106 protein-coding genes and 2 tRNA genes (2 of these 108 cut by a window edge) are annotated in these 115,343 nt (G+C 46.4%); 93 read left to right on the top strand and 15 right to left on the bottom strand.

The genetic code is table 11. From position 1 onward, the window contains the following. On the top strand, nt 1-1,008 hold the 3' portion of the coding sequence (locus K401_RS0130775) for a dicarboxylate/amino acid:cation symporter (RefSeq protein WP_024296571.1). It extends 213 nt beyond the left edge of the window; the window shows 1,008 of its 1,221 coding nt (coding positions 214-1,221); the start codon falls outside the window, past its left edge; the stop codon is at nt 1,006-1,008. A 235-nt stretch (nt 1,009-1,243) separates the two neighbouring features. Then, nucleotides 1,244-2,875, top strand: a complete 1,632-nt coding sequence (locus K401_RS0130770; RefSeq protein ID WP_024296570.1) for a PucR family transcriptional regulator — start codon at nt 1,244-1,246, stop codon at nt 2,873-2,875. A gap of 186 nt (nt 2,876-3,061) precedes the next feature. Here K401_RS0130770 and K401_RS0130765 read toward each other — a convergent pair whose 3' ends face one another. After that, nucleotides 3,062-4,963, bottom strand: a complete 1,902-nt coding sequence (locus K401_RS0130765; RefSeq protein WP_330363194.1) for a heavy metal translocating P-type ATPase — start codon at nt 4,961-4,963, stop codon at nt 3,062-3,064. Between the two features lie 177 nt (nt 4,964-5,140). Here K401_RS0130765 and K401_RS0130760 point away from each other — a divergent pair, with 177 nt between their 5' ends. The 31 genes from K401_RS0130760 (at nt 5,141) to K401_RS0130605 (ending at nt 36,708) form a co-directional block, all read left to right on the top strand. After that, nucleotides 5,141-5,707, top strand: coding sequence for a TetR/AcrR family transcriptional regulator (locus K401_RS0130760; protein WP_024296568.1), 567 nt, complete (start codon nt 5,141-5,143; stop codon nt 5,705-5,707). Nucleotides 5,708-5,807: 100 nt separating this feature from the next. Further along, complete coding sequence (locus K401_RS0130755) at nt 5,808-6,506, top strand: histidine phosphatase family protein (RefSeq protein WP_024296567.1); 699 nt, start codon at nt 5,808-5,810, stop codon at nt 6,504-6,506. 64 nt (nt 6,507-6,570) lie between these two features. Next, nucleotides 6,571-7,497 (top strand): AEC family transporter, encoded by a 927-nt coding sequence (locus tag K401_RS0130750; protein ID WP_024296566.1) that lies wholly within the window; start codon nt 6,571-6,573, stop codon nt 7,495-7,497. A 221-nt stretch (nt 7,498-7,718) separates the two neighbouring features. Further along, nucleotides 7,719-8,027, top strand: coding sequence for a PTS fructose transporter subunit IIB (locus tag K401_RS0130745; protein ID WP_024296565.1), 309 nt, complete (start codon nt 7,719-7,721; stop codon nt 8,025-8,027). A gap of 45 nt (nt 8,028-8,072) precedes the next feature. Then, nucleotides 8,073-9,179 (top strand): PTS fructose transporter subunit IIC, encoded by a 1,107-nt coding sequence (locus tag K401_RS0130740; protein ID WP_024296564.1) that lies wholly within the window; start codon nt 8,073-8,075, stop codon nt 9,177-9,179. A gap of 115 nt (nt 9,180-9,294) precedes the next feature. Beyond that, nucleotides 9,295-10,179, top strand: coding sequence for a class II fructose-bisphosphate aldolase (locus K401_RS0130735; protein ID WP_024296563.1), 885 nt, complete (start codon nt 9,295-9,297; stop codon nt 10,177-10,179). Between the two features lie 24 nt (nt 10,180-10,203). Next, on the top strand, nt 10,204-12,165 hold the full coding sequence (locus tag K401_RS0130730; protein WP_024296562.1) for a BglG family transcription antiterminator: 1,962 nt from the start codon (nt 10,204-10,206) through the stop codon (nt 12,163-12,165). Nucleotides 12,166-12,178: 13 nt separating this feature from the next. Continuing rightward, on the top strand, nt 12,179-12,628 hold the full coding sequence (locus tag K401_RS0130725) for a PTS sugar transporter subunit IIA (RefSeq protein WP_024296561.1): 450 nt from the start codon (nt 12,179-12,181) through the stop codon (nt 12,626-12,628). Between the two features lie 22 nt (nt 12,629-12,650). After that, nucleotides 12,651-13,646 carry an aldo/keto reductase gene (locus K401_RS0130720; protein ID WP_024296560.1) on the top strand — a complete coding sequence of 332 codons (996 nt, stop codon included), beginning with the start codon at nt 12,651-12,653 and terminating at the stop codon, nt 13,644-13,646. 32 nt (nt 13,647-13,678) lie between these two features. Continuing rightward, on the top strand, nt 13,679-14,356 hold the full coding sequence (locus tag K401_RS0130715; RefSeq protein WP_024296559.1) for an RpiB/LacA/LacB family sugar-phosphate isomerase: 678 nt from the start codon (nt 13,679-13,681) through the stop codon (nt 14,354-14,356). Nucleotides 14,357-14,488: 132 nt separating this feature from the next. Further along, nucleotides 14,489-15,871 (top strand): 6-phospho-beta-glucosidase, encoded by a 1,383-nt coding sequence (locus K401_RS0130710; protein ID WP_024296558.1) that lies wholly within the window; start codon nt 14,489-14,491, stop codon nt 15,869-15,871. A 187-nt stretch (nt 15,872-16,058) separates the two neighbouring features. After that, nucleotides 16,059-16,805 (top strand): MurR/RpiR family transcriptional regulator, encoded by a 747-nt coding sequence (locus K401_RS0130705; protein ID WP_051464111.1) that lies wholly within the window; start codon nt 16,059-16,061, stop codon nt 16,803-16,805. 452 nt (nt 16,806-17,257) lie between these two features. Continuing rightward, the gene (locus K401_RS0130695; protein WP_024296555.1) at nt 17,258-17,746 is read left to right on the top strand and encodes a GNAT family N-acetyltransferase; all 489 of its coding nucleotides are present in this window, start codon (nt 17,258-17,260) and stop codon (nt 17,744-17,746) included. An 89-nt stretch (nt 17,747-17,835) separates the two neighbouring features. Then, nucleotides 17,836-18,099, top strand: a complete 264-nt coding sequence (locus K401_RS0130690) for an HPr family phosphocarrier protein (RefSeq protein ID WP_024296554.1) — start codon at nt 17,836-17,838, stop codon at nt 18,097-18,099. Between the two features lie 164 nt (nt 18,100-18,263). Continuing rightward, a complete protein-coding gene (locus K401_RS0130685) occupies nt 18,264-19,103 on the top strand; it encodes a PRD domain-containing protein (protein ID WP_024296553.1) in 840 nt (279 codons plus the stop codon). 65 nt (nt 19,104-19,168) lie between these two features. Further along, nucleotides 19,169-20,557 (top strand): PTS transporter subunit EIIC, encoded by a 1,389-nt coding sequence (locus K401_RS0130680; protein WP_034620032.1) that lies wholly within the window; start codon nt 19,169-19,171, stop codon nt 20,555-20,557. A gap of 11 nt (nt 20,558-20,568) precedes the next feature. Next, nucleotides 20,569-21,078 (top strand): PTS sugar transporter subunit IIA, encoded by a 510-nt coding sequence (locus tag K401_RS0130675; protein ID WP_029701112.1) that lies wholly within the window; start codon nt 20,569-20,571, stop codon nt 21,076-21,078. Nucleotides 21,079-21,101: 23 nt separating this feature from the next. Next, a complete protein-coding gene (locus tag K401_RS0130670) occupies nt 21,102-22,514 on the top strand; it encodes a glycoside hydrolase family 1 protein (protein ID WP_027352243.1) in 1,413 nt (470 codons plus the stop codon). A gap of 14 nt (nt 22,515-22,528) precedes the next feature. Then, the gene (locus K401_RS0130665) at nt 22,529-22,711 is read left to right on the top strand and encodes a hypothetical protein (protein ID WP_024296549.1); all 183 of its coding nucleotides are present in this window, start codon (nt 22,529-22,531) and stop codon (nt 22,709-22,711) included. A 411-nt stretch (nt 22,712-23,122) separates the two neighbouring features. Next, nucleotides 23,123-23,380 (top strand): HPr family phosphocarrier protein, encoded by a 258-nt coding sequence (locus tag K401_RS0130660; RefSeq protein ID WP_024296548.1) that lies wholly within the window; start codon nt 23,123-23,125, stop codon nt 23,378-23,380. Nucleotides 23,381-23,422: 42 nt separating this feature from the next. Further along, nucleotides 23,423-25,330 (top strand): BglG family transcription antiterminator, encoded by a 1,908-nt coding sequence (locus tag K401_RS0130655; protein ID WP_024296547.1) that lies wholly within the window; start codon nt 23,423-23,425, stop codon nt 25,328-25,330. Nucleotides 25,331-25,473: 143 nt separating this feature from the next. Next, nucleotides 25,474-25,791: a PTS sugar transporter subunit IIB gene (locus K401_RS0130650; protein WP_024296546.1), complete on the top strand. Its 318-nt coding sequence runs from the start codon at nt 25,474-25,476 to the stop codon at nt 25,789-25,791. 23 nt (nt 25,792-25,814) lie between these two features. Continuing rightward, complete coding sequence (locus K401_RS0130645; RefSeq protein ID WP_024296545.1) at nt 25,815-27,050, top strand: PTS transporter subunit EIIC; 1,236 nt, start codon at nt 25,815-25,817, stop codon at nt 27,048-27,050. Between the two features lie 19 nt (nt 27,051-27,069). Next, nucleotides 27,070-27,438: a PTS sugar transporter subunit IIA gene (locus tag K401_RS0130640; RefSeq protein WP_024296544.1), complete on the top strand. Its 369-nt coding sequence runs from the start codon at nt 27,070-27,072 to the stop codon at nt 27,436-27,438. Further along, entirely contained in the window at nt 27,431-28,870 is a 1,440-nt protein-coding gene (locus tag K401_RS0130635) for a glycoside hydrolase family 1 protein (RefSeq protein ID WP_024296543.1), read from the top strand. The genes K401_RS0130640 and K401_RS0130635 overlap by 8 nt, the downstream gene beginning before the upstream one ends. Nucleotides 28,871-28,898: 28 nt before the next feature. Further along, nucleotides 28,899-30,347 (top strand): glycoside hydrolase family 1 protein, encoded by a 1,449-nt coding sequence (locus K401_RS0130630; RefSeq protein WP_024296542.1) that lies wholly within the window; start codon nt 28,899-28,901, stop codon nt 30,345-30,347. 230 nt (nt 30,348-30,577) lie between these two features. Beyond that, complete coding sequence (locus K401_RS32195) at nt 30,578-31,084, top strand: MarR family winged helix-turn-helix transcriptional regulator (protein ID WP_024296541.1); 507 nt, start codon at nt 30,578-30,580, stop codon at nt 31,082-31,084. Between the two features lie 65 nt (nt 31,085-31,149). After that, nucleotides 31,150-32,880, top strand: a complete 1,731-nt coding sequence (locus K401_RS0130620) for an ABC transporter ATP-binding protein (RefSeq protein WP_024296540.1) — start codon at nt 31,150-31,152, stop codon at nt 32,878-32,880. Beyond that, nucleotides 32,877-34,712: an ABC transporter ATP-binding protein gene (locus K401_RS0130615; RefSeq protein ID WP_024296539.1), complete on the top strand. Its 1,836-nt coding sequence runs from the start codon at nt 32,877-32,879 to the stop codon at nt 34,710-34,712. The genes K401_RS0130620 and K401_RS0130615 overlap by 4 nt, the downstream gene beginning before the upstream one ends. Nucleotides 34,713-34,828: 116 nt before the next feature. Further along, a complete protein-coding gene (locus K401_RS0130610; protein WP_024296538.1) occupies nt 34,829-35,509 on the top strand; it encodes an efflux RND transporter periplasmic adaptor subunit in 681 nt (226 codons plus the stop codon). Nucleotides 35,510-35,535: 26 nt separating this feature from the next. Beyond that, nucleotides 35,536-36,708 (top strand): efflux RND transporter periplasmic adaptor subunit, encoded by a 1,173-nt coding sequence (locus K401_RS0130605; RefSeq protein ID WP_024296537.1) that lies wholly within the window; start codon nt 35,536-35,538, stop codon nt 36,706-36,708. Nucleotides 36,709-36,833: 125 nt separating this feature from the next. Here K401_RS0130605 and K401_RS0130600 read toward each other — a convergent pair whose 3' ends face one another. Then, nucleotides 36,834-37,469, bottom strand: a complete 636-nt coding sequence (locus K401_RS0130600) for a superoxide dismutase (RefSeq protein ID WP_024296536.1) — start codon at nt 37,467-37,469, stop codon at nt 36,834-36,836. A gap of 394 nt (nt 37,470-37,863) precedes the next feature. Between K401_RS0130600 and K401_RS0130595 the strand changes: the two genes are divergently transcribed. The 4 genes from K401_RS0130595 to K401_RS0130580 are packed head-to-tail and all read left to right on the top strand — an operon-like array spanning nt 37,864 to nt 42,473. Beyond that, on the top strand, nt 37,864-39,243 hold the full coding sequence (locus K401_RS0130595) for an efflux RND transporter periplasmic adaptor subunit (protein ID WP_024296535.1): 1,380 nt from the start codon (nt 37,864-37,866) through the stop codon (nt 39,241-39,243). Nucleotides 39,244-39,255: 12 nt separating this feature from the next. After that, nucleotides 39,256-40,050: an ABC transporter ATP-binding protein gene (locus tag K401_RS0130590; RefSeq protein ID WP_024296534.1), complete on the top strand. Its 795-nt coding sequence runs from the start codon at nt 39,256-39,258 to the stop codon at nt 40,048-40,050. After that, nucleotides 40,041-41,249 (top strand): ABC transporter permease, encoded by a 1,209-nt coding sequence (locus K401_RS0130585; protein ID WP_024296533.1) that lies wholly within the window; start codon nt 40,041-40,043, stop codon nt 41,247-41,249. Before K401_RS0130590 ends, K401_RS0130585 begins: the two co-directional genes overlap by 10 nt. A gap of 12 nt (nt 41,250-41,261) precedes the next feature. Further along, the gene (locus K401_RS0130580; protein ID WP_024296532.1) at nt 41,262-42,473 is read left to right on the top strand and encodes an ABC transporter permease; all 1,212 of its coding nucleotides are present in this window, start codon (nt 41,262-41,264) and stop codon (nt 42,471-42,473) included. Nucleotides 42,474-42,685: 212 nt separating this feature from the next. Here K401_RS0130580 and K401_RS0130575 read toward each other — a convergent pair whose 3' ends face one another. Beyond that, nucleotides 42,686-44,020 (bottom strand): serine hydrolase domain-containing protein, encoded by a 1,335-nt coding sequence (locus K401_RS0130575; protein WP_024296531.1) that lies wholly within the window; start codon nt 44,018-44,020, stop codon nt 42,686-42,688. Further along, nucleotides 44,007-46,244, bottom strand: coding sequence for a helix-turn-helix domain-containing protein (locus tag K401_RS0130570; RefSeq protein ID WP_024296530.1), 2,238 nt, complete (start codon nt 46,242-46,244; stop codon nt 44,007-44,009). Before K401_RS0130570 ends, K401_RS0130575 begins: the two co-directional genes overlap by 14 nt. 321 nt (nt 46,245-46,565) lie before the next feature. On the opposite strand from K401_RS0130570, the gene K401_RS0130565 reads away from it, so the two are divergent. The 14 genes from K401_RS0130565 to K401_RS0130500 all read left to right on the top strand — a co-directional run bounded on the left by K401_RS0130565 (nt 46,566) and on the right by K401_RS0130500 (nt 63,039). Continuing rightward, nucleotides 46,566-48,137 (top strand): extracellular solute-binding protein, encoded by a 1,572-nt coding sequence (locus K401_RS0130565; protein ID WP_024296529.1) that lies wholly within the window; start codon nt 46,566-46,568, stop codon nt 48,135-48,137. A 16-nt stretch (nt 48,138-48,153) separates the two neighbouring features. After that, entirely contained in the window at nt 48,154-49,113 is a 960-nt protein-coding gene (locus K401_RS0130560) for an ABC transporter permease (protein ID WP_024296528.1), read from the top strand. A gap of 13 nt (nt 49,114-49,126) precedes the next feature. Continuing rightward, the gene (locus tag K401_RS0130555) at nt 49,127-49,963 is read left to right on the top strand and encodes a carbohydrate ABC transporter permease (RefSeq protein WP_024296527.1); all 837 of its coding nucleotides are present in this window, start codon (nt 49,127-49,129) and stop codon (nt 49,961-49,963) included. 70 nt (nt 49,964-50,033) lie between these two features. Next, on the top strand, nt 50,034-51,572 hold the full coding sequence (locus tag K401_RS0130550) for a glycoside hydrolase family 43 protein (protein ID WP_024296526.1): 1,539 nt from the start codon (nt 50,034-50,036) through the stop codon (nt 51,570-51,572). Beyond that, nucleotides 51,523-53,304, top strand: a complete 1,782-nt coding sequence (locus tag K401_RS0130545; RefSeq protein ID WP_024296525.1) for a family 43 glycosylhydrolase — start codon at nt 51,523-51,525, stop codon at nt 53,302-53,304. The genes K401_RS0130550 and K401_RS0130545 overlap by 50 nt, the downstream gene beginning before the upstream one ends. Then, nucleotides 53,291-53,938 carry a rhamnogalacturonan acetylesterase gene (locus tag K401_RS0130540; protein WP_242842342.1) on the top strand — a complete coding sequence of 216 codons (648 nt, stop codon included), beginning with the start codon at nt 53,291-53,293 and terminating at the stop codon, nt 53,936-53,938. Before K401_RS0130545 ends, K401_RS0130540 begins: the two co-directional genes overlap by 14 nt. A 10-nt stretch (nt 53,939-53,948) precedes the next feature. Continuing rightward, complete coding sequence (locus K401_RS0130535; RefSeq protein WP_051153130.1) at nt 53,949-55,736, top strand: ABC transporter ATP-binding protein; 1,788 nt, start codon at nt 53,949-53,951, stop codon at nt 55,734-55,736. Between the two features lie 181 nt (nt 55,737-55,917). Further along, nucleotides 55,918-56,346, top strand: coding sequence for a hypothetical protein (locus tag K401_RS0130530; protein ID WP_024296522.1), 429 nt, complete (start codon nt 55,918-55,920; stop codon nt 56,344-56,346). Continuing rightward, nucleotides 56,343-57,290 (top strand): hypothetical protein, encoded by a 948-nt coding sequence (locus tag K401_RS0130525; RefSeq protein ID WP_024296521.1) that lies wholly within the window; start codon nt 56,343-56,345, stop codon nt 57,288-57,290. The genes K401_RS0130530 and K401_RS0130525 overlap by 4 nt, the downstream gene beginning before the upstream one ends. Nucleotides 57,291-57,416: 126 nt before the next feature. Continuing rightward, nucleotides 57,417-58,289 carry a diadenylate cyclase CdaA gene (gene cdaA / locus K401_RS0130520; protein ID WP_024296520.1) on the top strand — a complete coding sequence of 291 codons (873 nt, stop codon included), beginning with the start codon at nt 57,417-57,419 and terminating at the stop codon, nt 58,287-58,289. Further along, nucleotides 58,267-59,571: a CdaR family protein gene (locus K401_RS0130515; protein WP_024296519.1), complete on the top strand. Its 1,305-nt coding sequence runs from the start codon at nt 58,267-58,269 to the stop codon at nt 59,569-59,571. Before cdaA ends, K401_RS0130515 begins: the two co-directional genes overlap by 23 nt. 62 nt (nt 59,572-59,633) lie before the next feature. Then, the gene (locus K401_RS0130510) at nt 59,634-59,897 is read left to right on the top strand and encodes an HPr family phosphocarrier protein (RefSeq protein WP_024296518.1); all 264 of its coding nucleotides are present in this window, start codon (nt 59,634-59,636) and stop codon (nt 59,895-59,897) included. A gap of 35 nt (nt 59,898-59,932) precedes the next feature. Further along, nucleotides 59,933-61,648, top strand: coding sequence for a phosphoenolpyruvate--protein phosphotransferase (gene ptsP / locus K401_RS0130505; RefSeq protein WP_024296517.1), 1,716 nt, complete (start codon nt 59,933-59,935; stop codon nt 61,646-61,648). 98 nt (nt 61,649-61,746) lie between these two features. After that, nucleotides 61,747-63,039: an O-antigen polymerase gene (locus K401_RS0130500; RefSeq protein WP_024296516.1), complete on the top strand. Its 1,293-nt coding sequence runs from the start codon at nt 61,747-61,749 to the stop codon at nt 63,037-63,039. 140 nt (nt 63,040-63,179) lie between these two features. Here the strand turns inward: K401_RS0130500 and K401_RS0130495 are convergent, their stop codons facing one another. Next, on the bottom strand, nt 63,180-64,154 hold the full coding sequence (locus K401_RS0130495) for a DUF4349 domain-containing protein (protein WP_024296515.1): 975 nt from the start codon (nt 64,152-64,154) through the stop codon (nt 63,180-63,182). A gap of 104 nt (nt 64,155-64,258) precedes the next feature. Continuing rightward, nucleotides 64,259-65,110: an AraC family transcriptional regulator gene (locus tag K401_RS0130490; RefSeq protein ID WP_024296514.1), complete on the bottom strand. Its 852-nt coding sequence runs from the start codon at nt 65,108-65,110 to the stop codon at nt 64,259-64,261. A gap of 238 nt (nt 65,111-65,348) precedes the next feature. Between K401_RS0130490 and K401_RS0130485 the strand changes: the two genes are divergently transcribed. From K401_RS0130485 to K401_RS0130450, 8 genes are all read left to right on the top strand, one after another. After that, the gene (locus K401_RS0130485) at nt 65,349-66,398 is read left to right on the top strand and encodes a D-alanine--D-alanine ligase family protein (RefSeq protein WP_024296513.1); all 1,050 of its coding nucleotides are present in this window, start codon (nt 65,349-65,351) and stop codon (nt 66,396-66,398) included. Between the two features lie 19 nt (nt 66,399-66,417). Next, complete coding sequence (gene dapF, locus K401_RS0130480; RefSeq protein ID WP_024296512.1) at nt 66,418-67,278, top strand: diaminopimelate epimerase; 861 nt, start codon at nt 66,418-66,420, stop codon at nt 67,276-67,278. 265 nt (nt 67,279-67,543) lie between these two features. After that, a complete protein-coding gene (locus tag K401_RS0130475; protein WP_024296511.1) occupies nt 67,544-71,398 on the top strand; it encodes an EAL domain-containing protein in 3,855 nt (1,284 codons plus the stop codon). A 116-nt stretch (nt 71,399-71,514) separates the two neighbouring features. Then, a complete protein-coding gene (locus K401_RS0130470) occupies nt 71,515-72,723 on the top strand; it encodes a pyridoxal phosphate-dependent aminotransferase (RefSeq protein ID WP_024296510.1) in 1,209 nt (402 codons plus the stop codon). Next, entirely contained in the window at nt 72,720-73,772 is a 1,053-nt protein-coding gene (gene hisC / locus K401_RS0130465) for a histidinol-phosphate transaminase (protein WP_024296509.1), read from the top strand. The genes K401_RS0130470 and hisC overlap by 4 nt, the downstream gene beginning before the upstream one ends. 57 nt (nt 73,773-73,829) lie before the next feature. Further along, the gene (gene ytvI, locus K401_RS0130460) at nt 73,830-74,957 is read left to right on the top strand and encodes a sporulation integral membrane protein YtvI (RefSeq protein WP_024296508.1); all 1,128 of its coding nucleotides are present in this window, start codon (nt 73,830-73,832) and stop codon (nt 74,955-74,957) included. A gap of 36 nt (nt 74,958-74,993) precedes the next feature. Next, nucleotides 74,994-75,944, top strand: coding sequence for a glycoside hydrolase family 25 protein (locus K401_RS0130455; RefSeq protein WP_024296507.1), 951 nt, complete (start codon nt 74,994-74,996; stop codon nt 75,942-75,944). Nucleotides 75,945-75,965: 21 nt separating this feature from the next. Beyond that, nucleotides 75,966-77,372 carry an MATE family efflux transporter gene (locus K401_RS0130450; protein WP_024296506.1) on the top strand — a complete coding sequence of 469 codons (1,407 nt, stop codon included), beginning with the start codon at nt 75,966-75,968 and terminating at the stop codon, nt 77,370-77,372. A 70-nt stretch (nt 77,373-77,442) separates the two neighbouring features. Here K401_RS0130450 and K401_RS0130445 read toward each other — a convergent pair whose 3' ends face one another. From K401_RS0130445 to K401_RS0130435, 3 genes are read right to left on the bottom strand one after another with little or no spacing between them, the layout of a single operon-like run. Further along, nucleotides 77,443-78,228, bottom strand: a complete 786-nt coding sequence (locus K401_RS0130445) for an ABC transporter permease (protein WP_024296505.1) — start codon at nt 78,226-78,228, stop codon at nt 77,443-77,445. 13 nt (nt 78,229-78,241) lie between these two features. Beyond that, nucleotides 78,242-79,045 (bottom strand): ABC transporter permease, encoded by an 804-nt coding sequence (locus K401_RS0130440; RefSeq protein WP_024296504.1) that lies wholly within the window; start codon nt 79,043-79,045, stop codon nt 78,242-78,244. Nucleotides 79,046-79,056: 11 nt separating this feature from the next. Next, nucleotides 79,057-79,857, bottom strand: coding sequence for an ABC transporter ATP-binding protein (locus tag K401_RS0130435; RefSeq protein ID WP_024296503.1), 801 nt, complete (start codon nt 79,855-79,857; stop codon nt 79,057-79,059). A 378-nt stretch (nt 79,858-80,235) separates the two neighbouring features. On the opposite strand from K401_RS0130435, the gene K401_RS0130430 reads away from it, so the two are divergent. From K401_RS0130430 to K401_RS0130385, 10 genes are all read left to right on the top strand, one after another. Further along, nucleotides 80,236-80,619 (top strand): ArsR/SmtB family transcription factor, encoded by a 384-nt coding sequence (locus K401_RS0130430; RefSeq protein ID WP_024296502.1) that lies wholly within the window; start codon nt 80,236-80,238, stop codon nt 80,617-80,619. 40 nt (nt 80,620-80,659) lie between these two features. Next, complete coding sequence (locus K401_RS0130425) at nt 80,660-80,884, top strand: cation transporter (RefSeq protein ID WP_024296501.1); 225 nt, start codon at nt 80,660-80,662, stop codon at nt 80,882-80,884. A 15-nt stretch (nt 80,885-80,899) separates the two neighbouring features. Next, complete coding sequence (locus tag K401_RS0130420) at nt 80,900-82,768, top strand: heavy metal translocating P-type ATPase (protein ID WP_024296500.1); 1,869 nt, start codon at nt 80,900-80,902, stop codon at nt 82,766-82,768. 161 nt (nt 82,769-82,929) lie between these two features. Continuing rightward, on the top strand, nt 82,930-84,267 hold the full coding sequence (gene glnA, locus K401_RS0130415; RefSeq protein ID WP_024296499.1) for a type I glutamate--ammonia ligase: 1,338 nt from the start codon (nt 82,930-82,932) through the stop codon (nt 84,265-84,267). A gap of 42 nt (nt 84,268-84,309) precedes the next feature. Next, on the top strand, nt 84,310-84,858 hold the full coding sequence (locus K401_RS0130410; RefSeq protein ID WP_024296498.1) for an ANTAR domain-containing response regulator: 549 nt from the start codon (nt 84,310-84,312) through the stop codon (nt 84,856-84,858). Between the two features lie 15 nt (nt 84,859-84,873). Further along, nucleotides 84,874-85,686, top strand: coding sequence for a diaminopimelate epimerase (gene dapF, locus K401_RS0130405; RefSeq protein ID WP_024296497.1), 813 nt, complete (start codon nt 84,874-84,876; stop codon nt 85,684-85,686). A gap of 17 nt (nt 85,687-85,703) precedes the next feature. Next, nucleotides 85,704-86,933: an LL-diaminopimelate aminotransferase gene (locus tag K401_RS0130400; RefSeq protein ID WP_024296496.1), complete on the top strand. Its 1,230-nt coding sequence runs from the start codon at nt 85,704-85,706 to the stop codon at nt 86,931-86,933. 133 nt (nt 86,934-87,066) lie between these two features. Then, complete coding sequence (locus K401_RS0130395) at nt 87,067-87,522, top strand: Lrp/AsnC family transcriptional regulator (RefSeq protein WP_024296495.1); 456 nt, start codon at nt 87,067-87,069, stop codon at nt 87,520-87,522. A gap of 92 nt (nt 87,523-87,614) precedes the next feature. Further along, nucleotides 87,615-88,385, top strand: a complete 771-nt coding sequence (locus tag K401_RS0130390) for an N-acetylmuramoyl-L-alanine amidase (RefSeq protein WP_029695406.1) — start codon at nt 87,615-87,617, stop codon at nt 88,383-88,385. A 179-nt stretch (nt 88,386-88,564) separates the two neighbouring features. Beyond that, the gene (locus K401_RS0130385) at nt 88,565-89,467 is read left to right on the top strand and encodes a DUF368 domain-containing protein (protein ID WP_024296493.1); all 903 of its coding nucleotides are present in this window, start codon (nt 88,565-88,567) and stop codon (nt 89,465-89,467) included. A gap of 190 nt (nt 89,468-89,657) precedes the next feature. Here K401_RS0130385 and K401_RS0130380 read toward each other — a convergent pair whose 3' ends face one another. Then, nucleotides 89,658-90,923: a peptidoglycan-binding protein gene (locus K401_RS0130380; RefSeq protein WP_330362349.1), complete on the bottom strand. Its 1,266-nt coding sequence runs from the start codon at nt 90,921-90,923 to the stop codon at nt 89,658-89,660. Between the two features lie 108 nt (nt 90,924-91,031). Further along, nucleotides 91,032-91,229, bottom strand: a complete 198-nt coding sequence (locus K401_RS0130375; RefSeq protein ID WP_024296491.1) for a hypothetical protein — start codon at nt 91,227-91,229, stop codon at nt 91,032-91,034. Nucleotides 91,230-91,564: 335 nt separating this feature from the next. On the opposite strand from K401_RS0130375, the gene K401_RS0130370 reads away from it, so the two are divergent. Together K401_RS0130370 and carB are read left to right on the top strand one after the other, a co-directional pair. Beyond that, entirely contained in the window at nt 91,565-92,638 is a 1,074-nt protein-coding gene (locus tag K401_RS0130370; RefSeq protein WP_024296490.1) for a carbamoyl phosphate synthase small subunit, read from the top strand. Further along, the gene (gene carB, locus K401_RS0130365; protein ID WP_024296489.1) at nt 92,638-95,841 is read left to right on the top strand and encodes a carbamoyl-phosphate synthase large subunit; all 3,204 of its coding nucleotides are present in this window, start codon (nt 92,638-92,640) and stop codon (nt 95,839-95,841) included. Before K401_RS0130370 ends, carB begins: the two co-directional genes overlap by 1 nt. A gap of 43 nt (nt 95,842-95,884) precedes the next feature. On the opposite strand, the gene K401_RS0130360 is transcribed toward carB, so the two are convergent. Genes K401_RS0130360 through K401_RS0130350 form a run of 3 tightly spaced genes read right to left on the bottom strand, consistent with a single transcriptional unit; the run spans nt 95,885 to nt 96,998 of the window. Then, complete coding sequence (locus K401_RS0130360; RefSeq protein WP_024296488.1) at nt 95,885-96,505, bottom strand: manganese catalase family protein; 621 nt, start codon at nt 96,503-96,505, stop codon at nt 95,885-95,887. Further along, complete coding sequence (locus K401_RS0130355) at nt 96,505-96,801, bottom strand: spore coat protein CotJB (RefSeq protein ID WP_024296487.1); 297 nt, start codon at nt 96,799-96,801, stop codon at nt 96,505-96,507. Before K401_RS0130355 ends, K401_RS0130360 begins: the two co-directional genes overlap by 1 nt. Beyond that, the gene (locus K401_RS0130350) at nt 96,801-96,998 is read right to left on the bottom strand and encodes a spore coat associated protein CotJA (RefSeq protein ID WP_024296486.1); all 198 of its coding nucleotides are present in this window, start codon (nt 96,996-96,998) and stop codon (nt 96,801-96,803) included. The genes K401_RS0130355 and K401_RS0130350 overlap by 1 nt, the downstream gene beginning before the upstream one ends. Before the next feature lie 193 nt (nt 96,999-97,191). Here K401_RS0130350 and K401_RS0130345 point away from each other — a divergent pair, with 193 nt between their 5' ends. Then, the gene (locus tag K401_RS0130345; protein ID WP_024296485.1) at nt 97,192-98,115 is read left to right on the top strand and encodes an NYN domain-containing protein; all 924 of its coding nucleotides are present in this window, start codon (nt 97,192-97,194) and stop codon (nt 98,113-98,115) included. 50 nt (nt 98,116-98,165) lie between these two features. On the opposite strand, the gene K401_RS0130340 is transcribed toward K401_RS0130345, so the two are convergent. After that, nucleotides 98,166-99,164 (bottom strand): YeiH family protein, encoded by a 999-nt coding sequence (locus tag K401_RS0130340; RefSeq protein ID WP_024296484.1) that lies wholly within the window; start codon nt 99,162-99,164, stop codon nt 98,166-98,168. A 130-nt stretch (nt 99,165-99,294) separates the two neighbouring features. On the opposite strand from K401_RS0130340, the gene K401_RS0130335 reads away from it, so the two are divergent. From K401_RS0130335 to K401_RS0130230, 21 genes are all read left to right on the top strand, one after another. Further along, nucleotides 99,295-100,176: a LysR family transcriptional regulator gene (locus K401_RS0130335; protein WP_024296483.1), complete on the top strand. Its 882-nt coding sequence runs from the start codon at nt 99,295-99,297 to the stop codon at nt 100,174-100,176. Nucleotides 100,177-100,418: 242 nt separating this feature from the next. After that, nucleotides 100,419-100,491 (top strand) — tRNA-Val (locus K401_RS0130330). A gap of 37 nt (nt 100,492-100,528) precedes the next feature. After that, nucleotides 100,529-100,602, top strand: a tRNA-Met gene (locus K401_RS0130325). A gap of 305 nt (nt 100,603-100,907) precedes the next feature. After that, nucleotides 100,908-101,867: a uroporphyrinogen decarboxylase family protein gene (locus K401_RS0130315; RefSeq protein WP_024296482.1), complete on the top strand. Its 960-nt coding sequence runs from the start codon at nt 100,908-100,910 to the stop codon at nt 101,865-101,867. A gap of 14 nt (nt 101,868-101,881) precedes the next feature. Beyond that, entirely contained in the window at nt 101,882-103,300 is a 1,419-nt protein-coding gene (locus tag K401_RS0130310; RefSeq protein WP_024296481.1) for an ABC transporter substrate-binding protein, read from the top strand. Nucleotides 103,301-103,454: 154 nt separating this feature from the next. Then, entirely contained in the window at nt 103,455-104,324 is an 870-nt protein-coding gene (locus K401_RS0130305; RefSeq protein ID WP_024296480.1) for a carbohydrate ABC transporter permease, read from the top strand. Between the two features lie 11 nt (nt 104,325-104,335). Continuing rightward, nucleotides 104,336-105,175 carry a carbohydrate ABC transporter permease gene (locus K401_RS0130300; RefSeq protein ID WP_024296479.1) on the top strand — a complete coding sequence of 280 codons (840 nt, stop codon included), beginning with the start codon at nt 104,336-104,338 and terminating at the stop codon, nt 105,173-105,175. Nucleotides 105,176-105,200: 25 nt separating this feature from the next. Further along, nucleotides 105,201-105,836 (top strand): GntR family transcriptional regulator, encoded by a 636-nt coding sequence (locus tag K401_RS0130295; protein WP_330363192.1) that lies wholly within the window; start codon nt 105,201-105,203, stop codon nt 105,834-105,836. Between the two features lie 181 nt (nt 105,837-106,017). After that, nucleotides 106,018-106,944, top strand: coding sequence for a diacylglycerol/lipid kinase family protein (locus K401_RS0130290; protein WP_024296477.1), 927 nt, complete (start codon nt 106,018-106,020; stop codon nt 106,942-106,944). A gap of 136 nt (nt 106,945-107,080) precedes the next feature. After that, entirely contained in the window at nt 107,081-107,623 is a 543-nt protein-coding gene (gene ispF / locus K401_RS0130285; RefSeq protein WP_024296476.1) for a 2-C-methyl-D-erythritol 2,4-cyclodiphosphate synthase, read from the top strand. Nucleotides 107,624-107,724: 101 nt separating this feature from the next. Beyond that, nucleotides 107,725-109,128, top strand: a complete 1,404-nt coding sequence (cysS, locus tag K401_RS0130280) for a cysteine--tRNA ligase (protein ID WP_024296475.1) — start codon at nt 107,725-107,727, stop codon at nt 109,126-109,128. Beyond that, nucleotides 109,113-109,571, top strand: coding sequence for a Mini-ribonuclease 3 (locus K401_RS0130275; RefSeq protein WP_024296474.1), 459 nt, complete (start codon nt 109,113-109,115; stop codon nt 109,569-109,571). The genes cysS and K401_RS0130275 overlap by 16 nt, the downstream gene beginning before the upstream one ends. Then, on the top strand, nt 109,568-110,308 hold the full coding sequence (rlmB, locus tag K401_RS0130270; protein ID WP_024296473.1) for a 23S rRNA (guanosine(2251)-2'-O)-methyltransferase RlmB: 741 nt from the start codon (nt 109,568-109,570) through the stop codon (nt 110,306-110,308). Before K401_RS0130275 ends, rlmB begins: the two co-directional genes overlap by 4 nt. 19 nt (nt 110,309-110,327) lie before the next feature. Continuing rightward, on the top strand, nt 110,328-111,311 hold the full coding sequence (locus tag K401_RS0130265; protein WP_024296472.1) for a transglutaminase-like domain-containing protein: 984 nt from the start codon (nt 110,328-110,330) through the stop codon (nt 111,309-111,311). A gap of 28 nt (nt 111,312-111,339) precedes the next feature. Further along, nucleotides 111,340-112,392, top strand: a complete 1,053-nt coding sequence (locus K401_RS0130260) for a type II secretion system F family protein (RefSeq protein ID WP_024296471.1) — start codon at nt 111,340-111,342, stop codon at nt 112,390-112,392. A gap of 12 nt (nt 112,393-112,404) precedes the next feature. After that, nucleotides 112,405-112,728, top strand: a complete 324-nt coding sequence (locus K401_RS0130255; protein ID WP_156945330.1) for a hypothetical protein — start codon at nt 112,405-112,407, stop codon at nt 112,726-112,728. 15 nt (nt 112,729-112,743) lie between these two features. Beyond that, nucleotides 112,744-113,235, top strand: coding sequence for a DUF4860 domain-containing protein (locus K401_RS0130250; RefSeq protein ID WP_024296469.1), 492 nt, complete (start codon nt 112,744-112,746; stop codon nt 113,233-113,235). Further along, nucleotides 113,228-113,638, top strand: coding sequence for a hypothetical protein (locus K401_RS0130245; RefSeq protein ID WP_024296468.1), 411 nt, complete (start codon nt 113,228-113,230; stop codon nt 113,636-113,638). The genes K401_RS0130250 and K401_RS0130245 overlap by 8 nt, the downstream gene beginning before the upstream one ends. A 13-nt stretch (nt 113,639-113,651) precedes the next feature. Then, nucleotides 113,652-114,146, top strand: a complete 495-nt coding sequence (locus K401_RS0130240; RefSeq protein ID WP_024296467.1) for a hypothetical protein — start codon at nt 113,652-113,654, stop codon at nt 114,144-114,146. Beyond that, entirely contained in the window at nt 114,143-115,210 is a 1,068-nt protein-coding gene (locus K401_RS0130235) for a type IV pilus twitching motility protein PilT (protein WP_024296466.1), read from the top strand. The genes K401_RS0130240 and K401_RS0130235 overlap by 4 nt, the downstream gene beginning before the upstream one ends. Before the next feature lie 65 nt (nt 115,211-115,275). Then, nucleotides 115,276-115,343 carry the beginning of an L-lactate dehydrogenase gene (locus K401_RS0130230; protein WP_024296465.1) on the top strand. The gene runs 880 nt beyond the window's last position, so 68 of the gene's 948 nt are visible here — the first part of the coding sequence; the start codon lies at nt 115,276-115,278; its stop codon lies off the right edge, out of view.

Here is a 115,343-nt window from a genome sequence, read left to right as displayed (position 1 = left end):
GGCGTAAAGATGCTGTTTTGGTTTCTCCTGTCCACTGTGCTGGCAGCAGCGGCAGGAGTTGCTTTAGGCCAGTTCTTTTTACCTGGAAAAGGGCTTTCCCTTCCTGCTGCCGGTCAGATCGTCCAGACTACGGATAAGGGGCTTTACAACATTATTCTTGATTTCTTACCCACCAACATCGTTCAGTCCATGGCAGATTCCAATATGATCCAGGTGATCATATTCTCCGTATTATTCGGCGCGTCCCTCGGGGCCTGCCGCATAAAGAAGGAGAGGGTCCAGCTCATGGGAGTCATCAGGGAGTTCAATGAAGTGATATTGGGAATCGTACATAAGGTCATGAAACTGGCTCCCTTTGGGATCGGAGCGCTGCTTGCTTACACTGCGGGCACTACAGGCATAAAAGTCATTATGCCATTGATCAAGTTTCTCCTTTTATTCGGATGCGGCTCACTCCTGTATCTTTGCCTTATGATCGCATTCGTATCATTTTACTGCAAGGCCAATCCCTTTCATGTCGGAAGAAAGCTGGGTAACATGACGATCGTGGCATTTACCACAACTTCCTCCGCCGTCACCCTCCCCACGAAAATGGAGGACAGTGAGAAGAAGCTGGGAGTCAGCAAGAAAGTGTCAGGCATTGTCAATCCCCTGGGAATGACCTTAAACAGCAATGGTTTATCCATGTTTCTTGCTTTGGCATGTGTCACAGTCTCCCAGATTTACGGTATCCCCCTTCCCATGCCCCAGCTGGTCAGGGTGATCGTCTTATCCACCTTATCCTGTCTTGGAACTGTGGCAGTGCCTGGAGGCGGTCTGGTGGCCCTGGCAATCGTTGTCCCCGCCTTGGGCCTTCCCCTGGAAAGCATTGCTTTTTTATCCAGCATTGACTGGTTTTCGGGGATGTTCCGCACCATATTAAATGTAGATATTGATGCCCTGGTCGCCATGATGATAGCAAAAGATGAAAAGGAACTGGATTATGAAATTTTAAACGGGAGCCAATAATCAGAGGATCAATGAATAAATACCACATTGCCAGAAAAGAAAGGACATAGTATAATGAGCGCAAGTGAGCGAAGATGAGCTTGGTCATCGGCGCGAACGGCGAATGTTGATCATGACTCGAAGAGTCATGATATAATGAGCGCAAGTGAGCGAAGATGAGCTTGGTCATCGGCGCGAACGGTGAATGTTGATCATGACTCGGAAACGATTCTGAATGTGAAAAGAGAGGCATAGTATGACCGTTGGAAAATTGCTGGAAGAACCAATCTTTCAAAACCTGAAAGTGCTGAATAATAAGGCCGATTTAAGAAGAGAGATTTTCACGGTTGAGTCTACGGAAACGCCGGATGTTGCGTCCTATTTACCTGAGAATACGTTATTGATCACTACCGGGATGGCGTTTAAGGAGAACCAGGCCGGATTATGTGAGTTTATTCTAAGTCTGGACCGTCTGCCCTGTGCAGGGCTTGCCATTAAGCTGGGGCGCTTTATCGACCGCCTGGAGCCGGAGGTCATTGAACTTGCAGACCAGCTGGGATTTCCTCTGATCCAGATCCCCTACAATATGACATTGGGGGAGGTGTTTCAGCAGTTACTGGCCTATATCTGGGATAATCAGAATGGGGAGCTGACCTTTGCCTTAAACACACAGAAAAAATTTTCCGCTTTGCTTCTTCAGGGGGCTTCTGCGGGAGTTATGATGAATAACCTGGGACTTGTCATCAAAAAGCCGGCTGCATTATTAAATCCCTTTGGTGAGGTGGAATCTGCTACCCATACGTGTCAAAAGGAATATTTAAGAGCAGCGCAGAACCTGTTTTATGATTTGTCTTTTTATGAAAGAAAGACAGACAGCTTTGAAAACTTCATCCATGTGTCAAAGGTAAAGGAAAAGGTCTCCATCTATCCAATACAAACCGTGGGAAAAAATCCATATTATCTTTATATTTTTGGCGGTGAGGGGAAAGAAGATACCATGTCCGGCATGGTGATCGAGCAGCTGGTGCTGGTGTTTGGCATCTTTTTGTATAAAAACCTGTACGTGAGATGCAATCCGTTAAAGCAGAAGGAAGCGATTTTGCATATCCTTGTGAATAAGCATAAGAAGGAGCGGTGGTCCTCTGCCCAGCTGTTTACGGTGGGAGAGAAATATGGGTTAAAACCGGCTGCCGGCTATAAGATAATCCTGGCGACTTTGGAGCCCTTTGGGGGAAGGGAATTTGATTTCCTGAACTTATCCCACAGGGAAGAACGGTACATTTTAATATATGACTGGCTGAACAGGAAGCTCCAGGAGAAATTCCATGGGGATATCATTATCTTTCCGGAAACTCTGACTTACCAGTATGTTTTGCTGATACAGGGCAATTACAGGGAACTGGAAAAAGTTTTGGAGGATTACCACGAGGCTTTGCTGCGTTTTCTTAAAGTTTCCATCACCTTTTCCTTTGGCAATGGAGTGATGGAGCTGGAAACCATTGACAATTCTTATAATACGGCACTGGAAAGCTACCAGTACGGGGAAGAGAAGGAAGATATCCCTTATATTAAATATTTCAAATCCACCGATGCAAATGAACTGTTTAAAATGGTATCCAGCGAGCAGATCAAAGGATACTGTTTATACCATTTAAAAGGTTTGACAAATCCTGAGGACGAGATGACCTTGGAGCTTAGAAGGACGCTTAAAACGTATCTGGACTGCAGGTGCAGCGTCACTGAAACTGCCAATCACATGTTCCTTCACAGAAATACTGTTAAATACCGGATCAAGAAATGTGAAGAAATTCTTGGAAGGGAAATCGTAGATGCCAATTACTGCTTTCAGCTGCAATTGAGTCTGGTGCTGCTGGAGCAGAATGGGTGAAACACACTTCTGATAAAGAACTTATTAAAATTGAAAAGTTTTGCCCCCCTTAACGAGGAGAAACAGTTTCCTCACAGGCTGGATTCCTTATATGGCCGGTCTGTTACAAAGGGGGGCATTAACATTTTGCAAGTCTTTACAAATGCTTCTATGCTTTCTAAGCTTTTATATAGGAAGTTTCCTGTGTCATCTCATGGAACTGCCCATATTCTTCTCATCAATAAACTTACGGTCATACAAACGGGCGGCAATCAGCACTACAAATATGGAACCCGCATTATGGACCAGGGCTCCGGTGGTTGGAGTCAGAACCCCTGTAACAGAAAGGAAGATTGCCGCAAAGTTGATGCAAAGTGACAAGGAGATACTGAGCTTAATGGTACTGACTGCCTCATTGGACAGCCTTTTGAGATAGGGGATTTTGCTGATATCATCACCCATGAGGGCAATATCAGCGGCATCAATGGCAATGTCGCTTCCCATGGTTCCCATTGCAACGCCTACGTTGGCAGTTTTGAGGGCAGGAGCGTCATTGATACCGTCACCGATCATACAGATGCTGCGCCCTTCTCCCTGTAATCGCTGTATTTCCGCTGCTTTTTGGGCGGGGAGGAGTCCCGCATGAACATCATCGATCCTGGTCTGATCTGCAAAATACCGGGCAGCCTGTTCGTGGTCGCCTGTAAGCAGAACCACCTGTGTATGCATGTTCTTTAGTTCTTTTATCATCTCCTTTGACGTTTCCCGCAGAGTATCTGACAGAGTGACAGCGCCCGCCAATTGTACTCCATATCCCACAAGAACGACAGCCTTTCCCTGGCTGGGGAACCGGTCCAATATGAGGGAGGCGGCTTCATCAACAGGGATCTGATGTTCCTTGATAAAGTCCGGGTTGCCGCACAGCAGCAGCTTCCCGTTTACCTCTGCCCTGATCCCTTTTCCGGGGATCATCTGAAAGTTCCCTGCCTCCATAAGCTCTGCCCCCTGTTCGTTCCCATAGGCGGTAATGGCCTTTGCCAAAGGGTGCTCTGAATAACCTTCCGCAGAAGCCGTTAAACTCAGAAGCTGCTTTTGATCCATATCTTTAGAAAAGGGATAGATATCTGCAACCACAAGACTGCCCTTGGTCAAAGTCCCGGTTTTGTCGAAGGCAATGGTGTCTGTTTTTCCCATACGTTCCAGTGCGTCACCGGATTTAATGATAACTCCGTATTTTGTCGCCTGCCCGATGGCTGCCATGACTGCCGTGGGTGTTGCAAGCACCAGGGCGCAGGGACAGAAAACCACCAGCACGGTTACGGCGCGGACGATATCCTTTGAGGCAACCCCTGTAATGACCGCAATGAGCAGAGCAACAGGCACAAGCCAGGTGGCCCATTTGTCTGCGATGCGTTCCATGGGGGCTTTTTTGTCTTCCGCCTCCCGGACCATGCGGATAATCTTTTGCAGGGAGCTGTCTTCACCGACTTTTGCCCCGCGGATATCAACGGCACCAAAACGGTTGATCGTTCCGCAAAACACCTTATCCCCCGGAGCCTTGTCAACAGGCAGAGACTCACCGGTCATAACGGCCTGGTCAATGGAGGTTGCGCCGCTTATGATCTCTCCATCCACCGGTACGGTTTCGCCGGGAAGGATCCGCAGGATATCCCCCACCCTGATATCTTCTGCATTGATCATTTCTTCTCTGCCGCCTGTGATCCTGCGCCCCTGCTGCGGAGCAAGATTGATCAGTTTCTGCAGCCCTCTTTTGGCACGTTCAGCAGTTTTATCCTCCAGGATAGCACCAATAGCCATGATAAAGGCAACTTCCCCGGCCGCAAAGATATCTCCGATTCCAATAGCCGCAAACATTGCAATGGAAATGAGCAGTGCGGAGGAGATTTTTTTCATGCCTGGATTGTGAATGATCCGCCATAAGGATAGATAGACCAAAGGGATCCCGCAGACAATAATTGAGACCCAGGCCGGGTCAGCCGGAAGCTGTGTATCAAAAAGCATCAGTACAAGACTGCCCAGGAGAAATGCACCGCCGGTAAGAGTCATGGGAACACCGGACAAACAGTCGTTTATTCGCTTTATCATCATTAAATCCTCCCTGTGGATATTCCCTTGCGCTTTTTGCAAGGAATGGTATAATCTGTTTTATACAGAACACTTTGTTTGGTATTATTATAAATAGGACCGTGTCCGGCATCAATGGATAATTTCCATGGAATGTTTGTTACGGAACAGTTCTTATAGATTTGTTCGGAGGAGGTTTTTATGGACAGACGGCAGCAGAAAACAAGGACTGCGATATTTGAGGCGTTTGGTACGCTGCTTTCCGCAAAGAGTTATTCAAAGATCACGGTTCAGGATATCATTGATGAGGCCAACGTGGGCAGGACCACATTTTATGCCCACTTTGAAACAAAGGATGACTTATTAAAAGAAATGTGCGCGGATTTGTTTTCCCATGTTTTTTCAGACTCTTTAAGTGCGGAGAGCACCCATGATTTTTCAATGAAAACAGGCAATCCTTCCGCAATGATCACCCATATTCTCTATCATCTGCTTGATAATAAGAGAAACATTATTGGCATCCTCACCTGCGAAAGCGGTGAATTATTTTTGGGTTTTTTCAGGCAGTATCTCAATGAGATGATGGCGGCGCGGCTGTTGGGGGATACACCCTTATTCGGCAAAAAAGTACCCCATGAATTTCTTGTAAATCATATTTCCAGTTCCTTCGTGGGCATGGTACAGTGGTGGATCAAGAACCGCCTGGCCCAAACTCCGGAAGAACTGGCAGATTATTTTATGGCGGTTATCTTGCCCGTTATTTCTTAGTCCTTGTAACAGACGGCCATTTGATTGAGGTTTTATTGTTTTTATTTCTAATAAATGCTATGATTAAAAAAACATATTCAGCGGAGAAAAGAGGATAAGTATGAAATTGATTCTGATCAGGCACGGGGAACCGGACTATTCCATTGATTCCCTCACGGAAAAAGGCTGGAAAGAGGCAGATTTTCTATCCCAAAGGATCAGTAAGCTGCCGGTTTCCGCATTTTACTGCTCCCCTCTTGGAAGAGCAAAGGATACTGCAAAGGCCACCTTACAGGCATCAGGTGCAGAGGCAGAGATACTGCCCTGGCTCAGGGAGTTTCATGCGCCTGTGGAGGATGGGGCAGGTGAAACCAAGAGAATACCCTGGGACTTTATGCCCGGATACTGGACCAACCGGGATGAGCTTTACCACAGGGACTTATGGTTTGAAAATGAAAAAATGAAAACAGGACCAGTCAAAGAGGAATATAATAAAGTAGCAGCCGGCCTTGATGAAATTTTAAGGAAATACGGCTATCAGAGAGAGGGCAGAATGTACCGGGCCGTTCCCGGAAGCGACGATACCATCGTCCTGTTCTGCCATTTTGGCGTTATCTGCGTTATGCTGTCCCATCTTTTAGGCATCCCGGCCCCACTTTTGTGGCAGGGCTTTTTTCTGGCACCTTCCTCAGTCACCACACTGGAAACAGAAGAGAGGGTGGAAGGAGAGGCTTATTTCCGGTGTAAAGGAGCAGGGGATACGGCTCATTTATACGCAAAAGGCGAGCCAACCTCAAATTCCGGCTTTTTCCCCAGATAGACCGCCGGCATTCTGATTAAAATTATAATAGGAGATTGCCGGACGCCGGGCAGACATAGAAAGAATGGATTTGGCACATATTACGGTTAATAAAATTGTAGAAATGTTCATTATCATGCTGATTGGAGCTGCCGCATTAAAATCAGGAATTGCCGATACGGGAACAAGTAAGAAAATGTCCTCAATCCTGTTAAATGTGATCACTCCCTGTATGATCGTCATGTCCTATCAGATGGAATTTGACAGGGATCTGTTAATAGGCCTGATGGTCACGGTGGGGGTATCGGGAGCCAGCTTTTTTCTGGCGATTCTCCTTTCCGGGATTCTGATAAAAGCCAGGGAAAACCCGGAAATGGCGGTGGAAAGAATTTCCATGGTCTATTCTAACTGCGGTTTTGTGGGCATTCCCATTATCAGCGGGCTGCTGGGAATAAAAGGCGTGTTTTTTATGACAGCTTATATAACCGTATTCAATATCCTGATCTGGTCCCATGGAATCATGCTCATGAAGGGCAGGGATGGAAAGCTCATGTCAACCATAAAAAATTTCATCAATCCATCCACCGTGGCGATCGGAGCAGGGATTCTCTTTTTTGTAAAGGGAATTCGTTTGCCGGAGGTAGTAGGAAATCCATTGTCAATGATCGGGGCCATGAACACGCCGGTGGCAATGCTGGTTTCCGGTATGAATCTGGCGGAAAGTGAACTGCTTTCCTGTTTAAAAAGTCCCAGGACCTATATGATCAGCGCAGCAAAACTCCTTGTGATCCCTCTCATGACCCTGCTGCTTCTTTTGGCAGTCAGGGTGGATCATGCCATTGCAATCACCATTTTAGTTGCCTCCGCCTGTCCCAGCGCAGCTACGGGAGCCATGTTTGCCCTGCAGTATAACAAGAACAGCCAGTATGCCTCAAAATTATTGGCAGTGACAACGGTTTTATCACTGGTTACCATACCTGCCGTCATGCTGGTTGGAGGAATGGTTTTATAAATAAGGAAGAGGTGGGAACCTGTAAATCCATTGGTATCGTGTATCATTGATAAAAGGGGAAAACGCCCTGCAGATTTTTTAAACCTGCAGGGCGTTTTTGTATCATCTACTCCGGCAACAAACAAAAATTTACCGTATCATTGTGCCGCTTTTCATTTACCCTGGATCTTATGGACGTGGTAAAGTTAATATAACATAAAAACTAAGCAAGGAGGAAGTGTATGAAGATTTTAGCTATCACGGCATGTACGGCAGGGATCGCCCATACGTACATTGCCAAGGAAAAGCTGGAAAATGCAGCAAAGGAACTGGGGGATCATATTAAAGTGGAAACCCAGGGCTCCATTGGGGTGGAGAATGAGCTGACGCCCCAGGAAATCAAAGAAGCGGACGTGATCCTGATTTCCGCAGATATCCGGGTGAACAAAGAACGTTTTACAGGGAAGCCGGTAGTGGAGATTCCGATCAGCATGGTAATGAAATCCCCAAAAGGAGTGATCTCAAAGATCCACGAAAAGATGGGGAAGTAGCTGAAGCGAAACAAAGCAAAGAATATGGAAAAAGAGGGGAATACAATGGCAAAGCAAAAACTTGATATTAAAAAACATGTTATGACGGGAATTTCCTATATGATTCCCATTGTTGTATGCGGAGGTATTTTAAGCGCACTGGCAAAAGGGTTTGGCGGATATGATATCGGAAGCGCCATAGAAGCAGGGGCAACGCCGTTTTCCAATTTAAATCCCTTTTCCTGGATTGGCTTTTGGTGGGGCATCAATAAGCTGGGATCTATCGCAATGGATTTTGCGGTGGCGGTGATGACGGCAGGAGTGGCCTATTCCATTGCAGGCCGGCCCGGAATCGTGCCCGGCATTGTGATCGGTTACTGCTCGTCCCAATCCAAGGCGGGATTTCTCGGCGGACTTTTGATGGCCTTTATTATCGGCTCCTTTGTAAACTGGATGAAGACCTGGAAGCTTCCCAAGTGGTGTGTAGGATTGATGCCCGTTATGTTCATACCCGTGGTATCGACTCTTGTATGCGGAATGATTTTCCTATGTGTGTTCTCGATCCCTTTGGCATTTATCATGAACGTGTTCCAGCAGTGGATCATTTCTTTAAACGGAGGAGCAAGGGCTGTAATCGGAGGAGTAATCGGTGCCTGTATGGGATTTGATATGGGCGGCCCTATTAACAAAACGGCCTCCATGGCGGCCAATGCCCTGGGAGCTGATGGAATCAATGGTCCTATGGCTGCAAAGATCATCGGAGGTATGACTCCTCCCATCGGAATTTTTATTGCTACATTGTTAAAGAAGAACAAGTTTTCAAAAGTGGAGCTGGAAACTGCTAAAACAGCGCTTCCCATGGGCCTTTGCTTCATTACGGAAGGTGTCCTTCCCTTTGCGGCAGCTGACCCTGCAAGAGTGATCCCCAGCAGTATGATCGGTTCTGCTGTGGCCGGAGCCATTGCGGTAGGCGTGGGCTGTGAATCCGTGGCAGGACATGGAGGTATCTTCGTGGTTCCCATGATGAAAAATCCCCTGTGGTTTTTAATTGCCCTGGTCATCGGCTCTGCGGTAACAGGAGTTATCTATGCAGTCCTTAAACGGCCTTTGGACCAGCAGGTGGAAAAGGAAGAGGAAGAATTTGACATTGATCTGGATATTAATATCCAGTAAGACTGCGGACAATATGGAATGCCCCGGAAAACATGGGCAAAAGTATGGAACGCCCTGCGGGCATCCCTTGATGCCCGGAAAACATGGGCAAAAGTATGGAAAGGACGAGAAAAACATGTTAGTATCAATGAAAGCCATCCTAGATGATGCAAATAAAAATTACTACGGGGTTATGGCCATGAACAGCATCAACATTGAGATGGCCAGAGCAGGAATTATGGCGGCGGAAGAGGAGCATTCTCCCATCATCGTGCAGTTTGGACCGGGGCAGATGAAAAACCATGCCCATGCGGAAGAAATGCTTCCCGTGATAAGGGAGCTGGCATCCAGAGTTCATGTGCCTGTCGCCTTAAATCTTGACCATGGATCTGATTTTTACACCATTACGGACTGCATCAACCGGGGCTTTACAAATGTCATGTACGACGGTTCCTCACTGCCTTACGAGGAAAATGTAAAGCGCACGGCAATCATCACCGCTCTTGCCCATGGCATGGGCTGTTCCGTGGAAGGGGAGCTGGGCCATGTGGGCCAGGCAGACCATGAGGATGACTCGGATACGGATTTGTATACAGATCCTGAGCTTGCCCTGGATTTTGTAGAAAAAACAGGCATCGATGCCCTGGCTGTGGCAATCGGTACGGCTCACGGAGCCTATCCGAAAGGAAAGATCCCGAAACTGGATTTTGAACGCCTCCATCAGCTGAAGGAAACTTTAAATATGCCGTTGGTGCTTCACGGCGGCTCCGGTTCAGGGGAAGAGAATTTAAAGAAGGCGGTGGCCGGGGGCATCAACAAGATCAACGTGTGCACCGATGCCTTTGAGGCAGGCAAAACAGCCATGTTAAAAGAGCTTGAAGAGAAACCGGGGACGGATTATATGCATCTTTGCATGGCTGCGGAAGCCGGGATCAAGCAGTTTGTTAGAGACTACATGAAGGTGATCGGTTCCAGCGGCAGATACATATATGGAGAGGCAAAGCAGGCAGGAAATGAATAATTCCTGAAGGATAGGGGTGTTTACTTGAAGGAAGATAAGAACGCATTATATAATAACAAAATATTGCAGTGCCTGATAAACGGAGAGACTTATACCATACTGCAGCTTGCCGATAATGTGGGACTATCTGAAAAAACGGTGAGGACCCGTATTAAACAGCTTGAGGAATGGCTGGAGGCGGAAGGGCTTGGGAAAATAGAAAAGAGGCCGGGGACAGGGATATGGCTGGAGCTTGACGGCAGGCAGAGAAAGCTTCTGGAAGACCGTCTGGAACAGGGGGAAGACCCTGCCGGGGATTTGGAGAACCGGAACAAACAGCTTATGGGAAAGCTCCTCAAAATGAAGCCGGGAGAGGTCCTGACCCTGCAGCAGCTGGCAGACAGCCTCTATTTAAGCCCTCCCACCGTCAGCAATCTGCTGAAAAACGTATCGGACTGGTTTGAGAAACGGAATATAAAGATAACAGCCGTAAGAAACAAAGGGGTATGTCTCATTGGGAAAGAGTACAGCTTCCGGATCGCGATTAAGGATTATATGCTGGAAATGCTTCCGGAAGTCATGGAGGCGCTGTATGGCACCTATGCGCCGGGAGTGGATGCGGCCCGTATCCGGCGCATGATCGTGGAGGCGGAAAACGCCTGGAGGATCGAGCTGGCCGACCATTCCTTTAAGATGGTCTGGATCATGGCATGCCTGTCTGTTGCCAGAAGGGGCCTGGGCGACGGGCTCCTTTCCAGCAGCATGCAGGAGGAAAATATCCAGCGTTACAATGAATATTCCTTTGCTGAGTCCATTTACCAGAGGATCGGTAAGGAATACCAGGTGGACTTGTCAGAGGATGACACCATCCTTTTGGCAGTGCTGCTGCTTTCCGCCAAAAAGCTGAAAAGTTTTACGGATGTCAGCGATGAGGATTATGCCATGCAGTATGACAGGAATCTGGAACGCTTTGTAAAGCTGGTGATCGAGACCATTGATTCTGTGCTGGATGCAGACCTTTCCGGGGACAAGATGCTGTATGAAGGCCTGCTGATCCATATGAGGTCGGCCATATTCCGGATGAAGTATTCCACAGTGACAGGAGACAACATAAGCAAATATGTGAAAAGTGAATACAAGCAGACCTTTTTGGCAGCCTGGTCTACCAGCAGCTTATTTGAGGAGTATTATGACGTGCAGGTGACAGAGGATGAGCTTGCCGGGATCGCTCTTTATATCCAGGCCGCCATAATCCGCAGGAAAAAGGGGAGACCTCTGACAGCTTTGCTGGTGAGTCAGAGAGGCATGGCGGCCTGTCAGCTTTCCATTGAAATGATCAAGTACCGCATTCCTGAGATCACCGATGTACAGGCAGTCAGCCGTCATGATTTTAAATTGTCCTTACACCCGGAAACTGATATCATTATCGATGGTTCCGGACTGGATTTACAGGATTCCAGGGTGGTTACAGTGGGAGACCGCATAAGTGAAAAGGAGATCGAGGTCATACGCCGGAAGGCGGCCCAGGTTTCCAGGCTGAGAAGCAGGCCGGATTTCCAGTTCAGCAGCTTATGCCACCAGTTGTTTGAGGTTGACTTGATCATGATTAAGCCTCAGGTGAAGGATAAAGACCAGCTGATCACCATGATGGTGAAGAGGCTGGAAGATAAGGGAGATGTGACTCAGAATTATCTGGAAAGCGTGTTTGACAGGGAAAGAGCCACCACCACAAGCATAGGCAGGGGGATCGCCATTCCTCATGGAAACATGGCGGAGGTGAACGAATCCCGCATTGTGGTGGCTATTTTAGATAAACCGGTCAAGTGGCATGAGGATATGGTGGACACCATATTTCTGCTTGCTATAAAAATGACATCAAAATTTGAGATAAAACGGACAAAGCAGTTTTATAAAGATTTTCTGCTGCTTACAGAGAATGACGACAACATGGAGGCAATGAAACGGCTGGAATCATCTCTGGAGGTCTATCAGTATTTTATCAAGTAAGGGGAGAAACAAGATGGCAGTAAAAGAGATTCTGGATAAGAGGGTCATTGATTTAGAAATGAAGGCATGTAATAAGGATGAGGTAATCCGCCATCTGGCAGGACTCCTTAAAAAAGCAGGATATGTAGAGGACCTGGAAGGTTATATTAAGGATGTGTATTTAAGAGAAGAAGAAGGAATCACTGGAATCGGGGGACATGTGGCCATCCCCCACGGCAAATCGGATTTTGTGGATAAAGTAGGAATTGCCGTGGGAAGAACAGAGCAGATGGTGGAATGGGAGTCCTATGACGAGGAACCTGTGGACCTTTTTTTCCTGTTTGCCGTGCCTTCTGACAGCGGCGGGGCAAAGGATCATCTGCGCCTGATCGCAGAGCTGGCAGGCAAGCTTGGAAATGAGGCCATCATGAGAAAGCTGCAGGCTGCGTCCACGTATGATGATTTACTGGATGCGTTTTCATAAAGAAAGGCAAGGAGGTTTGACCATGGAAATGCGAGAGATAGGGAAATCAGGAATCAGGACCAATGCCTTTGCACTGGGCTGCTGGGCAATCGGCGGGGGAGAATGGTGGGGAGCCAATGACGATGAGATGTCGGTGAAAACCATTTTAAGAGGCCTGGAGCTTGGGATCAACTGGATCGATACTGCCAGGGTCTATGGGTTTGGGCACAGTGAGGAAGTGATCGGGCAGGCGTTAAAGCAGACGGACCGCAGCCGAGTCATCCTTTCCACCAAATGCGGCCTCCAGTGGTATGACGATGGAGGGGAAGTGCATTTCACAAAAGAAGGCCATACCATTTCCAGAGACTTATCCCCCAGGGCCATTCGGAGAGATTTGGAACTGAGCTTAAAAACTCTGGGAACCGACTACATTGATGTATACTACACTCACTGGCAGTGCAAGACCTATGGCATAGTCCCTGTGACAGAGACCATGGGAGAGCTTTTAAAGATGAAGGAAGAAGGAAAGATCCGTGCCATTGGTGCTTCCAATGTGGATCTGACCGTTCTTAAGGATTATGTGGCGGCTGGACAGCTGGATGTCATTCAGGAAAAACTCAGCATCCTGGACCGGAAAGCTGAAACAGGCTTCCTTCCTTTTTGTGAGGAAAACGGGATCACCCTCCAGACCTATTCCCCCATTGAACAGGGACTTCTGGCAGGGAAAGTCCCGGATGATTATATACCGAAAAAGGGTGAGGTACGGGACGGAAAGACGTGGTGGAAGCCGGAGAACATCAGGACGGCAAATGAGATGCTGGCAGGCTGGAAGGATTTGACTGATAAGTACCAATGCAGTCTTGCAAATCTCTGCATCAGATGGAACTCCATGGTATCCCCCAATATTAATGTGCTCTGCGGCGCAAGGAAGCTGTCCCAGATCGAGGATACGGCAAAATCCATGGACATTCCTCTGTCCCAGGAAGATTTTTTACGGATGAGAGAAGATGCTGACAAAGCCATAGAGAAACAGGTTTAGACAAAGAAAACAGACGGAAAGGAATGGAGCAAATGAAAATCGCATTATTAAATGAATTCAGTCAGGCGCCTAAAAACGAAATCATATTAAAGGAGTTAAAAACCGTGACAGAGCCTATGGGCCATCAGGTCTATAACGCGGCCATGGAAAAACCCTTATCAGACCAGGATGTGCCCGAGGCATATACAAAGGAGAACCCAAGGCTCACCTATTTGCACTTAGGCATTCAGGCTGCTCTTCTTTTAAACTCTGGGGCAGTTGATTTTGTGGTTACCGGCTGCGGCACCGGGCAGGGGGCTTTGATGTCCTTAAATATGTATCCAGGGGTTGTGTGCGGCTATTGTATAGAGCCTACGGATGCCTATCTGTTTTTACAGATCAACAACGGCAATGCCCTGTCCCTTCCCTATGCCAAGGGCTTTGGCTGGGGTGCGGATTTAAACTTAAACAATATTTTTACCAAGGCGTTTGGCTCGCCAAAGGGTATGGGATACCCGGAGGGCAGAAAAGAGGCTCAGAACAGGAATGCCAACCTTCTTTTTGAGGTGAAAAAGCAGGTGGCAAAGCCGCTTCTGGAGGCATTAAAGGCTTTGGATCCCCAGCTGGTAAGGGAATGTATGATCCCAAGATTCCTGGACTGCTTTTATGAAGGATGTAAGGATGCGGAAATCAAGGCGTTTGTGGATCAGGTGGCTGCAGGAGAAAAGTAATTCTCCGAAAGATACAGGGTGTCTTTTCTTAGAAACATGTACCTAAAGGGTTTGCTGTGTTACTGAATGGGCTGACTCTGTTTTCTTACCCTCCTTTTTGTATTATAATTTTTACAAAAAGGAGGGCTGCATATGAATAAAAAAATTAAAATTGTAACCATTGGAGGAGGTTCCAGCTACACTCCCGAATTAATGGAAGGATTCATTAAGAGGAAAGATCACCTTCCCATTAAAGAAATCTGGCTGGTGGATATTGAGGCAGGAAAAGAAAAGCTTGAGATTGTCGGAAATCTGGCAAAGCGTATGGTGGAGGCAGCAGGCCTTGATTGGGAAATCCATTTGACATTAGACAGGCGTGAGGCTCTAAAAGATGCTGATTTTGTTACCACTCAGTTCCGTGTAGGTCTGTTGGATGCGCGCATTAAAGATGAGAGAATTCCGTTGTCTCATGGAATTCTGGGCCAGGAAACCAATGGCGCCGGAGGCATGTTCAAGGCATTCCGCACCATTCCGGTCATTTTAGATATTGTAGATGATATGAAAGAGCTGTGTCCCAATGCATGGCTTGTTAATTTTACAAATCCTTCCGGCATGGTAACAGAAGCTGTTATGCGTTATGGCAATTGGGACAAGGTGGTAGGTTTATGTAATGTTCCTATTCTTTGCAGAAAGATTGCAGCAGGAGCTTTAAGAGAAAACGAGGAGGATTTATTTTTCCGATTTGGCGGTCTGAATCATTTTCACTGGCACAGGGTATGGGACAAAACCGGCGAGGAAAAGACCGGCGAGGTACTTGAAAAGGCTTACACCAGCGTTGAGAATATGAAAAACGCACTGAAAAGCTTTACCAGCGCAAATTCGGGAGTACAGAATATTCCAAACATCTCATTTTTACCGGAACAGATTTGTAATCTTGGAATTATTCCCTGCATGTACCATCGGTATTATTATATTACAGATGATATGCTGAAGGAAGAATTGGAAGCCTATGCAAAAGGAGAGACCCGTGCCGAACTGGTAAAACGTACCGAAGCCGAATTGTTTGAATTGTATAAAGATCCCAATCTGAGCATCAAACCGCCTCAGTTAGAAAAACGGGGCGGAGCGTTCTATTCTGACGCGGCCTGTGAGTTGATTAATTCCATTTACAATGACAAGCGCACCCATATGGTGGTCAGCACCAGAAATAATGGAGCTATTTCGGATCTGCCCGATGATGTAGTGGTGGAAGTGAGCAGTATCATTACTTCAGGCGGTCCGGTTCCGATTTCCTGGGGTTCCTTTGAGCCTTCCAGCAGAGGTTTGCTGCAGTTAATGAAAGACATGGAACTGACAACCATTAAAGCCGCGGTAACCGGTGATTACGGTATGGCTCAGCAGGCATTTACCATAAATCCTCTGGTTCCCAGCGGTAAAATTGCAAAGACAGTGTTGGATGAATTGCTGATCGCCCATAAGGAGCATTTACCGCAGTTTAAAGATATCATTGATCGTCTGGAAGCTGAGAACAGTTAAGTATCTGTTTATTTCTACTGCTTCCTGTTATAAAAGGAGTCATTGCACGCTGATAGGAACGTTGGCTGCAATGACTCCTTTTGATGGATATGGAATTCCTGTTCATTGAAAATACAGTCCTTTTATGTTAAAATGAAAAAAACACCCTGTAACTTTTATCAATGAATACAAAAGGCGGTAGCAGATTATGATGATGTTTTCTAATCAGGTATTAAACCAGTTTAGTGAACTTGATTATGAGGTTTATAATTTCATATTAAAGAACAGTGAGAAGATTCCTTATATGACCATTCGGGAGTTTGCCAATGAGGCCCATGTTTCCACCACGACCATTACCCGGTTCTGCAGGAAAGTAAACTGCAATGGCTTTTCCGAGTTTAAGATCCGGTTTAAAATGGAGCAGGAGAGCACAAAGAAGGTCCGGCAGGGATTTGATTTCAGTTCCATTTCAGACTTTTTCCAAAGAATCGGGACGGAATCCTTTCATGAACAGCTTAAATTTGTTGCCGATATTATAGCAGAAAAAAAGCAGATTATTTTTCTCGGAATAGGCAATTCAGGAATCATTGCCGAGTATGCAGGCAGGTATTTCTGCAATATGGGCATATTTGCCACAGGAATCAATAATCCTATGTTTCCCATTAATCTGGAATTTCCAAAAGAAAGCATTATTATTATTCTTTCTGTGGAGGGGGAAACAGACATTCTCATTGAGAATTCAGAGATTATTAAGCAATGCAACAGTACGGTCGTATCCATTACCAACAGTAAAAACAGCACATTGGCCAGAATTTCTGATCACAATATATCTTATTATATCCAGTGGGAACGGACGGACTATAAGAAGATGAAGGTGGATATAACCTCCCAGATACCGGCAGTTTATATTGTAGAGGCTTTGGCTAAGCTGACGGTGCAGAGAAAACAGGGATGAAAAGAGAGTCAGGCATTAAGATATGTAGTTGAAGACGAGACATATAAGAAGATAATTAAATCAATAAAACAGCCCTTCGGAATGGAGTGGAAAATCGTACCCTGCAGTTGAAGCACAGAAAAAGAAGCTGTGTTTTGCCTGCAGGGTATTTTCATGTATGGGATCTGCAATTATATCCCTGTGAGAAAACTTCCCAATTCATTAGAGAAGTTTTCCATATGGAGTTTCAATTACCCGGATGATAGGATGAAGACAGGAGAGGGTTGCCATGAATACAAGGTTGATGAATTTGTTTATTCCTTGGACTATTGCATTGTCAGATATTTAACAAAGCTTTGAGATAATATACCGCTTAGACAGCAGTAAAGAAATGACTTTTGCATACAGATATGATAAAATGTTTTTAAGATTAATTCAATCAATAAAAATTCATATGAGGGAGGAAAAGACTGATGAAGATAGAAATAAGAGAATTCTGCGATAAAGATATCACTCAATCAATAGAAATATGGAATGATATCGTTGAGCAGGGAATTGCGTTTCCTCAAACAGAGATTTTAAACCAAGAGACAGGAAAAGAATTTTTCAGACAACAATCTTTTACAGGTGCAGCCTTTGATGACAGCAATCATATCGTGGGGTTATATATCTTACACCCTAATAATATTGGACGATGCGGTCATATCTGCAATGCAAGTTATGCTGTCAAAAGCAGTATGAGAGGGCATCGCATCGGTGAGCGTCTGGTATGCCATTCCATGGACAAAGGAAAAGATTTAGGATTTAAAATTTTACAATTCAATGCAGTAGTGAGCAGCAATGTCTCTGCTTTGGCTTTATATAAAAAGTTGGGCTTTACGCAATTAGGAGTAATTCCAAAGGGGTTTCAGATGAAAAACGGAGAATTTGAAGATATTATTCCCCATTATATAACTTTATAAATTCTTTTTGGCATACATAATAATATTGAAGGTATCAATGGTCCGCCAAGGTTATTTACAGGAAATGCAAAGGGGTGCAGGGAGGGACGATGAAAACATTTGATTATGGAGTAAAGGAACAGTTTGGGATCCATGCAAGACCGGCAGTAATGCTGGCAATGGAGAGCCAAAAGTATGACTCTAAGATTATTATTTCTCTTAATGGGAAAACTGCTGACGCTTCCGATGTGGTGGCAATTATGGGACTGAACATCAAATTCGGTGATATCATAAGGGTGGAGATTACCGGCAAAGACGAAGACATGGCATATGACCGGTTGAAGGATTTTTTCTTTCATAGCCTTTCTCTTTGATCCGGTAAAAAAATGCGAAATCAAAAGAAAAGATTTGCATAATCCAAAAGGGTATGCTATAATCCAAATATCAAGACTTGTTACCATATTTCGTAAATGAAAAATTGGGCAAAATCTTTCTGGAAGAAGGATTTTGCCTTTTTTTATTGCGTTTGGAGGGAATTATGGGCTGTTGGAAAATTGTAAAAATACTTAATAATAATGTTGTGTTTGTGGTGGACAACAAAACGCAGGAGTACATTGCTGTGGGGAATGGGATCGGGTTCCGCCATAAGGTCCGTGAATGCCTATCCGACGATGAAATCATAAAGATTTTTGCTCAGATAAATAATCAGGTGAAAAATAAGCTGGTAACCATATTGGAGGAGATCCCTTTTGACAGGATCGAGCTTACCATGAAATTGGTGGAGCATGCGGAAATATCTCTTGACCGTAAATTAAATGAAAATTTGGCGGTCAGTCTGGCCGACCACATCCATTATCTTCTGGTAAGGTATGAAGAAGGCATGCTGTTTCCCAGCATAGCAAGCGAAGAAATCAAAAGGTTTTACCAGGAGGAATATAAGATTGGCCGTGAATTGGTGGATATGATCAATGAAAAATATAAGATTCAACTGGATTATGAGGAAGCCAGCACCATCGCATTTCATATCATCAACGCAAGCAATCAGAGAGGCCAAAAGACTCTTGAAATCATGTATGGGGTGAGGGATCTGGCAAATATTGTTACGGAAAGCCTCCACATTGAACCGGATGAGGAGTCCTTCGATTACTCCCGGTTCATCATTCATTTGAAGTTCTTCATGAGAAAGGTGCTTTTAAATTCCCAGGAGCTAAGCCATGAAAACAATTCCATGCTTCAAAGGTTTGAGGTGGAGTTTCCGGCGATCCACGAAATCGTTCAAAATATTGAAATGTACATTCTGAATAAATATAAATATCAAATGGGTGATGACGATAAGCTTTATTTATTCATCCATATCCGGAGATTATTGAAAAAATAAAAGGGATAAGGAATCGTATGTGCGCAGTACGGTTTACATTATAAATAATATTTAGGAGGAAACTTATGGCAGTGAATGTGAAAGAATTATCAGATTCTATTATGAAGCTTATAGGTGAAAAGGATAATGTTCATAGTGTGACCCATTGTGTTACAAGGCTTCGGTTTATTTTAAAGGATGTGGAAAAGGCAGATACCGAGGAAATTAAAAAAATTGATGGGGTCCTGGGGGTAGTATTTGGTTCCGGACAATATCAGATTGTTTTAGGCCCTAATTTATTTCCGGTATTTGAATATGTAGTAAAAGAATATGGACTGGAAACGGACGATGAGGTAGAAGAGTACCATAAGGAAGATGTGGCACCCGGAAAAACATCAGGCTTTGGCTATTATCTGGGAAAGGTCATTCAGTTTTTATCAGCCACATTAACACCCTTTATTACGGTGCTGTACGGAGCCGGTATGCTGAAGGTTGCGTTGGGCTTAAGTGCATACTTCTGGCCTGATGTGACTGGAAATACCACATATATGATGTTTAATTTTATGTCCAATGTGCCGTTTTACTTTATGCCGGTCTTTATCGCCTACGGTGCTTCCCGTACCCTTAAGTCTAACCCGGCCTTTGCCATGGCCATGGCATTGATGCTGCTTTACCCTAATTTTGTCCAGTTGATCGGCGGGGATCAGGCGGTGACCATCTTTGGCCTACCCGTTACCCTGGTAAGCTATTCCAATACTCTGCTTCCGGCAATTTTATCTGCGCTGCTGGCCGCCCGTTTGGAAAAATTCTTCTATAAAGTGATACCTGGGGTTTTGCGGTCCGTATTTGCTCCTCTTTTTACCCTGGCGGCTGCAATGCCCATTGTTATGGTTGTTCTGGCTCCTCTTGGAACCATTGCAGGTAATTATATTGTAAGTATTTTTGTAGGGATTTACGATGTGACAGGAGGTGTTGCCATCGGGTTATTGGCAGCAGTATGGCCGTTTATCGTTATGGGCGGCATGAATATGCTGTTTGTAGCGCCTATGACCGAGCTGCTGGCTAATACCGGTTACGATAACTTCTTCAGGCCTGCATGGATCTTACATAATATTGCAGAAGGCGGTGCCTGCACGGGAGTCGCCATCCGCACAAAGAATAAGAAGCTCCGCTCGGAAGCAATTTCAGCGGCAATTGGCGCTATTGTTTCAGGCGTTTCCGAACCGGCAATTTACGGAATCAACTTAAGGCTTAAAAAGCCCCTTTATGCAGTGGTTGCCGGCGGGCTTGCAGGTGGAGCTGCGGCAGGAATTATGGGAGCAAAAGCGTATACCTTAGGCTATTCCAGTATTTTGGCCATTCCGATTTTTATGGACACCATGCTGGCGATCATCATTGCCATTGGAGTGACGTTTGCGGTGTCTGTTGCGGCAACTGTAGTCATGGGATTTGATGATTCAGCGATTGCGCAGTAGGTGACCAGAATATGAGTATTTTCAGCAAATGGTTTGGTACACAGGAAAAACAGGAACATACCATGGTGGCCTTTGCCACTGGAACCATGTGTTATTTATCTGAAACCCCTGATGAGGCATTTTCCAGCCTGTCTATGGGAAATGGGGTCGCTATTACCCCTGACCGCCCATCCATCGTTGCCCCGGTGGATGGGGAGATCACCATGATATTTCCTACAAAACATGCATTTGGACTGGTCACAGAGGATGGGATCGAATTGCTTGTCCATATGGGAATAGATACTGTGAATTTAAAGGGCAAGGGATATAAGTATTTCAAGGAAGTAAATACAAAGGTCAGGGCCGGTGAAAAAATTGTTGATGTGGACATTGATGTCATTGAAAAAAGCGGCTGTAATCCCATTGTCATGATGATCGTGGTCAATGAGAACGGATATGACTTCACTTATGAAGCAAATGGCAGTGTAAAAAAAGGAAAATCAGTGATTGGAAGATATGAGATCAAAGAAACGATGCAATGAAATTTGAAGAGGAGGAAACGATTTTGAAAAAACCGGAAACAGGATTCAAAGACGGCTTTTTATGGGGAGGCGCAGTGGCTGCCAATCAGTTGGAAGGAGCTTATCTGGAAGACGGAAAACAAATGTCCACAGCTGATATTAAGGACCGCGGTTTCTTTGGAGGCATCCGCCGTGATGCAGATTATTACCCAACCCATAAGGGGATTGATTTTTATCATACCTATAAGGAGGATTTAAAATTAATGGCTGATGCCAATTTTAATATTTTCCGTACCTCCATCAACTGGACACGGATTTACCCCACAGGAGAAGAGGAGACGCCCAATGAGGCTGGCATCAAATTCTACCGCAGCATGTTTGAAGAGTGCCGCAGGCTGGGAATGAAGGTGATGATCACCATTTCCCACTATGAGACACCTTTGGCAATGCGGGATAAATATGGAAGCTGGGCTAACCGGGTGTACATAGATTTATACATGAAATTCGTCAGAACCATTGTTACTGAGTTCAAGGGCCTGGTCAGTTACTGGCTGACCTTTAATGAAATAGGGAATGCGGCGGTAAAGCCCATTTGCTGGGATGCTGCAGCCATTTACCCGGACTCTGATCAACTGCTTCAGGAAATGTATCAGGCGGCGCACCATCAGTTTGTGGCAAGCGCCCTGGCTACAAAATTCATACATGAGACAGATACCAATGCCTTGGTCGGCGCCATGATCGCATATAAAACAGTGTATCCTTATACCTGCAATCCGGCCGATGTGATCGCTGCGGAGGAAGAAAAACGCAAGGAATTCTTCTTCTCAGATGTCCAGGCAAGGGGGTATTACCCAAGCTATATCTGGAAGTTCTTTGAGGAAAACAACCTGAATATTGTAATGGAGGAAGGGGACGAGGATATTATCAAATCTTATCCCATTGATTTCATTTCATTCAGCTATTACCGTTCCCGGGTGATTTCGGCGGAATCCATGGAGCCTGCGGAGGTGATCAATACCAATTCCCTGGAAGGGGTGGTCAATCCCTATCTGCGGAAAACCGGCTGGGGCTGGTCTGTTGACCCGGATGGCCTGCGGCTTGCTTTGCAGGAGTTATATGACAGGTATCAGCTGCCCTTATTTGTGGCGGAAAACGGGCTGGGGGCTATCGATGAAGTGGATGAAGACGGATCCATAACGGATGATTACCGGATCGATTACCTGGAAAAGCATATGAAGGCAATGAAAACAGCCATTCAGCACGGAGTGGACTTGTTTGGATATACCATGTGGGGCCCCATCGACATTGTGAGCAACGGTACGGGCCAGATGTCCAAGCGTTACGGAATCATCTACGTGGATTTGGATGATGACGGGAACGGCACAGGAAAACGCATAAAGAAAAAATCTTATCATTTTTACAGCAATGTCATAAAGACCAACGGAAAAGAGCTGTAAAGCAGGAGGATAAAATGAAAACCAAGGGATCTTCCCAACAGAAAACGGTTGATGAATCAGAGGATGGCATTGCTGAGGATGATTACCGTCTCGAATTTTTAAAAGCTTATGTGTCAGCCATGAAAAAAGACATAAGAAATGATTCAGATTCGTTTGGATACACTTGCAGGGGACCGATCCATATTGTAAGTGAATGAAACAGACAAAGGTAAGAGATGTGGATTCAATTATACAAGTTTAACCGAATCAAGCGACAGCTGCTATTCGGTTATGCCCGATAAAGCGGGGCACGCCCTGAGCATGTAGCGAAGCGGATTGCGAATATCCGATTGAGTTTTTAATAAGCTTAGAGAAAAACCATGTGAGTAACCGAAGATAAATGCGGCTGCTTCCATGGTTTTTCTGCGTAAGTGCCGTTAAGATATGATTTTTCTGATATACTTAATGGATGGGATGGAATATTTATAAAATTTGCACGCGGTGAGTGCAAATATATATTTGTAATGGATTTTAACTGCCATTATAATAATTCCAGGCCTGATAAGGGAAAAGAATTTGGAAACTTACTGAAAAGGCTTACCATTTACAAGGAGCGAGGGAGAAATCATATGAAAGAATTTGAATATGTCATAAAAGAAACCGTAGGCATTCATGCAAGGCCTGCAAGCCTTTTAGTCAAGGAAGCATCCGGCTTTAAAAGCACGGTTTTGATTTACAGGAACGAGGACAGGGCAGATGCTAAAAAGCTGTTGTCCATTATGTCATTAGGGGTGAAGTGCTCGGAAAAAGTGAGATTCGTCGTTGAGGGGGAAGATGAAGAAGCGGCGGCAGATAAGCTTCAAGAATTTTGCCGGCAAAGTCTATAACAGAGGAAAATAGGTTGCAGTGTTCTTAAACGGGGTGATCATATGCAGAGCAAGCAGATAGAACTGATTAACTATATGATGGAAAACAAGGCCAGGGTATTGACATCCCAGCAGTTAGCCGATGTTTTAAACATTTCCATGCGTTCCGTAAAGACTTATATTTCCCAGATAAATGAAACAGGAAAAGGGAAAGCCATTATTTCCAACAAAAACGGATACACCTTAAATGTTCCGGTGGCAAAAAGCCTGCTGGCCCAGGAGAATATCGTCATCCCTCAGACATATGAAGAAAGGTCCACCTATGTGATCAAAGCTTTTTTCCTTCAGCATACCAACAGTCTGGATCTTTATCACATGGCGGATGAATTATACGTCAGTGACTCCACGCTGAAGGCTGATATTAAAAAGATGAACATGCGGTTTAAAAGCTTTAATATTGTGTTTGCAATTGAGAGAGATCAGATCAAGCTTCAAGGGCCGGAAAAAAATATCAGGAAGCTGTTCAGCTACATTCTTTATGAAGAAGTGGATAACCACTACGTGGATTTACAGATTTTAAAAAGTAATTTTAAGAACATTGATATTGATTCCATGCTTCCAGCCATAAAACAGATATTTTCAAAGAACGATTATTACATCAATGATCTGGCCCTGAGGAATATGCTGCTTCACCTGGTCATCATCATAGAGAGGATCCAGGAAGGGAAGACCATTCCCTCAATGGTAAGGGAGATCCAGGATCAGGATTCGGAAAATGAGTGCGTTGCAGAACTGTGTAAAAAGCTGGAGCAGCAGTTCTCCATTACCATTAATGAAGAAGAAAGGCGTGAAATCTACGTTTTATTCAAATCCAGCACAAATTTTGTTGTTACCGGGGGCATGCCTGAGGTACGGGCCCTTGTGGGAAATGAGATTATGGAGGAAACAAAGGAGCTGGTCTATTTAATCCAGCAGGCTTATGCCGTTAATCTGGATACGGAAAACTTCATCATTCCCTTTGCCCTCCACTTAAAAAACCTTATGCTGAGAGCAAAAAACAGTACCAACATAAAAAATCCCATGCTGGAATCCATCCAGTCCCAGCACTTGATATTGTTTGATATGGCTTTATACGTATCCTTACAGCTGGAAAAAAAGCATAAAATATACATCAGCCAGGATGAAGTGGCATTTATAGCTCTGCACATAGGAGGCGAGATAGAAAGGCAGAAAAATAACAATCCAAAGGTACGGGTGGTTCTGCTTTGCCCAAGCTATATGAACATAGAATCCAGGCTGTACAATGAGCTTTTGATCAATTTCAGCAATGACATCAACATCGTTGCATCGGTGAGGGATTCCCACCAGCTGGAAGAATTGAATTATGACCTGCTCATTTCCACTGTAAGGATAAAAGTGCCTGCGGCCTGTGAAACCGCCGTCATATCTCCGTTTATGACCTCAGGGGACAAGCTGGAAATACAGGAAAAAATAGAAAATTCTCTGAATAATAAGAAAAACAAGATGCTGACAAGGCATTTTAACGATTACTTTGAAAAGGAATTGTTTTTTGTATCCAATAGGCCATTGGACAAAATGGAGGTAATCGATATATTGGTGGGTAATTTATACGAAAAGGAATACGTGCGGAGAGATTACAGGGAACATGTGCTGATGAGGGAAAGAGCTGCCTGCACCGCATTTGGAAAGATCGCCATTCCTCATTCCGTTGAGATGAATGCCTATAAGACCTGTGCTTCCGTAATGATTTCCGGCAAAGGCATACGGTGGGAAAACCAGATTGTATATGTAGTCTTAATGATCGCTATTAATAAACTGGATAATCATGTATTTAAGGAATTATATGAGTCATTAGTTATAATTTTTTCTGAGGAAACCAATATCGAGCTGTTTCGGGAGTGTAGATCCTATGAGGAATTTGAAAGCACATTAAAATCGATCATCGGCTGAGAAGGGGAGAGAAAAATCAGTGACGGATTGCATGGCAGGGTGCAAAACGTAATTTGATTTTTCTCTTTTTTTTAATCATAATTATTCTTGTAAGTGAGATGCAGAGGGGTTCACATTTTGCAGGAAGAAAGGAGGAAGAAACAATGGGCGACCTAAGGATTATATTGTGCTGCGGTGCCGGCATGTCAAGCGGTTTTCTTGCCAACGCAGTAAAGAAAGCCAGCAAAAAGAGGAAAATGAATGTTACGGTAGCTGCCCATGCGGAAAGCAATGTAATGTCCGTAGTAAAGGAAGGGGCAGACATTCTTTGCATTGGGCCGCATTACGGATCAAGGTATGATACGTATAAGGAATTATGTTCGGAATATGGAACGGAAGTCATGGTGATCCCAAAGGATATTTATGGGACCCTGGACGGTGAAGGGTTGTTGGATTACATCATCGGGTATCTTAAAAAGTAATGACAAGAATAGGAGAAGGAAGTATGAAAAAATTTATGAAGTGGCTGATTGATTCCTTTGCGCCGGCAATGAACAAATTGGTGGAAAACCCGTGGGTGGCAGCCGTATCCCAGGCAATGATGAGGGTGCTTCCATTTATACTGGTGGGGTCGCTGGTGTTTTTCTACAATGTATTTAAGGATTATATCCCCGGCCTTCCGGATATATTTCCCATTGCCAGCTATTCCTTTATGTTCATAGGGATCTTCATTTCTTTTTTGATCCCCTATAATCTGATGGAGCTGAAGAAAAGGAATAAATTCCAGGTTCCGGCAGGCCTGCTGGGCTTTTCCGCCTTTATTATGTGCTTAAAGCCGACCTTTGATGAAAATTCCTTTATGAACGTGAATTTCGGGGTGTTTGGTCCCAGCGGGATCATGGTGGCAATTGTAATAGGACTTTTTGTTGCATTTGTATTTAATTTATGGACGCGGTTTGGTTTCCTGGAAGACAGTACGACCATTCCAAGCTTTTTGGCAAACTGGATCAACAGCATCATTCCTATTTTCCTTATCCTGCTGGTGATCATGATCGTGGTGGAGGGTGGCGGAGTGGATATTGTATCCGCTGTCAATGCGGTATTTAAGCCCATTGCTTCCTTTGGACAGTCTTATCCGGGCATGATCTTTATGTGTCTCACTCCTGCGATCTTATATTCCTGCGGAGTTTCGTCATGGGCATTCGGCGCCATATCCACTCCAGTTTTTATGGCAGGCATCAACGCCAACATTGCCGCGATTGCTGCCGGAGGGATTGCAACCAATATCGTCACCAGCGAAACAGTTTTTACTGCCGCACTGGTTACCATGGGCGGAATGGGAGCCACCCTGCCCCTGGTGGTGCAGATGCTGCGTTCCAAATCAAAAAAGATGAGGACCCTGGGAAAGGTTTGCATTGCCCCCAGCATTTTCAATATCAATGAGCCGGTGATATACGGCACGCCCATTGCATTTAATCCTCTGCTGATGCTGCCCATGTGGATCAATTCTTTTACAGGCCCAACAATCATTTATGCTGCCATGAAGTTTGGCTGGCTGAATATTCCGGGAAAGATGATTCAGGTAGGCCAGGTTCCGGCTCCTGTTTCCACTGTGATGATCACTCAGGATTTCAGGGCAATTATATTTTATGTGATTTTGTTTGCTGTATATTATATTACCTGGATGCCGTTTTTTAAGGCATATGAAGGGCAGTGCATAAAGGAAGAAGTGAATATCTAGGAAGGAAGTATTTATATTTATGGAAGATATTATGGAAAATGAGCTGGTAGGAGTTGCCATGCAGATCATTTTACATGCAGGCGATGCCAGAACGGCTGTAGAACGTGCGCTTGACTGCATCAAGGAAGAAAATTTTACGGAAGCAAAAGAGAAGATGGTGGAAGCAAGAGAGTGTATCCGATTGGCACATGTATCCCAGACAGAGGTGATACAAAATGAGACGAGGGGAAAAACATATCAGCCATGCCTTCTTTTTGCTCATGCCCAGGATACGCTGATGACCATCAATTCCGAGGTTTTGCTGTCGGAAAAGCTGATTGATTTGTTTGAAGTGGTATTAAAAAAGATTCATACAGACTGTTTAGGAGTAGGAGATCATTATGCTTAAAAAGGGTTTTCCGGATGACTTTCTTTGGGGCGCTTCCACCTCCGCCTACCAGGTGGAGGGAGCCGCGCTATCCCATGGAAAAAAGGCATCCCAGCAGGATATCATCAATAAAGATAATTATGAAAAAAGAGGCTTTGCAACTGCGGAGATCGCAAGCGACCATTATCATCATTTTAAAGAAGACGTTGCATTAATGAAGGAGATGGGATTTACGGCTTACCGTTTTTCCATTGCCTGGAGCAGGGTGTTTCCTGACGGCACAGGAGAAGTAAATGAAGAAGGGATACAGTTTTACAGGGATTTAATCGATGAATTGCTGATTCACGGCATCGAGCCTATTGTGACCCTTTATCATTATGACCTGCCCTGGGCCCTTGTTGAAAAGTATCATGGCTGGCTGAGCAGGGAAGTGGTTAAGGATTTTGAGTATTATGCGGCCTATATTATCGAAGAATTTAAGGACAAAGTAAAATACTGGACAACGATTAACGAGCAAAGCATTATCGTCCAGTTTTGGACCCAGAAATGTTTTATTCCCAGGGAACTGCAGTCTAACCATCAGCTGAGATACCAGATCAATCATCACATGAATCTGGCTCATGCTATTGCCTGCAGGCTGGTTCACGAAAAGGTGCCGGGAGGGCTGGTGGGAGCGGCTATCGGTTATGCGCCTGTTTATCCCCTGACCAGCAAGCCGGAGGATGTGATGGCCGCCCAGAACGCTCACGATTTACATAACGGATATTATCTTGACATTTACTTTAAAGGGATTTATACAGAATCCGCCATGATCTATCTTGAATCAAAGGGACTTGCCCCTGACATAGAGCCTGGGGACATGGAACTGATCAAGGAAGGGTATTCCGATTTCCTGGCCCTGAATTACTATTCCAGTGAGTGCGCCAAGGCGTGCCTTAAGGAGGAAGAACTTCGGTTTGCAGGGGTAAACTGGACCGGCGTAAAGGGAGCCATGGACGGTCATGAACACCAGCCGGGATTTTTCCAGATGTGCCCCAATCCCATGCTGGACACCACGGACTGGGATTGGGCAATTGATCCCACAGGCCTGGAATATTTGCTGCGGGACATTTCCATGCGTTACAATAAGCCCTTGATGATCACTGAAAACGGCCTGGGAGCTTACGATACTCTCACAGAGGATGGCAAGGTCCATGATTCTTACAGGATCAACTACTTAAGAGACCACGTGAGATCTATAAAAAAATCCATGGATTTTGGCGCTAAAGTTCTGGCTTACTGCCCATGGTCTGCCATTGATCTGTTATCCACCAGCAACGGCGTGAAGAAACGGTACGGATTTGTGTACGTTGACCGTACCGACGATGATCCAAAGGAATGTACAAGGATCAGGAAGGATTCCTTTTTCTGGTATAAAAAGCTGATTGAATCAAAGGGAGAAGACCTTGAATGATTCCCAATGTCTGATAAAGGAGGCGCTTATGGAAAAGACAAAAAACACCTTTCCCAATGATTTTTTATGGGGCGGTGCGGTAGCGGCGTGCCAGGTGGAAGGGGCCTATGATGTGGATGGGAGAGGCTTATCCACTTCCGATGTCCACATGTACTCAAAGAACTTAGACCGTTCCAACGTGTCAAAAGAAGGGGGCGGGACCCGCAGTGAAATACTCGGCTATATGGAGGATGATAAAAACTATTACCCAAAACGGTATGGAATAGATTTTTACCATACCTACAAGGAAGACCTGGCATTGCTGGCAGAAATGGGGTTTGGCACTTTCCGGACCTCCATATCCTGGTCACGTATTTTTCCAAAGGGAGATGAAAAAGAACCTAATGAAGAGGGCCTGGCCTTTTATGACCGGTTGATCCATGAGATCCGGAAAAACGGGATGGAGCCCATCATCACCATTTCTCATTATGACATGCCCCTTCACCTTGTCCTGGAATACGGAGGATTTGTGAACCGGGAGCTGATCGGCTTTTTCGTCCGGTATGCGTCCGCAGTCCTGGACAGATTTAAGGATAAAGTGAAATACTGGATCGTTTTTAACCAGATCAATCTGCTGCAATACTGCTCCTGGGGCTCTATCGGGCTGTTGGATGATTATGCCGGGGATTTGGAGGAGGCCAAGTTTCAGGCCGTGCATCATCAGTTTGTGGCAAATGCCCTTGTATACGAATACGGAAAGAAATTAAATCCTGACATGCAGATCGGAACCATGGTGGCAGACTGCACCTGTTATCCCAATTCCTGTAAGCCGGAGGATGTGGTTCTGACCATGAAACGCAACCGGATGCAGTATTTTTATACGGATGTACAGCTTCGGGGGGAATATCCGGCTTATGCGGTCCGTTTCTTTGAAGAAAACGGCTGGAACATCAAGACGGAGGCAGGAGATGAAGAAGTGATCAGAAAGAACAGGCAGGACTTTCTGGCGATCTCTTATTACTCATCAAAGGTCATTGACGGGGACTGCTGCGGAATGAATCCAAGGGATGTGATACAAAATCCCAACCTAAAGCCTACGCCCTGGGAGTGGCGGATGGATCCCCTGGGATTTTATAACTGCCTGTCCCAGTATTGGGACAGATACCAGGTACCCATGATGATAGCTGAGAATGGCTTCGGGGCCATTGATACGTTGGAGGAAAACGGAGAAATACATGATGATTACCGGATTGATTACTACCGGAAGCACATATCGCAGATGAAGGAATGCATCAGGGATGGGGCCGATATTTTTGCCTACTGTGCATGGGGGCCCATTGATCTTGTAAGCTCCTCAACAGCGGAAATGAGCAAGCGGTATGGATTTATTTACGTTGACCAGGATGACGAAGGAAGGGGATCAAAGGCCAGAAGCAGAAAGGATTCATTTTACTGGTACAAAAAGGTAATTGCTTCCAATGGGGAAGATTTAGATTAAGGATAATTTCATGGAATGCCGGTGGAATGCTCTTGAAAAAGAGAGCATTTTCACCGGTATTTTTGTGCTGCTCCCATAGTTTTCGGCCGCAGGGTAATACTGGATGATTCTCCAGCAATGAGTTAAATCTTAACGAAAAAATAATTGACACACCATTTAAACGGATGTAGAATGATAAACATTGAAAATTATTAACAATGTTAAGTAAGGAAAAACAGGGGGGTTTTATTGTGAAGGATGGACAGGAAGAATACATAAAAAAGTTTAAATCGGAATTAGCCATGATGATGGGAAGTAAGCAAAGGATCCATAGAAATTGTATGACGGAAGGAATCACCCAGAGTGAATTTTTTGCCCTGCATCAAATACGGACTGCCATGAATGAAAACCCGGAAAGCAGGGGTATTCATGTATCTGCCCTGGCAAAAAGGCTGAATATCGCATTATCGGCAGCATCCCGGATGCTGAATACACTGGAAGAAAGGGGCCTGGTATACAGGGAAATAGATCCCAAAAGCCGCAGGAACATCTGCGTTTTCTTGACAGAAGAAGGGGAGAACATGTGGAAGAAATGCTCTGAAACGATGAGCGGGCTTTTGGAACGGGTAATCATTGCCATGGGAGAAGAAGACGCATGCAAATTAATTGAATTGTGGAAAAAGTTTTCGCAACTGATGGAAAAAGAAGTGAATTTAATGGTGAAGGAAAAGGAAACAAGTGAGGAAAAACGCCAATAGATTGGGACAGTTAACAACGGGTTTTAAAAAGCACATAAGAGATGAAAGGAAAGGAGGGAATCGGTTTGAAGATATTTTTTCAGTATTTTAAGCCCTACCTTTTGTTTATAGCCATGTCAGTGGCTCTGCTGTTTGGTCAGGCAACATGTGATTTGTCACTTCCTGACTTCATGTCTGATATCGTAAACAAGGGAATTACAACGGGAAACACCTCCTATATCATTAAAATTGGATTTCAAATGTTGGGAATCGCTTTTATCAGTGCCTGTTGTACGATTCTGGTGGGCCTTATCGCCGCCAGAATAGCCGCCGGCGTCAGCCGGAATCTGCGTCAGGACATTTTTGCAAAGGTAGAGAGCTTTTCCAATGCAGAGATGGAAAAATACTCCACCTCATCCCTGATCACAAGGACCACCAACGACATCACCCAGATCCAGCAGCTGATCGTCATGGTGATCCGCATCGTATTTTATGCTCCCATCATGGGAGTGGGAGGCGTGATACACGCGCTGGACAAAGACAAATCCATGTCATGGATCATCGCTCTTTCCGTGGGATTGCTGCTGGTGGTGGTTTTCAGCATGCTGGCGGTTGTTTTGCCTAGTTTTCAGTTTGTTCAAAAGCTCATTGACCGTTTAAACCTGGTAGTAAGAGAGAGCCTGGAAGGAACGCTGGTGATCAGGGCATTTAATACCCAGCGGTTTGAAGAAAAACGGTTTGAAAAGGTGAATACAAGGCTGACTGAGACAAATTTATTTGTCAACCGGGTTACCTCGGGCATGATGCCTGCCATGATGCTGATCATGAACTTAACCAACCTCCTGATCATATGGGTGGGGTCAAAGGCAGTATCCTCCTTCCGGATGGAGGTGGGAGATATGATGGCTTATATGCAGTATGTCATGCAGATCATCATGGCATTTTTGATGATGACCATGATGTTCATCATGATCCCAAGGGCCATCGTATCCATCAGGCGTGTGGTGGAAGTGCTTCAGACAGAACCCTCCATTGGGGACCCGGAGGCTGAGGCTGAGCTTCCCAAGGAGCCCAAAGGCGTTGTGGAATACCGGGGCGTATCCTTCCGGTATCCGGATGCAGATGAGGATGTGTTACATAATATCACGTTTACGGCACTGCCGGGACATACCACAGCTTTTATCGGCGCCACGGGAAGCGGGAAAAGTACTCTGGTGAATCTGCTTCCCAGGTTTTATGATGTGACCCAAGGGGAGATCCTCATTGATGGGCTCAATATCAAGGCCTGGCCCCTTCATAAGCTGCGGGATATTATAGGATTTGTTCCCCAAAAGGGGATTTTATTTTCCGGAACCATTGAAAGCAACTTAATGTACGGAGACCGGACGGCCGGCAGGGAACAGGTGGAAGAGGCGGCAAGTACGGCTCAGGCCATGGAATTTATCAATTCAAAGCCAGAGGGCTTTGAAACCTCCATTGCCCAGGGAGGAGGAAACGTATCAGGAGGACAAAAACAGAGGCTTTCCATTGCAAGGGCACTTGTAAAAAGAGCACCTGTGAATGTGTTCGATGACAGCTTTTCCGCCCTGGACTTTAAAACCGATGCAAAGCTCCGGGCTGCTCTTCATGAAAAAACAGGCGACAGCACCATCTTTTTAGTTGCCCAGCGCATCAGCACCATTATGAATGCGGACCAGATCATTGTTTTGGAGCACGGGAAGATTGCCGGAAAAGGAACGCACCGGGAACTGATGAAAACCTGTGATGTTTACCGGGAAATTGCATTATCACAGCTTAGTGAGGAGGAATTGAAATGACAGAGAAAAAACCATCCAGTTCCCCCATTGGCGGCAGAGGCGGGCTTCAGGGCAAGCCAGAGAATGCAAAAGATTTTAAAGGGACCATGCTTCATCTGGCCCGTTACTTAGAGCCGTACAAACGCTCGGTATTTGTGGTAGTCTTATTTGCCGGCTGTTCCTCCGTATTTTCCATTGCAGGGCCTAAGATTTTAGGAAAGGCCACCACAAAGCTGTTTGAAGGCCTGATCGCCTGGATGATGGGAACCGGATTATTAACGGATTTCCGTTACATACGAAACCGTCTGCTGCTTTTGGTGGTGCTCTATCTGGTGTCTGCCGTATTTTCTTATTTACAGAGCTATATTATGTCAGGCATCAGCATGAAGGTCACCTATGAGCTGAGAAAGAATATTTCGGAGAAAATGAACCGCCTCCCCCTTAATTATTATGATACAAGGACTCACGGGGAGATTTTGTCAAGGATCACCAATGACGTGGACACGGTCAGCCAGACGCTGAACCAGAGCCTGACGCAGATCATCACTTCTGTGACAACTCTGGTTGGAATTGTCATCATGATGATATCCATCAGCATCCGGATGACCCTGGTGGCTGTTCTGGTTCTTATGGTTTCCATGGTTCTGATCATGTTTGTGGTGAAGAAATCCCAGGTATATTTTCAGAAGCAGCAGGAAAGTCTGGGATACTTAAACGGCCATATTGAAGAAATCTACAGCGGCCATAATGTTGTGCAGATATTTAACGGAGAAAAGGAAGCCATTGAAAAGTTCCGGACCATCAACTATAAATTATACGGATCGGCCTGGAAATCCCAGTTTTTATCAGGAATGATGATGCCCATCATGTCCTTTATCAGTAACTTAGGATATGTTTTTGTCTGTCTTTTGGGCGGCTATTTAACCGTGGAAAAGGTGATCGAGATCGGAGACGTCCAGGCCTTTATCCAATACATGCGGTCATTTATGCAGCCCATCTCCCAGATCGCAAACGTGTCCAATACGCTGCAGTCCACAGCAGCAGCTGCAGAGCGTGTATTCGAGTTTTTAGATGAGCAGGATGAAGTGCCGGAAAGCGAAGCACCCATCAAACTGCAGTCAATTCATGGAAATGTGGAATTTAAAAATGTCTGTTTTGGCTATACGCCGGATACATTGTTCATTCACGATTTCTCCTCTGCCATAAAGGCCGGACAGATGGTAGCCATCGTAGGGCCCACAGGAGCGGGCAAAACAACGGTGGTGAAGCTGCTTATGAGATTTTACGAATTAAATTCCGGACATATTTTGATTGACGGCCATGACACCCTGGATTTTACAAGAGGGGATTTACGCTCCATGTTCGGCATGGTGCTTCAGGAAACATGGCTGTACAATGCCACCATTATGGATAATATCCGGTATGGAAATTTTGATAAAACAGATGAAGAGGTCATAGAAGCGGCAAAAGCAGCTCATTGCGATGAATTCATCCGGGCATTGCCGGGAGGTTATTACATGATGATCAACGAGGAATCCAGCAACCTATCCCAGGGCCAGAAGCAGCTTTTGACCATTGCAAGAACGATTCTGGCTGATCCCAGGGTTTTGATTCTGGATGAAGCCACCAGCTCCATTGATACAAGAACAGAAGTGCTGATCCAAAAGGCCATGGGCAAATTGATGCAGGGCAGAACCAGCTTTGTGATCGCCCACCGCCTTTCCACCATCAGGGATGCAGACTTAATCCTGGTAATGAAGGACGGCGATATTATAGAACAGGGAAATCATGTATCGCTGCTGGAAAAGAAAGGATTTTATGCGGATCTGTATCACAGCCAGTTTGCAGATTAGCCAAATACCCGCAGAAAGCAGCGGAATATTTGACTCCACGGGCATCTGCCAAAGTCAGGTTTTCTTGACCTTGGCCCGTTGCCTTCTCAAGAATAACAGAACGGAGAGAGAAAAATATGCAGGAAAACAAACATATCAATGTTGAGGATCAGGAAGTAAAGACAGGGGCAGGAAAACTGAAAAAGATCATAGCTCCCCTTCTGATCCTGCTGGTGCTTGCCGGATGCGTGGGCGGATATTATGTCTATGACTCAAGCGTATCCTATTTTAAAACAAATAACGCAAAGGTGACGGCAAAGCTGTATTCCGTAAAGGCGGTAACAAACGGAAAGCTTTTGTCTTGGGAGGTGGAAAACGGCGACCTGGTGGAGCAGGACCAGGTGCTGGGGCGGCAGGAAGTCCTTCCCTATATCACTGCTCCCATTTCCGGAACAGTGGTAAAAAATGACGGGGCAGTCAACCAGACAGTGGCCCTGGGATCAGAGCTTGCGCTGGTAGCTGACACCTTAAATCTGTACGTCGGAGTGAATGTGGAAGAAACAGATATTATGAAGGTCCGCCTGGGACAGCGGGTGGATGTGAAACTGGATGCATATCCCGGAAAGACCTTTAAAGGGCAGGTGACCGAGATTGATCCAGCCACCCAGACTTATTTTTCCGGAAATTCCAGCTTTAACACCAGCGGGGAATACACTAAGGTGACTCAGCTGATACCCATTAAGGTGGCGATCGAAAACGAAGAAAATCTTCCCCTTGTATTTGGCATGAATGCATCAGTTAAAATACATCTGAAATGAATAGGGCTTACAGGAGGTCAGAAAAGATGAAAAAAATATTCACGGGTTTTATGGCAGCGGCTATACTGTTGGGCTCGCTTACAGGCTGCGGGGCAGAAAATCAGCAGACTGAGGTTACCGTTGCGGTGGCGAAATCGGGAAAAGATCTGTCTACCATGGTATGGCAGGGAACCGTGGAAGCTCTCAGCAGTGTTGATGTGATGCCAAACGGCAGCGGAAAGATTTTAGAGATCCCGGTAAAGGAAGGAGATCATGTAAGTTCAGGAGACGTTTTGTTCCAGGTGGATGACCAGGATGCAAGGCTGCAGCTGGAGCAGGCAAAGGCAGGCTATCAGGCAGCGGAAGCCGCTTTTAAAAATGCGGAAAAAGCAAACCAGCAGAATACAGGCGTAAGGCCGGCAGAGATCGCCTTTAACACAGCAAGGGATAATTTCAGCCGCATGCAGGTCCTGTATGAAGGAGGCGCCGTTTCCCAGGCAGAGTATGAAGGGGCAAAGGCTCAGATGGATACGGCCGCCGTACAGCTTCAGGCAGCCACCAACGGGCAGGCAGGTAATTATGAAGTTACAAAGGCCCAGCTGGACAGCGCCAAGGCTTCCCTGGATATCGTACAGAAGAAATTTGACGACTGTAAGGTTACTTCCCCCATATCCGGAATGGTGACAAACGTTTATGTGGAAATAGGCCAGATGGTTTCTCCCCAGATCAAGTCCATGACAGTCATTGACGACAGCGGAAAGAAAGTGAAGATCCAGGTGGCTGACATGGACATTGACCAGCTGAAAACCGGAATGGACATGAGGGTCAGCCTTCAGCCATTAGGCGAAAGCTGCCAGGGAACTATTTCCGAAATATCCGCGGTTACCAATGCTTCAACAGGGATGTTCACGGTGACCGTGCAGCTGGAAGAGGCAAGCAAGGTCAGCTATATCGGCCTGACAGCAGATTTAAGAGTATCTGATAATAAGGAAAACAGCTCTGTATACATTCCGGCAAAGTGTATCCAGTCCGACGATTCCGGAGCTTTTGTATACAAGGTTTCCGATGGAAGCGCGGTCAGGACAGCAATCACGGAGGGAAGAAAAAAGAACGCTTATTATGAAGTTTCCCAGGGACTTTCCGAAGGGGACGAAGTGGTGATGCAGAGCAGCAGTCCTTTGGAGGATGGCAAACAGGTGCATGTACTGACTGTAAAATAGGTTAAATATTTGTATGGATCCTTTAAAGAGTTGAGCAGAGAAAAGCACCGCCTTTTGATGAATGGCGGTGCTTTTCATTTATAACAGATTCAGCTTTCTGGCGGGAGGAGAAGGAGGCCGGAGATTTAGTTCCTGCATGCCAGGCATTTCCGGTAATTCTTATTGGCGCGTTCCCAGTCTATTACCTGGAACCAGTTTTGGATGTATGCATCCCGTTCGTTGTAGTGCAGTAAGTAGTAGGCATGCTCCCACACGTCTATGGTAAGGACCGGGCAGAGATTTTGAACAATGGGGGTATCCTGATTTGCTGTGGTTACGATTTTAAGCTTGCCGCATTGGTCCACAACCAGCCATGCGTAACCGGAGCCAAAGACGGACATTGCTTTTTCCTCGAATTCCGTGTAAAAGGCTTCTATTGACCCGAAATCCATGACCAGCGCATAATAGAGCATTCCGGCCTGGCAGCGGGTTTCAGAGTTTGACATACCGTTAAAATAGAAGATATGGTTGTAAACTCCGCCTCCGTTATTCCTGACGGACTTCTGAACGTCTTTTTGCAGGCAGTCTGCGTTGCAGAGCAGCTTTTTCAAGGACCAGCTTTGCAGGTCCGGACAGTTTTTTAGGGTCTTATTGAGGTTATCTACATAGGCCTGTAAGTGCCTGTCATGATGAAGGCACATGGTCTTTGTGTCGATGCACGGCTCTAACGCATCATAATCATAAGGTAGGGGTGGATTTACAAATGGATAATGCTCATTCATTAGGTGATTCCCTGTTTTTATTATCTGTATAAGTATATTCAGAAAATGAGGGCATGTGAGGGATAAAGGCGGATTTATGATTTTTTTATTCAGAGTTTGTCTGAAAATTGAGAGACTTGCATATGCTGCATCCAGAGGTTTGAAGACAAAATACATTGGAATTAGGCTTCTATTATCACGGATTTTCTTGACTCAACTCCCTGGGTTTCATAAAAAGCATCATGATATTTGAAGCAAAAAGTGAAAAAGGGCTGTTTCCGGCATCAATGGCGGGAAAAAGTCCTTGAAGATTGAAAAGTTTAGAAAATTATAAGAATTTTATACTTAAAAAAGTTATATCAGCCCGTTATAATAAGGAAAAAAGAAGTGTCACCGATACAGGAGGGAAAAGGGCATGAACGGATTTAAGAACAATGAGATGGAAGCGGGCGAAGGGGCGGAAATGGAGCCAATGTCTGATGAAGTATTTGATAGAGAGCTGCAAAGCCTGATGGAAGAGGAAAAAGGCGGAAAAAAGAAAAAGAAGGGCCCGCGGAAAAAGTGGAGCAAAAAGAGAAAGATCATAACCATTGGAGCGGCGGTCATTGGGGCCTTTTTTATTGCCTTCAAGGTGATGGCAGGCGGCGGGAGTGTGGCTATGCCGGTAACTGCTTCGCCCCTTGCAAAGGGAGAGGTAGTGGAAATGCTGTCAGTCAGCGGGCCTGTCCAGGGAACCGACAGCGTGGAAGTAGTATCCAATCTTCATGCGGAGATCCTGGAGCTTCTGGTAAAGGAAGGAGACCGGGTAGAAAAAGGACAGGTCTTGGCGACCCTTGACGATAAGGATGCAAAAAAGGAAGTGGATATCGCTCAAAACGCCTATGACCTGGCTGTGAGCACCTATGGGGATAAGCAGAGGGAAGCGGAAAACGGATATGCAAAGGCAAAGCAGGATTATGACACTGCCAGGGCCAACTATAACCGGACCCTGGCTCTTTACCAGGGAGGAAGCGCTTCCCAGGTGGAGCTTGAGACTGCATCCAACACCATGAATGACGCGCAGCGGGAAATGAGTACATATACCTTAAAAAATGGAAAGCCGGTGGCAAATGAATCCTATGCCCTTCAGATCGAAAAAGAGGCCTTTGAACTGGAACAGAAGAAGGAAGCATTAAATAATACGAAGGTCACCAGCCCCATTGTGGGGACTGTAGTAAGAGTCAACTGCAAGGTGGGCCGTTTTGCAGATAAAACCGATGATGACAAACCCATGTTCATCATCAACAATTTGGATGTGCTGGAAATGAAGATCAATGTCAGCGAGTATTCCATAGGAAAGGTTGCCATAGGACAGCCGGTGGAAATCAGTGCGGATATTTTAAACGGTGAGACCGCAAGAGGAGAGGTGACCGCCATTTCTCCCACAGGAGAGGAGAAGGGAAATGGTTCCACGGAACGGGTCATTCCCACCACCATACGGATCATTGACCAGAATACAAAGCTGATCGCAGGCATTACCGCCAAGGCAAAAATTGAGCTTCAAAAGGCGGAGAATGTATGGGTTGTTCCAATTTCAGCAGTGATCCAGCAGCCTGACGGCAGCACGGCCATTGCCTGTGTAAAGGATAAAACAGTAACCTTTATTCCTGTGAAAACCGGAGTGGAGAGCGATATCCAGGCAGAGATCATTCCGGAAGAAGAGGGAGCCTTGACGGAAGGGATGCAGGTGATTGATGCCCCGACTCCTATGCTTACAGAAGGAATGGCAGTAACCGTGATTTCACCGGTTCAGTAAGGGGGAGGAAGTATGTGGAAAAAAAAGGATAAGCTTCCTGCCCGCGTAACAGAGAATGTTAAGGAAGATTTGATAAAACTGGTGGATGTGGTAAAGGTTTACGATACCGGCTCCATTAAGGTGCTGGGATTAAAGCGGGTAAACTTAACCATTAAGCGGGGAGAATTTGTAGCAATTATGGGACAGTCCGGCTCAGGAAAGTCAACCCTCATGAACATTTTAGGGTGCTTAGACCGGCCTACTATGGGGCATTATTATCTTGACGGCATTGATACGGCGGAGCTTCCGGCCGATGATTTATCAGCCATCAGAAACCGCAAAATAGGATTTGTATTCCAGTCCTTTAATCTCATATCAAGGACCTCTGCATTAAAAAATGTGGAGCTTCCCATGACTTATGCCCATATATCCAAAAAATCCAGGGAGGAGCGGGCTTTAATGCTTCTGGAACGGGTAGGTCTTGGAAGCCGGTATGAGCACATGCCCAATGAGCTTTCCGGAGGACAGCGGCAGAGGGTTGCCATTGCCAGGGCGCTGGCAAATGAGCCTCCCCTGATTCTGGCCGATGAGCCTACGGGAAACTTAGATACCGCCTCTTCAAAGGAGATCATGGAGCTGTTTTCCAAGCTTCACAAGGAGGGAGCTACTGTTGTACTGGTAACCCATGAAGAGGATATTGCTGCTTTTACAGAGAGGATCATACGTTTTCGGGATGGGCAGATGGTCAGCGATGAGCTCAATGTTCCTCAGATCCAGGAACAGGAAGAGTCTGAAAATATGGAGAAAGAAGGGACGCCATGCTGTTAGAAAACATGAGTATGGCGCTTCACGCCATACGGTCCAATAAAATGAGATCCTTTTTGACCATGCTGGGAATCATCATCGGCATTGGGGCGGTGATCGCCATTGTATCCGTAGGAGACAGCATGAGGAATTTATTTTCCGATGCCTATAAGGATGTAGGCTTTAACCGGGCCATCATTATGGTGTCCTGGGATGTGACGGATTTTCGGATGTCGGATTATTTTACCAGGGATGAAATGGACCGTGTCAGGGACGTTTACCAGGATAAGATCCAGTATATTGACAGCGATGCCAGTGCCGATGCAGAGGCTGTCAATGGGCGGAGAAAGGTTAAGTATCAATTCCAGGGGATTGATTCCAATTATACCGATGTACAGCCATTGGATATCATTTACGGAAGAGCCATCAATACGGCGGATGTAAAAGGAGCGGCAAATCATGTGGTTTTGGAGGATAAGGGGGCGGTGGAGCTGTTCGGCACGGCTGACTGTGTTGGCAGAACCTTCCGCATGACCATTAATAAAGACACCCAGGAGTATATGGTTGTTGGAGTCTATCATAAGGATATTTCCCCCATGATGGCCATGTTAATGGGAAACGGACAGACCCAGTCAGGGTTTCTGCCTTATACGGTCCTAACAAAATCCAATGATCTTTTTCAGGACTTGAATTTTTATGTCAGGGATGGAGTGGATATGAATGCATTCCTGTCGGAACTTACCAGGTACGTGGCAAAGTTAAAGGGCCGCCCGGAATCAGAGATCCGGACCATGTCCGTTGCCGAGCAGATGGGAAGCGTGGATGCCGGCCTTTCCGGCATGGCGGCCGCTGTTGGCGGAATTGCCGCCATCTCTTTGCTGGTAGGAGGCATCGGGATCATGAATATCATGATGGTCTCCGTTACGGAACGAACCAGGGAAATCGGGGTCCGCAAGGCTCTTGGCGCGAGGACAAGAGACATTATGATCCAGTTTTTGACGGAGTCTGCCTTTATGTCGGCCTGCGGAGGAATCATCGGAATTCTTCTTGGAGTCGCTCTTGTGAAAGCAGGGGGAGCCGCTTTTCAGATGACCGTGGTCATCAGGCCCTCTGTAGTGGTCCTGGCAGTAGGATTCTCGGCTTTAGTAGGTATATTCTTTGGGCTTTATCCGGCTTCCAAGGCAGCGAAAAAAGATCCCATTGAAGCCTTAAGATATGAATAGGAGGGGAACATCATGCTGCTGGAAAATATGAGTATGGCCATACATGCCATCAAGGCCAACAAGATGAGGTCCTTTCTGACAATGCTTGGGATAATCATCGGCATTGGATCCGTCATTGCCATTGTATCGATCGGAGATACCATGCGGTTTATGGTATCTGACCTTTATAAAAATGTGGGAGTTACCCTGGCTTATGTCTATGTCTGGCCAAAGGATGGGGAGGATATGAGGCAAAGCGATTACTTTACCCTGGACGAAATGGATCGGGTGAAAGAGGTATTCGGAGACGAAATCACCTACTTAGACAGCAATGCCAGCGTCAATGCAGAGGCTGTCTTTGGACGCAATAAGGTCAAGTACGGGTTTGAAGGAATCTACGCCAATTATCCCCAGGTCCAGAAGATCGACATTATCTATGGCCGCAATTTAAATGAGGCTGATATTAAAGGAAGAAAAAACAATGTCGTGCTGGAGGCAAAGGGGGCGGAGGCTCTGTTCGGAATGGAAAATGCGGTGGGAAAAACCTTCCGCACCACCATTTACGGCGTTACGGACGATTACAACGTTGTGGGGATCTACCGGCTGGACCAGAATCCCTTTGAAGCAATGATGTCCGGGGCCAGCGAGACCAGGGCAGGATATGTGCCGGATACCCTGCTGACCTGGCCCAATGACAACATTTACAGCCTGCGCCTTTATGCAAAGGAGGGAACCGACATGAATTCCTTTTCTGAAAGATTCACCTCCTATGTGGCAAAGTCCAAAAACCGGAACAAGGAAGATGTCACCTTTTATTCTGTGTCCAGTGAAATGGGAAGTGCGGACACACTTATGGGAGGCCTGTCCGCTGCCGTGGGAGGGATCGCAGCCATCTCCCTTCTGGTAGGAGGAATCGGGATCATGAACATCATGCTGGTATCCGTTACGGAACGAACAAGAGAAATTGGGATCAGAAAGGCTCTGGGAGCAAGAACAAGGGATGTTCTGATCCAGTTTTTAACCGAATCAGCCATTCTTTCCGCCTTTGGCGGGATCCTGGGAGTTGTGGTCGGCGGAGGACTTGTGCTGGCAGGAGGAGCGCTTTTTGGCCTGTCGGTGGTGATAAAACCGGGGGTTGTTCTGGTGGCAGTTGGCTTCTCGGCGTTGGTTGGCTTGTTCTTCGGCATTTACCCTGCTTCCAAGGCGGCAAAGGCAGATCCCATCGATGCCCTGAGGTATGAATAAAGAAGTGCGGGAGACCTGATGAGCCCAGAGTGAGGATAAGTTATATTATGGGAAGTAAAAAGCACTTCCCATAATCGGATGAACGGGCTGAAAACAGCCCTTTTATCCTCACTTGCGTTGCAAGTTTAGATAAGTTATATTATTACAGGTTGGAAAGTCTTATGGATACAGACTTTCCAACCTGTTTTTGCATATTGGATACAGATTTTTTATTATTCTTTTACCCCTTCCAAAAATCCCTGAAATTCATGAAAGTATGTTTCTTCTATTTTTTTCATCCACACCGTGATCCTTTTATCAGACAGCCGGAGCAGGAAATGGATGGACCCCACACATTCTCCTGCGATCTGGACCGGTAAGTACAGGGAATCGGGTCCGGCCCACACTCCCTGTACGGCTATTCTCTGTTTATATTCTTCCAGAATGCTTACTTTCTGGCTGTGAAAAGAGAATGGAATATGAAAGGCAGAGTCAGGGGCGGAGAGAACAAGGGTACCATCTTCCAGACCAAAGGAGAGGGAAAGCCTGGAAAAACCGCCTGGATTTGCACAAAGCCCGTAAGAGACATCCCAGGCTCCGGGACCTTTTTGCTTCCTTATCTGTTCCGGGCCGCTTTGGATTTCTTCAACCGCATCATGGATCAAGTCCAGGATCTTCTGGTTTCCGCCTTTTATATTTTGTGTATCCGCTGTGACAACGAAAATCAGATCAGAATCAGGATAAAAAAGGACATACTGGCCCCCCATGCCATACATGGCAAACCCATTCCGGATGCGCCAGAACTGATATCCGTATCCATGCTGTTCATCTGTAGTCTGACCGAAATGAATGGTAGGAACCTTAAAGGCAACTGCCTCTCTTAAATACTCTGCAAATTTCCCTGTTCCATTTTTTATGGTATCCATACAGAACCGGCCCAGCTTTAATAAGTCCATGGGGCGGGCCATGAGGCCGGAGCCTCCCATTTCCGAACCAAATGGATCCGGGATGATGTAAGCCTCCTTGGAGAAACCGGTTTCATCCAGGCATTTTTCCCTTAGATAATCCAGAACCCCTTTTCCTGTCAGCTTTTTTACAAGGGCAGCCAGCGTATGGCTGGAAGAGGTGTCGTAAAGAAATATCTGACCGCTTCTGTGGGTGGGAGGCGTGGTGAAGAAGCTTTCCACCCAGTTTTTGCCTGGATCCGCTTTGTATGTGGTGGCGGAGTGGCAGGTTTCCATGGAAAGCATATGGCGTATGGTCATCTCTTTCAGCCAGGGATGAATCTCCCCGCAGGAACAGTATTCCGGGAAATAATCCGTGATCCTGTCATCCAGAGAAAGTTTTCCATCTGCATAAAGAAAGCCTGTGGCAAGGGAACAAAAGCTTTTTGTAATGGAAAACATGCGGTGAAGATCTGAGGCAGTATAGGGGGCATTATAAGTCTCCTTCAAAATCGTGCCTCCCTGTTCGGCAAGAAAGCTGTGGATAGGCAGCCCGCTTTCCTTAAGCCTGAGCCAAAGGGCTTCTGTAAGTTCCGGAATATTCTTAAATCTACTGTTTTGCATTGACTTTATCCCTCATTTCCTTTGGTGATACACCAAAATTCTTTTTAAATACCCGCCGGAAAGAGGCGGCATTGTTGTATCCAAGATACTGGTACAGGAGCGACAGACTTGTGTCAGATTCCAGGATCATTTCCTTTGCCTTTGCCATGCGCAGCCGCTCTAAGTAGGTGGAAAAGTTTTCTGATACCTCTTTTTTAAACAGATAACTGAAATAATTTTCTGAAATCCCAAACTCATCGGAAATTTTTGTCAGGCACAAATTGGCATCGTGATAGTTGCTGTTTATGTATTCCTGTATTTTAAGGATCAGTTCATTTCCTTCGGAGCCGCATACGTCACACAGCTGGATTGCAATGGTTTTCAAGCTGTCCAGGCTCATCTCTCCTTCAAACTGCTTGTCGATCATGTCCAAAAGCTTTAATTTTTCAGGCGCCAGACTGTCTGTGATGATGTTGTGCCTCTTTTTGAATACAGTAGCACGTACATCGGAGATCAGCCAGCGCTGCTGGGTGCAGGAAAGGTTTCTTTTTCCGGTGTTTTCATTCTTAAGGAGCTTAAACAGCTCACGGACCTGGTCCTTGTTTCCTATGGAAATAAATCCGCTTAACTGGACGGAAAGGCTTTCCGGGTAATAATAGACATCGCTGGAATGAGTGAAATCACAGCTTAAAATATATTTTTCCCCAGTGGTAATGGATTTCGCTTCCTTAGCCTGCTGGTAGGATTTCCATGTGTAAGAGATGAAACCGTTTCTGTCTCCTAATCCTCCGCTGATCCAGATTCCGTACTTTTCCAGAAGCTCTTTGTGCAGGGCAATAAAAATATCCCTGTCCCGGCTGATGGTCTGAGTTTGGGGGACAGATTTGTCGGAGGCAATTAAAACGGCAAATACCCGGTCAGACGGCTTGTATATATATCCGGTATCAGGATAGTAGCGGCGCAGGGCCTCCCTTACCAGCATGTCATAGTTCTGAAGGCACAGCTCCAGATCATTGGAGCGGATCATGGAATCCTCGGAGGGGGATACCTCGGTGTATAAAACGTGGAATTTCGTATCCGGCCGGTCTAAGGAAAGCTCACTTATGATGTACTGCATTTCATCGTTGGTGGTGATGCTTCCTTCCATGATCCTTCTCATGTAGGATTCAATGACCACAGGCTTCTGCTTTTCCACCAGAAGGTTTAAAGAGGTGGCCATGGACTCCGTTACGGTCAGTTCATTTGCCAGCTGGGTCAGGCAGCGGCTGCCGAAGGAGGAAAAAACTCCTGCTATGATTCCGCCGATGACAAAGGAGGCAATGGTAATGGCCGTAAAAAAACGCTGGTAAGGGAGGATCGAGTAATAAGCTTTGTCCGCAGGCTGGACCAGATAATAGGTCCAGTTATTATAGGAAGAGGAAACCGTGGTCACTAACATTTCCCTGCGGTTTCCCTTTGGGGCGAAGTGGGCGGTCTGGTTACTGTAATCCAGTCCTTTTAAGGTGTCAAAGCTGCTAACTTCCCCCGCGCCTGACAGAAGGAATGCCTGGGAGCCGTTCTTGTCGTAAGCAACCAGGTACCCTTCTCCATATAAGTTCATGTCTGAAAAATATGCTGTGATCAGATCGTAGTCGAATTCATAACACAGGACAGAATCTGCTCCCGCCTTAACAACTGAGGCGGAGAGAGGCTGGATGTAGAGAAAGCTCCTGGCTGTACTCTGCAAATGTCCGAAAGGAATGAATTTGTTCCAAAACACGCTGTTTAAAAGGGCGTCGGAAAACTGTTTGGGCTCGATCTGATACGTTGTATTGTGCCGGATATAAAAATTATAATCCGAAAACAGGGTGGAGGAAACTGCGTATTTGGAATTTTTCATATAAATAAAAGAATTGCTGATGGGAAGCAGAAACTCTACCGGAGTAATGGATTTTAAACTCAGCTGGGTCTGATAGGCCAGATGGTAAAAATCGGGTCCTTCCTCTCCTGTGAGATGGGAAAGGTCATTAAACAGGATATTGGAGGAGGTCTGCCTTGCCGCCGCATTCATCAGCTTCATGGTGTAATCAAGCTGAGTGACAGAGGAGGAGAGGGTGAGCCGGTTCTGCTTGTTGATGCCGTTTTTGACCTGACAGCAGGAGATGTAATACAGGATCACTCCGATAATAAGAATTATTGCCAGTATCATAATGTAGGACAACATCAGCTGATTTTTAAATGGGATGCTGTTGTTTTGTTTTTTCATGTTTACCATTCCTTTTTTCGTATGAAGAAATTATAGTATGAATCATTATCAAAATCAACAAATTGGGACAACCGGATAAAATCTGCACACTGATAATAAGAAATGTACTCAAAAATAACCGTTGTTTTGTCATATTATTTGTTTTGTTCCATGATTGAAAAGAAAAATGGTACCATTTGCACAATGAATTTTTGAAAAATAAACTGCTGCAGAAAAAAGTGAACAATGACAGGTAAAACTGTGCGTTGATATGCCGGAGATCAGATGCTATGATAGGCAATGCGAAATTCGCACAACAAAAACTCTTATGGGAGGTATGAAATGAGAATTAAGAAAATGCTTGCAGCTGGAATGGCCGTGACAATGGCGGCCTCTGTCATCTTAAGCGGATGTTCCTCAAAGACTGCAGAAACGCCAACCACCGGTTCCGGATCAGCTGCCGGTGAAACAACAGCGGAAAATGAGATCAAAAAGCCGGAAAAGATTACCGTTTTAGTAGACGGAACGGTAACCACCAAGATTAACAACAGAGATGCCTTTGAAAAAAGGTGGGAGGAGCTTACCGGTATTGATCTGGAATTTATACAGCCAGATCATGACGCCTATTATGATGTGGTTGGACAGACCTTTGCTTCGGGTCCTGATAACTGGCCGGATGCAATAATCCTGTCCTCTTCCTATTATACCGGGTATGCCCAGGAGGGTGCATTGTGGGACATGACAGATACCTGGGAGAATTCTCAGTTAAAGGCTTCCGGCCGTGTAACAGGTGAGGATGTAATAGATAATATGAAGATCGACGGACATTTATATGGACTTCCGGTTACCAGAGGGAATGGCTGCATCACTTATGTAAAGAAAGCATGGCTGGACAATTGCGGATTAGAGGTTCCTGAAACATATGACGAGTATTTGAACATGCTGAAAGCGTTTACAGAGGGTGATCCGGACGGAAACGGAGTCAATGGGGACACCTACGGCGTTTCCGCACCTGGAATCGTTGGAACAGAAGCTCCTTTTGTAAACTATCTGCCGGAATTTTACCAGGATGCATATCCTTCTTTTATCAAGGGGGATGACGGCGTATGGTACGACGGTTTTGCAAAGGACAACTTTAAGGAAGCCCTGACAAGGCTGCGGGAAGCCTATGCAGCCGGCTATATTGATAAAGAAACCCTGACCAACGGAAGCAAGGATTGCCGCAATAAGTTTTATGAGGATAAGTTCGGTGTATTTACTTACTGGGCAGGCACATGGGCAACCAATTTAAAGAGCAATCTGGAGAAAAACGGGAAAGACGGGGAGCTGGTTGCATTAAAGCCTCTTAAGGAAACAGGCAGCTATATCGAGAGAATTCCTCCTGTATGGGCGATTACATCTGCTTGTGAGAATCCGGAAGGTGTGTACAAGTATCTCATTGAATCCATGCTGGATGGAGGAGATATGCAGACTTTATGGACCTATGGAGTGGAGGATATCCACTGGTCGACAAAGGCAGAGGCCGTGCTGGACAATTCATATGAGGAAGGCGTGTTCCATTTAAAAGAAAGCCTGGAGTTCCCAGGTACCCAGTACACAAAACAGCACATGGACCCCATGCTTTCCATAGCGGAATGGGATAGTAATCCAGGGAAAGATACTGTGGAGGAATCAGCCAGGGAATCCCAGACCATGTTTAATGAAAACTGCCGCCAGGCCCAGATTGTGCCTTCTACTGAGGTGATGGCAACCTATAACGGAGACTTGACCACGTTAAAGAACTCCATCATTGCGGACGTTGTGGTACAGGGGATCTCTATTGAAGAAGGTTATAAGCGCTTTGAAGCCGAAAACGGGGCAAAATGGTCCCAGATGATCGTTGATTCCCTGAATGAACAGGCATCTGCAAAATAGTTCAGGAAGGTAGAGTATGAGTAAAATAAAGAAAAGGCCTGCAGCAAATGCTGCAGGCGAAAATAAACGGCCTCTGCTTGTTTCGATTTATTATTACAGAGGATTTTACATGATGTTTCTTCCTGTTCTTATTTTTGCAGTGGTCTTTCATTATCTTCCCATGTTCGGAATCCGGCTTGCTTTTTATTCCTATAAAGGCATCAAGGATCCTGTATTCGTAGGCCTGGCAAATTTTGAGAAGATGATAAACATGCCCGGGTTTTGGAACGCCTTCGGCAATACCATAACCTTAAGTGTCACGAAGCTCCTGTTAAATACTTTCATGGGAGTTGTACTTTCTCTTATGCTCAATGAGCTTAAATCCCTGATATTTAAAAAGTTTTCCCAGACAGTGGTATATCTTCCTCATTTCATGTCATGGGTAGTTACTGCCTCCGTCTTTACCCTGATTCTGTCTCCTACAAGTGCCGGACTGGTCAACTCCATATTAATGAAGCTTGGCATTGTAAAAGAAGGAATCTATTTTCTGGGAAACCAGAACTGGTGGCGTCCCATGTTTTATGTCATCAACGTCTGGAAGGACACCGGCTGGGGAACGATCATCTTCATGGCGACGCTTTCCGGAATCAGCCCGGAGCTTTACGAGGCTGCTTCCATGGACGGGGCAGGACGCTGGAATCAGATGCGTTACATTACCCTGCCTGGACTTTCCAATACCATTATCACGGTTCTGATCTTAAATCTTGCAAAGGTCATGAACTTATTTGAATCCGTATTCGTACTGCAGAATGATGCGGTTGTTCAGAAGGCGGATGTACTTCAGACTTACATATACACACAAACATTTAATTCCGGGGCTCTTCCTGACTACGGCTATACCACGGCGGTAGGTCTCACCTCTTCGCTGGTAGGCTGCTTTCTTGTTCTGATCTGCAACAAGGCAAGCCACAAGGTCCGCGGAAGAGGAATTGTATAGAGGGGAGAAAGAAATGAAAAAGAAAGCGACCGCATTTGACTATGTGCTGGTGTTGATATTCGTGTTCATAAGCCTTGTCATGATTATCCCCATATACAAAGTCCTTATCGATTCTCTGGATTTAAAAACAGCTTACGGTATGAAACTGTTTCCAGAGGAGTTTGGCCTGGAGGGATACATTTCCGTATTCACAAACCCCACTCTGTACCGGCCATTTCTGGTATCCTGTTTTACCACAGTTGCAGGCACTTTTATCGGACTTACCATTTCCACTTTGGGAGCGTATGTCCTGATCCAGTGGAAAATGCCCGGCAGAAATTTTTTTGCAAACCTTCTGCTGTTTACGATGATATTTAACGGCGGTATGATCCCCACCTATTTAGTGATGAGGGGGCTTCACCTGACCAATACCTTATTTGTGGTAATCCTTCTTCCTGCCATCAATGTTTACAATATGGTACTGATGAGAAACTTTTTTGAAGGAATCCCGGTAAGCCTGTTTGAATCTGCGGAAATAGACGGCTGTTCCCCTATGAGGATTTTCTTTGGAATTGTCCTGCCTCTTTCCAAAGCAGCTCTTACAGCCATTGGTCTGATGTATGCCGTTGGTTACTGGAATGACTACACCAATTATAAGCTGTACATCACCAATGAAAATCTTTACAACTTCCAAATGAAGTTAAGGTCTGTTATAATGGGAAGTGATCTGCCCACTGCAGTTGGAGGAGCCACGGAGAATACGGTGAAGAATGCTGCGGTTATTGTTGCAATCCTGCCCTTTATGATCATATATCCGTTCTGCCAGAAATACTTTATTCAGGGCGTCAACATCGGAGCTGTAAAGGAATAAGGCCTGGCAGGAAAAGGGGCAGACTGTCTGTCCCTTTTTCTCTATAATAAATAAAATAAAAACGGGGGTAATAACAATGTATCAAAATCCGGTTTTGTATGCAGATTATTCGGATCCGGATGTCATCCGGGTGGGAGAGGATTACTATATGGTGGCCTCTTCCTTTACTTATCTGCCAGGGGTTCCCCTTCTTCATTCCAGAGACCTGGTCCACTGGGAAATTATCAACTATTGCGTCCGCTCACTTCCCTTTGAAAAATACAACAAGCCTTCCCATGGTTCCGGAACCTGGGCTCCCTCCATCCGCTTCCATGACGGGATATTTTACGTGTTCGTTCCTCTGCCGGATGAGGGAATCTTTGTAGCCCGTTCCGCAGATCCTTACGGAGAGTTTGCTTTAAACTGCCTACATCCTGCAAAGGGCTGGATCGATCCATGTCCCTTCTGGGATGACGATGGGAAGGCCTATATGGTATTTGCTTATGCAAATAGCCGCAGCGGAATCAAGCACCGGCTGGATCTGGTGGAAATTGACTCCCAGTGCACAAAGCTCTTGGGAGAGCCGGTCACTGTTTTTGACGGTAAGCAGCTGGCACCTACCACGGAAGGGCCGAAGCTTTACAAATACCAGGGCTGTTATTACATACTGATGCCTTCCGGAGGTGTGGCAACCGGCTGGCAGTCCGCTCTGCGCGCAAAATCTGTCACAGGGCCATATGAATACCGGATCGTCATGCACCAGGGAAATACGGAGGTAAATGGTCCTCATCAGGGAGGCTGGGTAACGGCGAACGACGGCAGACACTGGTTTATTCATTTCCAGGATGTGACCGAGCTGGGGAGAATCACCCACCTCCAGCCCCTGTGCTTTCATGCAGGCTGGCCCTTTATAGGAAGTGAGCAGAACGGAGATGGGATCGGAGAACCGGTGAAGGAATGGGATCTCCCGGTTCAGGGACAGCCGGAGTACCGGGTTGTCCAGTCCGATGATTTTTGCGGCAGCAGCCTGGGACTTCAGTGGCAGTGGCAGGCTAACCCTCAGGATTTCTTTTATTCCACAAAGGGGCATTCCGGCATACGGCTGTACTGTCTTGCAAATCCGGCAAGAGAAAACCTTTTATGGTATGCCCCCAACGCTATGACCCAGATACCTCAGCACCAGGCCTTTTCTGCGGTGACAAAGGTAACGCTTAAGGGAAAGATGACAGGGGACATGGCAGTTATGGGCATGATCGGCCATTCTTATGCATACATGGGGCTGATGAAGACGGAGACCGGCAATCAGCTGGTTCTCTATTCCGGAACTGTGATACAGAAGGAATACGAGGGAGAAGCCAGGGAGCTCCGGGAAGTTTCCTTCCCCTTTGAAAACGACGGGGCTTATCTTAAGGTAGAAGTGTTCCGAAACAAGACCTACCGGTTTTTCTGGTCCGGGGATGGAATACACTATACATCCATAGGAGGGGACTATCCCCTGCGCAGAGCTACCTGGACCGGGGCTAAGCTCTGTCTCTGGAGTTCCAACAATAAGAATGTAATTTCAGAAGGGTACGGGGAATATGATTTTATACACATCGAAGACAGAAGCAGCTGCGAAACAGGCCTTTGAAGCCGCAATAAGAGGGGATCTGGAAAGGGTTATCCGCCTGATCGATCACTCCTTTAATACGGAAGACTGCGATGAAGAGGGCAACAGCCTGCTTCACTATGCAGTAAAAGGGAAAAATCCGGACCTTGTAAAATATTTAGTGGAAAAATGCGGTATGGATCCTGCCTGGGCCAATCAGGACATGGTAACACCCTATGACCTGGCAAGGGGCATTTCTCCCATGGAAGACTACTTTCAGTCGGTCTGCGGCTTTTCCTATGAGGAATGTTACCGGAATCCGGTTTGCAGGGGAATGCATCCGGACCCCAGCATTGTCCGGGTGGGGGAGGACTATTATATGGTTAACTCCAGCTTTATTTACTTTCCCTGCATTCCCATTTCCCATTCCAGGGATCTGGTACACTGGAAAACCATCGGATATGCTGTGACAGACCGGAAATGGGCGGAGGAATACTTAGGAGAGCTGGAGGGCGGAAGAGGCTTTTGGGCTCCGGATATCAGCCATCACAACGGAAGGTTCTATATCTGCGCCACCTTGAGAAGGAATGACGATGCACCCTTTATCCAGACCCAGATGATCACCAGCTCCGGGAATCCGGAGGGACCTTATGAAACGCCGGTCATCCACAATGTACTTGGCATCGACCCTTCTATCTTTACCAATGATGACGGAAAACGGTACATGCTTTTAAACCGGGGAGCCCGGATCATGGAGATATCAGAGGATGGAAAGCAGATTCTCTCAGAGCCGTCCCTTATATGGTACGGTCATTCCGGCCATGCGCCGGAGGGGCCCCATATAATAAAAAAGGATGGGTACTATTACTGTTTTCTTGCAGAGGGAGGAACGGGAAAGGGCCACATGATCACTGCAGCAAGGTCAAAAAACCTGTTTGGCCCATATGAAGACTGCCCCTATAATCCCATTATGCATCAAAAGGATGAGATCGGGAGCATCCAGTGCTGCGGTCACGGAAAGCCGGTCCAGACTCCGGACGGAAGATGGTTCATCGTATACTTATGTTCCCGTTTCTCAGAAGGCCGGTGGGGGATGCTGGGCAGGGAAACCTGCCTGGATGAAATGACCTGGTCAACGGACGGCTGGCCGGTCATTAACCGGGGAAAAGGGCCATCCTATATGGCAGCTTTGCCCTTTTCGGCAATCAGGGGGCAGAATTTTGGGAAGAGGCCGGCCGGGGAATGGCTTTCCCCCAGAACAAAAGATCCGCAGATCACCGGCGAAGCCGCTGATGGAACCATATGGATCAGAGGAGATGGGCTGGACTTATATGAGAGGGATTGTAAGAGCCTTTTAGTGACGAGTCAGCCTGATTTCCGCTTTTCCCTGGAATTTGAAATGAGTTTTCCCCAAGAAGGACAAGAGGAGTTTACTTCGGACGCAGGGGTAACCCTTTATTATGATGAGAATACTTATATAAAATTCGGCGTAACAAGAGACCGGGTATTTGTATCTGAATATATTGACGACACCTATGTAAGAACAGAAACAAAACCGTTCCGGTTTCAAAGTCCGGTAACATTCCGGGTGGATACAAACGGGCTTATAAGAACCTTTCTATTAAACAGTAAGCTTCTGTGGCAATGGACAGATGTGACCTCCATCTGTTCCGAGGGCCTTGTAAAAGGCAAGCGCTTTACAGGAGCCATGTATGGAGTGTACGTAAATGGCAGCAATCTTTTATGCTGGAGACAGCACAGTGAAATTCAATAAAATATCCGCCTATCCCCAAACCGGGATTTCCCAGGCATTGTTGTTATACTTAAAGGATTCCGTGGAAATGAAAAGCTTTGCCCAGAATGGGCGCAGCACAAAATCTTTTATTGACGAGGGACGCCTGGATCTGATCGGAAAAGAGATAAAGGAAGGCGATTTCCTCTTTATCCAGTTCGGACACAACGATGAGAAAGACGATCCGGCAAGGCATACGGATCCGGACACCACATTTCCGGAGAACCTCATGCGTTTTATTGACGCAGCAAAGGTTAAGGGAGCCTGGCCGGTCCTCATAACCCCCATTGGGAGAAGGCTTTTTGATGACAGGGGAACCTTCAGGCCGGGAAGCCATGGTGCTTATCCGGAGGCGGTTAAGCGGACAGGAAGAAAGGCAGGTGTGCCTGTAATCGATATGACGGCAATCACAGAAAATTATCTGGCAGCTCTGGGGGACCTGGCCTCTAAGGCTTATTTCATGTGGCCTAAGGACAATACCCATTTAAGGCCTGAGGGAGCAGTTCTTATGGCCGGTTTTCTCAGCGATGAGCTGGAAAAGCTGGGATCCCCTTATAGGGACCTCCTGGAAGAAAGGGCAGAGCAGAGGGAAAATACGGGGTTTGATGTTTCTTAAGGAGCAGATTATGGATCATTATGAAGAAATTGAACGCCGTTTTGTCCGGTGTTATGAAAGATACGGGAATCATTCCGTCAAGGTTCTTCTTGGTTTTTACAAGGGCCAGTATCACAAATTTCTGATTTCCACCTTCTTTTTCGTGATCAAGCATGCCCCCAGCCTTTTTTCGGCACTGCTGATCGCCAATGTGATCAATGGAGCTTTGGAAGGAGGAGAGGCCGGAAAACAGGCCATTTTGTTAAATGTGGCGGTCTGGCTGGGGCTGCTTGTCATCCATCTTCCTGCCAACTGGCTTCATAATAAATACAAAAACAAGGTCATACGAAAAACCGAAGCAGGTTTAAGAGGAGCCCTGGTGAGGAAGCTTCAGGAACTTTCTATCCCTTACCACACGGGAATCCAGTCAGGACGTCTTCAGTCAAAAATCATCCGGGATGTGGAAGCGGTAGAAACCCTGTCATCCCAGCTTTTTGTAAACCTGATGAACATTATGATGAATCTGGTGATCACCCTGTCCATTACAGCCGTAAAAAACAGAATTGTCCTTTTGTTTTTTCTCCTGGTAGCTCCTGTGACCTCTGTGACCGTGATTGCATTCCGGAAGAAAATACACAGAGAAAACAGAGCGTTCCGTCAGGAAATGGAGGAAACCAGCGCCCGGGTCATGGAGATGGTGGAGCTGGTTCCCGTAACAAGGGCCCATGCTCTGGAGCAGAGGGAAGTGGAAAAAATCAAGGAGCAGCTGGAAGAAACTGCGGATAAGGGATATCGTCTGGATATGATACAGGCTCATTTCGGTGCGGTCAGCTGGTGTGTGTTCCAGGTGTTTCAGGCTCTCTGCCTGGGGTTTTCCGGTTTTATGGCTTTAAAGGGCCTGATAAGGATCGGGGATGTGACCTTTTATCAGTCCAGCTTTACAACTGTGGTAAACCAGTTCACTGCCCTCATAAACCTCCTTCCCATCCTGACAAAGGGGCTGGAATCCGTTACCTCCATCGGTGAGATTTTAGCTTCAGACGATGTGGAGCATAACGATGGAAAGAGGGAAATGAAGGCGCTGGATGGAAGCTATTCTTTTCGCAACGTGCAGTTTTCCTATAAGGATTCCCAAGAACAGGTGCTTGATGGATTCCAGCTGGAGGTAAAGGCAGGGGAAACCATTGCCCTGGTAGGAGAATCCGGTTCCGGAAAGACGACAGTCCTTAACCTGATCATCGGATTCATCACGCCCTCTGACGGAAGGCTTTTGATTGACGGTATGGATGTCAACGACATTAACTTAAGAAGCTACCGTAAGTTTATTTCCGTGGTCCCCCAGTCTCCGGTCCTTTTTACCGGAACCGTAAGGGAAAATATTGTTTACGGTCTGGAGCGTGTTTCGGAAGAGGAGATCGGGCACGCCATAGAAGCGGCCAATTTAAAGTCAGTCATTGCGAAGCTTCCCAAGGGTCTTGATACCATGATCGGTGAGCACGGTGCCAATTTAAGCGGCGGGCAAAGACAGAGGATCTCCATTGCCCGGGCAATTATACGTGACCCGAAAGTCATTATACTGGATGAGGCCACTTCAGCTCTGGATACCATATCGGAAAAGGAGATTCAGGATGCGCTGGATCGCCTTATTAAGGACAGAACTACCTTTATTGTGGCTCACAGGCTATCCACGGTCAGAGGCGCGGACCGGATTGTGGTGCTGGACAAGGGAAAAATAAGAGAAGAAGGCAGCTATGAGGAGCTTATGGCCCAAAAGGGGGAATTCTATGAAATGGAACGGCTCCAGATGGCTTTAAGATGAAGAAATCGGTGCCCGGACTTGCATCCCGGGCACCGATTTTTCTGCCGTCTGAGCCTGGTATAACAGCTGTGCTCTAATATCTTGTACGATATAAAAAAATAAAAATTCCGTATTAGGCTCGCAAAGTAAAAGTTTCTATGCTATAATAGGGTGATATCTTATGGTATAGTGAGGAAACCATATGCTTAGTGAAGAAAAAATTAAAATTATGACCAGCCTTGCGATGTTTGAAAAACATGAAGGAAAGCGGATATTTCCCATTAACCGGTACTTCAAAAGTGATTACATCAGCAGCAAGCTGTTCCGCTCCTTTTTCAGTTACACCTTAAGCTTTGCCTTATGTCTGATCTTATGGGTATTGTATGATTTGGAACGGTGGATGAACACCATGGAACTGAAGGGCCTGACGTCGGCAGGGCTGCGGATCGGCATGATTTATCTCATCGGACTGGTGATTTATCTGGGAATCAGCATTTTTGTATATATGAGACGATACGAATATGCCAGCCGCGGGATAAAGGTGTATCTGGCCAAATTAAAGCGGCTGGACAAGCGGTATGAGGGAAACACCAGACCCTTAAAAAGAACAAAGGGAGGACGGACATCATGATGGGCCTTCTTGTATTTAAAGAACGAATAAAAGAGTTCTACGCGAGATTTGAAATCTATATAACGCCTGTGATCAAGTTCATTTTCAGCTTCCTGGCGTTTTCCCTGATGAATAAGAATATTGGCTTTATGGCAAAGCTGACGGACGCCTATATCCCTGTGGTTCTGGCTCTGGTATGCTCCTTTTTGCCCTATGGAGCCATTTCCTTTCTGGCGGCAGGCTTTATGCTTGCCCATCTGTCGGGAATATCTCTTGAAATAACTCTGGTTATGGCTGTTTTTATTGTGGTGGTAGGACTTCTTTATTATGGATTTCAGCCGGGTGACAGTTATTTGCTGGTGCTGACCCCGGTGTTTTTCCTTTTAAGGATCCCTTATGCCATCCCTTTGATCGTGGGGCTGTCAGGGAGTGTGATCTCTGTGATACCGGTGAGCTGCGGTGTATTTATTTATTATGCACTTTTATATGTAAAGCAGAATGCCGGGGTCCTGACAAACGATATGTCGGTGGATGAAATGCAGAAATTCATGCAGCTCATGAAGAGTCTGCTTTCCAATAAGCTGATGCTTGTGATGGTTACAGCCTTTGCCCTTTCCCTTGTGGTAGTGGCAATTACCCGCAGCTTGTCCGTGGATTATGCCTGGATCATTGCCATTGTGGCAGGTACTATTGCACAGCTTGGGGTAATCTTTATCGGGGATATTGCCGCAGATGTGTCGGTATCAGTGATCAGGCTCCTGGTTGGAATCCTGATTTCCATCCTTATTGCAGGAATTTATACATTTTTTGTCTTTGCGGTGGATTATTCCAGGACAGAATACGTACAATTTGAAGATGATGATTATTATTATTACGTCAAGGCGGTTCCAAAGCTGACGGTCAGTGCGCCTGACGTAAAAGTTCAGAAAATCAATGCCAGAAAACTCCAAAGACCGCAGAGGTAAAAATACCCTACGGGCATACCTTAATGCCCAAAAAGCAGGGCAATAATCAGGAACGCCCTACGGGCATACCTTGATGCCCAAAGAACAGGGCAATAATAAGGAAAAGACAAAAGGGAGGTGGAGACAATAGCTGATTTTTTAGACGGAATGTACTCCTGGGTATCGTTCCTGCCCAGAATATCGAAAACAAACCTGGTTGAAATTATTATTATAGCTGTACTGCTGTATGAACTGCTGACCTGGATCATGAATACAAGAGCATGGACGCTTTTAAAAGGAATCATTGTGATTCTTCTTTTCTATGTCTTTGCATATGTATTCCGGCTGGATAACATTTTTTGGATCCTTAATAAAATTGCTACGCCTGCCGTGACCATGGCGATTGTGATCTTCCAGCCGGAGCTTCGGAAAGCCTTGGAGCAGCTGGGAAGCAAAAATCCCTTTACAGGGATCCTTACCTTTGATGACGGCCGGGACAACTCCAGCTTTACGGATAAGACTATCAATGAGCTGGTAAAGGCGACTTTTGAAATGGCAAAGGTCAAGACCGGAGCGCTCATGGTAATTGAAAGAGGGGATTCCCTAAAAGAGATCGAACGTACCGGGATCGAAATAGGAGGGGTTGTCAGCAGCCAGCTTCTTATTAATATATTTGAGCATAACACGCCGCTGCATGACGGAGCGGTGGTGATCAGGGGAAACCGGGTGGCAGCTGCTACCTGCTATCTGCCCCTGTCTGACAATATGACCATCAGCAAAGATTTAGGCACAAGGCATAGGGCCGCAGTAGGGGTAAGCGAAGTCACCGACAGCGTTACCATCGTGGTATCGGAGGAAACGGGGCGTGTGACTGTGGCCTTAGAGGGCGGTTTAAAACGGATCACGGATGCGGATATGCTCCGGTCGGTCCTTGTAGGCGTAAAACAGGAGGCAGTGGAAGGAAGCAGATTCAGGATCTTGAAGGGAAGGCGTAAGAATGAAGGAAAAGCTGTTAAATAATCTTGGACTGAAAGTTGCGTCCCTGGTGCTTGCCTTTGCAGTATGGATGGCTGTTGTCAACATTTCCAATCCCATCATTGACGATTCCCAGGTGGTTCCGGTAGATGTGCGCAATGAGGATGTGCTGGAGGATGCCAATTTAACCTATGAAATCGCGGGAAAGGATACGGTGACAGTCAGTTATCAGGTGAGGACAAGAGACCGCTCTCTGGTGAGGGCCTCGGACTTTCATGCCTATGTTGATTTAAAGGATTACAATGTGACGGGAGCCATTCCCATCACAGTGGAGATTAATAAAGATAAGGAAAATCTGGTGAAAAACGATACCATTACGGCAAAGCCCATGGTGATCAGAATCATTACAGAAGAACTTCAGCGTAAGAAGTTTGAACTTAGGTACGATACAAAGAATGAGGTTGAAGACGGATATGCCATAGGCGTGGTCACTCTGTCGCCTGACTCTGTGACGGTGGAAGGCCCTGAGTCCCAGATTGGCAAGATCAATTATATGGGAATAGAGATCGATGTGGATAATGCCAATGCGGATTTGAATTCAGTGGCTTTTCCGATCTTTTATGATGCCAACGGCAACAAACTGACGGACCTGGGAGATCAGGTAACTGTCAGCAGGCAGGAGATCGAATACCATGTATCCGTGCTGAAAGCAAAGAACCTTTCACTCAATTTTGAGGTTTCAGGAGAAGTGGCAAAGGGATACCGGTATACGGGAGTGGAATCCAGCGTCAAATCCGTGCCTGTGGTGGGTACCAAGTCGGTTCTGGCTTCCTTGTCCACCTTATCTGTTGCTTCGGATAAGCTGAATGTGGACGGCGCTACCTCTGATAAGGTGGTTCAGCTGGATTTAAGCCAGTATCTGCCGCCAAGTACTTCCGTGGCAAGGGAAGAATATAAGAATGTAACCGTGAAGCTGAAGGTAGAACCGCTGACCACCAGAGTATTCACTTTGAATCTGAAAAACCTGGAGATGGAAGGGGCAGAGGCTGATTACGATTACAGCTTTGACAAGGAGACCTCTGATGTTACCATAAAAGGGCTGAAGGAAGACTTGGATGCCCTGACGGAAGAAAACTTAAACGCAATTCTTGACGTATCAGACCAGGAAGCCGGCCCTCATCCCGGAATGCTGAAATTTGAGGTTTCAGGTGGATTTGAGGTGGTTGGATATACGCCTTTCAATGTGACGGTGGCCCAAAAAGATCCTGGCCCCGGAACAGAGGAAAGCGCCACAGCCTCTTCGACGGAAGAGTCTGAGTCTGAATAAGAAAGGCTTTTGCTTCCGGAAAAAGGCGCAAATGATAAAGGAATAGAGGGAGGGAATTCAATATGGTCAGTGCGAAAGTTGTTATAAAGAATCCTACCGGCCTGCACCTAAGGCCGGCAGGGATTCTTTGTAAGGAAGCCATGAACTTTAAATCTACGGTGAGTTTTCGGTTTAAGAATACCACTGCCAATGCGAAAAGTGTGCTTAGCGTATTGGGTGCCTGTGTAAAAAGCGGGGATGAGATTACTTTTGTCTGTGAGGGAGCAGATGAGGAGGAAGCTCTGGCAACCATGGTCAAGGCAGTGGAAGAGGGTCTTGGCGAATAGATTAATTGTTTAATAATTAATAAGGAGGAGAAATTATGTTTAAAGGAACAAGTGCATCCGCGGGAATTGGCATCGGAAAAGCTGTCAGCGTGGAAGAAGCGGAACTTAAGATCAGAAGGGAAGCTATCACAGATCCGGCGGCTGAAAAGATCCGCTTTCAGGCGGCTGCAAAGCAGGCCATGGAAGAAACCGATGCCTTGGCGAAGGATCTGGCAACAAAAGTGGGAGAAAAGGAAGCGGAGATTTTAAAGGGCCATTTATTACTTCTTTCTGATCCGATGCTGACAAGTGAGATCGAGAATACGATCGACGGGGAGAATGTCAACAGCGAATATGCCATTGAAAATGTATGCAACACCTATGCCGATATGTTTGCCTCTATGGGAGACGAGCTGATGCAGCAGAGAGCTACGGACATGAGGGATATTAAGACCCGTGTGCAGAAAATACTTATGGGGATCAACTCAGTGGATATTTCCGCCCTTCCGGAAGGAAGCGTGATCATTGCAAAAGACTTAACCCCATCCATGACAGCTGGTATTAATCCTGAGAAGGTAGTGGGAATTGTCACAGAGCTGGGAGGAAAGACTTCCCACAGTGCAATTCTTGCCAGAGCTTTGGAGATTCCTGCAGTGGTCGCGTTGGAGGGCTTTTTAAGCCAGGTATCCGACGGGGATGAGATCATACTGGATGGCTCAAAGGGATTTGTCATGGTGAATCCGGAAGAGTCGGTGAAGACAGAATATTCCGCAAAGAGAGAAGCGTTTTTAAAGGAAAAGAAGGAACTGGAGCAGTACATCGGAAGGCCTACGGTGACAAAGGATGGAGTTTCCATTGAACTGGTTGCCAATATCGGGAAGCCTGAGGATGTGGAAAAGGTCCTTCATTATGACGGGGAAGGAATCGGGCTTTTCCGTACGGAATTCTTATTTATGGACCGTACGTCTATGCCAACAGAGGACGAGCAGTTTGATGCCTACCGGAAGGTTGCGGTTGCCATGAACGGCAAGCCGGTGATCATCCGCACTCTGGATATCGGCGGAGATAAGGAAATCCCATACATGGGCCTTAAAAAGGATGAAAACCCATTCTTAGGATACCGTGCCATCCGGTTCTGCCTGGACCGGAAAGAAGACGTTTACAAGCCTCAGCTCCGGGCTCTTTTAAGAGCCAGTGCTTTCGGCAATATCCGCATCATGGTTCCCATGGTTACCTGTTTAGAAGAATACAGGGAAGCAAAGGCACTTGTTGAAGAGCTTAAGAAGGAACTGGATGAAAAGGGACTTGCCTATAAAAAGGATATTTTAGTGGGAATTATGGTGGAGACGGCTGCAGCTTCCCTGATGGCTGATGTATTTGCAAAGGAAGTGGATTTCTTCAGTATCGGAACCAATGACCTGACCCAGTACACCATGTCCGTGGACAGAGGAAACGATAAGGTATCTTATCTGTATTCCCCATTAAATCCCGCTGTTTTAAGAAGCATCCGTCATGTCATTGAATGCGGACGCAAGGAAGGGATCATGGTCGGCATGTGCGGAGAGGCTGCAAGCGACCCCATGCTCATTCCCTTGCTTTTAGCATTTGGTTTAAATGAATTCAGCATGAGTGCATCAGCGATCTTAAACGCCAGAAAGCTGATCACCGGCTACAGCACAAAAGAACTGCAGGCAGTGGCGGAAAAAGCTATGACTTATGCTACTGTAAAAGAAGTAGAAGATTACATGAGAGAGTTCATCAGCAATACATAATGGACTCGCAGAGAGGAAGGGCAGCTGCCGCCGGGGCGGCTGCTGCCTTTTCCGTAAAGTCTTTCTTCGCAGGAAGGGAGTGGAGTGAAATAAATACGATGAGCGTTTATTTAATCAGCTATGGGGCTTCTTATTTATTTGCAAGAGCGCAGGTTTACTGGCTGTCCGGTATTGTTTTAATGCTGGCAGCTCTTTTCCTGTACTGGCGGGATTACAGCAGAACCGAGAACATCATTCATTTAAGGGGCTTGTTTTCCCTGTTTTGGGTAGGAGGGGAAGGCATCGCCTGTTTAAAGCTTTCGGAGCTTTCCTTTGATTGGAATATTATTACGTGGCTCTGCTTTCTCGTAGCATTCCTGGGATTTTGGGTCACGTTTGAATTTATGGCAAAGCTGCAGGGAGAATCAGGGGGGCAGCGTTCCAGCTGGTTCAGCTTTAAAGGCTATGAAAAACCTCTTTTTCTGTCAATGGCTTTTGTCACTTTTGTATCCCTTGCCGGCTTTGTTGTTGAGGCGGCAGTGCTGGGGTTCATTCCCTTCTTTGTGAAAGGAGTGCCTCATGCTTACTCCACATTCCACATCACGGGGATTCACTATTTTACCGTATCCTGTGTCCTGGTGCCCGCCTTGTCAGTCCTTTATTTTTCCATTGAACAGGGGAGAAATGGCTTAAGGCTTGTACTGGCCGTTCTTATGGATGTTATCGCATGTGCGATTCCTGTTTTGTGTGTGTCCCGGTTCCAGCTGATTCTGGCTGTGGGATTAGCGGTCCTCACCTATATTGCAATGGAGCACAGGCTGAAAATCGCCTATGGAGTGGGTCTTATGATCGGCATGATCCCTATTTATGTGATTCTCACCATTGCCAGAGGCCATGATGTGTCTTATTTAAACGGCATTTTTCAGATGAAGAACAGTCAGATGCCCATATTCATCACCCAGCCTTATATGTACATTGCAAACAACTACGATAACTTTAACTGCCTGGTGGAGTGGCTTCCGTCCCATACTTTTGGCCTTCGGATGCTGTTCCCCCTATGGGCTCTTACAGGGCTTAAGTTCCTGGTTCCGGCACTTGTGGATTTTCCAATCTATGTGACAAAGGAGGAACTGACCACTGTCACCCTGTTTTATGATTCTTTTTATGATTTCGGCATTGTGGGCGTCCTGCTTTTTGGCTGCATTCTCGGTGCTGCCGGATTTTTCCTTATGCGGATGGCAAAGCGCACGAGAAATCCCATGGGCTATTTGTTTTACGCACAGTTTGCCATGTATATGATCCTTTCCTTTTTCACAACATGGTTCAGTAATCCTTCCACCTGGTTTTATTTTGGAATGACGGGGATTTTGTACGCTTTTTGCTCGTGGAAGAATGATGGAAGGCATGGATGAGTTTAAACGCTTATCCTGAAATAAACAACAGAACAGATGAAAAGAAGTTTTATTTTATAAAATAAGCAGCAGGCATAAGGAAAAACCTTAAAATGCCTGCTGCTTGTTTTATATGGTATGTAAATTGCGGTGGAAGCATTTTAAGAAACAGTGGTGTCTTCCTTCTCTTTCTTAGGCTGCGGCAAAGCAGGATTTTTTTTCTTTCTGCCCTTTCTGAGGAAGTAAGAAACGATCCCTGCGACAAGTACAATGGGAAGCCAAAAAGGTATGCTTATGATCACGCCGATTAAAGAGTTTGTCATCATGGTTTTCAAAGCTTGAAAATTATTAGTAAATCCTCTGCTGATGCGGGTAAGAGCTGATTCAGCAGCCACAGGAGTAAATATAGTCACTTCTCTTATTGTTAAATGGACCGTACTGTAATCCACCTGATTGTCGTAAAGTCTCAGCTGGGATTCCATGGATTCCATCTGATAGCGTATTTCGGAAAGCCGCTGCTGCAGGGTGATGACCGTGTCAACGGATTCCGCTTTTTCAAGGAATTCCCACAGCTTTTCCTGCTCGATTTCCAGGGATTTTTTCTTGCTTTCCAAATCGCTGTACTGCAGCGTGACATCCTGGGTGGATTCGGATTTATCTGTCACATTTCCGTTGGTTTCCACTGTGCTTATAAAGCTGTCGATCTGGTTCACTGGAATCCTGATGGTCATATTTGCAAACCTTGGGATCGGTTTTCCCCCGCTGTCTAAGCGGCTGCCTGACATATCGGACTGCTCCACATACCCGTCAAGCTGAGTGATTTTGGTCTGCAGTGAACTTACCAGGGTATCAAATGCATCTGTTTCCACGTTCATGGATATGTTCCGTATGAGCTTTCTTCCTGCCGGAAGCATTGGGCCGCTTCCTGTTTCACTTTCCAGTGATGCAGCAGCTTTTTCCTCTGTTACATTTTGCTGCTGGCTGTCTGCGCTTACCGAGACACTTGTCTCTGCCTGCATGGCTATCCCATAATCAGGTGCGGCACCCTGGATCATTGTCCCGGACTTGCCGGCACAGGCACTCAGACAGAGGACTGTCAAAAGAGACAGAGCGATTCCCCATGTCCTTTTTCTCATAAAACCCCTCCTTTTATCATCATATTTCCATAAATTATGTGATATCCTTAGAATAGCATGAGACCTGGACCATTTCAACTAAAGCGGGTAAGTTTAAGAAAAACTTATATATTTCCATAATCTTTTGCAGTTTCCGAAGGGGAAACGTGAAAGTGCTTTTTATAGGCCCTGAAAAACGTGGAGTAGTTTTTAAAGCCGCTGCCAAAGCAGGCCTCTGTAACCGGTATGCCGGTTTTTAAAAGATCTCTTGCCATGGCCAGGCGCTTTTCTGTGATATAGTCAAAAAGAGTATAGCCGGTTTCGGTCTTAAACAGGTGCATCAGGTGATAGCGGCTGATATAACAGGCCTCCGCAATATGGTCTACGGTTAACTCTTCCGTTAAGTGGCTGTTTATGTAGTCCATAATGCTTAAAATGCGCCGGTCAGCGGTAGAAGGAGGTAAGTATTGTACCCGGTTGGCCAGGGAAGCCCTGTTTAACTGGATCATGAATTCCAGAAAGACCACCTGACAGTATAAGTCTCCGGCATAGCCGTCATGGGTACAGGCGTATTCTAAATTTGCCAGTGTGCGGTATAAGTCGCTTTTCTCCATGGAATGGATCCGCAGGACATGGGAATGAAGTTCTCTTGATTTCTGGAAGCAGGTGCTTAGGTCATAGCTGTCAGAACGGTAAGCCAGTAAAAAGCCTGGGGAAAGATAGACGATGATCCGTTCATAGGGCACTGACGGATCGATATCAGGTTTGTGAATATCGTTATGGCGGACCAGAATGATGTCATAGGGTTTCAGTTTATAAGCACAGCCTTCGATCCGGTAGGTGACAGATCCCCGGATGAAGATGATGATTTTGTCAAAGTCATGATAGTGGTATTCAAAATCCTGTTTTTTTGTATCAATCAGATGAAACAGACGGAAGTCGCTGTTTAAATATCCACGCTTTTCGTAGTTGTCCATATTGATCTGATTCCTCCTTTTTACTGCCTTATATTATGAAAACAAAAGCGGTTTTCATAATCGGATGGACGGGCTGAAAAACAGCCCTTTTATCCTCACTTGCGTTGCAAGTTCGGATAAGCTATATAATACAACATTATTTGCAATAAAAAAAGCATTATATTGATAGAAATGATAAAAAGTGCTGTATATAATGGGTAGTATAGAACAAATGTGCAGGAACAGAGGGAAGACGGCAATGAAAATCGTTGTGTTAGCGGGCGGCTTCAGCCCGGAAAGAGAAGTTTCATTATCCTCAGGAGCCATGATCACAAACGCTCTGATGAAGAACGGTCATGAGGTTTACCTGCTGGATTCTTATTTGGGAGTGGCCGATGGGGAAGAGGTTTGTTTTGAAAGCCTGAAAGAAGGTACAGATCTTTCCAGGGAAATCGGCAAAGGTGTACCGGAGCTTGACCGCCTGGCAAAGGAGCGGAAGGGAAAAGGATATATTGGGAACAGGGTTATTGAAATCTGCAGGAAGGCAGACGTGGTATTTCTGGCCCTCCACGGAGGCGCAGGGGAAAACGGGCAAATACAGGCAGTTCTTGATGCCTATGGAATTTCCTATACAGGCACCGGTTATGAAGGCTGTTTAAAAGCCATGGATAAGCCTATGGCAAAACTGCTGATGAGGGAATCAGGCATATTGACACCGGACTGGCGCCTTTATACCAGAGGGGAACCTTTGGAACCATTTTCATTCCCCTGTGTGGTAAAACCATGCGGCTGCGGTTCCAGTGTGGGCGTTACCATGGCAGATGGGAAGGAACAATGGAAGCAGGCCCTTGATTCTGCCTTTGCTTATGAAGACCGGATACTGGCGGAAGTAAAAATTATAGGCAGGGAGTTTTCTGTTGGCATCCTGGGGGAGAGGGCCCTTCCTGCAATTGAGATCATACCGAAGGCGGGGTTCTATGATTATCAAAATAAGTACCAGGCGGGTATGACGGAGGAGATCTGTCCGGCGAAGCTGACGGCAAAAGAGGAAGAGGCCATGGGACAAATAGCCTTAAAGGTCCACCGGATTCTGGGGCTTGGTTATTATTCCAGGGTGGATTTCCTCATGGCGGAGAATGGAAGCATGTACTGTCTGGAGGCCAATACATTGCCGGGGATGACGCCTTTCAGCCTTCTTCCCCAGGAAGCTAAGGCCGCCGGAATTTCATATGAAGAATTATGTGAGGACATTGTAAGACATGGAATTACCCTGCAGGTATGCCCTGATGACCAAAAACGTGGGCAGTGAAGAGGAAAGGAGTTTTATCATGAATATCACTTTGGAAAAATATCACGGACTGGGAAATGATTATCTGATCTTTGACCCCAATAAAAATGAACTGGAGCTGACAGAGGAAAGCGTCCGCCTGATCTGCAACCGGAATTTTGGAGTGGGGTCTGACGGGCTTTTGGTAGGGCCGATCCTGGGCCAGGATAAGCTGGAGCTAAAGATTTTAAATCCTGATGGAAGCGAAGCGGAGTTAAGCGGAAACGGTGTACGGATCTTTGGAAAGTACTTAAAGGATGCCGGATACGTGCAGAAGAACCGCTTTATTGTCAACACATTAAGCGGACAGCAGACCATTCAGTACTTAAACGAAGATGGAACCAAAATAAAAGTTTCTATGGGAAAGCTGAGCTTTTACAGCGATGAAATTCCTGTGACAGGACCGAGGCGGGAGGTGCTTAATGAAACCATGATGTTTGGAAGCATCCCTTACCGGGTCACCTGTGTGACCATAGGAAATCCTCACTGCGTCATCTGGCTGAATGACATATCAAAGGAACTGGCCTGCCGGATCGGAAAGCATTCGGAGACAGCTGATTATTTCCCGGAAAAGATCAATACAGAGCTTTTAAGGGTGGTGGACAGGACCAATATAGAAATTGAGATTTACGAGCGGGGAGCCGGGTATACCCTGGCATCGGGGACCAGCGGCTGTGCTGCCGCAGGAGCGGCTTACCGCATGGGACTTACTGATCCTAAAATGTATGTGCACATGCCCGGAGGAGTGCTTGAGGTGGAGATTGAAAAGGATGGCGGCGTGCTGATGACAGGGGAAGTGGGCTATGTAGGAAGATTTATCCTTTCCCATGAGATGACGGAGCAGCTGCGGGCACTGCAGTAACAGAATATAACTTATCCAAACTTGCAAAGTGCTTTTTTACTTCCCATAATATAACAAATTGGCAATACGGGCATGACAGTCGGCCGTTAAACTGGAACAGGGAAGATGCCCTGTCTGAGGAAACGGGGATTGGAGTGCCTTTTGCATTTTTTTCTGTTTTCAGAGAGGGGCCTGAACTTGTTGACGGAAATAGAGTTTTCATACTATAATATTACAATAATTTATATGGTGCGTAGATAATGTAATGCAGGAGAGGCGGGAGTGTATGAATCGTATGTCGGATGAAAATGGAGAAGCCGGTATTTACATAGTTGACCAGAATTACAGGATCATTTATCTCAATGATGCGGCTAAGTCATATTATCCGGATTTAAAGGAAGGGATGTATTGTTATCAGGGGATTGGCAAAGGAATGGAGCCCTGCAAAGACTGTCCGGGTACAAGTCAAAAGTCCGAGCATGTGATATTTTATAATTCCGCTTTAAAGATGTGGCTGGATGTATCTTCCGGTGCCATTGACTGGCCAGGGAATGACGGGTGCAGGCTCATCCTGTTCCGGCCTGTTGATGAGAAGAATAAGAATCTTTTTTATCATCTGACAGACAACACCGTTTATGATGAATTGTTTGAATTGAATATTGCTGCAAATGCCTACAAGGTCCTGTTTTATCAGCAGGATAAGTTCAGGGTTCCGAGGACAGAAGGACGGCTGGATTCCATGTGCATGGAGGCGGCGGACCTTATAATCCACCCGGAAGACAGGACGAGATTTTTAGAATTCTGGGAAGCCTCCACTCTGCTGGACCGGCTTCACGCCAACGGAAGGATTATGAAAGGGGAATTCCGTAAGCTGCTTGTCAATGGAAACTATTGCTGGGCCAGAGTGATCGCAGTTTTGTTCCGGTGCGGGGACTGCGCAGACCCAATTATTATGTGCTATGTCCAGGACATTGACAGCAGGAAGAAAAAGGAAGAGGAAGAGCAGAAAAGGCTTCAGGAGAAGAGGGAAGAAACAGATTCCATGACAGGACTTTTCCGCTACGGCCCTTTTTTTGAGAAGGCAGAACAGCTTCTGGAGAAGAGTCCAAATGCAAAGTATGTTATGGTGGCTATTGATATTGAACATTTTAAGCTTTTTAACGAATGGTACGGGGAAGAGGAAGGGGACCGCTTCCTCATCAAGATCGGAAAGCATTTGAAATCCGTGGAGCTGCTGTATGACTCCATTGCAGGATATATGGGAGGTGATGATTTTGTCATTATCCTTCCGGAGGATATTTCCATACTGAAGAACCTGGAAAAGGAGATCAATAATTATGTCAGGCAGTATGGGGCAAATGCGGGATTTCTTCCGGCTTTCGGAATCTACCGGATCGAGGACCGCAGCCTTTCGGTCAGCATGATGTATGACAGGGCAGCGATCGCATTAAATTCCGTAAAGGGCAATTATGCCAGGCGCATAGGCTGGTATGATCCGGGCATGAAGCAAAAGATGGAAAAGGATCAGCTGCTTCTCTCGGAGATCCAGCGGGCTCTGGAAAAAAGAGAGTTTATTTTTTACGTCCAGCCCCAGTGCAATATGCTTACCGGAAAGATCATTGGTCTGGAATCCTTAGTCAGATGGCAGCACCCCCTCCGGGGACTTATTTCTCCCGGAGAGTTTATCCCTTTACTGGAACAGAACGGGTTTATCACTTATCTGGATATTTATATCTGGGAGATGGTATGCAGGCAGCTGAGCGCCTGGATCAAGGAAGGAAAGAAGCTGATCCCTTTTTCGGTGAACATGTCCCGCATGGATATCTATGCCATTGATGTGGTGGAAAAATTCAAGGAACTGGTGAGTAAATACGGGATTGACCCCAAATACCTGGAAATTGAGATCACGGAAAGCGCTTATGCGGAGGATGACGATAAGATCCGGAGAGTTCTGGAAGATTTACGCAAGGCGGGCTTTCCGGTTTTCATGGATGACTTTGGAAGCGGTTATTCTTCCCTTAACATGCTTAAGGATGTCAATGTGGATGTGATTAAGATCGATACCAAATTTCTGGATATGAATGAAAACAGCCAGAGCCGCGGAATGGGAATTCTGGAGACCATCGTAAGAATGGCAAGGGTCATGCAGATGAAGATCATTGCCGAAGGGGTTGAAAGAAAGGAACAGGTGGACTTTTTAAGGAGCATCGGCTGCATTTACGGACAGGGATATTATTATTACAAGCCTCTTCCGGTGAAAGAGGCAGAGCTTCTTTTAATGCAGGAGGGAAATGTGGATTACAGCGGAATCCAGACCCGGCCGCCCGGTCAGCTGAAGCTTGAGGATCTGTTTAATGAGAACATCACCAGCGAAGCCATGTTAAATAACATGCTGGGGGCCATCGCCTTGTACGAGGTGTATGAGGACCGGTGTGAGGTGCTTCGTGTAAACCAGGAATATTACCGCATCACAGGTGATAATCCGGCTGATATGGAAGAACGCAGATGGTTTCTTCTGAACAAGGTATATAAAGATGACAGGGACTGGGTCCTGAATATTTTTGAAAATGCATACAGCAATCCCCTCCGGGGAGGAGAGGGTATTTTCCGGCAGTACCGACCGGGCGGTGAACTGATGTGGGTACATCTGCGGGTGTTCTTTTTAAGAGAGCAGGATGAGCGCCGCCTGTACTATGGATCGATGAGAGATGCCACAGAGCAGATGGAGCAGCGTCAGAAGCTGAAGGATTCCCAGAAAATCCTGGGAGATGTATTAAGGCTTTCCGGCAGAAACCTTTCCTTTGAAAACATTGCCCAGGAAAATGAGTGGGCAGCCGGTGCCATATTTGCCCAGATAGCTCCAGGCGTGCTCCTTGGTGTTTACTGTGAAAAGGGGCTGCCCTTGTATTTTGTAAACAATGAGCTGCTCCGTCTTCTGGAATATGATACTTACGAGGTGTTTTCAAGGGCAGTGGAAGGAAAGATCGCAAATCTCATTCACCCGGAGGATTTAAAGCGGATACAGGAATCTATTTTCCGCTATATATCCCCGGGCATGGAATATGCCTTCCGTCACCGCATAAAAAAGCGGGATGGGAGCTGGCTGTGGGTCATGACAAAAAGCCGTGTGGTCCAGGCTGAAGATGGAAGGCTGGCAGTTGTGAACGTTTGTATGGATATCAGTGACACTCTTTTGACACAGAAAAAGCTGCAGGATACCAATGAGGTCCTTCAATTAAAAAATGATGAACTGGAATTTTTAGGCTCCGGAATGCCGGGAGGGTATTTCCGGTGTAAAAGATCGGAACATATGGAGCTGATTTATACCAGCCTCCGTTTTCTGGAAATTGTGGATTATTCAAAAGAGGAATTGGAAGAACGGTTTGGCAATCAGTTTATGGCCATGATCCATCCGGAAGACCGTGAAAAGGTCTATGAGCTTACGACGGCCTTAAAGCCGGAGGAAAACTTAAGAGGTGTGGAATTCCGGGTTCTTTCAAAGAATGGTTATATCTGGATTTTATGCCATTCCAAGCTGTCGGTGAAAGCAGACGGAAGCTTTTTATACGGAGTGATGCTTCACATCGATGAGATCGTGGAGCTGCGCAGGCAGATCGAATGCAGCAGGAAGATGTTAAATCAGATGGAGCGCATGACATTGGGAGTGTCTGATTCCATAAAGGGACTTCCTGACCGTGAGGCTGCCGCTTCCATGGTGGAGGCTTATCTGGTCCGCCGCCGTTTCCAGCCTTCGGCTCTGATCCTGTTTGAAATTTGGGGACCGGAAGGGGAAGATGAGGAAAGCTGTAAGGCGGGAATGCCGTTTTTTGCATCCTATATGGAATGTCTGAAACATTTTTTCAGGGAAGATGATATCATCTGCTTAAGCGGCGTATATGAGGCAATGGTGCTGTGCAAAAATATCCGGAAAAATGATATGGAAAATAAGCTGAAGCGGGTGACAGGGGCTTTGTCCCGGGAACTCGCAGGAGAAGACGGAGAGGTCCGGTACCGGATCAACGCCGCCTTTGTTATGATAGAGGTACAGGATAAGGATTTTTCAGTCTGCTGCGACAAGGTCAGAGAAGCTCTTTTGGAAGCAAGGCAGGTTTCTAAAGAGAGAAGTGTGAAATACGAATAGACCGCTTCCGGCACTTGTGATATAATCCTCATAAAACTGTTTCAGGATGAAGGATGCTTACAGGCATACCACAATGCCCAAAAAATGTGGGCAATAACAAGGAAAGGGATAAAATTATGATAGCAGACAAGATGAGACCCCTTGTAAAGAACAATTCCGCCATTCGTGCCATGTTTGAGGAAGGAAAGAAGATGGCTGCAGTGTATGGCAGGGAAAATGTCTATGATTTCAGCCTTGGTAATCCCAATGTGCCGGCCCCTCCGGCGGTGAACCAGGCCATTCTGGACATTATCAGGGAAGAGGAAACCACTTTAATCCATGGATACATGAGCAACGCAGGATTTGAAGAGACAAGAGCCGCGGTCGCCCAGTCCTTAAACAGGCGGTTTGGAACTCATTTTCGTCTGGAAAATATTCTTATGACCGTTGGAGCTGCCAGCGGGATGAACGTAATATTAAAAACAATACTGGATCCCGGCGATGAGGTGCTGGTGTTTGCACCTTATTTTATGGAATACGGTTCTTATGTCCGGAATTACGACGGCGTGCTTGCGGTGGTGCCTCCGGATCAATCCAGTTTTCAGCCTGATTTAGAGGAATTTGAAAAGAGGATCACTCCTAAGACAAAGGCAGTGATCATCAACACCCCCAATAATCCTACAGGAGTGGTCTATTCCGCGGAGACTCTGCACAAAATCGCAGCTATCCTTTTAAAAAAGGAAGAGGAGCTTGGAATCCAGATCCTGCTGATTTCTGATGAACCTTACCGGGAGCTGGCCTATGATGGGATAGAAGTACCCTATGTCACCCCGTTTTACCACAATACCGTTGTCTGCTATTCCTACAGTAAATCCTTATCCCTGCCTGGAGAACGGATCGGATATCTGGTGATTCCTGATGAGGTGGAGGATTCCGGAAAGGTCATAGCTGCCGCTGCCATTGCAAACCGTGTGCTTGGCTGCGTCAATGCCCCTTCTCTCATGCAGCGGGTGATCGTGCGCTGTGTGGATGAACAGGTAAACCTGGAAGCATATAACAGGAACAGGGAGCTTCTTTACGGCAGTTTAAAGGAATATGGTTTTGAATGCATCAAACCGGAAGGAGCCTTTTATTTATTTGTGAAGGCTCCGGCAGATGATAAGGAATTCTGTCAGGCCTGCAAGGCGCACCGGGTGCTTTTGGTCCCTGGAACCTCCTTTGCATGTCCGGGATATGTGAGGATCGCCTATTGCGTGTCCTATGAGCAGATCCAGCGCTCTTTGCCTGCATTTAAGCAAATTGCGGAAGAGTACGGCCTTACAGGAAAAAGGGAGGAAAAGCAATGAGACCATGGGAAGCCAACATCAGAAGGGTTGCCCCCTATGTGCCGGGAGAGCAGCCAAAGGGAGAAAAGTTAGTTAAGTTAAATACCAATGAAAACCCATATCCGCCGGCTCCCGGCGTTCAGCAGGCATTGGATCAGATGGACTGTGACCTGTTCCGCAAATATCCGGATCCGGCTGCAACGGTCCTGATTAAGGCCCTTTCAAAAGCTTATCAGGTGGATGAGGACAGAATCTTTGTGGGAGTTGGCTCTGATGATGTGATCGCAGTCGCTTTTATGACCTTTTTTAATTCCAGTAAACCCCTACTGTTTCCTGATGTGAGCTATTCCTTTTACAAGGTCTGGGCGGATTTATTCAGGATTCCATATGAAACTCCTGCACTTGACGAAGAATTTCGTATCAGGAAGGAAGATTATTACAGGGAAAATGGGGGAATCATATTTCCAAACCCCAATGCACCTACCGGCCTTCTTATGTCTCTTTCCCAGGTAGAAGATATCATAGCTCATAACCAGGAGTCTGTGGTGATCGTAGATGAAGCTTACATTGATTTCGGCGGGGAAAGTGCCATAAGCCTGACTGAAAAATACGAAAATCTTCTGGTGGTTCAGACCTTCAGCAAATCACGCTCCATGGCTGGAATGAGAATCGGCTGCGCTTTCGGCCATCCGGACTTAATCAGCAGGCTGAACGATGTAAAGTATTCCTTTAATTCCTACACCATGAACATCCCTTCCCTGATTTTAGGTGCAAAAGCACTTGAGGATGGCAGATATTTTAAGGAGACCCTTGAAAAGATCATAAACACAAGAGAATATGCCAAGAAACGGCTTGGAGAACTGGGATTTTCATTCCCGGATTCCATGGCAAACTTTATCTTTGCATCTCATAAGGACCGAAAGGCAGAGGAGATTTATAAGGCTCTCCGGGAAAACAATATTTTTGTCCGGTACTTTAAGCTGCCAAGGATAGACAATCACTTGCGCATTTCCATAGGGACGGATGAGGAGATGGAGAAGCTTTACGGTTTTTTGAAAGAATATCTTTAGAATTTATTCATTTGTCAGGAAGGCCTTTGGGGAGTATCATATAAGCAGGTGATTAAAATGGAACAAGTTAAAAAATATTGCAGACTGTTTCTCAATATTGTTATACCGATTTTATTTTTATATTTAATTTGCGTGTGGGGGCCAAGGCTTTTAAATTTCTTCCTCCCCTTTGTCATCGGCTGGATCATTGCGGTCATTGCAAATCCTTTGGTGCGTTTTCTGGAAAAGCGTTTGAAGATCGTAAGGAAGCACAGCTCCGTGATGATTGTGGTGGCAGTACTGGCCCTTATTATAACTGTGCTTTATTTCCTGATCTCTAAGCTGATTGCCGAAGCGGCAGGTTTTGCAGGAGATATTCCAAAGTATTATGAGTCCGCCTGGATCGAGATCCAGAAGCTGCTATTGCAGGTGGAAGGGCTTTTGCAGTTTCTGCCTGAGAACATTCAGGTGTCCGTAAACCAGTTTTTTACCCATATAGGCGAATATTTAAATGTAATGGTCCAGAAAATTGCTTCTCCTACGGTGACCGTGGCGGGAAATGTGGTAAAGAGCATTCCGGCTGCTTTGGTTTATACCATTGTGACGATTTTTTCCTCCTACTTATTTATTGTGGACAGGGATAAGATCATGGAAGTGGTTCACCGGTACATCCCCAATGGGGGGACCAAGTATTTTCAGTATTTAAAAAAGGACGCAAAGCGTCTGGTGGGCGGTTACTTCCTTGCCCAGTTCAAGATCATGTTCATTATTGCCGCAGTATTGGCAGCCGGATTTCTGGTACTGGGAGTGAATTATGCCCTGCTTCTTGCAGTTATCATAGCAATTCTTGACTTTCTTCCGATATTGGGGACCGGCACCATTCTGATCCCATGGGCTGTCATCCGCCTTGTTGCAGGTGAATATGCCTTTGGCTTTGGCCTGGTGATCATCTATGTTCTGACTTTGGTGTTAAGGCAGGTCATCCAGCCCAAGATCGTAGGCGACACCATGGGCCTGGATCCTCTTATGACACTGCTGTTTTTATACCTTGGATTTAAAATAAGCGGGATCGCCGGCATGATTTTAGCGGTGCCCATTGGCATGCTGTTTTTAAATTTATATGAATTCGGAGCCTTTGATTCCTTTATTGACAGCGTGAAAACATTGATTCATGATATTAATGACTTCCGCAAAAGACGGGACTAATTTGGTTCAGCCATTGATGGCGGGAAAGAGGAGAATATGAAAAAGAATACAAAACTGAGAGTGGCTTTATGCCTTGTAGCCGGTCTCATGACTTTAAAAGCCACGGCAGCGCCTGCCACCGGGTTTTCTGCGGAGGCGTGGAAACTGGAAAACGGACAATATGTGGATGCCTCCGGCAGCCCCATTGCAGGAGCGCTGGCAAAGGGAATTACGGTAACAAAGTATCAGAACCGCCAGAATGCGGAAAACGGAGGGATCGACTGGAAGAAGGTGGCTCAGGACGGAGTGTCCTTTGCCATGGTACGCATCGGATATCTCAATGACAGGGATCCCTATTACTCCATAAATATGGAGGGCGCAGCGGCAGGCGGGCTAAAGACCGGAGTATTTTTTTATACCCAGGCCCTTGATACCCAGACTGCAGTGGAGGAAGCCAAATATGTGCTTCGGATGGTAAAGGATTACCCGATTTCCTATCCCATCGCATATGATGTGGAATCCCAGCACCTTCTTGACAATCATTTATCAAAGCAGCAGATTACGGATAATATCAATGCATTCTGCAAGACCATTTCCGATGCAGGATACCGTCCAATCGTCTATGCCAATAACAAATGGCTGTCCAATTACATTGATATTGAACAGATCCCATATGATGTATGGTATGCCAGATACGGAACCGTCAACAATTATAAGAACCGTACCATTTGGCAGTGTACGGACCAGGGAAGAGTGGATGGGATCGACGGAGACGTGACCATTGAACTTTCCTTTGCAGATTACGGCGCTCTGATCCCTTCGGAAGGGTGGAAAACCATTGACGGAAATAAATATTATACAAAGAATTATGTAAAACAGACCGGCTGGGTCCAGGTGGGAGACATCTGGTATTATCTGGATTCCAATGGCATCATGGTTCATGATACCGCCATGGATATTGACGGAGTTTCCTATACCTTTGGCTCTGACGGAGCCATGGTCCAGTGACCGGATTAACGGAGTTTTGACGTGAAGACAGAAAATAATTTAGATACGGATCAAATCAGGGGCCTGGTATGGAGGCTGGCAATTCCCTCCATGCTGGCCCAGTTTGTCAGTGTTTTTTACAGCATTGTAGACCGGATGTACATAGGAAACATCGCAGGAACAGGGGAGATCGCATTGGCAGGGGTAGGAATCTGCGGCCCTATTGTGACCATGATCTCTTCTGTAGCATTTTTAGTGGGTGTGGGAGGGTCTCCTTTAATGAGCATCCGCTTGGGAGAGAAAAACCAGAGGGCGGCCAGCCAGATACTGGCAAACTGTTTTATGCTCTTAACAATCTTATCGGTGGTGATCACTGTTATTTCCTTTATGGTAAAAGAAAAGCTTTTGATGTGGTTTGGTGCCAGCGAGGCCGCATTTCCTTATGCCAATGATTACATTACCATATGCCTGCTGGGCACCGTCTTTGCGCTTTTGTCCACAGGGATGAATCAGTTCATCATCTGCCAGGGATTTGCAAAGACCGGAATGAAGTCAGTGCTTCTGGGGGCCGTATGCAATATCGTGCTGGACCCGGTGTTTATGTTTGTTTTTGGCCTGGGAGTCCGGGGAGCAGCGATCGCCACAGTGCTGTCTCAGATGGCTTCCTGCGCTTATGTGCTTAAGTTCCTGTTTGGAGACAAGCCGCCCATCCGGATCACCTTCGGCAATTATGACTGGCAGGTCATGAAACGTGTCCTGATGCTGGGCCTAAGCCCATTTCTCATCATTGCATTTGATAATGTTTTAATAATATCCTTAAATATGGTGATCCGGCGTTACGGCGGAGAGAGCCAGGGAGACATGCTTCTTACCTGCATGACCATTGTACAGAGCTTTATGCTCATGGTCACCATGCCTCTTGGAGGGATCACCGGAGGGACCCAGACCATACTTGGTTATAATTTCGGAGCGGGAAGGCCTGACCGGATCAAAAAGGCAGGCTTTTATATTTCAGGTCTGGCCCTTGGGTTTACCACCATTATGTTTATTCTGGCTCATACGGTTCCCCATTACTTTGTCCGCATTTTTACCCAGAATGAGGCTTATGTGGAACTGACGGTGTGGGCCATTAAGATATACACCATGGGTATCATACCTCTTGCGCTGCAGTATGCGGTTGTAGACGGGTTTGTGGGAATGGGAGTCGCAAAGGTGGCCATTTCCCTTTCCATGTTCCGGAAGGTGATATTTTTAGGGGGTGCAGTCCTTATTCCGGTGTGGTTTGGGATAGAAAAGATATTTTATACGGAGCCGGTTTCGGATTTTATCAGTGTTGTGGTGTCGCTGACCGTGACTTTATTAACCTTTGAACAGGTCATAAAGGGAAGCGGAAAGCCGGCCTTTGACCCAAAAGTTCGCTGCGGCCATCATGGGAAAATAGTTCATTGAGCCCTTAAGAAAGACCGGGGAGCGGACGGAATTTAAAGATTCCGTCCGCTCCCCGGTCTTTTTGCTAGGTTTAAGAACCGGTTGACTGATAACGGGACAGTCCGAAGTTCCATAAAAGTCCGGCAGGGACAAGAAAGAAACAGGCGGCCAGAGGAAGAAGGCTGTACCATGGATTGGAGGTTCTGCCTGTGAGATATAAAAAGGGATAATACTGAAACAGGGCAAATGGAACCAGGTAGGTACAGATTGTCAAAAGGGTTTTTCCATAAATGCCGATGGGATATTTTCCATACTCTCTGGCTCCGTCAGTGAACACATTCATGAATTCCAGGCCTTCCAGGGTAAAAAAGCATATGGAGGCAAAGATTAAGTAAATGGCTGCAAATACCGCCACACCGCCTGTGACCATGAGGACGACAGTAAAGGCCCGGACAGGGTTCCAGTCAATGGAACTGAACCGCAGGCCGTATACGAGCATGACTGCAGCCTGCAAAAGCCGTCCGATCCTGGTTAAATCGATCTTGCTGCACAGGACCAGAAACAGACAGTTTCTGGGTTTTAAGAGGATTCGGTCAAATTCTCCGTTGCCTATGATGGTCTCAAAGGTGTCCAGGCTCCGGAAGATGGCCTCAGCTATGGTAAAAGCCATGAGCGTAATGGAAAAACAAAGGAGAACCTCCCCATAGGAAAATCCCTTTACTTCCTTAAAACGGTCCATCATAAAAAGGACTCCAAGAAATATGTTAAAGGATATTAAAAACTGCCCTATGATGGTTAAAAAGAAGGAGGTTTTATGCTGCATCATGCTCTTTAAATGCATGAGCAGATATTTTTCGTATAACCGGATGGAATTCATGTTATGCCTCCTTTCAACCGCCCTGGAACACAACGCGTTTTAAAGCATTGCGTTCCATGATCCGTCCAATGATGAGAAACATCGCCAGCCAGAATACCTGTACGAAAAGGCTTGCATACATGTCCTGCCCTTTTAAATCACCGCCGAAGATCCGGAAGGGGACATTCTGGGCCGAGGCAAAGGGCAGAAGGTTCACAAACTCCCTGATTCCGTCAGGCAGAAATGGAAGAGGGATGACCGAGCCGCTTAAAAACTCCGAAAGGGAGGTGACGATCAGCTTGATCCCCTGGGAGGAAATGGTGTAAAAAACAGACATATACACGATCATGCCAAAGGCAACCACAAAAAGAAACCCCAGGGTCATGGACAAAAGGGTGAAAAACCATGTATGAAAGCTTCCTGGAAGAGCAAGGCCGTAAGGGGCCGGCAGAAGCCAGGCAAAGAGCAGAATGGGCATGCACCGAAGGACTGCTTTGGAAAGGCGGACGGCCAGACCTCTGGCAAACCACATGTTGTAAAGGCGGACAGGGCGGCATAGTTCATAGGCCACGTTTCCTGTTGTAATGGAATCAAACAGCTCAGACTCCCAGAACCAGGTCATGTAAAGGGCCAGAAAGGCCTGCTGAAGCCATACGTAGGTGGAAAGTGCCTGAAATTCCATGGGAAAGCTTTCAGGAGCAGCTTCATAAAATGCCCGGAATAAAAGGATCTCCATGGTTCCCCATACAAACTGGGTGACCATGCCGGAAAGGGCTGCCGCACGGTATTGAAGCCCATGGATAAAACGGATGCGGAAAAAGGACCAGTATTTTTTCATGGCTTCTCCTCCTATATCCGGTAATCCCGGTAAAGGGCGGCAATGATCTCATCCAGTGTGGCATCTTCCCTGGGACGGTGGGATTTTAAGTCCGAAAGAGCGCCGTCTAAAAGCAGCCGTCCTTTTCCGATCAGGAGGACCCTGTCTGCCAGAGCATCGATGTCCTGCATATCATGGGTGGTAAGAAGGACAGTGGTTTTGTGCTTATGGTTCTGCTTTCGGATGAAGTCCCGGACTGCAAGCTTGGATACTGCATCTAGGCCAATGGTTGGTTCATCCAGAAACAGGATCTTTGGTCTGTGGAGAAGGGAAGCAGCAATCTCGCAGCGCATCCGCTGGCCTAAAGATAAGTTCCTGGCCGGTGTGCGCAAAAGCTCTCCCAGGGACAAAAGTTCTGTCAGCTCGTCCAGGGTTTCCTGGTATTGGTTTGTGGGGATTTCGTAGATGTCGCGGAGCAGTTCAAAGGAATCCAGAATGGGGACATCCCACCAAAGCTGGGTGCGCTGGCCGAAGACAACGCCAATATCCTTTACATGTGCCTTGCGTTCCTTCCATGGGACCCGGCCATTGATCAGGCAGGTGCCGTTATCCGGTGTAAGGATTCCGCTTAGAATTTTGATGGTGGAGCTTTTTCCTGCGCCGTTGGGGCCGATATAGCCTACCATTTCTCCGTCTCCTATGATAAAGGAGATGTCGGAAAGGGCGTGGATGGTTTCCACCTCTTTGCGAAAAAGGGCCTTGACTGCTTTTGAAAAGCCGGCACTTCTTCTTGCGACCTTGAAGGTCTTGTTCATGTGTTCCACTTGAATCATAAAAGTTCCTCCTGGTAGTAATATTTGTGAACCCGTTCTTTCCGGCAGCGGACAGTTCTTTCGTAAGAAAGAAATCTGTCATAACTGGTCAGAGGATCCCAATATCTTGCCAAGCGGTGAGCGCCATTCGGTAAACCGATGGAAACGCTGCTCTCCGGAATCAGAAAATTTCTCTTTCCGGGGACTCTACCGTGGTATCAATATTCTCTTTTCCTGAATGTGAGATGTGAAATTAGAATGGAAAAGGAATTTAAGTCTACCACCACTGGGGCAGGCTGTCAAGTGAACAAAAAAGCGGTTGACATTTTATGAAAAAGTGATAATATAAACATATGAACAATTATTCATATAATAATGGTGAGATTAAGGAGGTACCCAATGGAGCAGGACAGCAAAAGAAATATTCAGGACTGTGAAATCGACCAGTGCGATTTTATCTGTGTTCATGAAACTGTTGTAAGTCAGGTGCTAAAGGCCATGCCCCAGGATCAGGAGCTTCTTGATCTGGCAGATTTCTTCAAAATATTTGGTGATGCTACCAGGATAAAGATCCTCTATGTACTAAGCCAGTCAGAGATGTGTGTATGTGATATTGCAAATCTTTTAAAAATGGGTCAGTCAGCTATTTCCCACCAGCTCCGGGTGCTGAAGCAGATGCGCCTGGTGAAGTTCCGCAGAGAGGGAAAGACCGTATTTTATTCCCTGGCTGACGGCCACATCGAGACCATCCTGGCTCAGGGGATGGAGCATATCAATGAGTGATGAAGACAGGAATAAAAAATAAAAAAGGAGAGAAACTGTTATGAAGAAGATTGTCAAGCTGGAAGGCTTGTGCTGCGCCAACTGTGCGGCCAGGATTGAAGAAGAGGTAAAGAAATTAGATGGTGTGGAAAGCGCGTCCGTAAGCTTTATGACCCAGAGGATGACCATGGAAATCGAAGACGGCAAGTCGGTTGAAATCATGGAAGCAGCCAAAAAGATCTCATACAAGATTGAGCCTGAAGCAGAATTTAAGGTGCTTCGGTAAGGCAGGGGAGCAGCGATGACAAAGAAACAGAAACGGATGGCAATCAGGCTTGCGGCCAGCGCCCTGTTTTTTGCAGCAGGAATGGTTGGGGAGGAAAAAACAGTCTGGTACTGGCTGTTCTTTTTGATCTCCTATCTTGCGGCAGGGTATGACATTCCTTTAAGGGCAATCCGGAACATTAAAAACGGCCAGTTTTTCGACGAAAATTTTCTCATGTCAGTGGCGACCTTTGGTGCCATCGGTATCGGAGCTATGGAAGAAGCGGTGGGAGTCATGCTGTTTTACCAGATCGGTGAACTCTTTAATGACTACGCGGTAAACAAATCAAGAAAGTCCATCACAGAGCTTATGGATATCAATCCGGAATATGCCAATCTTCTTAAGGATGGGAAGGAAGAAAAAGTGGACCCTTACGAGGTTTCAGTAGGGGATACCATCGTAATAAAACCGGGAGAAAAGGTACCTCTTGACGGCGTTGTCATAAAGGGTACCGGAGGGCTGGATACAAAGGCCCTGACAGGAGAATCCATGCCTGTGGAAGTGAAGGAAAACGATGCCGTACTCAGCGGTTCCATTAATTTAAACGGTGTTTTGGAGGTCAGGGTAACAAAGCTGTTTGATGACTCCACGGTGGCAAAGATCCTGGAGCTGGTGGAAAATGCCAGCTTTAGAAAAGCAAAGGCCGAGAACTTCATCACCAGGTTTGCAAGGGTTTATACGCCGGTTGTGGTGGCTCTGGCACTCATCCTGGCATTGATTCCTCCTTTGGTGTTTGGCGGCGGGTGGGGAACCTGGATTTACCGTGCCTGCAGCTTTCTGGTGGTTTCCTGTCCCTGTGCTCTGGTGATTTCCGTTCCCTTAAGCTTTTTCGGAGGGCTGGGCGCTGCTTCCAGAAATGGGATCCTTATGAAGGGAAGCAATTACTTAGAAGCCATGGCCTCCTTGGAAACAGTTGTCTTTGACAAAACAGGCACTCTTACAACAGGAAAATTCCGGGTCACAAACGTGGATCCTGCAGAAGGAACTGAGGAAGAGCTTTTAAGGCTGGCTGCATATGGAGAGTTCCATTCCAATCATCCCATCGCTTTGTCGGTAAAGGAAGCTTATGGAAAGCCTGTTGATGAGACACTCATCGGCAGGGTGGAAGAGATAGCAGGACACGGCATTAAGGCAGAGCTTAATGAAGAAGGGAAGGAACAGGAGCTTTATATCGGCAATGCAAGGCTTATGGAACAGCAGGGGATCACGGTCCCGGCCCAGGAGTCTGTAACAGGAACCTCTCTTTATGTGGCTGAGGCCGGGCGGTATCTGGGTTCCATCACCATTTCTGACACCATACGGGATGACGTGCCAATGGCATTAAAAGGATTAAAGGAGGCAGGAGTCAGGAAGCTGGTGATGCTGACAGGTGATAAGCCGGAAGTTGGCCGCGCGGTTGGTGAAAAGCTGGGGCTTGACGAGGTTCACGGCGGCCTTCTTCCCGGTGATAAGGTAGGAAAGGTAGAGGAACTGCTGTCAAGGAAACGGGAAGGGATGAATCTGGCCTTTGTAGGTGACGGCATCAATGATGCCCCGGTCCTTGCCCGTGCCGATGTTGGAATCGCCATGGGCGGAATCGGCTCTGATGCGGCGGTAGAAGCCGCTGATGTGGTGATCATGACGGATGAACCCTCAAAGCTTATAGACGCCATCGCAATTGCCAGGAAAACAGCGGTCATTGTGAAGCAGAATATCGTTTTCGCCATTGGAGTAAAGGTGCTCATTCTTATATTGTCGGCCGCTGGAATGGCAACGATGTGGGCAGCCGTATTTGGAGATGTAGGGGTTTCGGTACTTGCCATTTTAAATGCCATCAGGGCTTTGGCTTATCAAAGTAATAAATAAAAATATTGACAAATTTTTTCCCAGCTGTTATATTTTACACATATGACGGGGTGGTGCGAAGATGGTCCATTGATGTGAGACTGTGTTTGCCTGCCCCTTTTTTTGCTATTACAGAAAAGCTGGGGCTTTTCATTTTAGAGTTTAAGAAGGGAGACAGCATTATGAGCAAGTACAGCAAAGAAGATATATTCCGGATCGTAGAGGAAGAAGACGTGGAATTTATCCGCCTTCAGTTTACAGATATTTTCGGTATGCTGAAAAATGTTGCGATCACCAAAAGCATGCTTGGCAAGGCACTGGAGAACCGCTGCATGTTTGACGGTTCTGCCATTGAGGGTTTTGTGAGAATGGAAGAGTCTGACATGTACCTTTATCCGGATCTTGATACCTTTGAGATATTTCCATGGCGTCCACAGCAGGGGAAGGTTGCCCGCCTGATGTGCGACGTATACTGCCCGGACAGGATGCCGTTTGACGGCGATCCCAGATTCGTGCTTAAAAAAGTGCTGAAGAAAGCAAGGGACATGGGATTTGAATTCCATGCAGGGCCGGAATGTGAATTCTTCCTTTTCCATACGGATGAAGAGGGGCGTCCCACAACGGAAACCCATGAGACAGCCAGCTATTTTGATGTGGCTCCCATTGATCTGGCCGAGAATGTCCGCCGGGATATGGTGCTGAATCTGGAAGAAATGGGATTTATGATCGAGGCTTCCCATCATGAGATTTCTCCTGGGCAGCATGAAATCGATTTTCAGTATGCAGAGGGCATGGTGACAGCAGATAACATCATGACCTTTAAAATGGCCGTAAAGTCCATTGCCAAGCGCCACGGACTTCATGCTACCTTTATGCCAAAACCAAAGGCAGGAGTCAACGGTTCCGGAATGCACATCAATATGTCCCTGTCTGATTTAAAAGGCAATAACATGTTTGAGGACGCATCCGATAAGCTGGGCTTAAGCAAGACTGCCTATCAGTTTATAGCAGGAATCCTTTATCACATGAAAGGGATGGCAATACTAACTAATCCCTTGGTCAATTCCTATAAACGCCTTGTCCCCGGATATGACGCTCCGGTTTATATTGCATGGTCAGCCAGGGCAAACAGAAGCTCTCTGATCCGCATCCCTTCCTCCAGAGGAGCGGGAACCAGGATTGAGCTTCGCTGTCCGGACCCGGCCGTCAACCCTTATTTGGCTCTGGCTGCCTGCCTGGCTGCCGGTCTTGACGGGATCGAAAAAGGGCTTACTCCGCCGGAAAGCGTTGATCAGAACATTTTTGCCATGCAGCCGGAGGAGATTTTGAAAAAAGGCATTGAGCGCCTGCCGGAAACCCTGGGAGAGGCCATTGAGGACTTCCGGAAGGACGATTTTATGAAAGAAGTGCTGGGCGAACATATCTATACCAAGTACCTGGAAGCAAAGGAAACCGAATGGCACCTGTTCCGGGCCCAGGTAACGGATTGGGAAGTGGAAGAATACCTGTATAAGTATTGATGATTTCTGTTTTCTGATACGATTATCTGGAGGTGAGAGTGTTTGACCAATGTGATAGTGGCATTTTCCAGAGAAGAGGATGCAAAAAATATTAAAAATATTCTTATGAGGAACGGCTTTACGGTATCAGCGGTCTGCACCTCCGGTGCACAGGCGGTAAACAGCGCCGACGAGCTGGGCAGTGGAATCGTAGTATGCGGATACAGGTTTGCGGATATGGTGTTTCATGAGCTTTATGAATGCCTTCCGGAGGGCATGCAGATGCTTCTTTTAGTGTCCCCCAGCCAGTGGAGCGGCAGGGCGCCTGAGGGTGTGGTCTGCCTGGGCCATCCCTTAAAGGTACAGGATCTGGTAAGCACTCTGGAAATGATGATGGAATCTCTTGCCAGAAGGCGTAAGAAATTAAAAAGCCAGCCAAAAGAGCGGAGCAAGGAAGAAATAGAAATGATCAGACAGGCAAAAGAGCTTTTGATGGAGCGGAACCACATGTCCGAAACGGATGCCCACCGGTACATCCAGAAATGCAGCATGGACAGCGGAACCAATATGGTGGAAACTGCCCAGATGATCATGAGCCTGATCAATCGATAGTTGTGGGAGAGAACGATGAAATTTACAAAAATGCAGGGAATCGGAAACGATTACGTTTATATCAATTGTTTTGAGGAATCTGTGGAAGCTCCGGCCGAGCTTGCCAAAAAGGTCAGCGACCGGCACTTTGGCATTGGATCCGATGGACTGATCCTCATCTGTCCGTCAGAGACAGCGGACTGCCAAATGCGGATGTTTAACGCCGACGGCTCGGAGAGCCAGATGTGCGGCAACGGCATCCGCTGTGTGGGAAAGTATGTTTACGATCACCGCCTGGTGGAAAAAACGGAATTTGACGTGGAGACGGGAGCAGGGATCAAACATTTAAAGGTAAAACAGGAGAATGGAAAGGCTGTCCAGATCACAGTGGACATGGGAGTGCCGGAGATCACCAGCCAGGTGCCGGAGCCGATACTGGTCGATGGAAAGAGCTATGAGTTCATCGGCATTTCCATGGGAAACCCCCATGCCGTTTACTACCTGGATAACATTGACTGTCTGGATTTAGAGGCCATTGGACCTGCTTTTGAAAACCATGAGCGTTTTCCGGAACGGACCAATTCAGAATTTATTCAGGTGGTGAACCGGGATTATATCCGCATGAGGGTATGGGAGAGAGGCAGCGGGGAAACTTATGCCTGCGGGACAGGAGCCACTGCCAGTGCGGTCGCCTCTGCCTTAAGCGGCCGTACCGGCCAAACCGTTCAAGTGGAACTAAAGGGCGGTAATCTGACCATTCACTGGGACCGGGAAGGAAGCGGACATGTGTTCATGACCGGACCGGCGGTGGAAGTGTTTGAAGGTGAATTTAACATAAAAAATCTTTAAAGTAACAGGAGGAACCCATGGTAAAAATCAATGAAAATTACTTAAAGCTTCCAGGAAGCTATCTTTTTTCCACCATTGGGAAAAAGGTAAACGCCTATACTGAGGCAAATCCGGATAAGAGGATCATCCGTCTGGGAATCGGTGATGTGACCCAGCCCATTGCGCCGGCCATTATTAATGCGCTTCATGAAGCGGTGGATGAGATGGGCTGTAAGGAGACCTTTCATGGCTATGCGCCGGATCTGGGCTATGGATTTTTAAGAGAAATCATTGCAAAGGAAGATTACACAGCCAGAGGCTGTGAGATATCCCCTGATGAAATCTTTATTTCGGACGGCGCTAAGAGTGATTGCGGAAATATCCAGGAGATCTTTGACGAAAGCTGTAAAATTGCAGTCTGCGACCCGGTTTATCCGGTTTATGTGGATTCCAATGCCATGGCAGGAAGAACCGGGGAATACGAGGAAGAAGCCGGTAAGTGGAGCAATGTTATTTATATGCCATGTACGGCTGAAAATCATTTTGTACCGGAGCTTCCAAACGAGACGCCGGATCTTATTTACTTATGTGTTCCGGGCAATCCTACGGGAACCACCCTCACCAGGGACCAGTTAAAGGTATGGGTGGATTATGCCAATAACAAGGGGGCTGTGATCCTTTATGACGCTGCCTATGAAGCCTACATTGCCCAGGATGACGTGCCTCATTCCATCTATGAGATCAAGGGCGCCGAAACCTGTGCCATTGAGTTTCGTTCCTTTTCAAAAAATGCAGGTTTTACCGGCGTGCGCCTGGGCTTTACCGTCATTCCAAAAGTCCTGGTAAGGGGAGGGGTCTCTCTTCACTCCCTATGGGCCAGACGCCATGGAACTAAATTTAACGGAGCGCCCTATATTGTCCAGAAGGCCGGAGCTGCGGTTTATTCTGAGGAAGGAAAGGCCCAGTTAAAGGAACAGGTGGCTTATTACATGAGAAATGCGAAAACCATCTACACCGGGCTGAAGGAAGCCGGCTGTGAGGTTTACGGCGGCGTCAATGCGCCTTATATCTGGTTAAAGGTACCGGCAGGAATGACCTCCTGGGAGTTTTTTGACAGCCTTCTTGTGGAAGCCGGCGTGGTGGGAACTCCTGGAAGCGGATTTGGACCAAGCGGTGAGGGATACTTCCGTTTAACGGCATTTGGAACCTATGAGAACACCGTAGAAGCCATGGAACGGATGAAAAAAATGCCGTGCCTTAAAAAATAAACATTGACAAGCATATAATGATTGGTTATGATAAATCTATGAAAGATTCATAAGCGTGCAGTTTTAATTGAAAGAACAAAAGCGTTCAGTGCCTTAGCGGTGCTGGCGCTTTTCTTCTTTCCGGGAGGAAAAAATGGATGACATCGATAGAAAAATAGTGAAGACATTACAAAAGAATGCCAGAGAATCCTTAAAAAACATAGCAGAAACCACTTTTCTGTCTTCTCCCGCAGTTTCTTCCAGAATTGAAAAGCTGGAGCGGGAAAGAATCATCACTGGCTACCATGCAGCAGTGGATTCAAGGAAGCTGGGATACCATATCACAGCATTTGTAAGCCTTGAAGTTCCACCGGCGGATAAGATCCAGTTCTATGAGGATATGAAGTCCATACCCAATGTGCTGGAGTGCAACTGCGTTACAGGAGAATACTCCATGCTGGTGAAAGTAGCTTTTCCAAGTACCATGGAGCTGGACGTTTTTATCGGGCGGCTTCAGAAATACGGAAAGACCAGCACTCAGATAGTATTTTCCACTCCGGTAGGGCCAAGAGACGTGGATGTGATGGCGGAATTAGGAGAAAAAGAATAAATATGGTACGAAAAAATGGTACCGAGAAGGCTTCCTTTACATACTTTATATAATAGAAGTATGTGAAGGGAGTTTTTCTTTTGGCTGAGAGAATGATCGTAGTAATAGATGCCGGTCATGGCGGCGCGGATCCAGGTGCGTCCTATGGCGGACGGAAAGAAAAAGATGATAACTTAAAGCTTGCGATGGCTGTGGGAAGAATTCTTGCAGACAACGGAGTTGACGTCAGATATACCAGAACTGACGATACCTACAATACGCCCCTTGAGAAGGCCATGATGGCCAATGATGCGGAAGCAGATTTATTTGTTTCCCTCCACCGCAATGCCATGCCGGTTCCAGGCACCGGTTCCGGAATAGAAGTTCTTGTATTTGAAGATAAAGGGGTGCCGGGCATGCTGGCCAAAAACATAGGAGAAGCCTTAAATGAAGCCGGATTTGTCAATTTAGGCACAGTAGAACGTCCGGGCCTGGTAATTCTCAGGCGGACAAAGATACCATCGGTTATGGTGGAAGTAGGATTTATTGACAACGAAGAGGATAATAACTTATTTGATGAGAACTTCCAGGCTGTGGCCCAGGCCATTGCAGATGGCGTCCTAAATTCCATAAAGGAACAGGAGGAGACACGTCCCGAATATTATCAGGTGCAGGTAGGGGCATACCGGGTCCATACTCTGGCAGAAGATCAGGTCATCACTTTAAAGGCGCAGGGTTTCCCGGCCTTTGTTGTCTATGAAGACGGATTATATAAGGTCCGTGTGGGAGCATTCCGCAATCTCGATAATGCGGTGCGCATGGAGCAGACTCTCAGAAAGTGCGGATATAGCACGTTTATGGTAAAAAGACCGGCTGTGTTTTAAGCCCAAGGCTGCTTTGTTGCTTTGCATCTGGCCGCCGGGACGCAGGCTTTTTGAAAGAAGTCACGCCCCTGCGGCTTTTTTCTGCTGCCAGAAAACAGACGTAACCAGGGGAAAGGTGTATTAGAAGCGGTCAGGAGGGCATAGGATATACCATATATATTTAATTCAGGAGGAATTGCTTGGAATATATCAGTGAGCTTTTAAAGGGTGTTATCATTGGCGTGGCAAACATACTTCCCGGCATCAGCGGGGGAATGCTGGCTATTACCATGGGAGTGTACGATAAGATCATTCATGCGGTGACGCAGCTTTTCCGGGAACCTTTAAAAAGCCTGCGGGTTCTCCTCCCTTATGGGGTAGGGGCGGTTGCAGGCATTATCTTTCTGTCTCTGGCATTTGAATACCTTTTCCATACATATCCGCTCCAAACCAAAATGGCATTTTTGGGATTGATCGGCGGCGGACTTCCTTCCCTTTTTCAAAAATCGTTTACAAAAGACCGGACAGACAGAAAAAAAGGCATATTAACGGCAGCCCTTACCTGCTGCGCGGTCATTCTCATTACCTTTATTGCCGAAACAACCATTACCTCCGGCCATAGCGGAGAGGGAATGAACATGGCTTCCGGTGCGGCTTATCTTTCTTCCGGAAGGCTCTGGATGTTCACGCTGTTTATGGTGGGTCTGCTGGCTGCAGCCACCATGGTGGTTCCGGGAGTGAGCGGATCCATGATCATGATGATGATAGGCTATTATGAACCCATACTGCAGACGAACAATGCCTGCATAAGGGCTCTCTCATCTTTTGACCTCCAAAGCCTTTGGATAAACGGGCTGGTGCTGGCGCCCTATGTGTCGGGTCTTTTGATCGGTGTGTTTCTCTTTGCAAAAGTGGTGGAACGCCTTCTCACCCGCCATGAGCGCCAAATGTACCGGGTCATCATAGGCCTGGTGTTTTCCTCTCCCTTTGTCATCTTATGGGATATGCAGTGGGGAGAGGTGAAGCTGTATGAGCTGCTTGGGGGGATTGCTCTGGCTTTGCTGGGATATGTGGCGGCCGATTTACTGGGGGGAGAAGGTTAAGATAGAAAAAGGAAGAAGGCCCTTTCCATGGGGCCTTTTTCCTTGCACTGACCGAATGCATTGCATTGTAAAATTATTTATTTTATTATATCAGAAATAAGGTTAAAAATATAGCACTGAATGGTTATTATCATCATTCAGTGCTATACTTAAAATGACATATCATCATGGGTCTGTAAGACCCTGCTTTTTAAGAGTACTCTGCGATCCGTGTGATCCCCACATAAATATGGGAAATCCTGTACCAGGTGGCAAAATCAATGATGCCGGTTACAGGAAGCCCGAAAATGGACTGGAATTGCCGGACTGCTTCGGCGGTTGCCGGGCCAAAGATTCCGTCGGCCCTGATGCGTGGAATGGCGGTATAGACGGTAGCGATTGTATCAAGCTGTTCCTGAACCTGGCGGACCTTATCACCGCTGGCTCCGATGGTCAGGTTATAACCTGGCCAGGAGGAAGGAACCCCGGATACCTGTTCTGCGGTGTTGATGTACATATCACTTCCATAATAATAACGCAGTATTTCAATGGCGGAATAGCCCTGTTCTCCAAGGGTGCAGCTTCCCCACTGGGACATCCAGTTAGGACACTGGACCCTGTTGCCGTCACAGTATTGGGTGAGGATGGGCTGTCTGATGCCTGGACGGGACAAGTAGCTGTTAAAGATCTCATCCACCACCTGGGAAATGCTTTCGTAGATGTTCCGCCCATAGATCCATTTATGGTCAAAGGCCGTGGAGGAGGTGATGGTAAAATCATATCCCTGGTTCCGGTACCACTCCGTATAGACACGGTTTAAAGTAAAGCTCATGATAGCAAGAACATTGGCGGTGATGGCGGACCTGGGCCATGTGGCGTAAATTTCGCTGGATGCCACGTTTTTAATGTAATCTAAGTAGGGGACGTAATAATTGGTAGCTGTCGGATCGGTAGGGACTCCGTCGTGGACGATGATCGTCTGGGGAACCACTACCCGGCTTAAAACGATTTCTCCTGATTCAGCTATGGGTTTTACCTCAGCTTCCGCGATTTTGGGAGGATACTCTCCGTATAAGGTATGGTCCGGGATGACGATGGGAACATCCGGCCCTACTTCATCCTGGACAGGAGTCATGCGCACCGGCTGAATGGCCGTGGAATCTGCCAGGATCTCCGTGCCGGAGATGGCCACAGGTTCAAAGCCCTGGGCTATGACGGTAAGTATGTATTCCGAGTAGGGTTGATAAAGGCCCGGTGATAAGCTGTAGTCAACTGGAGGTGCGGCAAGCTGGACCTGCTCCGTCTGACCGGATGAGTTGGTGGTAAGACGTTCCACCGTGCTTTCAGGGTCCCCCTTGTAGGCAATGGAAACCTCTGCATCCCGGATGGGGAAATTATTTTCCTGGGAAACTACATCTACCTGAAGCGCGCCGGAAGCAGTCGTTTGCTGTGCCATAACCGTCGTGAATTTTTTCATAGAATGCCCCTTAATGAATTAATTATTATTAAATATATTAAGAGGGAAAAGGAATAATTACAAAAGCCCCCGCAGGGAAAGATAAAATTTAATCCTGCGGGAAGCTTTTTAGAAAAAGGATGATTTTGTTTCTTGAAACATGGACTCCACATAGTTACGCATTTCATCCCGGCTTTCAACGGATCTTGCTCCGTTTACAATCCTGTTTCTCTGTTCTTCCGGAAGTTCGGCGAACCGGGTCAGAATATCCGAGTGCTGCGCTAACTCCATGGTAAAGCCGATGGGCAGTTCGCTGTTATCAATCATAATTTATCACCTCAATCATAGTTTGTGCGGATTGTGCAGAAAGTATACTTTTGAAAAATCAACCATAGATTTTGCATTATTATGCATGATTTTTTAATAAAATAATAAAATATGCAGGATTTATAAGAAAATATAAAAAAATATATAAGAAGAAAACAGTTGAAAAATGTCGCAGCATCATGTATAATCTATACAATTTGGGCATTCAGTTCAGCCGTACATATCCACCTTTCAGAAATATATTTGATTTGCTGAATTATGAATAGCATGGCTGAACGGTAGTATTTGGGCAGGCTCAACAACCATAGCATTAAGAAAGGACAGGGACTTTGCTTATGAAAGCTTTTTTAATACTGGAAGACGGTACTGTGTTTACAGGATCGAGTATTGGTTCAACCCAGGAAGTGATCAGTGAGATCGTATTCAATACTTCCATGACAGGTTATTTAGAAGTCCTCACCGACCCCTCCTATGCGGGGCAGGCGGTTGTGATGACTTATCCCCTGATTGGTAATTACGGTATTTGTCATGAAGATATGGAATCACTAAAACCATGGCCGGATGGCTACATTGTCAGAGAATTATCTAGAATTCCCAGCAATTTTAGAAGCGGGGATACCCTTCAGCATTTCTTAAAAGAACACAACATTCCAGGTATCAGTGGTATCGATACAAGAGCCCTAACAAAAATCCTAAGAGAAAAAGGTACGATGAACGGCATGATCACAACCGATGAAGGTTATGACCTTGAAGCTGTCATTTCGCGTATGAAAACATATTCCGTGACCGGTGTGGTGGAGAAGACCACCTGCAGGGAGAAATACGTTCTGCCAGGCCCAGGGAAAAAGGTGGCACTTTTGGATCTGGGGGCAAAGCAGAATATCGCCCGCTCCTTGCAGGAGAGAGGCTGTGAAGTAACGGTTTACCCAGCTTTGACGAAAGCAGAAGAGATCCTATCTTCCTGTCCGGACGGAATCATGCTGTCCAACGGACCGGGGGATCCAAAGGAGTGCGTGGAGGTCATTGAGGAAATAAAGAAATTATATGAATCCAATGTTCCGATTTTCGCCATCTGCCTGGGTCATCAGCTCATGGCCCTTGCTGCCGGCGCTGATACTCACAAGCTGAAATACGGCCACAGAGGCGGCAACCATCCGGTGAAGGATTTGGAAACCGGACGGGTGTATATTTCCTCCCAGAACCACGGTTATGTGGTGGATGTGGACACCATGGACCAAGCAGTGGCGGTTCCTGCCTTTGTCAATGTAAACGACGGAACCAATGAAGGATTAAAATATACAGGCAAAAATATATTCACCGTGCAGTATCATCCGGAGGCCTGTCCTGGTCCGCAGGATTCCGGCTACTTATTTGACCGGTTTATAAAAATGATGGAGGTGGAAAGATAATGCCGAAGAATCAGGATATTAAAAAGGTGCTCGTTCTTGGCTCCGGTCCCATCGTCATCGGCCAGGCAGCAGAATTTGATTACGCCGGAACACAGGCCTGCCGCTCTTTAAAAGAAGAAGGCATAGAAGTGGTTCTTTTAAACTCCAATCCGGCGACCATCATGACGGATAAGGACATTGCAGATAAGGTTTATATAGAACCCTTGACCGTAGAGGTGGTGGAACAGCTTATCCTAAAGGAAAGGCCTGACAGCGTCCTGCCAACCCTTGGAGGCCAGGCTGGCTTAAACCTTGCCATGGAACTGGATGATAAGGGGTTTTTAAAGGAGCACAAGGTGCGCCTCATCGGAACCACGGCCCTTACCATTAAAAAGGCAGAGGACCGGGAGCTGTTTAAAGAGACCATGGAAAAAATCGGTGAGCCGGTGGCTCCCTCTGATATTGTGGAACATGTGGAGGATGGCCTTAAGGTTGCCGAGGAGATCGGATATCCCGTGGTGCTCCGTCCCGCCTATACCTTAGGCGGCTCAGGGGGAGGAATTGCAGAAAATCCGGGACAGTGCCGTGAGATCCTGGAAAACGGGCTCCGTTTATCCCGCGTGGGACAGGTCCTTGTGGAGCGCTGTATTGCAGGCTGGAAGGAAATCGAATACGAGGTGATGCGGGACGGCGCAGGCAATGTGATCACCGTATGTAATATGGAAAACATCGATCCTGTAGGAGTTCATACCGGGGACAGCATTGTGGTGGCTCCTTCCCAGACCTTGGGAGATAAGGAGTACCAGATGCTTCGCACCTCTGCCCTTAAGATCATCAGCGAGCTTGGGATCACCGGAGGCTGCAACGTCCAGTATGCTCTTCACCCGGAAAGCTTTGAGTACTGTGTGATCGAGGTAAATCCCCGTGTCAGCCGTTCCTCTGCCCTGGCCTCCAAGGCCACCGGCTACCCCATAGCAAAGGTTGCGGCCAAGATCGCCCTGGGCTACACCCTGGATGAAATAAAGAACGCGGTGACAAAGAAGACCTATGCCAGCTTTGAACCCATGCTGGATTACTGTGTGGTAAAGATGCCCCGCCTTCCCTTTGATAAGTTCTTAAGCGCAAAGAGAAATTTAGGAACCCAGATGAAGGCCACCGGCGAGGTCATGAGCATCTGCACCAATTTTGAAGGCGGTCTTATGAAGGCTATCCGCTCCCTGGAGCAGCATGTGGACAGCCTCATGTCCTATGATTTTACAGGGCTTACGGAAGAGGAGCTGGCCGAGACCCTTCACCTGGTGGATGATCGAAGGATCTGGGTCATTGCAGAGGCTTTAAGAAGAGGCTTTTCCTATGAAAAGATCCATGATATTACAAAAATTGATGTGTGGTTCATTGATAAACTGGCAATTCTTGTGGAAATGGAGGAAGCCCTTAAGAAAGGACCTCTTACCCCGGATCTGTTAATGGAAGCAAAGCGGCTTGAATTTCCTGATACAATCATTTCCAGGCTGACTAAAATTCCGGCGGAAGAGATCCGCCGGATGAGAAAGGAAAACGGCATTGTAGCAGCGTTTAAAATGGTGGATACCTGCGCCGCCGAATTTGCCGCTGAAACCCCTTATTATTATTCCTGCTTTGGAAGCGAGAATGAAGCGGTAAAAACCGAGGGAAGAAAAAAGGTGCTGGTTCTTGGTTCCGGCCCCATCCGCATCGGACAGGGAATCGAATTTGACTTCTGTTCGGTTCACAGTACGTGGACCTTCCGCAGAGAAGGATATGAAACCATAATAGTCAATAACAATCCGGAGACAGTGAGCACGGATTTTGATATCGCGGATAAGCTGTATTTTGAGCCTCTTACCCCGGAGGATGTGGAAAGCATCGTTGATGTGGAAAGGCCGGACGGGGCCGTGGTCCAGTTCGGCGGACAGACGGCAATTAAACTGACAGAAGCCTTAATGAAAATGGGGATTCCCATTCTGGGCACATCTGCGGAGGATGTGGATGCGGCTGAGGACAGGGAACTGTTTGATAAGATTTTGGAGGAATGTCAGATTCCAAGACCTGCGGGCCAGACGGTTTTCACAGCAGAGGAAGCCAAGAAGGCGGCAGGAGAGCTGGGATATCCGGTATTGGTAAGGCCCTCCTATGTTCTGGGCGGACAGGGGATGCAGATAGCCATCTCTGATCAGGATATTGATGAATTCATTGGAATCATCAACCAGATCGCGCAGGAACACCCCATTTTAGTGGATAAATATATACCTGGCAAGGAAATTGAGGTGGATGCAGTTTGTGACGGAAAGGACATTCTGATTCCAGGCATAATGGAGCATATGGAAAGGGCCGGCGTCCACTCCGGTGATAGCATTTCCATATATCCGGCCCAAAGCATCAGTGAAACCGTAAAGGAAACCCTGGTGGAATATACAAAAAGGCTTTCCAGAGCCCTGCATGTTAAGGGCATGATCAACATTCAGTTCATTGTAAGCGGGGAAGAGGTGTATGTGATTGAGGTAAATCCCAGGTCTTCCCGGACCGTACCTTATATCAGCAAGGTGACCGGTGTTCCCATTATTCCACTGGCTACCCAGGTCATCTGCGGACACTCCGTCAGGGACCTGGGATATGAGCCTGGGCTTTTGCCTGAGGCAGATTATATTGCCGTGAAAATGCCGGTGTTTTCCTTTGAAAAGATCCGCGGCGCCGATGTAAGCCTTGGACCGGAGATGAAGTCCACCGGAGAATGTTTAGGGATAGCAAAAACCTTTAATGAGGCTCTTTATAAAGCGTTTGCAGGAGCCGGGATCAAGCTTCCGAGACATAAAAATATGATCATAACCGTGAAGGATTCCGATAAAGAGGAGATCATTGATATTGCAAGAAGGTTCCAGGACCAGGGCTATAAGATATTTTCCACCTCAGGAACGGCCAGAGCCTTAAAGGACCATGGGATAAAGGCCCTTATGGTGCGCAAGCTGGAACAGGAATCCCCCAATCTTCTGGACTTGATCCTGGGCCATGAGATCGATCTGGTCATTGATACGCCGACCCAGGGGGCGGACAGAAGCAGAGACGGCTTTGTGATCCGGAGAAATGCCATAGAAACAGGCGTAACGGTTTTAACTTCCTTGGATACGGCGGCCGCTTTGGTCACCAGCATGGAGAACAGGGCAAAAGAACTGACCTTAATCGATATTGCACGGATAAAAAATAAATAACAAAAAAGGCTGGAACGCAGGGATATGTTCCAGCCTTTTTTGTTTATTGCATGGGGGTTTTAACAAATTGTTTGTCAAACTCCGGGTTATAATAATAGAAGTTTTTCGGATTCAAATTGGATTTGATCTTTTCGAGAGCTTCACCAAACCGCTGGAAGTGTACCACTTCCCTTTCCCGGAGAAACTTTAAGGGTTCCCTTATATCGGGATTTGGTATGATACGGATTAAGTTGTCATAGACGGTTCTCGCTTTTTGCTCTGCTGCCAGGTCCTCGACTAAATCGGTAATGGCATCGCCTTTCGACTGGAATTCACAGGCATTAAAAGGAACCCCGCCTGCTGCCATTGGCCAGAGGGCTGTTGTATGGTCAATATAGTAGGCATCAAACCCTGCTGTCTTTGCCTGCTCCACAGAAAGATTCTTTGTCAGCTGGTAAATGATGGCGCAGATCATTTCCAGATGCCCAAGCTCTTCCGTTCCAATATCAGTTAAAAGACCTCCTACTTCTTTGCATGGCATGGAGTACCTTTGGGAAAGATAACGCATGGAAGCTGCCATCTCTCCATCCGGTCCGCCGAACTGGCTGATGATCAGGGAAGCTGTTTTCGGGCAGGTCTCCTTGATGTTTACAGGGAACTGCAGTCTTTTTTCATAATTCCACATTATACAGTACCTCCTTCCCAGGGAAGCGGGCCGTCTGTCCAGGTGAAATGCTTTTGTCCCGCATATTTTGTCTGGGTTTCTGTTTTGTTGTTTGTATCAGGACAGACACAGTTGATGGTGAGTGGTTCAAAGTTTTCCGCATAGGTTTTTAAGAGCTGTTTTCTTTGATCCATTGCCTGCTTAAAGGCTGTTAATGCATTTTCATCCAATGGATGGGTATCCAGATACAGAGTCAAATCATTAACAGTGAAACTAACTTCCGTGATCTGCTTTAAAAGAGTTTTTTGATCCGCCATTACTGATCACCTCCTGTTACATAGAAAGGAAGATTAAGGCTTGGGAAAATGGTTCCGTGCTTTAAGGCCGTCTGAGGATCATAAGGCTGTTCCCAGGGCTGCATGGGAATGGTGGCGATGGCCAGTTGAACCGTTTTTGAAGGTGTAGCAGGACTTCCATTTGATGTGTCACATCCACATGAAGTACTTGAATTCATAATAACACTCCTTTCAGTCATTCATTGAGCTTTCTTCCTTAGTATGGTTGAAATACAGCAAAATACGTTGCAAAAATTCTCCCATTTTAACCACTGCAATGATATTGTAATAAATGGAAAAATGAAATATAATGGAAAGGCAGGAATGAATTGACAGAATAATGAAAATAAATGAAGACAGGAGAACAGAGTATTGAGCGACAAGAAATTTGCAGTATTGATTGATTCGGATAATATCTCCGCAAAGTATATTACATGTATTCTGGATGAGATGACCCGGTATGGAGTCATTACTTACAAAAGGATTTACGGAGATTGGACAAGCTCCCAGATGGGAAAATGGAAAATGGAGCTTCTTGAAAATTCAATCACTCCAATCCAGCAATTTTCCAATACTGTAGGAAAGAATGCCACCGATTCGGCCCTGATCATTGATGCCATGGACTTGCTTTATACGGACAATGTGGATGGATTCTGCATCGTATCCAGCGACAGTGATTTCACCCGCTTAGCCAGCAGGCTCCGGGAGTCCGGAAAGGAAGTTATCGGAATGGGAGAGGATAAGACACCCAAATCCTTCCGGGCGGCCTGTACGGTTTTTACTAATCTGGAGGTTCTTCTTAACCAGGATGAGGAGGGGACAGGCGGAGGCGCAATAGGAAAAGAGGTGATTGAACAGGATATCACTTCCATCATTCTGGAAAATGAGGACAAGAATAAGGCAACCGGGCTTGGAGAGATCGGCAACCGTCTTGTGAAGAAATATTCTGATTTTGATGTGAGAAACTACGGCTACAGCTCCCTGTCCAAATTTTTGGAGGAAATGGGCAGCTTTGAGCTTAAAAAGTCCAATAATGTGGTGACCGTGCGGATGAAGGATAACCGTACCAAAAAGCAGGAACTGGATGATTATGCCATCTGGCTGGTAAAGGGCGGCGGAAAGAACGGTATGGAGCTGGCTGCCCTGGGAAATGGCATGCACCGGAAGTTTGCTGATTTCAAAGTAAAGGATTACGGATATTCCACCTTCTCAAAATTTGTTCACAGCATCGGACAGCTGGAAGTCAGGGAAAATAAAAATAACAATAAGACGGTATACTTAAAAAAAGAAGAGTAAATATTTGGCGGCAGGGAATACGAAATCTACGTTTCCCGGCCGCCTTTGGTTTACCATATTCCCAGAACAGCCTGAAGTACCAGGCTTACTGCAGAAATTCCAAACCAGCAGGAAAAGCCTAATAAAAGAGGCCTTTTTCCTGACCGGATCAGCTTGACCAGATCGGTATTGGTCCCAATGCCTCCCATGGCCAGAACAATGAAAAACTTACTTAAGTTCTTTAAAGGATCTGTGACCTGGGCCGGCAGGGAAAACACTGTCGTGATGATGGAAGCCAGCAGAAAAAAGAGTACGAAAAACGGAAGTACTTTTTGGATACTTATGGCTGGTTCCGAAATCTCTTTTTCCTTTTTGGCCCGGTAACATGCCAAAAACAGGGTAATAGGAATGATGGCAAGGGTCCTGGTCAGTTTTACTATGGTGGCGGCTTCCAGGGTGTTGCTCCCGTACATGCCATCCCAGGCGGAAGCAGCAGCTGTTACAGATGAGGTATCGTTAATTGCAGTTCCGGCAAACAGGCCAAAGCCTTCATTGGAAAGGCCCAAAGCCGTACCAAGGGCAGGGAATAGAAGAGCTGCCGCAATGTTGAATAAAAAGATGACGGAAATGGACTGGGCGATCTCACTGTCATCGGCATCAATGACGGAAGCCGTTGCGGCAATGGCGGAGCCTCCGCAGATGGAGGAGCCGACGCCGATTAAAATGGCGTTTTTGCCTGGAATCCTTAATCTGCGGGAAAGAAGGAATGCGGTCACCAGGGAGGTGGTGATGGTTGCCAGGATAATGGGAAGGGCTTCCCTGCCCTTTTGAAGAACCGTGGACAGATTCATGGAAAAGCCTAAGAGAACCACAGCATACTGCAGAATTTTTTTAGAAGCAAAGGCCACTCCGGGACGGAAAAAATCCTTCCTTTTTACAAAGGGGGCCATAGCCATGCCTATGAGAATAGCAAACACAGGGCCGCCGATGACCGGGAAGGCTTTTCCTAAAAACCACGCGGGAGCGGATATAAAAAGGCAGAGAAGAACGCCTGGGGCGTATTTTTTCATGGGTAAAATCCTCCTTGTTGATTTGAATTTATTATATTGGAAAAGAATAATAAAATAAAATTATTTATATTTATGAAACAATAAAAATATGTTATGGTTAATGAAGCAATCAAAAAGGAGAAAATAAGTTATGCTGGATTTTCGGGTGGATACATTTCTTGCGGTATGCCGGTACATGAACTTTACAAAGGCTGCCAGTGAACTTCACATCACTCAGCCTGCAGTATCCCATCATATTCATTACCTAGAGGAAAGGTACGGGGTTAAGCTGTTTGAATACAATGGAAAAAAGGTGGGCTTAACGGAGGCCGGAAAAGCATTTTTATCTGCTGCCACAACCATGAAGGCAGATGAACTGCATTTAAAGAAGATCATGGGACAGCAGTCAGGAAAAGGCAGGAGTCTGGTATTTGGAGCCACCATGACCATCGGGGAGTATGTGATGCCCCAGGCGCTGATACGTCTCCTTCGTGTTTATCCTGAGACAGCGGTCCGGATGGTGGTGGGGGATACCAGGGAGCTGTTTGCAAAGCTCAATGACGGGGAGATCGAATTTGCCTTGGTGGAGGGGTTTTTCCAGAAAAAGGAATATGATTTTCTGGTCTTTGCCTCGGAACCCTTTGCAGCGGTCTGCGGGCCGGATTACAGTTTTCAGCGGGCTGTAAGTAAACTGGAGGACCTGCTTTTGGAAAGACTTTTGATCAGGGAGCCTGGCTCAGGGACCAGGTATGTCTTTGAACGCTATCTGGAAGGTAAGAATTTATTGCTTCAGGATTTTTCAAATATAATGGAAATCAGCAACATCGGGGCCATGAAGCAGATGGCGGCAAAAGGGCAGGGGATCGCATTTCTATATGAAGCAGCTGTTAAGGAGGAATTAAACAGGGGAGTTTTGAAAAGAATAGAACTGGAGGATTTTCACCTGACCCATGACTTTACATTTATCTGGAGAAAGGGAAGTATATATGGAACCTATTATCAGGAACTGTTTGATATTCTCCATGGAGAATAATGCAGAAATAAAACATTTTTCCACCTTGAGTTTGTGAGTTAAAGGGATATACCGGCAGATCCTCGTTGCCCTCCTGCATAGTAAAATGGCGGAAACCCTTGGAAAATAAGGGCCAAACAGTGGAACAGGAAAAAATGAAAAATATTGACAAAAAAGTGTTGACAATTAATACAATTAATATTATACTAATGAGGCAGTCGGGAACAAGAGAAAATAAAGAGCTCCTGACCAAGACAAGCACTGGGATCTTAGCTCAGCTGGGAGAGCATCTGCCTTACAAGCAGAGGGTCACAGGTTCGAGCCCTGTAGGTCCCATTGATAAGCAAATTTGCTTATTCATAAAATTAAATATGGCGGAATAGCTCAGTTGGCCAGAGCACACGGTTCATACCCGTGGTGTCGAGAGTTCGAATCTCCCTTCCGCTACTTTTGGAGACATCTGTTTTACAGCAGATGTCTTTTTTTTGTGTATTCGTGTAGAAACTCAGGGACACCCCATGGAGGCAAAAGAAAATTTATGAAACTGTTCCAATTAAGCTGGTGGTATGGGATACAACATTTTAAAAAAGATGCATTGAGCCTTGGCCGGGAAACTGTATGGAGAGGCAAAGTGCACAAAATTAAAAATAAATATGATGAAAAGTGTAAAAAGTGACGGAGATCATATTGACAATTGATCATAACAGTGATAATATCAGTGGTATAAACAGCAGAACAAAGGAGATATGATTATGACAAAGAGAGAACGGGTATTGGCAGCGATCCAGGGAAAAGAAGTGGATTATGTGCCCACCGGGTTTTCGCTGCACTTTCCGGAAAGCGAGGCGAAAGGGGAGAAGGGAGTTCAGTCTCATCTTGAATTTTTCCGTCAGACAGATACGGATATCATCAAGATCATGAATGAGAACCTGGTTCCGGATGCAGGGGAGATCAGGACTCCTGAGGACTGGAATAAAATACCCACTTATTCCTTACATGATGGTTTCTTGAAAAGCCAGATTGAAATGGCAAAGAGAATCCTGGATCAGGCAGATCCGGATGCATTTTCCCTTGGCACACTTCACGGAATTTGTGCATCAGCCATTCACCCCATTGAGGGACGTTATGGCTATGAGGGCGTAAGAGAATTATTCTGCACCCATATCAGGGAGAAGAAACAGCCTGTTCTGGAAGCGTTTAAGAGAATTGCAGATGGGATGTGCCAGCTGGCAGTAAAATATAAGGAGATTGGACTGGATGGAATTTATTACGCAGCATTAGGCGGAGAGAAGCATTACTTCACTGACGAAGAATTTTCGGAAATGATAGAGCCCTTTGACAAGGAGATATTAAAAGCTTCCAAAGAAGCCGGAGGTATGAACTTTCTTCATATGTGTAAAAATAATTTAAACATGAAGAGGTACGAATCCTTTAACAGCCTGGCTGATGTGGTAAACTGGGGAATTTATGAGACTGATTTCAGTCTTGATGAAGGGAAGAGGCTTTTCCAGGGCACAACCGTCATGGGCGGGCTTGCCAACAGAAGCGGTGTTATGGTAGAAGGGACGATCAATGAGCTGAAGGCAGAAGCAAAAAAGGTAATTCGTGATAATGGAAAAACATCATTCATTCTTGGCGCTGACTGCACACTTCCTACAGAGATTCCTTATGACAGGATCCGTGCAATAGCAGAAGCGGCAAGAGAGATATAAAAGGAGGAAAAAAGATGAAAAGAACAGCATCAAGCTTTTTGGCGGCAGTAATGACAGCAGGCATGATCGCAGGCTGTGGGGGAAACAACGCCGGTACAGACAGTACGACGGCAGCCGCAGGCAACAGCACTCAGTCAGCAGACAAGGAAGAAGGTACGGCCGGGGATAAAACCGTATATCCGGCAGGTACCATCACCATCTACGGCACAGGCCAGCCCCAGTATCTTAAGGAGTACTATGATGCCTGGCTGGCTGACCACAAAGACATTGCTCCTGATGTTAAGATTGAGATCGTGCAGACAGAGGGGCATGCACAGAGCCGTGAGAAAATCACCATGACTGCACTGGCAGGCGCAGATGACGACCTTCCTGATGCTACATACTTAGATCCGGTGAACATCATGGACCTTTCTAAGGCAGGAATATTAAAGGATGAGACAGAGTTCCTGCAGCCCTACTTAGATAAGATGGTGGAAGGTGCCGCCAATGATGCTGCAGTTAACGGCAAGATTTACGGACTTCCGGAGTCGGTGCGTCCCAATGTGTTATTCTATAACAAAGACATTTTTGAAAAGTACGGTGTGGACCCGGCAATGATGGAGACCTTTGACGGTTATGTGGAGGCAGGCCGCCTGTTAAAGGAAAAAAGCAACGGTGAGGTGTATTTGTCCTACATCAGCCCCGGCAGCAGGACCTGGAGGTACTGGGGAAGAAGAGGTCTTATGCCTCAGGCAAATGCAAGAATCTGGGATGATAACGGCGGCATTGTAATCGGAGAAGATGAAGGGACAAAGCTGGCTTTGGGAACTTTGGACACCCTCTATTCAGAAGGGCTCCTGTTAAAATCTGAAATCATGGAGCCTGCATTATATGATGCAATCAACGAACAGAAAGTGGCGACCTTCTACATCGGTGCTTTCTGGGATGAGTTTATGAGGAAGAACTGCCAGACGACTTCAGGACAGTGGCGGGTCATGTCTTCCCCTGTGTTTGAAGGCGTAGGCAAGGCAGGTGCGCCCGTATCCTCCTATTTCTGTATTGTAAACAAGGGTGATAACGTATATGCCGGACTTTTGGAACAGATGTGGAAGGATTTTACCTTTGACACCCAGTCCAGAAACACATGGGTAAAATCCATGGAAGCCCAGAATGCTCCATATGCCAACCCTATTTCAATAGAAATGCTTCAGGATGACTTCTGGAAAGAGCCTTCCAGCTTTTATGGCGGCATGTCTTTCCGGGAGATAGAGGGCAAGTGTCTGGAAAACGGCGCAACCAACCTGATTGTCACACCTCAGGATGCAGAGGCAGATGGAATTATTTCAGCAGAGCTGGAGAATTACGTGGCAGGCAACCAGACCATGGATCAGGCCATTGCCAATATGGATAAGAACTTAAAGGCAAAGATCGGCAAGGCAGAAATCGTTAAGTAGAAAGGTACTTTATGAGGGGAAGGACCTGCCTTCCCCTTGTGTTTTTTGGCAATGAGCCGGTCGAATATGCATGCATATACATCGGGCGAATGCCGCATCAACTAAAAAACTCCAAATGCGTTTTTCTTAGTTGTAAAATATGAGGAGAGATCACATGCTTAAGACATTGAATAAATATAAAGCTCCCTATCTGTTCATACTGCCTTTTTTTCTGTTGTTTCTTGTATTCCAGCTGATCCCCGCCGTCTGGACCTTTGCCATCAGCTTCACGAACTGGAAGGGAATCGGTACGCCGGAGTTTTGCGGGTTTGGCAACTATAAAAAGCTGCTGATTGACAACATGTTCTGGGATGCTCTTAAGAATACGGTTGTATACTGGATTACAGGCCTGATATTCATACTGGTGCTTTCTGTGCTCATTGCAAGTCTGTTAAATTCAGATATTTTAAAAGGAAGGGCATTTTTCAAGACAGTTACATTCCTTCCGAATATCTGTGCGGCCATTGCCATGGGGTTGATTTTCCGTATGCTTTTTGATGAGAATGTGGGCCTGTTTAATGAGCTTTTAGTCACTCTTGGCTTTCAAAAGGTTCCCTGGCTCACCAGCACTAAGTATTCCAGGATTCCGGTGATCATGCTGAATGTGTGGAGGAATACTCCCTGGTTTACCATGATTGTATTTTCCGGCCTGCTAAACATATCCAGGGATTATTACGAAGCGGCGACTGTAGATGGGGCCAATAAATGGAAGCAGTTTTTTTATATCACCCTGCCATCCCTGGGCAATATTCTGTTTTTCTGCTCCATTACCCTTACCGTGGACAGCTGGAAGCTTTTTAATGAATCCTACATTTTGCCCGGACCGGGCACGTCCAACACATCCTTGTTCCAGTACATGTATGAATCTGGATTCAATATTTTCAACATGGGTTATGCATCCGCTATCGGCGTGATTCTTATTATGATACTGGCGGTCCTGTCAATGATACAGATGACAGTGAAAAAAAGACAGGGAGAATTATAGGAGGAGAGTATATGGGATATACGAGTAAGAAAAATCTGGCATCCTTTGGGGTTCATGGAGCATTGATAATCATTTCCCTGGTCTGCATTCTTCCTATTTTATGGATGTGCCTGATTTCCATTAAGCCAACTTCAGAAAGCATCAGCGGGTTCCAGTCCATTTGGATTGCTGAACCTACTTTGAGTAATTTTAACAAGCTGTTTTCCATGATACCTGTGGCAGCCAATTTCTTTAACAGCGTATTTACCACTGTTATGGGGACTGTGACTTCCTTATTTTTCTGTGCTCTGGCAGGATTTGCATTTGCAAAATACAAGTTTCCGGGGAGAAATTTTCTGTTTTATTTTGTTATTGCAACCATGCTGGTGCCTCCGGAGGTAGGAGCAGTTCCGCTGTTTATCATCATGAAGAAACTGAATCTGATTAACAGCCTGTGGTCTCTGGTAATCCCCCGTATCGCCACGGCTGTAGGTATTTTCTATATGCACCAGTATATCAGCGATGTTCCTGACGAACTGATCGAGGCGGCTAAAATAGACGGATGCAAGGATTTTGAAATTTTCCGGAGAATTATTCTGCCGGTCATTAAACCGGCACTGGCTTCCTGGGCTTCTGTAACCTTGATTGCCAGATGGAATGACTTTTTCTGGCCTCTGCTGTACTTGAGAAAACAGGCGAAATATACTCTGATGGTAACCATTTCACTGCTTCCTGTCAGCGAGGGCCTTTCAACGCCCTGGTCGGTAATTCTTTCAGGCACAACACTTGTAATTATTCCAATAATTGTGTTATATTTAATATTGCAGACATTTCAGAAGTCTGGAATGATGGCGGGGGCTGTAAAAGGCTAAATTAACGATAAGAAAAAGGGGAAACATGATGCAGGGCCAATCTATAAAAAACCAGGTGTATGAGGGTATCATGAAAGATATTCTGGATGGCGTCTACCAGGCAAATGATATTATTAATGAAAGAACGATCATAGAAAAATACGGGGTCAGCAAGACTCCTGTGAGAGAAGCCCTGGTACAGCTGTGCAGTGAAGAGGTGCTTAATAACATTCCTAGGTTCGGCTACCAGCTGACTGCCATACTTCCAAGTCAGATTATGGAGATTATAGAATACAGGAAAGTGATTGAACTGGGCGCTCTGGAGTTGTGTTTTTTCCGCCTTACCAAAGAACAGATTGACGAATTGAAGCGTCAAAATGAAGAGGCGGTACGGATTACCGAAACCAGGGATTCAAAGATCCACTGGGAAGCCAATAATCTTTTCCACAGAACCTTGTGCAGCTACTGCGGAAACAGCTATATACAGAAATCCCTGGCAGATGCCATGAATATCTGTACCAGGATATCCAATCAGTATTTTACAAAGCTATGGAATGAAAGCAAGGTCTCCGACGGAAGCAACCACGTCCATCTGGTAGAGGCCATTGAGTCCGGTGATTTGGAGCGGGCAAAGGCAATTTTGATTGATGATGTGGAATCGTTTAAGAATGAGATATTATAAGAAAAGCAGTATAAATACAAGGTTACAGGAAAGAGCGCCGCTGTCCGTACTGGATATATCAGTCAGGACAGAGCCGCTCTTTTTTGCCGGGCATAAGTGCAAATGGGTTTTTCCATAATTTTTATATTCATTTCTTCTGTTTTATGTTATACTAACAAATAGCAAAAAGTGGAGGGATTCCATGTACTATTTTATTGTAAACCCGAACTCACGCTGCGGGCGGGGAAGAAACATTTGGAAAAAAATAGAAAGAATGTTAAAAGCCTGCCATGCGGAGTATCAGGCCTTTCTTACGGAGAAGCCGGGAGATGCCAGAAGATTTGCCAAAGAGCTGACAGAAGGCTGCAGGGAATCAAGTGTTATCATAGGAGTAGGCGGAGACGGAACTGTAAATGAAATCCTGGATGGGCTTTCCTTTTGCGGTTCTATTACTCTTGGGTATATTCCTGCCGGATCCGGTAATGATCTGGCAAGAAGCTTAAAGCTCCCTAAGAACCCGGTCCGCTGCTTGAAGAAAATACTGCATCCGAAATATTACAAACTTATGGATTACGGAGTTTTGTCCTACGGGGATGGAGAAATATCCCACCGCCGTTTTATGGTCAGCGCCGGGATCGGAATGGATGCGGCCGTTTGCCACAGCATCCTTTACTCTAAGTCAAAGGGATGGTTCCATAAGCTTTGTCTCGGGAAGTTTGCCTATCTCCTGGTGGGAGTCAGGCAGCTTATTCTGGCCAAGCCCTCAAAGGGATATATTCTCCTGAACGGGGTTCAGAAGGTTGAGTTCAGCAACGCTTATTTTATATCCGTCCACATTCACCCTTATGAGGGTGGCGGGTTTAAGTTTGCCCCGGATGCGAATTTTGAGGACGGGCTGCTGTCTGTCTGCGTTATGAGCAACAGGAAAAAAGGAAAGCTGGTTCCTATTCTTCTTCGTTCACTTATGGGAAGGAAATCTTTAAATAGGGGCATCAGGTATTATTCCTGTGAGGAAGTTATGATCCATATGGACCGTCCCATGGCAGTTCACGTAGATGGAGAAAGCTGCTTTTGCCAAAACGACGTGCAGCTTCGGTGCATCAGCAAAAAGCTGCGTATGATTGTATAGAAACAGATATTAAATAGAAGAAACACCCTATGGGTATACCACTATGCCCAAAAAGCATGGGCAATAAAGTAGAAACACCCTGCGGGTATACCACTATGCCCAAAAAGCGTGGGCAATAAAGTAGAAAGGAAGAATTATGAGGATTGGACAGGGATATGATGTGCATAAATTGGCGGAAGGAAGGGATTTGATTCTGGGCGGCGTGAAGATTCCCTATGAAAAGGGACTTTTGGGCCATTCTGACGCAGATGTGCTGGTCCATGCAGTCATGGATGCCCTTTTAGGTGCGGCAGCTCTGGGAGACATCGGAGAGCATTTCCCGGATACGGATCCCCAATATAAAGGAGTATCCAGCATTGAACTTTTAAAGCGTGTAGGCGAACTTTTGGAAGAGCAGGGATATGTGATTGAAAATATCGATGCCACTGTCATTGCACAAAAGCCAAAGCTTTTGACATACCGGCCTGAGATGGTAAAAAACATTGGCGAGGCCTTAAAGCTTCCTGATGGAAAGGTCAATGTAAAGGCTACTACAGAGGAAGGGCTTGGCTTTACCGGAAAAGGAGAGGGCATAACCTCCCAGGCCATCGTCCTGCTGACCTCCATGGAAGATTACTGTTATGACGACAAGATCATGGCAGAGGGCTGCGGAGGCTGCTGCAGAGGCTGCGGGAAATAAAGCGGAATTGATGAAACACCCTGCGGGTATACCATTACACCCGATACAGCGGACCGGACTCTGCCCGGAAAGCATAGCAGTAAAGAGGAAAGGGAGAAACTATGAAAATTTATAATACATTATCCAGACAGAAGGAAGAATTCGTTTCTTTAGAGCCCGGAAAGGTTAAGATGTATGTTTGCGGACCAACGGTTTACAATCTCATACACATTGGAAACGCAAGGCCCATCATCGTATTTGATACGGTCCGGAGATATTTTGAATATAAGGGATATGAGGTAAACTTTGTATCAAACTTTACCGATATAGATGATAAGATCATAAAAAAAGCCATTGAAGAGGGGGTGGATGCTGACACCATTTCCAAGCGTTATATTGCGGAATGCAAAAAGGATATGGAAAGTCTGAATATCAAACCGGCCACCAGAAATCCCCTGGCAACTGAAGAAATCTGCGGTATGCTGGATATGATCGAAAAACTCATTGCATCCGGCCATGCATATGAAGCAAAGGATGGAACAGTCTATTTCCGCACCAAAACCTTTGAGGAGTATGGAAAGCTGTCTCATAAGAATCTGGAAGATTTACAGTCCGGCTTCCGGGAAATTAAAGTGACCGGAGAAGACGGAAAAGAGGATCCATCTGATTTCGTCCTTTGGAAGCCTAAAAAAGAAGGAGAGCCTTACTGGGAGTCTCCATGGTGTGAAGGGCGTCCGGGATGGCATATTGAATGCTCCGTAATGTCCAAGAAATATCTTGGGGATCAAATCGATATTCATGCAGGCGGAGAAGATTTAATCTTCCCCCATCATGAGAACGAGATCGCCCAGAGTGAGGCGGCCAATGGAAAGGAATTTGCGAAATACTGGATGCACAATGGCTTCCTGAACATTGATAATAAAAAGATGTCCAAATCTTTGGGTAATTTTTTCACTGTACGGGATATCAGCGAAAAGTATGATTTACAGGTTCTTCGCTTCTTTATGCTCAGCGCACATTACAGAAGCCCCATTAATTTCAGCGCCGATTTAATGGAAGCATCAAAGAACGGGCTGGATAGAATCCTGACTGCTGTGGATAAATTAAAAGGACTGGAGGCCTCTGCAAAAACAGAAAAGCTTCTTGAAGGTGAGGATAAAAAGGCCGCACAGGAGCTGGTTTCCAAATATGAGACAGCAATGGATGATGATTTCAACACAGCAGATGCTATTTCCGCCATTTTTGAGCTGGTAAAATTAAGCAATTCCACCACAAACGAAGACAGTTCCAAAGAATATGTGGTCTACTTAAAGAAAACCATTGAACGGCTGTGCGATGTTCTTGGAATTATTACGGAAAAAAAAGAAGAGATCCTGGATGATGAGATCGAAGCAATGATCGCAGACAGGCAGCAGGCCAGAAAAGACAAGAACTTTGCCCTTGCTGATGAGATCCGCGGAAAGCTTTTAGAAAAGGGGATCGTTTTGGAGGACACCAGGGAAGGTGTAAAATGGAAGAGAATATAACATCACTGTCAGGGTTTTCTGATTTTTTTAAGGATACGCTGAAGCTGAAGGAAGTGGATATAAAATCCTATTCTCCATTGGCACTGGCTTATATCGGGGATGCGGTATATGAATTGATCGTGCGGACAAAGGTTATGAACCATGGAAGCACCCAGGTGCATAATATGCATAAGAAGAGTGCCAGGCTGGTGAATGCAGGAGCCCAGGCAGAGATCATCCGCCGGCTTCTTGAAGACGAGGATTTAACTCCGGAAGAGGTGACAGCATACAAGCGGGGGCGCAATGCCAAGGCGGTGACGACTGCAAAGCATGCAACCGTTGCCGATTACAGGACTGCCACCGGATTTGAAGCCTTGTGCGGCTATCTGTATTTAAACGGCGATTTAGACCGGCTGGTCACCCTGGTGGGAAAGGGACTTGAACGAATAGGAGAACTGGAATGATAGAGGAATTTACGATAGAGGGAAGAAATGCGGTTTTGGAAGCATTCCGTTCCGGAAAGACGATTGATAAGCTGTACGTGCAAAAGGGAGTTCAGGATGGCCCGATCCAGTCCATTATCCGGGAAGCAAAAAAGAAGGATACCATCATTAATTTCGTGGAAAGGGAGCGCCTGGACCAGATGTCCGAGGAAGGACATCATCAGGGGGTCATTGCCCATGCGGCAGCCTATGAATACGCGGAAGTGGAAGATTTATTAAAGGCGGCAGAGGAAAAAGGGGAGCCCCCCTTCCTCTTCCTGTTAGACGGGATCGAGGATCCACATAATCTGGGGGCGATCATCCGTACAGCCAATTTAGCCGGGGCACATGGGGTCATTATTCCAAAACGCCGGGCAGTGGGACTTACGGCAACGGTTGCAAAGACCTCAGCAGGGGCGCTTAATTATACGCCGGTGGCCAAGGTCACCAACTTAACGGCTACCATGGAAGAATTGAAGAAAAAAGGAATGTGGTTTGTCTGTGCCGATATGGGCGGGGAAATGATGTACCGCCTTGATTTAAAGGGGCCAATCGGCCTTGTAATCGGCGGTGAGGGCAGCGGTGTGGGAAAACTGGTCAGGGAAACATGTGACATGGTCGCTTCCATACCTATGAAGGGGGATATCGATTCTTTGAATGCTTCTGTAGCAGCAGGTGTGCTGGCGTATGAGATTGTTAGACAACGTTTGGGACAATAGATGAGGAGAGATGATGATTATGAAAAAGAATGGTACGTTTATGGCGGCTGTTTGCGCCGGAATACTGTTTTCTTTCAGCGGCTTTGTGTCAGGCAGTAATATTGCTGCAGCGGACAGTACAGATGAAAGCATTGAGTGGAAGACTGTGGTGACCATTGAGGACGATGCGGTTCCTCTTTATTCAAAACCGGCCGGGAGCAATGTGAGAATCCCTCAGGCTCCGGGAACGGTCACCTATGGGAACGGCTCTGTGCTCATCGATGCTTCCAATACAAGCCATGGCTATGTGATGGTCCAGTACAGCGGAAATTCCTCCAAGATAAAGGTTCAGGTGATAAAAGGCGGAGGAGAGACGTATTCCTATGATTTAAATGCCAGATCCTCCTATGAGGTCTTCCCTCTGACGGAAGGAAACGGAAAATACACGGTCCGGGTTCTGGAGCAGGTACAGGGGACCCAATATGCCATAAAATCCAGCAGCGATATCAATGTGACCCTTGCAGATCAGTTTGATCCATTTCTTTACCCTAATCAGTATGTGAATTTTTCCGCGGGAAGTGCGGTGGTGAAAATGGGAGAGGAGCTGGCGGCTTCTGCAACCGATGACATTGGGGTTGTGACCAACGTTTATAATTTTGTAATCAAGAATTTCACTTACGATACGGCGCTGGCAAGCTCCGTTCAGTCCGGCTATCTGCCCAATGTGGATCAGGTGCTGGCTCAGAAAAAGGGGATCTGCTTTGACTATGCGGCAGTTATGACAGCAATGCTTCGTTCCCAGGATATCCCCACAAAGCTGGTGGTGGGCTATACGGGCAGCCTTTACCATGCGTGGGTCAATGTTTATATTGACGGCCAGGGCTGGGTAGACAATATCATCTATTTTGACGGATATGACTGGAAGCTTATGGACCCGACATTTGCATCTTCCGGAAACAGTGACCCGGCCATACAGCAATATATCACAAACAGCTCCAATTATAAGGCAAAATATACGTACTAAAGAACTTCATTTAAAGGAGATACAACAGATGAAAACGAAAGCGAAAAAGCCGTATTCCTCAAGGGAACTTTCCGCTTTCTGCCTTCAAATATCCATTCTTCTCCATGCTGCAATCCCTCTTGACGAGGGATTGTCTGTTATGGCGGAGGATGCGGTATGGGAGGAAGAGAAAAAGCTTCTTATACAGATGGCGGAGGAGGCGGAGCTGGGCATTCCTTTCTCGAAAGTGCTGGAAAATACAGGCGTTTATCCTTTCTATGTGATCCATATGGCAAAGCTGGGGGAGGAAACCGGGACCCTGGACCAGATCATGGAATCCCTGGCAGGATATTATGAAAAAGAACATACTCTTATGAAGAATATCAGGAATACCCTTACCTACCCGGTCATCATGATCTTTATGCTTTTGGTAGTCCTTCTTGTTTTATTCACCAAGGTTATGCCTATATTTGAAGATGTATACCAGCAGCTGGGGGCAGAGATGTCGCCGGTTTCTCTTGCTGCAACAAGACTTGGAGGTGCATTCTGCGCGGCTGCCCTGGCTCTTTCGGTCCTTCTGGCTCTTACGGCCGCCCTTTTGTGGCTCCTTAGCAGAAAAGGGAAAAGGTTCCTGATAACGGAACGGCTGATCCAGTGGCTGAAAAGAAGGAGCCGTATGGCCCTGGCAATAGCCAACCGGCGCTTTACTGCGGTTCTGGCCCTGACACTTCACAGCGGGCTTGATTTAGAAAAGGGCATGGAACTGGCAGGACAGCTGGTGGAGAATCGGGCCGTGGAAGAAAAGATCAGTGGCTGTGGCCGGGAGCTTGAGGCAGGAACCGACTATTATACCGCCATGAAAAATACAGGGCTGTTTAAGGGCTTTTATGCACAGATGATAAAGGTAGGAACCAGAAGCGGCCGCCTGGATCAGGTTATGGAGGAAATCTCCAGAAGCTATGAGGAAGAGGCGGATGCTGCCATGGAACACATGGTCAGCCGGTTCGAGCCCACGGTGGTGGCAGTGCTGGCCGTTGCAGTGGGGATGGTGCTTTTGTCTGTCATGCTTCCACTTGTCAGCGTTTTATCGGCGATCGGATAGGAGGACATCTGGATGAAGAAATGGAAAAGGTCTCCAAGGGAGGCTCTTGGCCAGCTGTTTTTCCTGGCAGCCTTTGCAGGCGTGCTGGTTCTTTTTGTGTCAGGAGTGCTCACTTTTTCTAATAAGGCCGATGCTAGGGGAGCGGAAACCCTTCGGGATGCCATACGAAGGGCTTCTGTGCAGTGTTATGCCATTGAGGGAAGATATCCGCCCAATGTGGAGTATCTGGAAGAAAATTATGGAATACAGATTGACAGGAATCGGTATGATGTGTTTTACAGCGGCTTTGCTTCCAATTTTATGCCGGATATTACAGTCAATCCCCAGGAACCATAACCGGGAGGTGGGCATTTGAACGGAAAAGAAAACCAGAGAGGCCAGATGGCAAATACTCTCTTTACCATATTGCTGTTTCTTGTATTTGTGCTCTGCGCTTTATTTTCGGTGCTCATCGGAGGCAAAGTCTATGAGAATATCAATGCCAGGGCAGAGGATAACTATCAAAAAGGCGTTGCCTTAAGCTACATAGCCAATAAGGTAAGGCAGGGGGATGAGGCCGGCCGGGTTTCTCTCACAGAGATGGCTGGGGTCCCTGTCCTTAAGCTGGAACAGAAGATTGAGGATTCGGTTTATGTGACCCATATTTATTACCTGGATGGCAGGCTGTGGGAATTGTTTACAGACGCAGAAAGCGGCCTGGGAGTGGGGGATGGAATTGAAATTCTGGAATGCAGTCCGGTTTCCATGGAAATGGATGGCAGACTCCTTCATATAATAACGGAAGGTGAGGGCGGAGGCAGCCTTTGGCTTTCCTTAAGAAGCGGAGGGGCGGAAGATGAATAGAAAACATCCTTCAGGCGTTTTTATGATGGAGATGATTGCCGTTGTTTTTTTCTTTATCCTTTGTGCGGGCATCTGTATAAAAACATTTGTAAAAGCGGATTTCATGAGCCGGGCGGCTGCGGATTTAAATCAGGGCGTGCTCATCGCCCAAAGCGTGGCAGAGGTCTGGAAAGGGGAGGGCACAGAGGGACTTGAAAAGAAGTTTCAGGCTCATAGGCTTAAGGCTGACCCTGATTCCTATACCATGGGATTTGACCGGGCCGGCAATCCCTGTGAAATAGAAAAAGCTGCCTTTGGTGTAAGCGCAGAAATTGCCGGGCCGGAGCAGGCGGAAGTAATTGTAAGCAGAAATGGGAAAAGGGTCTATTCTCTTACGGTGAAGAGACATGAAACCCAACATTGACGGAGGTGGAACCATGGCAAAACAGGAGAACAGATACAAGGCCAACATAGGCACTCCTTCCCTTATTCTCATATTTATTGTCATGTGCCTGATAACCTTTGGGCTGCTTTCCTTAAGCACCGCCAAAAGCGAGTGGAATCTGGCGGAGCGCAATGCTTTGGCTGTGACAGAGTATTACCGGGCAGATGGGGAGGGGGAAGCTTTTTATCAGATGGTTTTAAAACAGACGGCAGTGGTCCGGGAAAAAAGCCTGGATTCCCAGGAGAGGAAACGGCTTTTGGTCCGGGAGCTTGGAGAAGCCTATCATCCGGAGGAAGAAACCGTAACTGTGCAAATCCCAATGGAACGGTCCCAGGCCCTTTTTATAGAGCTGCTCTTACAGCCGGAGGAAAGGGAGGACATCCGGATATCCAAGTGGAAGATAATTCAGACAGAAGATTATGAAATTGATAATTCCATGCCCGTGTGGACAGGCGGAGAAATGAAAGATCAGGAGACTGGAAAATGAAGGTAATTGACTTGTTAAGTGCTGCTGTGGCCCAGAATGCATCAGATATTTTTCTGGTGCCTGGCATGCCGTTTTCATATAAAATAGGAAGCAGGATCGTATATCAGAATGAAGAAAAGCTGTTTCCCGTTCAAATGGAACAGCTGATCACGGAATTGTATGAGCTGGCTGGAAACCGGACAATGGAAAAGGTGCGGGAGCATGGAGATGATGATTTTTCCTTTGCCCTTCCCGGTGTCTCCAGGTTTCGTTCCAGCGTATTCCGTCAGAGAGGTTCTCTTGCGGCGGTGATCCGGGTGGTAACCTTTGAACTGCCTGATTACAGGGCGCTTCATATTCCTGAGACCGTTATGGAAATTGCCAGGATGACAAAAGGCTTTGTCCTGGTTACAGGGCCTGCCGGAAGCGGCAAGACCACCACTCTGGCCTGTATCATCGACAAAATCAACAATACACGCAACGCTCATGTGATCACCCTTGAAGATCCTCTTGAGTACCTTCACCGCCATAAACAGAGCGTGGTGACCCAAAGAGAGGTTACCACGGATACGGACAGCTATGTGACCGGTCTACGGGCGGCTCTTCGCCAGGCGCCTGATGTGATCCTTGTGGGAGAGATGAGGGATTATGAAACCATACGGATCGCCATGACGGCTGCCGAAACCGGCCATCTGGTGATCTCCACCCTTCATACGGTGGGAGCGGCCAATACCATTGACCGCATCATCGACAATTTTCCTCCCAATCAGCAGCAGCAGATCCGGATGCAGCTTTCCATGGTGGTTCAGGCAGTGGTTTCCCAGCAGCTCATTCCGGCTTTGGATGGCAGCGTTTATCCTGCATTTGAAATCATGTTTTTCAACAATGCCATCAGGAATATGATCCGCGAGTCCAAGACTCACCAGATCGATTCCGTGATCGCCACCGGCCAGGGAGAAGGTATGATCTCCATGGACGCCAGCCTTTTAAATTTATATAAAGATGGAAAGATCACCAGGGAAAACGCCATCATTTACAGCAGCAACAGTGAATTAATGATAAAAAAGATGGACCGGGGGCTGTAAGCGCGCATAGTTTCCATTTCAGGCAGATACACTATCCATAACAATGAGAGGAGAGTGGCAGGATTATGAGAACAGATAAAAGAAAGATTGTATTAGTAGGAACAGGCATGGTTGGGATGAGCTATGCCTACTG

The organism is Lacrimispora indolis DSM 755, from assembly GCF_000526995.1.
Lineage (GTDB): Bacteria > Bacillota > Clostridia > Lachnospirales > Lachnospiraceae > Lacrimispora > Lacrimispora indolis.
Note: the sequence above shows the minus strand (reverse complement) of the source record. Positions and strands in the feature narration are given on the sequence as shown.

What these genes read in the sequence shown, in the direction of transcription:
- K401_RS0130770 (WP_024296570.1), top strand. Translation starts at nt 1,244, where the DNA reads ATGACCGTTGGAAAATTGCTGGAAGAACCAATCTTTCAAAACCTGAAA.
- K401_RS0130765 (WP_330363194.1), bottom strand. Translation starts at nt 4,963, where the DNA reads ATGATGATAAAGCGAATAAACGACTGTTTGTCCGGTGTTCCCATGACT.
- K401_RS0130760 (WP_024296568.1), top strand. Translation starts at nt 5,141, where the DNA reads ATGGACAGACGGCAGCAGAAAACAAGGACTGCGATATTTGAGGCGTTT.
- K401_RS0130755 (WP_024296567.1), top strand. Translation starts at nt 5,808, where the DNA reads ATGAAATTGATTCTGATCAGGCACGGGGAACCGGACTATTCCATTGAT.
- K401_RS0130750 (WP_024296566.1), top strand. Translation starts at nt 6,571, where the DNA reads ATGGATTTGGCACATATTACGGTTAATAAAATTGTAGAAATGTTCATT.
- K401_RS0130745 (WP_024296565.1), top strand. Translation starts at nt 7,719, where the DNA reads ATGAAGATTTTAGCTATCACGGCATGTACGGCAGGGATCGCCCATACG.
- K401_RS0130740 (WP_024296564.1), top strand. Translation starts at nt 8,073, where the DNA reads ATGGCAAAGCAAAAACTTGATATTAAAAAACATGTTATGACGGGAATT.
- K401_RS0130735 (WP_024296563.1), top strand. Translation starts at nt 9,295, where the DNA reads ATGTTAGTATCAATGAAAGCCATCCTAGATGATGCAAATAAAAATTAC.
- K401_RS0130725 (WP_024296561.1), top strand. Translation starts at nt 12,179, where the DNA reads ATGGCAGTAAAAGAGATTCTGGATAAGAGGGTCATTGATTTAGAAATG.
- K401_RS0130720 (WP_024296560.1), top strand. Translation starts at nt 12,651, where the DNA reads ATGGAAATGCGAGAGATAGGGAAATCAGGAATCAGGACCAATGCCTTT.
- K401_RS0130715 (WP_024296559.1), top strand. Translation starts at nt 13,679, where the DNA reads ATGAAAATCGCATTATTAAATGAATTCAGTCAGGCGCCTAAAAACGAA.
- K401_RS0130710 (WP_024296558.1), top strand. Translation starts at nt 14,489, where the DNA reads ATGAATAAAAAAATTAAAATTGTAACCATTGGAGGAGGTTCCAGCTAC.
- K401_RS0130705 (WP_051464111.1), top strand. Translation starts at nt 16,059, where the DNA reads ATGATGATGTTTTCTAATCAGGTATTAAACCAGTTTAGTGAACTTGAT.
- K401_RS0130695 (WP_024296555.1), top strand. Translation starts at nt 17,258, where the DNA reads ATGAAGATAGAAATAAGAGAATTCTGCGATAAAGATATCACTCAATCA.
- K401_RS0130690 (WP_024296554.1), top strand. Translation starts at nt 17,836, where the DNA reads ATGAAAACATTTGATTATGGAGTAAAGGAACAGTTTGGGATCCATGCA.
- K401_RS0130685 (WP_024296553.1), top strand. Translation starts at nt 18,264, where the DNA reads ATGGGCTGTTGGAAAATTGTAAAAATACTTAATAATAATGTTGTGTTT.
- K401_RS0130680 (WP_034620032.1), top strand. Translation starts at nt 19,169, where the DNA reads ATGGCAGTGAATGTGAAAGAATTATCAGATTCTATTATGAAGCTTATA.
- K401_RS0130675 (WP_029701112.1), top strand. Translation starts at nt 20,569, where the DNA reads ATGAGTATTTTCAGCAAATGGTTTGGTACACAGGAAAAACAGGAACAT.
- K401_RS0130665 (WP_024296549.1), top strand. Translation starts at nt 22,529, where the DNA reads ATGAAAACCAAGGGATCTTCCCAACAGAAAACGGTTGATGAATCAGAG.
- K401_RS0130660 (WP_024296548.1), top strand. Translation starts at nt 23,123, where the DNA reads ATGAAAGAATTTGAATATGTCATAAAAGAAACCGTAGGCATTCATGCA.
- K401_RS0130655 (WP_024296547.1), top strand. Translation starts at nt 23,423, where the DNA reads ATGCAGAGCAAGCAGATAGAACTGATTAACTATATGATGGAAAACAAG.
- K401_RS0130650 (WP_024296546.1), top strand. Translation starts at nt 25,474, where the DNA reads ATGGGCGACCTAAGGATTATATTGTGCTGCGGTGCCGGCATGTCAAGC.
- K401_RS0130645 (WP_024296545.1), top strand. Translation starts at nt 25,815, where the DNA reads ATGAAAAAATTTATGAAGTGGCTGATTGATTCCTTTGCGCCGGCAATG.
- K401_RS0130640 (WP_024296544.1), top strand. Translation starts at nt 27,070, where the DNA reads ATGGAAGATATTATGGAAAATGAGCTGGTAGGAGTTGCCATGCAGATC.
- K401_RS0130635 (WP_024296543.1), top strand. Translation starts at nt 27,431, where the DNA reads ATGCTTAAAAAGGGTTTTCCGGATGACTTTCTTTGGGGCGCTTCCACC.
- K401_RS0130630 (WP_024296542.1), top strand. Translation starts at nt 28,899, where the DNA reads ATGGAAAAGACAAAAAACACCTTTCCCAATGATTTTTTATGGGGCGGT.
- K401_RS0130615 (WP_024296539.1), top strand. Translation starts at nt 32,877, where the DNA reads ATGACAGAGAAAAAACCATCCAGTTCCCCCATTGGCGGCAGAGGCGGG.
- K401_RS0130610 (WP_024296538.1), top strand. Translation starts at nt 34,829, where the DNA reads ATGCAGGAAAACAAACATATCAATGTTGAGGATCAGGAAGTAAAGACA.
- K401_RS0130605 (WP_024296537.1), top strand. Translation starts at nt 35,536, where the DNA reads ATGAAAAAAATATTCACGGGTTTTATGGCAGCGGCTATACTGTTGGGC.
- K401_RS0130600 (WP_024296536.1), bottom strand. Translation starts at nt 37,469, where the DNA reads ATGAATGAGCATTATCCATTTGTAAATCCACCCCTACCTTATGATTAT.
- K401_RS0130595 (WP_024296535.1), top strand. Translation starts at nt 37,864, where the DNA reads ATGAACGGATTTAAGAACAATGAGATGGAAGCGGGCGAAGGGGCGGAA.
- K401_RS0130590 (WP_024296534.1), top strand. Translation starts at nt 39,256, where the DNA reads ATGTGGAAAAAAAAGGATAAGCTTCCTGCCCGCGTAACAGAGAATGTT.
- K401_RS0130585 (WP_024296533.1), top strand. Translation starts at nt 40,041, where the DNA reads ATGCTGTTAGAAAACATGAGTATGGCGCTTCACGCCATACGGTCCAAT.
- K401_RS0130580 (WP_024296532.1), top strand. Translation starts at nt 41,262, where the DNA reads ATGCTGCTGGAAAATATGAGTATGGCCATACATGCCATCAAGGCCAAC.
- K401_RS0130575 (WP_024296531.1), bottom strand. Translation starts at nt 44,020, where the DNA reads ATGCAAAACAGTAGATTTAAGAATATTCCGGAACTTACAGAAGCCCTT.
- K401_RS0130570 (WP_024296530.1), bottom strand. Translation starts at nt 46,244, where the DNA reads ATGAAAAAACAAAACAACAGCATCCCATTTAAAAATCAGCTGATGTTG.
- K401_RS0130565 (WP_024296529.1), top strand. Translation starts at nt 46,566, where the DNA reads ATGAGAATTAAGAAAATGCTTGCAGCTGGAATGGCCGTGACAATGGCG.
- K401_RS0130560 (WP_024296528.1), top strand. Translation starts at nt 48,154, where the DNA reads ATGAGTAAAATAAAGAAAAGGCCTGCAGCAAATGCTGCAGGCGAAAAT.
- K401_RS0130555 (WP_024296527.1), top strand. Translation starts at nt 49,127, where the DNA reads ATGAAAAAGAAAGCGACCGCATTTGACTATGTGCTGGTGTTGATATTC.
- K401_RS0130545 (WP_024296525.1), top strand. Translation starts at nt 51,523, where the DNA reads ATGATTTTATACACATCGAAGACAGAAGCAGCTGCGAAACAGGCCTTT.
- K401_RS0130535 (WP_051153130.1), top strand. Translation starts at nt 53,949, where the DNA reads ATGGATCATTATGAAGAAATTGAACGCCGTTTTGTCCGGTGTTATGAA.
- K401_RS0130530 (WP_024296522.1), top strand. Translation starts at nt 55,918, where the DNA reads ATGCTTAGTGAAGAAAAAATTAAAATTATGACCAGCCTTGCGATGTTT.
- K401_RS0130525 (WP_024296521.1), top strand. Translation starts at nt 56,343, where the DNA reads ATGATGGGCCTTCTTGTATTTAAAGAACGAATAAAAGAGTTCTACGCG.
- K401_RS0130515 (WP_024296519.1), top strand. Translation starts at nt 58,267, where the DNA reads ATGAAGGAAAAGCTGTTAAATAATCTTGGACTGAAAGTTGCGTCCCTG.
- K401_RS0130510 (WP_024296518.1), top strand. Translation starts at nt 59,634, where the DNA reads ATGGTCAGTGCGAAAGTTGTTATAAAGAATCCTACCGGCCTGCACCTA.
- ptsP (WP_024296517.1), top strand. Translation starts at nt 59,933, where the DNA reads ATGTTTAAAGGAACAAGTGCATCCGCGGGAATTGGCATCGGAAAAGCT.
- K401_RS0130500 (WP_024296516.1), top strand. Translation starts at nt 61,747, where the DNA reads ATGAGCGTTTATTTAATCAGCTATGGGGCTTCTTATTTATTTGCAAGA.
- K401_RS0130495 (WP_024296515.1), bottom strand. Translation starts at nt 64,154, where the DNA reads ATGAGAAAAAGGACATGGGGAATCGCTCTGTCTCTTTTGACAGTCCTC.
- K401_RS0130490 (WP_024296514.1), bottom strand. Translation starts at nt 65,110, where the DNA reads ATGGACAACTACGAAAAGCGTGGATATTTAAACAGCGACTTCCGTCTG.
- K401_RS0130485 (WP_024296513.1), top strand. Translation starts at nt 65,349, where the DNA reads ATGAAAATCGTTGTGTTAGCGGGCGGCTTCAGCCCGGAAAGAGAAGTT.
- dapF (WP_024296512.1), top strand. Translation starts at nt 66,418, where the DNA reads ATGAATATCACTTTGGAAAAATATCACGGACTGGGAAATGATTATCTG.
- K401_RS0130475 (WP_024296511.1), top strand. Translation starts at nt 67,544, where the DNA reads ATGAATCGTATGTCGGATGAAAATGGAGAAGCCGGTATTTACATAGTT.
- K401_RS0130470 (WP_024296510.1), top strand. Translation starts at nt 71,515, where the DNA reads ATGATAGCAGACAAGATGAGACCCCTTGTAAAGAACAATTCCGCCATT.
- hisC (WP_024296509.1), top strand. Translation starts at nt 72,720, where the DNA reads ATGAGACCATGGGAAGCCAACATCAGAAGGGTTGCCCCCTATGTGCCG.
- ytvI (WP_024296508.1), top strand. Translation starts at nt 73,830, where the DNA reads ATGGAACAAGTTAAAAAATATTGCAGACTGTTTCTCAATATTGTTATA.
- K401_RS0130455 (WP_024296507.1), top strand. Translation starts at nt 74,994, where the DNA reads ATGAAAAAGAATACAAAACTGAGAGTGGCTTTATGCCTTGTAGCCGGT.
- K401_RS0130445 (WP_024296505.1), bottom strand. Translation starts at nt 78,228, where the DNA reads ATGAATTCCATCCGGTTATACGAAAAATATCTGCTCATGCATTTAAAG.
- K401_RS0130440 (WP_024296504.1), bottom strand. Translation starts at nt 79,045, where the DNA reads ATGAAAAAATACTGGTCCTTTTTCCGCATCCGTTTTATCCATGGGCTT.
- K401_RS0130435 (WP_024296503.1), bottom strand. Translation starts at nt 79,857, where the DNA reads ATGATTCAAGTGGAACACATGAACAAGACCTTCAAGGTCGCAAGAAGA.
- K401_RS0130430 (WP_024296502.1), top strand. Translation starts at nt 80,236, where the DNA reads ATGGAGCAGGACAGCAAAAGAAATATTCAGGACTGTGAAATCGACCAG.
- K401_RS0130425 (WP_024296501.1), top strand. Translation starts at nt 80,660, where the DNA reads ATGAAGAAGATTGTCAAGCTGGAAGGCTTGTGCTGCGCCAACTGTGCG.
- K401_RS0130420 (WP_024296500.1), top strand. Translation starts at nt 80,900, where the DNA reads ATGACAAAGAAACAGAAACGGATGGCAATCAGGCTTGCGGCCAGCGCC.
- glnA (WP_024296499.1), top strand. Translation starts at nt 82,930, where the DNA reads ATGAGCAAGTACAGCAAAGAAGATATATTCCGGATCGTAGAGGAAGAA.
- dapF (WP_024296497.1), top strand. Translation starts at nt 84,874, where the DNA reads ATGAAATTTACAAAAATGCAGGGAATCGGAAACGATTACGTTTATATC.
- K401_RS0130400 (WP_024296496.1), top strand. Translation starts at nt 85,704, where the DNA reads ATGGTAAAAATCAATGAAAATTACTTAAAGCTTCCAGGAAGCTATCTT.
- K401_RS0130395 (WP_024296495.1), top strand. Translation starts at nt 87,067, where the DNA reads ATGGATGACATCGATAGAAAAATAGTGAAGACATTACAAAAGAATGCC.
- K401_RS0130390 (WP_029695406.1), top strand. Translation starts at nt 87,615, where the DNA reads ATGATCGTAGTAATAGATGCCGGTCATGGCGGCGCGGATCCAGGTGCG.
- K401_RS0130380 (WP_330362349.1), bottom strand. Translation starts at nt 90,923, where the DNA reads ATGAAAAAATTCACGACGGTTATGGCACAGCAAACGACTGCTTCCGGC.
- K401_RS0130375 (WP_024296491.1), bottom strand. Translation starts at nt 91,229, where the DNA reads ATGATTGATAACAGCGAACTGCCCATCGGCTTTACCATGGAGTTAGCG.
- K401_RS0130370 (WP_024296490.1), top strand. Translation starts at nt 91,565, where the DNA reads ATGAAAGCTTTTTTAATACTGGAAGACGGTACTGTGTTTACAGGATCG.
- carB (WP_024296489.1), top strand. Translation starts at nt 92,638, where the DNA reads ATGCCGAAGAATCAGGATATTAAAAAGGTGCTCGTTCTTGGCTCCGGT.
- K401_RS0130360 (WP_024296488.1), bottom strand. Translation starts at nt 96,505, where the DNA reads ATGTGGAATTATGAAAAAAGACTGCAGTTCCCTGTAAACATCAAGGAG.
- K401_RS0130355 (WP_024296487.1), bottom strand. Translation starts at nt 96,801, where the DNA reads ATGGCGGATCAAAAAACTCTTTTAAAGCAGATCACGGAAGTTAGTTTC.
- K401_RS0130350 (WP_024296486.1), bottom strand. Translation starts at nt 96,998, where the DNA reads ATGAATTCAAGTACTTCATGTGGATGTGACACATCAAATGGAAGTCCT.
- K401_RS0130340 (WP_024296484.1), bottom strand. Translation starts at nt 99,164, where the DNA reads ATGAAAAAATACGCCCCAGGCGTTCTTCTCTGCCTTTTTATATCCGCT.
- K401_RS0130335 (WP_024296483.1), top strand. Translation starts at nt 99,295, where the DNA reads ATGCTGGATTTTCGGGTGGATACATTTCTTGCGGTATGCCGGTACATG.
- K401_RS0130315 (WP_024296482.1), top strand. Translation starts at nt 100,908, where the DNA reads ATGACAAAGAGAGAACGGGTATTGGCAGCGATCCAGGGAAAAGAAGTG.
- K401_RS0130310 (WP_024296481.1), top strand. Translation starts at nt 101,882, where the DNA reads ATGAAAAGAACAGCATCAAGCTTTTTGGCGGCAGTAATGACAGCAGGC.
- K401_RS0130305 (WP_024296480.1), top strand. Translation starts at nt 103,455, where the DNA reads ATGCTTAAGACATTGAATAAATATAAAGCTCCCTATCTGTTCATACTG.
- K401_RS0130300 (WP_024296479.1), top strand. Translation starts at nt 104,336, where the DNA reads ATGGGATATACGAGTAAGAAAAATCTGGCATCCTTTGGGGTTCATGGA.
- K401_RS0130295 (WP_330363192.1), top strand. Translation starts at nt 105,201, where the DNA reads ATGATGCAGGGCCAATCTATAAAAAACCAGGTGTATGAGGGTATCATG.
- K401_RS0130290 (WP_024296477.1), top strand. Translation starts at nt 106,018, where the DNA reads ATGTACTATTTTATTGTAAACCCGAACTCACGCTGCGGGCGGGGAAGA.
- ispF (WP_024296476.1), top strand. Translation starts at nt 107,081, where the DNA reads ATGAGGATTGGACAGGGATATGATGTGCATAAATTGGCGGAAGGAAGG.
- cysS (WP_024296475.1), top strand. Translation starts at nt 107,725, where the DNA reads ATGAAAATTTATAATACATTATCCAGACAGAAGGAAGAATTCGTTTCT.
- K401_RS0130275 (WP_024296474.1), top strand. Translation starts at nt 109,113, where the DNA reads ATGGAAGAGAATATAACATCACTGTCAGGGTTTTCTGATTTTTTTAAG.
- rlmB (WP_024296473.1), top strand. Translation starts at nt 109,568, where the DNA reads ATGATAGAGGAATTTACGATAGAGGGAAGAAATGCGGTTTTGGAAGCA.
- K401_RS0130265 (WP_024296472.1), top strand. Translation starts at nt 110,328, where the DNA reads ATGAAAAAGAATGGTACGTTTATGGCGGCTGTTTGCGCCGGAATACTG.
- K401_RS0130260 (WP_024296471.1), top strand. Translation starts at nt 111,340, where the DNA reads ATGAAAACGAAAGCGAAAAAGCCGTATTCCTCAAGGGAACTTTCCGCT.
- K401_RS0130255 (WP_156945330.1), top strand. Translation starts at nt 112,405, where the DNA reads ATGAAGAAATGGAAAAGGTCTCCAAGGGAGGCTCTTGGCCAGCTGTTT.
- K401_RS0130245 (WP_024296468.1), top strand. Translation starts at nt 113,228, where the DNA reads ATGAATAGAAAACATCCTTCAGGCGTTTTTATGATGGAGATGATTGCC.
- K401_RS0130240 (WP_024296467.1), top strand. Translation starts at nt 113,652, where the DNA reads ATGGCAAAACAGGAGAACAGATACAAGGCCAACATAGGCACTCCTTCC.
- K401_RS0130235 (WP_024296466.1), top strand. Translation starts at nt 114,143, where the DNA reads ATGAAGGTAATTGACTTGTTAAGTGCTGCTGTGGCCCAGAATGCATCA.